Annotated in this window: 99 protein-coding genes and 1 pseudogene (2 of these 100 cut by a window edge); 71 read left to right on the forward strand and 29 right to left on the reverse strand. The window is 47.1% G+C overall.

Annotation, left to right across the window (positions count from 1 at the left end; genetic code table 11):
* From MKX98_RS04975 to MKX98_RS04995, 5 genes are all read left to right on the forward strand, one after another.
* Positions 1-890 carry the 3' portion of a sugar ABC transporter permease gene (locus tag MKX98_RS04975; RefSeq protein ID WP_113061542.1) on the forward strand. It extends 424 nt beyond the left edge of the window, so the window shows 890 of its 1,314 coding nt (coding positions 425-1,314); its start codon lies off the left edge, out of view; the stop codon is at positions 888-890.
* Entirely contained in the window at positions 890-1,732 is an 843-nt protein-coding gene (locus MKX98_RS04980) for a sugar ABC transporter permease (RefSeq protein WP_071221547.1), read from the forward strand. The genes MKX98_RS04975 and MKX98_RS04980 overlap by 1 nt, the downstream gene beginning before the upstream one ends.
* A 130-nt stretch (positions 1,733-1,862) precedes the next feature.
* Entirely contained in the window at positions 1,863-3,899 is a 2,037-nt protein-coding gene (locus MKX98_RS04985; RefSeq protein ID WP_339221752.1) for a methyl-accepting chemotaxis protein, read from the forward strand.
* A gap of 228 nt (positions 3,900-4,127) precedes the next feature.
* On the forward strand, positions 4,128-4,814 hold the full coding sequence (locus MKX98_RS04990; protein ID WP_339221754.1) for a TetR/AcrR family transcriptional regulator: 687 nt from the start codon (positions 4,128-4,130) through the stop codon (positions 4,812-4,814).
* 23 nt (positions 4,815-4,837) lie between these two features.
* Positions 4,838-5,593: a (S)-benzoin forming benzil reductase gene (locus tag MKX98_RS04995; protein ID WP_194540980.1), complete on the forward strand. Its 756-nt coding sequence runs from the start codon at positions 4,838-4,840 to the stop codon at positions 5,591-5,593.
* Positions 5,594-5,736: 143 nt separating this feature from the next.
* On the opposite strand, the gene MKX98_RS05000 is transcribed toward MKX98_RS04995, so the two are convergent.
* From MKX98_RS05000 to MKX98_RS05030, 7 genes are all read right to left on the reverse strand, one after another.
* Positions 5,737-6,282, reverse strand: a complete 546-nt coding sequence (locus MKX98_RS05000; protein ID WP_339221756.1) for a GerMN domain-containing protein — start codon at positions 6,280-6,282, stop codon at positions 5,737-5,739.
* A 31-nt stretch (positions 6,283-6,313) separates the two neighbouring features.
* The gene (locus MKX98_RS05005; protein WP_339224316.1) at positions 6,314-6,895 is read right to left on the reverse strand and encodes an N-acetylmuramoyl-L-alanine amidase; all 582 of its coding nucleotides are present in this window, start codon (positions 6,893-6,895) and stop codon (positions 6,314-6,316) included.
* A 33-nt stretch (positions 6,896-6,928) separates the two neighbouring features.
* Entirely contained in the window at positions 6,929-7,705 is a 777-nt protein-coding gene (locus MKX98_RS05010) for a stalk domain-containing protein (RefSeq protein ID WP_339221758.1), read from the reverse strand.
* Positions 7,706-8,145: 440 nt separating this feature from the next.
* Positions 8,146-8,496, reverse strand: a complete 351-nt coding sequence (locus tag MKX98_RS05015; RefSeq protein ID WP_339221760.1) for a YxeA family protein — start codon at positions 8,494-8,496, stop codon at positions 8,146-8,148.
* A gap of 23 nt (positions 8,497-8,519) precedes the next feature.
* On the reverse strand, positions 8,520-9,251 hold the full coding sequence (locus MKX98_RS05020) for an ABC transporter permease (RefSeq protein WP_339221762.1): 732 nt from the start codon (positions 9,249-9,251) through the stop codon (positions 8,520-8,522).
* A gap of 12 nt (positions 9,252-9,263) precedes the next feature.
* Positions 9,264-10,016 (reverse strand): ABC transporter permease, encoded by a 753-nt coding sequence (locus MKX98_RS05025; protein WP_339221763.1) that lies wholly within the window; start codon positions 10,014-10,016, stop codon positions 9,264-9,266.
* Positions 10,013-10,930, reverse strand: coding sequence for an ABC transporter ATP-binding protein (locus MKX98_RS05030; RefSeq protein ID WP_339221764.1), 918 nt, complete (start codon positions 10,928-10,930; stop codon positions 10,013-10,015). Before MKX98_RS05030 ends, MKX98_RS05025 begins: the two co-directional genes overlap by 4 nt.
* A 161-nt stretch (positions 10,931-11,091) precedes the next feature.
* On the opposite strand from MKX98_RS05030, the gene MKX98_RS05035 reads away from it, so the two are divergent.
* Together MKX98_RS05035 and MKX98_RS05040 are read left to right on the forward strand one after the other, a co-directional pair.
* The gene (locus MKX98_RS05035) at positions 11,092-11,805 is read left to right on the forward strand and encodes a response regulator transcription factor (RefSeq protein ID WP_194540986.1); all 714 of its coding nucleotides are present in this window, start codon (positions 11,092-11,094) and stop codon (positions 11,803-11,805) included.
* Positions 11,805-13,232: a HAMP domain-containing sensor histidine kinase gene (locus tag MKX98_RS05040; protein WP_339221765.1), complete on the forward strand. Its 1,428-nt coding sequence runs from the start codon at positions 11,805-11,807 to the stop codon at positions 13,230-13,232. Before MKX98_RS05035 ends, MKX98_RS05040 begins: the two co-directional genes overlap by 1 nt.
* 824 nt (positions 13,233-14,056) lie before the next feature.
* Here the strand turns inward: MKX98_RS05040 and MKX98_RS05045 are convergent.
* Positions 14,057-16,198, reverse strand: a complete 2,142-nt coding sequence (locus tag MKX98_RS05045; protein ID WP_339221767.1) for an alpha-amylase family glycosyl hydrolase — start codon at positions 16,196-16,198, stop codon at positions 14,057-14,059.
* A 436-nt stretch (positions 16,199-16,634) separates the two neighbouring features.
* On the opposite strand from MKX98_RS05045, the gene MKX98_RS05050 reads away from it, so the two are divergent.
* The 12 genes from MKX98_RS05050 to MKX98_RS05105 all read left to right on the forward strand — a co-directional run bounded on the left by MKX98_RS05050 (position 16,635) and on the right by MKX98_RS05105 (position 32,732).
* Positions 16,635-17,780 carry a serine hydrolase domain-containing protein gene (locus MKX98_RS05050; protein ID WP_339221768.1) on the forward strand — a complete coding sequence of 382 codons (1,146 nt, stop codon included), beginning with the start codon at positions 16,635-16,637 and terminating at the stop codon, positions 17,778-17,780.
* 99 nt (positions 17,781-17,879) lie between these two features.
* On the forward strand, positions 17,880-18,836 hold the full coding sequence (locus MKX98_RS05055; RefSeq protein ID WP_339221770.1) for a GNAT family N-acetyltransferase: 957 nt from the start codon (positions 17,880-17,882) through the stop codon (positions 18,834-18,836).
* Between the two features lie 35 nt (positions 18,837-18,871).
* Entirely contained in the window at positions 18,872-19,579 is a 708-nt protein-coding gene (locus MKX98_RS05060) for a PIG-L family deacetylase (protein ID WP_194540991.1), read from the forward strand.
* A 489-nt stretch (positions 19,580-20,068) separates the two neighbouring features.
* Positions 20,069-20,683, forward strand: a complete 615-nt coding sequence (locus MKX98_RS05065; protein WP_339221773.1) for an alpha/beta hydrolase — start codon at positions 20,069-20,071, stop codon at positions 20,681-20,683.
* 146 nt (positions 20,684-20,829) lie between these two features.
* The gene (locus tag MKX98_RS05070) at positions 20,830-21,777 is read left to right on the forward strand and encodes a sugar ABC transporter permease (RefSeq protein ID WP_339221774.1); all 948 of its coding nucleotides are present in this window, start codon (positions 20,830-20,832) and stop codon (positions 21,775-21,777) included.
* Positions 21,778-21,792: 15 nt separating this feature from the next.
* A complete protein-coding gene (locus MKX98_RS05075; protein WP_113061534.1) occupies positions 21,793-22,632 on the forward strand; it encodes a carbohydrate ABC transporter permease in 840 nt (279 codons plus the stop codon).
* A 149-nt stretch (positions 22,633-22,781) separates the two neighbouring features.
* A complete protein-coding gene (locus MKX98_RS05080) occupies positions 22,782-24,152 on the forward strand; it encodes a sugar ABC transporter substrate-binding protein (protein ID WP_194540995.1) in 1,371 nt (456 codons plus the stop codon).
* Between the two features lie 98 nt (positions 24,153-24,250).
* Positions 24,251-26,062, forward strand: a complete 1,812-nt coding sequence (locus tag MKX98_RS05085) for a histidine kinase (protein ID WP_339221777.1) — start codon at positions 24,251-24,253, stop codon at positions 26,060-26,062.
* Complete coding sequence (locus MKX98_RS05090) at positions 26,055-27,674, forward strand: helix-turn-helix domain-containing protein (protein ID WP_339221778.1); 1,620 nt, start codon at positions 26,055-26,057, stop codon at positions 27,672-27,674. The genes MKX98_RS05085 and MKX98_RS05090 overlap by 8 nt, the downstream gene beginning before the upstream one ends.
* A 58-nt stretch (positions 27,675-27,732) precedes the next feature.
* The gene (locus tag MKX98_RS05095) at positions 27,733-29,607 is read left to right on the forward strand and encodes a heparinase II/III family protein (RefSeq protein WP_339221779.1); all 1,875 of its coding nucleotides are present in this window, start codon (positions 27,733-27,735) and stop codon (positions 29,605-29,607) included.
* A gap of 16 nt (positions 29,608-29,623) precedes the next feature.
* Positions 29,624-30,760 (forward strand): glycoside hydrolase family 88 protein, encoded by a 1,137-nt coding sequence (locus tag MKX98_RS05100; RefSeq protein WP_339221781.1) that lies wholly within the window; start codon positions 29,624-29,626, stop codon positions 30,758-30,760.
* 94 nt (positions 30,761-30,854) lie between these two features.
* Entirely contained in the window at positions 30,855-32,732 is a 1,878-nt protein-coding gene (locus tag MKX98_RS05105) for a DUF2264 domain-containing protein (protein WP_339221783.1), read from the forward strand.
* Between the two features lie 78 nt (positions 32,733-32,810).
* Here the strand turns inward: MKX98_RS05105 and MKX98_RS05110 are convergent, their stop codons facing one another.
* Positions 32,811-33,902, reverse strand: coding sequence for an NADH:flavin oxidoreductase (locus MKX98_RS05110; protein ID WP_220686505.1), 1,092 nt, complete (start codon positions 33,900-33,902; stop codon positions 32,811-32,813).
* A 149-nt stretch (positions 33,903-34,051) separates the two neighbouring features.
* Here MKX98_RS05110 and MKX98_RS05115 point away from each other — a divergent pair, with 149 nt between their 5' ends.
* Positions 34,052-34,954 (forward strand): LysR family transcriptional regulator, encoded by a 903-nt coding sequence (locus MKX98_RS05115; RefSeq protein WP_220686504.1) that lies wholly within the window; start codon positions 34,052-34,054, stop codon positions 34,952-34,954.
* Positions 34,955-35,101: 147 nt separating this feature from the next.
* Complete coding sequence (gene ilvA / locus MKX98_RS05120) at positions 35,102-36,370, forward strand: threonine ammonia-lyase IlvA (RefSeq protein ID WP_071221525.1); 1,269 nt, start codon at positions 35,102-35,104, stop codon at positions 36,368-36,370.
* Between the two features lie 141 nt (positions 36,371-36,511).
* On the opposite strand, the gene MKX98_RS05125 is transcribed toward ilvA, so the two are convergent.
* From MKX98_RS05125 to MKX98_RS05135, 3 genes are all read right to left on the reverse strand, one after another.
* Positions 36,512-37,450 (reverse strand): hypothetical protein, encoded by a 939-nt coding sequence (locus MKX98_RS05125; RefSeq protein WP_339221788.1) that lies wholly within the window; start codon positions 37,448-37,450, stop codon positions 36,512-36,514.
* Between the two features lie 126 nt (positions 37,451-37,576).
* Entirely contained in the window at positions 37,577-38,239 is a 663-nt protein-coding gene (locus MKX98_RS05130; protein ID WP_194541004.1) for a DUF1129 family protein, read from the reverse strand.
* A 2-nt stretch (positions 38,240-38,241) separates the two neighbouring features.
* Positions 38,242-38,577 (reverse strand): PadR family transcriptional regulator, encoded by a 336-nt coding sequence (locus MKX98_RS05135; protein ID WP_009592352.1) that lies wholly within the window; start codon positions 38,575-38,577, stop codon positions 38,242-38,244.
* A gap of 284 nt (positions 38,578-38,861) precedes the next feature.
* Between MKX98_RS05135 and MKX98_RS05140 the strand changes: the two genes are divergently transcribed.
* From MKX98_RS05140 to MKX98_RS05165, 6 genes are all read left to right on the forward strand, one after another.
* Positions 38,862-39,116 carry a hypothetical protein gene (locus MKX98_RS05140; RefSeq protein WP_220686502.1) on the forward strand — a complete coding sequence of 85 codons (255 nt, stop codon included), beginning with the start codon at positions 38,862-38,864 and terminating at the stop codon, positions 39,114-39,116.
* Positions 39,117-39,306: 190 nt separating this feature from the next.
* Positions 39,307-40,134, forward strand: coding sequence for an alpha/beta fold hydrolase (locus tag MKX98_RS05145; protein WP_071221519.1), 828 nt, complete (start codon positions 39,307-39,309; stop codon positions 40,132-40,134).
* Between the two features lie 77 nt (positions 40,135-40,211).
* Positions 40,212-40,988, forward strand: a complete 777-nt coding sequence (locus tag MKX98_RS05150) for a class III extradiol ring-cleavage dioxygenase (RefSeq protein ID WP_339221793.1) — start codon at positions 40,212-40,214, stop codon at positions 40,986-40,988.
* A 315-nt stretch (positions 40,989-41,303) separates the two neighbouring features.
* Entirely contained in the window at positions 41,304-42,044 is a 741-nt protein-coding gene (locus tag MKX98_RS05155; protein WP_339221795.1) for a hypothetical protein, read from the forward strand.
* Between the two features lie 228 nt (positions 42,045-42,272).
* The gene (locus MKX98_RS05160; protein ID WP_071221516.1) at positions 42,273-42,683 is read left to right on the forward strand and encodes a BlaI/MecI/CopY family transcriptional regulator; all 411 of its coding nucleotides are present in this window, start codon (positions 42,273-42,275) and stop codon (positions 42,681-42,683) included.
* The gene (locus MKX98_RS05165) at positions 42,683-44,554 is read left to right on the forward strand and encodes a M56 family metallopeptidase (protein ID WP_339221797.1); all 1,872 of its coding nucleotides are present in this window, start codon (positions 42,683-42,685) and stop codon (positions 44,552-44,554) included. The genes MKX98_RS05160 and MKX98_RS05165 overlap by 1 nt, the downstream gene beginning before the upstream one ends.
* A 147-nt stretch (positions 44,555-44,701) precedes the next feature.
* On the opposite strand, the gene MKX98_RS05170 is transcribed toward MKX98_RS05165, so the two are convergent.
* Positions 44,702-44,962 (reverse strand): hypothetical protein, encoded by a 261-nt coding sequence (locus MKX98_RS05170; protein WP_339221799.1) that lies wholly within the window; start codon positions 44,960-44,962, stop codon positions 44,702-44,704.
* Positions 44,963-45,707: 745 nt separating this feature from the next.
* Positions 45,708-46,247 (reverse strand): DoxX family protein, encoded by a 540-nt coding sequence (locus MKX98_RS05175; protein ID WP_220686499.1) that lies wholly within the window; start codon positions 46,245-46,247, stop codon positions 45,708-45,710.
* Between the two features lie 1,444 nt (positions 46,248-47,691).
* On the opposite strand from MKX98_RS05175, the gene MKX98_RS05180 reads away from it, so the two are divergent.
* A complete protein-coding gene (locus MKX98_RS05180) occupies positions 47,692-48,957 on the forward strand; it encodes an IS110 family transposase (RefSeq protein ID WP_063477462.1) in 1,266 nt (421 codons plus the stop codon).
* Between the two features lie 568 nt (positions 48,958-49,525).
* On the opposite strand, the gene MKX98_RS05185 is transcribed toward MKX98_RS05180, so the two are convergent.
* From MKX98_RS05185 to MKX98_RS05195, 3 genes are all read right to left on the reverse strand, one after another.
* Entirely contained in the window at positions 49,526-50,050 is a 525-nt protein-coding gene (locus MKX98_RS05185; protein WP_071221512.1) for a DoxX family protein, read from the reverse strand.
* 261 nt (positions 50,051-50,311) lie between these two features.
* On the reverse strand, positions 50,312-50,851 hold the full coding sequence (locus MKX98_RS05190) for a DoxX family protein (protein ID WP_339221801.1): 540 nt from the start codon (positions 50,849-50,851) through the stop codon (positions 50,312-50,314).
* Positions 50,852-51,140: 289 nt separating this feature from the next.
* Complete coding sequence (locus tag MKX98_RS05195; RefSeq protein ID WP_194545052.1) at positions 51,141-51,995, reverse strand: LysR family transcriptional regulator; 855 nt, start codon at positions 51,993-51,995, stop codon at positions 51,141-51,143.
* A 131-nt stretch (positions 51,996-52,126) separates the two neighbouring features.
* Here MKX98_RS05195 and MKX98_RS05200 point away from each other — a divergent pair, with 131 nt between their 5' ends.
* The 6 genes from MKX98_RS05200 to MKX98_RS05225 all read left to right on the forward strand — a co-directional run bounded on the left by MKX98_RS05200 (position 52,127) and on the right by MKX98_RS05225 (position 58,067).
* Positions 52,127-53,116 carry a zinc-binding dehydrogenase gene (locus MKX98_RS05200; RefSeq protein WP_339221803.1) on the forward strand — a complete coding sequence of 330 codons (990 nt, stop codon included), beginning with the start codon at positions 52,127-52,129 and terminating at the stop codon, positions 53,114-53,116.
* A gap of 382 nt (positions 53,117-53,498) precedes the next feature.
* Positions 53,499-54,578, forward strand: coding sequence for a DUF3048 domain-containing protein (locus MKX98_RS05205; protein WP_339221805.1), 1,080 nt, complete (start codon positions 53,499-53,501; stop codon positions 54,576-54,578).
* Between the two features lie 230 nt (positions 54,579-54,808).
* Positions 54,809-55,423, forward strand: a complete 615-nt coding sequence (locus tag MKX98_RS05210) for a DUF47 family protein (protein WP_053489885.1) — start codon at positions 54,809-54,811, stop codon at positions 55,421-55,423.
* A gap of 15 nt (positions 55,424-55,438) precedes the next feature.
* Complete coding sequence (locus MKX98_RS05215) at positions 55,439-56,428, forward strand: inorganic phosphate transporter (protein WP_071221507.1); 990 nt, start codon at positions 55,439-55,441, stop codon at positions 56,426-56,428.
* 103 nt (positions 56,429-56,531) lie between these two features.
* A complete protein-coding gene (corA, locus tag MKX98_RS05220; RefSeq protein WP_339221808.1) occupies positions 56,532-57,488 on the forward strand; it encodes a magnesium/cobalt transporter CorA in 957 nt (318 codons plus the stop codon).
* 213 nt (positions 57,489-57,701) lie between these two features.
* Complete coding sequence (locus MKX98_RS05225; protein ID WP_071221505.1) at positions 57,702-58,067, forward strand: YrhK family protein; 366 nt, start codon at positions 57,702-57,704, stop codon at positions 58,065-58,067.
* Positions 58,068-58,282: 215 nt separating this feature from the next.
* Here the strand turns inward: MKX98_RS05225 and MKX98_RS05230 are convergent, their stop codons facing one another.
* Positions 58,283-58,876 carry a hypothetical protein gene (locus tag MKX98_RS05230; protein WP_339221811.1) on the reverse strand — a complete coding sequence of 198 codons (594 nt, stop codon included), beginning with the start codon at positions 58,874-58,876 and terminating at the stop codon, positions 58,283-58,285.
* Positions 58,877-59,164: 288 nt separating this feature from the next.
* Here MKX98_RS05230 and MKX98_RS05235 point away from each other — a divergent pair, with 288 nt between their 5' ends.
* From MKX98_RS05235 to rlmD, 4 genes are all read left to right on the forward strand, one after another.
* Positions 59,165-59,455: a YerC/YecD family TrpR-related protein gene (locus MKX98_RS05235; RefSeq protein ID WP_053489879.1), complete on the forward strand. Its 291-nt coding sequence runs from the start codon at positions 59,165-59,167 to the stop codon at positions 59,453-59,455.
* A 4-nt stretch (positions 59,456-59,459) separates the two neighbouring features.
* Positions 59,460-60,224: a CbiX/SirB N-terminal domain-containing protein gene (locus MKX98_RS05240; RefSeq protein ID WP_339221813.1), complete on the forward strand. Its 765-nt coding sequence runs from the start codon at positions 59,460-59,462 to the stop codon at positions 60,222-60,224.
* Positions 60,225-60,242: 18 nt separating this feature from the next.
* On the forward strand, positions 60,243-61,124 hold the full coding sequence (locus MKX98_RS05245; RefSeq protein WP_009592325.1) for a diacylglycerol kinase: 882 nt from the start codon (positions 60,243-60,245) through the stop codon (positions 61,122-61,124).
* A 396-nt stretch (positions 61,125-61,520) separates the two neighbouring features.
* Positions 61,521-63,098 (forward strand): 23S rRNA (uracil(1939)-C(5))-methyltransferase RlmD, encoded by a 1,578-nt coding sequence (gene rlmD, locus MKX98_RS05250; RefSeq protein WP_339221815.1) that lies wholly within the window; start codon positions 61,521-61,523, stop codon positions 63,096-63,098.
* A gap of 2 nt (positions 63,099-63,100) precedes the next feature.
* Here the strand turns inward: rlmD and MKX98_RS05255 are convergent, their stop codons facing one another.
* From MKX98_RS05255 to MKX98_RS05275, 5 genes are all read right to left on the reverse strand, one after another.
* The gene (locus tag MKX98_RS05255; RefSeq protein WP_339221817.1) at positions 63,101-64,648 is read right to left on the reverse strand and encodes a recombinase family protein; all 1,548 of its coding nucleotides are present in this window, start codon (positions 64,646-64,648) and stop codon (positions 63,101-63,103) included.
* Positions 64,645-64,806 carry a hypothetical protein gene (locus MKX98_RS05260; RefSeq protein ID WP_006208582.1) on the reverse strand — a complete coding sequence of 54 codons (162 nt, stop codon included), beginning with the start codon at positions 64,804-64,806 and terminating at the stop codon, positions 64,645-64,647. The genes MKX98_RS05255 and MKX98_RS05260 overlap by 4 nt, the downstream gene beginning before the upstream one ends.
* 1,836 nt (positions 64,807-66,642) lie before the next feature.
* On the reverse strand, positions 66,643-66,834 hold the full coding sequence (locus tag MKX98_RS05265; RefSeq protein ID WP_339221820.1) for a helix-turn-helix domain-containing protein: 192 nt from the start codon (positions 66,832-66,834) through the stop codon (positions 66,643-66,645).
* Complete coding sequence (locus tag MKX98_RS05270; RefSeq protein WP_339221822.1) at positions 66,827-67,213, reverse strand: hypothetical protein; 387 nt, start codon at positions 67,211-67,213, stop codon at positions 66,827-66,829. Before MKX98_RS05270 ends, MKX98_RS05265 begins: the two co-directional genes overlap by 8 nt.
* A gap of 1 nt (position 67,214) precedes the next feature.
* Positions 67,215-67,382 carry a helix-turn-helix domain-containing protein gene (locus MKX98_RS05275; RefSeq protein WP_339224319.1) on the reverse strand — a complete coding sequence of 56 codons (168 nt, stop codon included), beginning with the start codon at positions 67,380-67,382 and terminating at the stop codon, positions 67,215-67,217.
* A gap of 827 nt (positions 67,383-68,209) precedes the next feature.
* On the opposite strand from MKX98_RS05275, the gene MKX98_RS05280 reads away from it, so the two are divergent.
* The 13 genes from MKX98_RS05280 (at position 68,210) to MKX98_RS05340 (ending at position 85,452) form a co-directional block, all read left to right on the forward strand.
* Positions 68,210-69,184, forward strand: coding sequence for an ABC-three component system protein (locus MKX98_RS05280; RefSeq protein WP_006208588.1), 975 nt, complete (start codon positions 68,210-68,212; stop codon positions 69,182-69,184).
* On the forward strand, positions 69,168-69,395 hold the full coding sequence (locus tag MKX98_RS05285) for an ABC-three component system middle component 6 (protein WP_006208589.1): 228 nt from the start codon (positions 69,168-69,170) through the stop codon (positions 69,393-69,395). Before MKX98_RS05280 ends, MKX98_RS05285 begins: the two co-directional genes overlap by 17 nt.
* A 14-nt stretch (positions 69,396-69,409) precedes the next feature.
* The gene (locus MKX98_RS05290; protein WP_339221825.1) at positions 69,410-71,107 is read left to right on the forward strand and encodes a DUF2326 domain-containing protein; all 1,698 of its coding nucleotides are present in this window, start codon (positions 69,410-69,412) and stop codon (positions 71,105-71,107) included.
* Between the two features lie 424 nt (positions 71,108-71,531).
* Entirely contained in the window at positions 71,532-72,569 is a 1,038-nt protein-coding gene (locus MKX98_RS05295) for a PIN domain-containing protein (RefSeq protein WP_339221827.1), read from the forward strand.
* Positions 72,570-73,998: 1,429 nt separating this feature from the next.
* Complete coding sequence (locus MKX98_RS05300) at positions 73,999-74,850, forward strand: hypothetical protein (protein ID WP_339221829.1); 852 nt, start codon at positions 73,999-74,001, stop codon at positions 74,848-74,850.
* Between the two features lie 442 nt (positions 74,851-75,292).
* Positions 75,293-77,176 carry a P-loop NTPase fold protein gene (locus MKX98_RS05305; protein ID WP_339221831.1) on the forward strand — a complete coding sequence of 628 codons (1,884 nt, stop codon included), beginning with the start codon at positions 75,293-75,295 and terminating at the stop codon, positions 77,174-77,176.
* Between the two features lie 14 nt (positions 77,177-77,190).
* Positions 77,191-77,901: a hypothetical protein gene (locus MKX98_RS05310; protein ID WP_339221833.1), complete on the forward strand. Its 711-nt coding sequence runs from the start codon at positions 77,191-77,193 to the stop codon at positions 77,899-77,901.
* Complete coding sequence (qatC, locus tag MKX98_RS05315; RefSeq protein WP_339221835.1) at positions 77,898-79,304, forward strand: Qat anti-phage system QueC-like protein QatC; 1,407 nt, start codon at positions 77,898-77,900, stop codon at positions 79,302-79,304. The genes MKX98_RS05310 and qatC overlap by 4 nt, the downstream gene beginning before the upstream one ends.
* On the forward strand, positions 79,288-80,031 hold the full coding sequence (gene qatD / locus MKX98_RS05320; RefSeq protein WP_339221837.1) for a Qat anti-phage system TatD family nuclease QatD: 744 nt from the start codon (positions 79,288-79,290) through the stop codon (positions 80,029-80,031). Before qatC ends, qatD begins: the two co-directional genes overlap by 17 nt.
* 74 nt (positions 80,032-80,105) lie before the next feature.
* The gene (locus tag MKX98_RS05325; protein ID WP_339221839.1) at positions 80,106-81,959 is read left to right on the forward strand and encodes a hypothetical protein; all 1,854 of its coding nucleotides are present in this window, start codon (positions 80,106-80,108) and stop codon (positions 81,957-81,959) included.
* A gap of 37 nt (positions 81,960-81,996) precedes the next feature.
* A complete protein-coding gene (locus tag MKX98_RS05330) occupies positions 81,997-82,395 on the forward strand; it encodes an HNH endonuclease (protein WP_339221840.1) in 399 nt (132 codons plus the stop codon).
* Positions 82,396-83,092: 697 nt separating this feature from the next.
* Positions 83,093-84,898 carry a group II intron reverse transcriptase/maturase gene (ltrA, locus tag MKX98_RS05335; protein WP_339221841.1) on the forward strand — a complete coding sequence of 602 codons (1,806 nt, stop codon included), beginning with the start codon at positions 83,093-83,095 and terminating at the stop codon, positions 84,896-84,898.
* A gap of 140 nt (positions 84,899-85,038) precedes the next feature.
* Positions 85,039-85,452: a hypothetical protein gene (locus MKX98_RS05340; RefSeq protein WP_339221843.1), complete on the forward strand. Its 414-nt coding sequence runs from the start codon at positions 85,039-85,041 to the stop codon at positions 85,450-85,452.
* 98 nt (positions 85,453-85,550) lie between these two features.
* On the opposite strand, the gene MKX98_RS05345 is transcribed toward MKX98_RS05340, so the two are convergent.
* Positions 85,551-86,063 (reverse strand): hypothetical protein, encoded by a 513-nt coding sequence (locus MKX98_RS05345; RefSeq protein WP_339221845.1) that lies wholly within the window; start codon positions 86,061-86,063, stop codon positions 85,551-85,553.
* Between the two features lie 536 nt (positions 86,064-86,599).
* Between MKX98_RS05345 and MKX98_RS05350 the strand changes: the two genes are divergently transcribed.
* The 5 genes from MKX98_RS05350 to MKX98_RS05370 all read left to right on the forward strand — a co-directional run bounded on the left by MKX98_RS05350 (position 86,600) and on the right by MKX98_RS05370 (position 90,763).
* Entirely contained in the window at positions 86,600-87,118 is a 519-nt protein-coding gene (locus tag MKX98_RS05350) for an NUDIX domain-containing protein (protein WP_339221847.1), read from the forward strand.
* Between the two features lie 515 nt (positions 87,119-87,633).
* Positions 87,634-87,846, forward strand: a complete 213-nt coding sequence (locus MKX98_RS05355; protein WP_339221849.1) for a hypothetical protein — start codon at positions 87,634-87,636, stop codon at positions 87,844-87,846.
* A 158-nt stretch (positions 87,847-88,004) separates the two neighbouring features.
* Positions 88,005-88,529, forward strand: coding sequence for a hypothetical protein (locus MKX98_RS05360; protein ID WP_339221850.1), 525 nt, complete (start codon positions 88,005-88,007; stop codon positions 88,527-88,529).
* A gap of 264 nt (positions 88,530-88,793) precedes the next feature.
* Positions 88,794-89,294 carry a DUF4190 domain-containing protein gene (locus tag MKX98_RS05365; RefSeq protein ID WP_339221852.1) on the forward strand — a complete coding sequence of 167 codons (501 nt, stop codon included), beginning with the start codon at positions 88,794-88,796 and terminating at the stop codon, positions 89,292-89,294.
* A 452-nt stretch (positions 89,295-89,746) separates the two neighbouring features.
* Complete coding sequence (locus MKX98_RS05370; RefSeq protein ID WP_339221854.1) at positions 89,747-90,763, forward strand: carbohydrate-binding protein; 1,017 nt, start codon at positions 89,747-89,749, stop codon at positions 90,761-90,763.
* 162 nt (positions 90,764-90,925) lie between these two features.
* Here MKX98_RS05370 and hcp read toward each other — a convergent pair whose 3' ends face one another.
* On the reverse strand, positions 90,926-92,611 hold the full coding sequence (gene hcp, locus MKX98_RS05375) for a hydroxylamine reductase (protein ID WP_339221856.1): 1,686 nt from the start codon (positions 92,609-92,611) through the stop codon (positions 90,926-90,928).
* Between the two features lie 209 nt (positions 92,612-92,820).
* Between hcp and MKX98_RS05380 the strand changes: the two genes are divergently transcribed.
* The 5 genes and pseudogenes from MKX98_RS05380 to MKX98_RS05400 all read left to right on the forward strand — a co-directional run.
* Positions 92,821-93,843 carry a 2-oxoacid:acceptor oxidoreductase family protein gene (locus MKX98_RS05380; protein ID WP_339221858.1) on the forward strand — a complete coding sequence of 341 codons (1,023 nt, stop codon included), beginning with the start codon at positions 92,821-92,823 and terminating at the stop codon, positions 93,841-93,843.
* 2 nt (positions 93,844-93,845) lie between these two features.
* Complete coding sequence (locus MKX98_RS05385; protein WP_339224321.1) at positions 93,846-96,140, forward strand: thiamine pyrophosphate-dependent enzyme; 2,295 nt, start codon at positions 93,846-93,848, stop codon at positions 96,138-96,140.
* A gap of 288 nt (positions 96,141-96,428) precedes the next feature.
* Entirely contained in the window at positions 96,429-96,995 is a 567-nt protein-coding gene (locus tag MKX98_RS05390) for a hypothetical protein (protein ID WP_220686461.1), read from the forward strand.
* A 60-nt stretch (positions 96,996-97,055) separates the two neighbouring features.
* The gene (locus tag MKX98_RS05395; protein ID WP_339221860.1) at positions 97,056-97,760 is read left to right on the forward strand and encodes a demethylmenaquinone methyltransferase; all 705 of its coding nucleotides are present in this window, start codon (positions 97,056-97,058) and stop codon (positions 97,758-97,760) included.
* Between the two features lie 142 nt (positions 97,761-97,902).
* Positions 97,903-98,094: pseudogene (locus MKX98_RS05400) on the forward strand (tRNA-dihydrouridine synthase); the annotation flags it as partial.
* A gap of 452 nt (positions 98,095-98,546) precedes the next feature.
* Here MKX98_RS05400 and MKX98_RS05405 read toward each other — a convergent pair.
* Genes MKX98_RS05405 through MKX98_RS05415 form a run of 3 tightly spaced genes read right to left on the reverse strand, consistent with a single transcriptional unit; the run spans position 98,547 to position 101,145 of the window.
* Entirely contained in the window at positions 98,547-98,732 is a 186-nt protein-coding gene (locus MKX98_RS05405) for a hypothetical protein (RefSeq protein WP_339221862.1), read from the reverse strand.
* On the reverse strand, positions 98,713-99,873 hold the full coding sequence (locus MKX98_RS05410) for a hypothetical protein (protein WP_339221863.1): 1,161 nt from the start codon (positions 99,871-99,873) through the stop codon (positions 98,713-98,715). The genes MKX98_RS05405 and MKX98_RS05410 overlap by 20 nt, the downstream gene beginning before the upstream one ends.
* Before the next feature lie 45 nt (positions 99,874-99,918).
* Positions 99,919-101,145 carry an MBOAT family O-acyltransferase gene (locus MKX98_RS05415; RefSeq protein WP_339221864.1) on the reverse strand — a complete coding sequence of 409 codons (1,227 nt, stop codon included), beginning with the start codon at positions 101,143-101,145 and terminating at the stop codon, positions 99,919-99,921.
* Between the two features lie 415 nt (positions 101,146-101,560).
* Between MKX98_RS05415 and MKX98_RS05420 the strand changes: the two genes are divergently transcribed.
* The 10 genes from MKX98_RS05420 to MKX98_RS05465 all read left to right on the forward strand — a co-directional run bounded on the left by MKX98_RS05420 (position 101,561) and on the right by MKX98_RS05465 (position 114,805).
* A complete protein-coding gene (locus MKX98_RS05420; protein ID WP_339221866.1) occupies positions 101,561-102,550 on the forward strand; it encodes a tRNA-dihydrouridine synthase in 990 nt (329 codons plus the stop codon).
* Positions 102,551-102,759: 209 nt separating this feature from the next.
* Positions 102,760-103,920 carry a cobalamin-independent methionine synthase II family protein gene (locus tag MKX98_RS05425; RefSeq protein ID WP_339221868.1) on the forward strand — a complete coding sequence of 387 codons (1,161 nt, stop codon included), beginning with the start codon at positions 102,760-102,762 and terminating at the stop codon, positions 103,918-103,920.
* A gap of 149 nt (positions 103,921-104,069) precedes the next feature.
* Entirely contained in the window at positions 104,070-107,501 is a 3,432-nt protein-coding gene (locus MKX98_RS05430; protein ID WP_339221870.1) for a HEAT repeat domain-containing protein, read from the forward strand.
* Between the two features lie 95 nt (positions 107,502-107,596).
* On the forward strand, positions 107,597-108,325 hold the full coding sequence (locus tag MKX98_RS05435; protein WP_339221872.1) for an AAA family ATPase: 729 nt from the start codon (positions 107,597-107,599) through the stop codon (positions 108,323-108,325).
* A 209-nt stretch (positions 108,326-108,534) separates the two neighbouring features.
* The gene (locus MKX98_RS05440) at positions 108,535-109,122 is read left to right on the forward strand and encodes a TetR/AcrR family transcriptional regulator (protein ID WP_339221874.1); all 588 of its coding nucleotides are present in this window, start codon (positions 108,535-108,537) and stop codon (positions 109,120-109,122) included.
* A 38-nt stretch (positions 109,123-109,160) separates the two neighbouring features.
* Positions 109,161-110,450 carry a cytosine permease gene (locus MKX98_RS05445; protein WP_339221875.1) on the forward strand — a complete coding sequence of 430 codons (1,290 nt, stop codon included), beginning with the start codon at positions 109,161-109,163 and terminating at the stop codon, positions 110,448-110,450.
* A 4-nt stretch (positions 110,451-110,454) separates the two neighbouring features.
* On the forward strand, positions 110,455-111,570 hold the full coding sequence (locus tag MKX98_RS05450) for a DUF917 domain-containing protein (protein WP_339221877.1): 1,116 nt from the start codon (positions 110,455-110,457) through the stop codon (positions 111,568-111,570).
* Positions 111,567-113,144, forward strand: a complete 1,578-nt coding sequence (locus MKX98_RS05455; protein ID WP_339221879.1) for a hydantoinase/oxoprolinase family protein — start codon at positions 111,567-111,569, stop codon at positions 113,142-113,144. The genes MKX98_RS05450 and MKX98_RS05455 overlap by 4 nt, the downstream gene beginning before the upstream one ends.
* 106 nt (positions 113,145-113,250) lie before the next feature.
* Entirely contained in the window at positions 113,251-113,442 is a 192-nt protein-coding gene (locus tag MKX98_RS05460) for a hypothetical protein (RefSeq protein ID WP_339221881.1), read from the forward strand.
* A gap of 187 nt (positions 113,443-113,629) precedes the next feature.
* Entirely contained in the window at positions 113,630-114,805 is a 1,176-nt protein-coding gene (locus tag MKX98_RS05465; protein ID WP_113059428.1) for a DUF4317 domain-containing protein, read from the forward strand.
* Between the two features lie 290 nt (positions 114,806-115,095).
* Here MKX98_RS05465 and MKX98_RS05470 read toward each other — a convergent pair whose 3' ends face one another.
* A protein-coding gene (locus tag MKX98_RS05470; protein ID WP_339221884.1) for an MBL fold metallo-hydrolase crosses the window boundary here: on the reverse strand, positions 115,096-115,343 show its 3' portion. It continues 514 nt past the right edge of the window; only the last 248 of its 762 coding nucleotides appear in the window; its start codon lies beyond the right edge, outside the window — the gene reads right to left on this strand; its stop codon occupies positions 115,096-115,098.

Genomic DNA, 115,343 nt, shown 5'->3' on the forward strand with positions numbered 1-115,343 from the left:
TGCCGGCCATCGGTATTTTGTTTTTTACGGTCATGCCGATTATCTTCATGGTCATGCTGGCGTTTACGAACTATTCCGCTCCAAACAATCTGCCGCCGGCAAATTTGGTTGACTGGGTCGGTTTCAAAACCTTCACCAATCTCGTTGCATTGAAATCATGGAGCCATACTTTTTTCGGCGTCCTGACCTGGACGATCATCTGGGCAGTGCTGGCAACGGTAACGACGTATTTTGGCGGTGTGCTCGTTGCACTCCTTATTCAACAAAAAGGAATTCGTTTCAAAGGCGTATGGCGTGTCATTCTGATCATTCCATATGCGATTCCGCAGCTGATTTCCTTGCTCGTCATGCGTAATATGTTTAACGGACAATTCGGACCGATCAACCAGTATTTAAGATATTTCGGTTTGGAAGGCCTGCCATGGCTAACCGATCCGGTCTGGGCCAAAGTGACCGTTATTATCGTTAATATGTGGGTAGGTATCCCGGTATCCATGCTTCTCGTTATGAGTGTCCTGACTACGATTCCGAAGGATCTTTATGAAGCGGCCGATGTGGACGGGGCGACTGGATTCCAGAAATTCAAGATCATCACCCTGCCGATGATTTTGTTCTCGACGGCACCGGTGCTGATTACGCAATTTGCCGGTAACATTAACAACTTTAACTTGATTTTCCTCCTGACAAACGGTAATCCGGTTGTGGGTGATTATCAGTACGCGGGTGCGACGGACCTGCTGGTAACCTGGCTCTATAAACTGACGCTGGATCAGCAGCGGTACAGCATGGCATCGGCCATCGGTATTATCATCTTCATGATTATTGCGACCTTCTCGATTTACAATTATCGCAGAACCAGATCCTTTAAAGAGGAGGATATGATCCAATAATGGGAATTAAAATGAGAAATGCGATTCGCCTGACGGCAAGTTACATCACGCTTGTCATCATTGCGATCGGTTGTATTTACCCGGCGCTCTGGATTGTTCTGGCCTCTTTCCGTCCCGGAAAGTCGTTGTACAGCAAGTCCTTGATTCCAGAATCTTTTACGCTCAGTCATTATAAAGAATTGTTTACGTCCCAGAGCTTTCTGTTTGGCACATGGTACATGAACACGTTGAAAATTGCGATATTCTCCATGATTATCGGGACCATTCTTGTCCTGCTCACAAGTTATGCGGTCTCCCGATTCCGGTTTAAAGGTCGGCAAAATGCGCTATCGGTCATTCTCGTGCTGGGGATGTTCCCGGGCTTCATGAGTATGATCGCGCTGTATATCCTGCTGAACTCCCTGGATCTGCTGAACACGCATGCGGCGATGATTATCGTGTATGCGGCAGGGGCGCCGCTAGGCGGAACCCTGATCATGAAAGGCTTCCTGGATACGATACCGCGAAGTCTGGATGAAGCGGCGAAGATCGACGGAGCTACCAACTTCCAGATATTCCGCAAAATCATTCTGCCGTTGTCGAAGCCAATGATCACGTATATGGGCTTGACGCTGTTCGTTGGCCCATGGGTAGACTTTATCTTTGCGAGACTCGTGCTCCGGACAAAAGAAAACTGGACGCTCGCCGTCGGCCTATGGGATCTCGTCAACTCCACCCAGGACAGTAACTTTACGTTGTTCGCGGCGGCATCCGTGCTGATCGCACTGCCGATCACCTTGCTGTTTGTCTTCCTGCAGCGTTTGCTGGTCGATGGCATGACGGCTGGTGCAAGCAAAGGGTAAGGTACGGATAGCTAATCGTATGAAATCATCATAAGACAGATAGATAGAGAGAACAGCGAAGAGACACAGCCGGTAACCGCTAGCTGTGTCTTTTTGCATTCAAACATGCGATGCAGGGGGACATATACATATGAACATGATGAGACGTTTTCAATTCAAAGCGGTTGGGATGAAGCTGTTTGTTATCTTTTTTACCACGATCGTGCTGTTATCTTCGGCGCTCGGGTTATTATCGTATTCCATCTCCAAAGACACGGTGATGGATCAGGTGTCGGAAGCGACTTCGGGACAGATGATGCAGGCGGCGGACAAGCTGGATTTCCTGCTGGCCCAATATGAAGCCGCTTCCCGTCAATGGGCGCTGGATACGGTTCTTCGCGAGGACCTCGTTACGGTAAGTACGGCGGGTATCGGCATTCGGGACAAAACGCAGGCCGAGAACCGAATCCGGGAGAAATTGAACGGGATGGCTTCTTCGGATAAACGTCTGCAGGGCATGCGCCTGGTTGCGCCCAATCTTCAAGCTCAAAGCTCCTATAACTCAACGGGCTTAACGGGAATGTCTTCCGCAGAAAGCGTGAAGGCGAAGATGGACCGGATTATACAGGCCGATGGCGAACCGGTATGGTTTCCGACCGAGGTTCAAGGCTTTATGGAGAACGAGAAAACCGCCACCATGTCGATGGGGAGATTGCTGAAAAATCTGAAGAATCCGGATGCGCAGTATATCCTGTTGATCGATATCAAGGAAGAGGCGGTCGGAGGGGTGCTGGCCAATTTAAAAATAGGGAACAACGGCCGGATGCGAATCATTGCCGAGGATAACCGGATCGTACACGACATGGACTCGGCTCAGCTGATGCAGCCGTCCGCCATCACGGTTCCTCAAGATGCCGAAGACGGAGGGATTTATTACACCGCCGACGAGCAGATGGTGGTGTATACCCCGCTGAAGACGGCTCCTTGGCATATGGTCGGCTTTGCTCCCGTTAGCGATTTTGTGCAAGCCACGGACAAGCTATTGGTTGTAACGCTCGGGGTTATTGTGGCCGCGGTTCTGGTTGCGATACTGCTAGGCTATTATATGATGCGTTCCATCGGCCGCCCCCTGAATCAGATGTGCCGTCTGATGGAAGAGGGAGAGCAGGGAAATCTGAAGGTTCGGACCGAGTTCCGGCGTGCGGATGAAATTGGCCGACTCGGCCACAGCTTCAACCGGATGATGGGGCAAATTTCGGCTCTGGTCGATCAGACGAATGCTTCCGCGAAGCAAGTGCTGGCCACGGCGGAGGAACTGGCGGGAGTATCGAAGGGAACCTCGCTGACGGCTGGTGAAATTGCATCGGCCATGGAGCAGATTGCACAGGGAAGCGCAAGCTTGGCGATGGAGGCCGAACGGGAGAATCAGCTGGCTGAGAACATTGGCTTTCAGATGAGTAAGGTATCGGATTCGAATCAAGTGATGGAGGCCGCGGCTGATCGCGTGCTTCAGGTGACGGGAGAGGGCGCACGGCATATGGACAATCTGGTGGAGAAATCCACGCGGATTAATCAGGTGAACCGGGCCATTGTCCAGAATGCGGAGAAGCTGAAGGAGAACACCGCGTCGATTCACAAAATATTGGAGCTGATGTCGGAGATCACGCATCAAACCAACGTGCTGTCCATTAACGCGACGATTGAAGCGGCACGTGCCGGGGCGGCAGGCAGCGGCTTCATGGTCGTAGCCAATGAAGTGCGCAGCTTGGCGGATCGTTCCAAGGAATCGATCCAGACCGTAGGCGCGATGATCAAGGATATCCGTTCTGAAGTACAAGGCTCCGTTGATGCATTGACGTCGGCATCACCGCTCTTTGACGAGCAGCTGCATTCGGTTCAGGAAGCCCAGGGCGTATTCGATCATGTACGCTACGAGATGGATGCCCTTTTGGCCGAGATCCGCGAATCGACCCGGTCGGTAGAGGTACTGATCGGTTCCCAGCTTACCCTGACCGACTCGATCTCGGAGGCCAGCTCGATCGTTCAAGAGACCAGCGCCGCCACGGAGGAGGTCGCTTCGATGTCATCCGAGCAGTTCAAGGTGAGCGAGAAGCTGGTTGCCCTGTCTTCACGCTTGGAGGAGCTGTCGGAGGGCTTGCGCAAATCTTTGGTGATGTTTAGGACGTAAATGGTTTTCGATTGCTGCGTGAAAATGATGTGCTTATGCAGCACTCCGCATGCGGATCATGCTTCCGATCCCTGTTACCCCCGGATTTCTATTGGAATCATATTTATGGTTGAAATCCGGGGATAAAGGGGACTTCTGCAGTATAAGTGGAAGAAGGGGACAACATCGTAAATCACCTGCTGTAAAAAGTAATGACAGACATACTGATTGGGGGTACCATTTATATAAATGCACTTTTTTAAACGATCGGTCGTTAAATTATTGACAGTACATTGTTATAATCCTTATAATGGCATTAATTCAAATGAAGGGAGCCTGAGGGTTATCAAGAAAAGAGAGATTACATCAAGTCATATCATCCAAGCAGCATATGAGCTGTTTGCAGAGCATGGGATAGAGAGAACGAGTTTGGGGTTGATTTCAAAAAAAGTAGGCATAACCAAATCCTCTATATACTACCATTTTGCAACAAAAGAAGAGTTGATTAGCCGAACCTTTGAGTATATTTTTAAAGATCATTATTTTGCTGCTTACTTTGATAATGAATCCGTTAATAAAGACAATTTTATAGAGACGATAATTAGAGGCGGTTTAAACATGCTGCCAAGCGATGGCGAAGAGTATCGTTCAACCTTAAGAGTGCTTAGTGAGTTCACGATGCTAGCCGAGCGTGATGACCAATTTAGAGCTCCCTTATTGAAAGTTCAACAAGATTTTGTCAACGGTTTTTATAATTTATTGTCAAAAGGCGCCGAATGGGATCTAGTTGAACCTACAAAAATCGAAGTAAGTTCTAAAATTCTCGCCCTGCTTATTGATAATTTGTCTAGATGCAAAATGATGAAGATGGATTTGGAATATCAGATGATTTGGGAAGAGACTGTTAATCGAATTATGATTCGAGAAAATACATAGTTAGCTTATAAGGAGCGATCCAATTGAAACATATTATTATTACAGGTACATCAAGAGGTATCGGTGAATCTTTGGCTAATCAATTAATCGATAAGAACCACCACCTTATATGCATCTCTAGAACCACGAACCAACGGATTATCGATCTAGCCAAGGAGAGAGACTGCAAAATTGATTATTTTAATTTTGATTTAACAAACATTGGCGAGATTGATCAACTTTTCGAAGACATCTTCAGTCAAATTGAGCTTTATTCCAACGATGAGGGGATTTATCTTATCAATAATGCCGCCATGTTGACTCCAGTGAGCCCAATTGAACGGATAGAAACTGAAAAAATAATAGAGAACATCCATTTAAATCTATTAGCACCAATGATAATAATCGCAAACTATCTTAAACGTAGCAAAGATATGAATGTGGACAAAAGAATTCTAAATATATCCTCAGCATCTGCAAAATTTTTATTACCGTCACAAAGCTGTTACAGTACTGCAAAAGCTGGCCTTGACTCGTTTACTAAAAGTATAGACATCGAGCAAAAGCTCGTGACATATCCAGCAAAAGTAGTCGCTATATATCCAGGTATGATCGACACCAATTTACAATCGGAAATTCGATCCGTAAGTAATGATCTTTTCCCATATGTTAATGAATTCATTCAACTTTCTGAGGAAGGGAAATTACAAACGCCTGAATACACTGCGCACAAATTAATCGAGATTCTGCTAAGCGAAGATTTTGGTAAAGCTGTTGTTATTGAAACCATTGATCAATGATCCAAATAATTGCCTACAAACACAATTAATATTCGGAAATGAATGCCACACAGTATACGACAGACAACTACATACTAAACCATTGAGTGAAGAAAAACAGCCGTCTCTAATAGAGATTCGGCTGTTTTTTCATGGAGTGGACGTTATTCACGGATTAGTGGATGTTCTAATTCCACATGACCCATTAAGCTTTCAGTTGCATCTCCGTCAACAAGCAGATCAATACTGCTTATTTCTTCAAACTGAAAAAATGTTTCTTTCAGGGCATCGATGGCTAAAAGTTCTCCTCCAGCACCTAATCTTGCTTCATCCGGAATATGCACATCAAGTGTCAATTTTCCTTGATTAAACGTTGATGAGAGTAAATCAATACTATTCCACAATGAGATCAATTCAGTTTGATCGTTACTTTTAAGGGCGGCAAACGTTTTACTGTATTTGTCGGAGTCATCCTCAAAAGTAATTTTCTTCGTACTTTGTTCTAGTTTGTATAGTTGGCCGTCCGCGTAAAAAACCTGAATTTCTTGAGATTGTTCGCCCTCCTCGTCCTGATTAGCTGATGGCACGGGTGCAGTACTTGCAGGGTCAGAACCCTGCACTGGATCAGAAGAAGTAGGCTTGCTACCACACCCCACCGCTAGTATGCTTATGGCACAAATTGCGATAGCAAAATAGATCCCTTTTTTCATAGAAGCACATCCTCTTAAAATAATCGTTGTTTTATAACGTCAGATATTCTTTTATTCCATCAACAATGGCCTGTGCCGCTTTATTTTGATTGGTTTCTGACATCATGGCCTCCTCCTCAGATTTGTTACTTAAAAATCCGACTTCCAAGAGAACCGCAGACATTGTGGTTTCCCGGATGACCTGGTAGTTTCCGTTCTTAACACCACGATCTTGAAATCCCAAGGCCTTAATCAAATTTTTATGAATGAGGTCTGCTAGTTCTTTACTACTTTCACGTTGGTAATAATACGTTTCGGTTCCCGATACTTGAGGAGCAGCCTTTACGCTGTTCCCGTGTATAGAAACAAACACATCCGCCTTTAGATCATTAGCAAGTTTAACTCGTTCCGATCGTGTAGGGTAAATATCCGTTTCACGAGTCATAATCACTTCTATGCCAGGTTCTTGTTGCAAGAGAGCCTGAACTTTAAGGCCTAAAGCAAGGGTGAGAATCTTCTCAGGTTTTTTCGTGAAACTTATTGTACCTGGATCACTTCCACCATGTCCCGGATCAATAACGACTATTTTCTTGCCACTGTTGACAGGAGTTGCAGGTGCAGGGTCGTTTACCATACTCAAATCAAGGATGAATTTGCCGGCGATGGTCTACTGCTCATAATTGACCGAACGAACATTGTTTAATTCAATCACGATTCGAACTTGAGCAGGGTCATTTTTGAAAAGAGAATAACGTATATCGGTAATATTTGGAGATTCACTAGTATCCAACCTCTCCATGGCTCCGCTAGAGAGTGCTTGTCCCATATCTCCCAAGTTGGTAGATGGGAAATCCACGACGATTCGTTCAGGGTTTTGAAGAGTAGTTATGACTGGAGTAACTTCATGGTCTAACGAAACCACCAGTTGGTTATTTGCATAGTTTATTTCATGAATTTGCTTAGTGGTTGCTTCGATCCCACTTTCATTAAAGGGCTCTGATGGAAGGGATGTATTGCTAGATAGAGTAACAATCTTGTCTTTGTTATTCCAGCCAACGCTCAGACCCATTTCTTCACTAACAAAACGCATGGGTACGACAACCGTATTCTTAATCATTTGAGGAGCAACGTTGAGCGTCACAGTGTTGTTTTCGACTAAAGCCTCATTTTTTCCAACAGTCAATGAAATTGCTTTAGAACCTTGTTGAATATGTACATTTTGTGTTTTTTTGTCCCAGTTCACATTGAACTTTAAATTCTCAGCGACTACTCGAATTGGAATCATGATGTTGTTGCGTACATTAACGACTTCAACAGAATTAGGTAACCCAAGCTCCTGGCCATCTAAAAATATTTTTGTTTGATTTGTAGCCGCTTGAGCGTGCATAGGGTTTAGAAAGAGTAGCAGTGCAGTAAACAGTAGCATCATTATAGATTTCTTCATTTTACACCTCGGTTTAAATTTACGGAATTACTAAACTTCTAGCTGAAAGACATGGTTACCATACGGTTTTCATCTATGAAAAGAAATCACAGGAAAATAACCTAATACTTAAACTAACCGATTCATAAGAGAACTGATGTTATGAAATTGAAAGGTATCAAGTTAGCGGGGATAACCAATCACCTCCTAAGACTCGCGAGTTAGTTCAAAAGCTGAAAGTACAAACTACTAAATTATGACATCATTCTGCAATTATACATATTTATCCTGTGAAACTGTACCAAAATTTGAAAATATCAGTTGAAGCTTATGTGAAAAATTAAATTTTTGGCAATCCGTAATGTGCCTGCATTACGTAATGAATTAAGCTAACGGGACACGATCGTTCAATGCTAAAAGACTGCCTATAGGCAGTTTCAAATAAACTGGATTCATGCGTATTATTGTCGATATCGCCCCTGAACCGCTTCAGGCAGTTCCTCGAAGGCAACCTCTTCCCAATGCGTGACCCCCCGAAGCAGCGTGTGATATAGCTGTACATAAGCTCCTTCTCTTAATTGCTTTCCGGTCGAAAACCCAAGCCTGCGTTCATTTCCTTTCACATTATATGAAATCAGCTCATAGTTGTAACGTCCATTGTCATCTTGAATACCGAGGCCGGTTACCATCGTATAATAGATGTTTTTTCCTGCAGAATTTTCAGGGGTCAGCTTCTCCGAGTCCCAGAAGAACATCCACAAGCATGCTCCAATCACGATGATGAGCCCCAGGACTTGTACTGTTTTTTTCAATATAAAAATCCTCCTAAGCGTAATCAGGATGATACAATGTCTTTATTCTTCAACCGGTGAATAGACATCGATGAAAAAATGATAATGAAAGCCAAATTGGTCATCCAAAACAGAATGTTCTGCATGCCTGTTAACGGATCTTGACTCATCACACTCATCCCGATGTTGAGTAACGAGAACGGGAAAAATATTCCCAACTTGGCAATATACATACCCAGACCAATAAAGACCGCGCACAAACTAATGCCGATCGGCGTGGCAAAGCTGCGGATCCGCAGCGAAAGCCCCAATTGTAGAGCAGTTATGGACATACACGCATACCATCCACGGATCATCCAACCTATAGTTTCTACAGGGAAATGCCCGGGTAAGGAGAATAAGGTGCCTGCCAGCCAATAGAGTCCCATGAACAGTACTTGTGCGAACAAGATTAATATGCCGACTACCATCCATTTGGCAAGAAACACGCTGGCAATCGAAACAGGAGAGGTCATAACCATATTCCAATTCCGGTTTAAATGCTCCAGCCTACCAATATAGGAACAGCAGATGGAAATCAGAATAGGCAGGAAAAACACACCGTAGAATAGGGCGACTTGGGTCCACAGGCTGTACCAACCATTTTGCAGGGCGTCCTGGTTAAAATAATAATTCGCACATCCAATCAACAAACTTAGAATTGGAAGTACCGCGATGATAAGGCCAATTCGAGAATGACGCAGTTTTATCCATTCAGCAGAAATACTTCGTTTCATAAAAACTCCTCCTCAGATTTCCTGCCTGCTTACATGGAAGTTCCCCACGAAATAGAACAGGAGAGTCATGATCAACGAACCCAGTATGATTCCAACACTTTCAGGCTGTACGATATAGACACTCGCAGACTCGGCGTATCGATAAGTAACTGGACTGAGATCCAAATAGTAAGACCAAATAAGAAGATGTCGAATAGCAGCCGGAAATAATCCGGCGGTCATTCCGATGAAGCCGCCCAGCATGCCCAAACACAGCGCAAAAGCCTGATTTTTGATAGCAAAAGAAATCCACTGTTGAAGGGCTGTGACAGCAAGGGTCGTCAGGAGAGTGCCTCCAACGAAACGGAATAATAAATCGCTAGGCAGCGAGCCGGGGAAATCCTTTGTGAGCCCGATCACGATTATGAATAAAGCCTGTACCCCGATGCCATACAGGACTAGACTATTGGTACATATATACTTCGCTGCGTAGAGCCGTCCGCGTCCAACATTGGTAGCAGCAAGCATTTTCCAGGTCGATCCCTTATGTTCCATATCACAAATACGTGAGACAACAACAGCCGACATAATGGGCATAAACAAACCATTCATGGATGATATACTAAAAAAAACGGATTCCCACACGGCGTGATCCGGGTTGCTCGCAATGGACCGGCTTATGGACATAAAAGCCCACAGCATCTCTATGACAAGAAATAATATCATCATGATCCCTATTTTTTTGCGACGGATTTTATAATACTCCAGCCCTAACAATTTGATCACAAGCTCCGCCCCTTTCCTGTCAGCTCCAGGAATATATCCTCCAAACTTTTCTTCTGCTCTTCGATTCGAGTGACTTCGATTTTATGTTCAACAAGCAGCCTGTTCATCTCCGCCACTTCCGTATCCTGAAGCGTGCAGAGCTCAAGCCGGCTGCCACTTTGTGTCGGGTTGTATCCTTGAGTGAGTAGTAGCTGCTCGGCTTTAGCGTTGTCCCCGGTTTTCATATAAATGGCGTTTCTGCTTTTTTGCTTCAAACTTGCCATACTCCCCTGATACAACAGATTCCCTTGAGTAATAATGCCTACTGAGGTAGCGATTTGTTCGATCTCCGAGAGGAGATGGCTGGAGAGCAATACAGTGATTCCATAGCGTTCAGGCAATGATTTGATGAGCTCCCGAATTTCCCCAATGCCCGCGGGGTCAAGTCCGTTCGTCGGCTCATCAAGGATCAGCAGCTTGGGAAAAGCAAGCAGGGCCATCGCGATGCCCAGCCGTTGCTTCATTCCCAGCGAATATTGTTCCGTTTTTTTGTTTTTTTGATTTTCCAGCCGCACAATACGAAGCGCCTCGTGAACATTTTTATCGGGTACGTTCCGAAGGCGCTGCATAACCTTCATATTCTCAAGCCCGGTCAAATGCCCGTAATAAGAGGGAGATTCAATCAGCGATCCGGTACGCTGCAGAATGGATGGCCGATGTTTGCTCAGGTCTTGTCCGAAAATATGGATGGTCCCTTCCGTTGGCTTGACGAGACCGAGCAGCATTTTTAGCGTCGTTGTTTTCCCTGCACCGTTTGGGCCCAGAAAACCATAGATTTCTCCCTCTTGAACACGTAAATCCACTTTATTTACACTGTTATTTGCCCCATATGTTTTAGACAGATTTTGCGTTTGCACAATAGCGAGTGTACTCATAAGAAAGTCAGCTCCATTCCAGTCTTTAATTTCTACTTCGTTTTAACCATAAAGAATCTACCTTACTTCAGTCTTTAGACAACCTTACGCTAACCTTAAATAGATTTTGAAAAAGACGGCTCATCCCCTTGTTCATGTATAATAAATTCAGGTGATGGGGCATGGAGAATTTAAAAGACAAAAAAATATTAATTGTAGATGATGAACCGGAAATCAGAATTATGATCGAACGATTTTTAAGAAAAGAGGGCTTTTACCGTATTTCCATGGCAGGCGACTGTACTTCGGCTCTGTCGATCTGCCGAGAGGGTAAACCGGATATCGCGATTCTTGATGTCATGCTGCCTGATGGCGACGGATTCTCGCTTCTGTCTTCCATTAAACAGTTGATAGATATTCCGATTCTTTTTCTTTCCGCGCGAGGTGAGGATGAAGATCGATTGCTTGGACTGGGTTTGGGGGCAGATGATTACCTTGTGAAACCTTTCCTGCCGCGGGAGCTGGTATTACGGCTGATGGCAATACTGAAGCGGGTTTACTCCTCTCCCGTGGCAGAGCGTCTGCCTGTCTTCCGATTGGGGGAACAGACGATAGACCTCGAGAGTGCTGTCGTGCACAGGAATCAGAAGGAACTGTCATTGACGGCAAAGGAACATGCGATTCTTGTGAAATTGTACGAGAACCAAGGCCGAATCGTCACGAGCGATGCCTTATGTCAAGCCGTTTGGGGAGATGACAGCTACGGATACGAAAATACATTGATGGTCCATGTCAGACGGGTACGGGAAAAAATCGAGCGGGATCCTTCTAAACCGATTCATCTACTCACCGTCAGGGGACTGGGATATAAGCTGCTGGTGAAGGAGATACGTTAGTGGAGGGGATTATTCGCATATTACGGCGGTTTGTCGCCTCAACCCTATTGTTCTCGTTATTTCTGCTTCTTTTTAATTTCGTATTACTAGGCACGCTAGTGTTCACGGAAAATGACCAGAACTCGTCCCCGGAAGGCATAGTTAAGAAAGTGACCCAAGGCTTGGAGATGCAGAAGGACAGCTTTCAACTGGACGGGCAAGCTACCGAGCTGCTGCAGCAGAATCATGCCTGGGCCATGCTGCTCGGTGAAAATGGTCATGTGATCTGGGATTATCATTTACCTCATGATGTTCCTGCTTTCTACAATCTAGTCGATGTAGCCAAGTTCTCACGGTACTACCTTAAGGATTATCCGGTTTATACATCGGAACATCAGGAAGGACTGATGGTCGTAGGGTATCCCAAGGAAAGCCACTGGAAGTATCAATTGGACTTCCTTGCAGAATGGATAAGCTCGTTGCCCCTGCGGATCGTGCTGCTGCTACTTTGTAATTTGGCGTTGGCCTTACTGATATCTATTATCATTGGCACACGGCTCATCAGAAAGATACGGCCTCTGGTGGACGGAGTCCACAATTTAGCTAGGGAACAAGAGGTTCAGCTTGACACCAAAGGGATATTTGGTGATTTGGCCCAGAGCATGAATTCAGCATCAGCGATATTCCAGAACAAGACAGCCGCGCTGCAGTCACGGGATGAAGCACGTGCCAACTGGATTGCCGGGATTTCTCATGATATTCGGACGCCGCTCTCCCTCATACTCGGTTATGCCAGCGAAATGGAGGATCAATCGGACTTGTCGGAGGAGCAGAGGCATCAGGCCGGTATTATCCGGAGCCAAGGCGAGAAGCTGCGCTCACTGGTAAGTGATCTGAATCTGGTCTCTATGCTTGAATATGAAATGCAGCCTTTGAACTTGAAGTACATCCGGCTATCGGTTCTGGGTAGACAGGTTGTCACGGAATTTTTGAATCATGGTTTGGATAACCGGTATGACATTGAATTAAAACTAGCGGATGAAGCGGTTCGGATCTATGGGGATGAGAAATTGTTGCTCCGGGCAATCAGCAATCTTGTCCAGAACAGTGTGCGTCATAACTCGCAGGGCTGCAAAATCACAATAGAAACCTCTCTATCCCAAGATCGCTCCCAATATCGCATGATCGTAAGGGATGATGGGCGAGGAATCCCTCAAGAGCAATTGGCGGAGATTACCGAATTGTACTTTTCTGCAAAGAGAAGGCGCCCTGCCCAGCAAGGTCACGGCCTGGGGCTTCCGATGGTAGCAAGGATTGCGAAGGCGCATCATGGCCACCTCCTTCTTGCAAATGGTGAGGACCAAAGAGGTCTAACAGCGATCATGGAATTCCCTCTGCAGTCGCAGAATGAAACAGTGGAAGATTGGCAAGTGGGTAGCCATCGATGAGACCCATAAATCCAATTGAAATGAGGTGGAGATCAAGATGAGCTGGCGCGGAAGATCCAAATTGGAGCGATTTGAGATGGCCGCCACTTTTATAATGGATGTGATACTCTATATCCCGCGTTTGATTATGAAGCTGTTTTAAATGTTCCGCTTCTGCTGTTCATCGAACTTTGACGGCAATCTTTGCACTGATTAAAACTTCCATCAGCATTTCCAGGAATAAATCCAAAAGACATAACCATGAACAAACAGAAACGGACTAGTCACGCTAGTCCGTTTCATTCTGCTTTCATATATCCAAGTTCCAGTAGAATCAAAAGGCTTCAAACCTTTTCGAGAAAATCAAGAACTACATGATTGAATTGATGAGGTGCCTCGACAAAGGGGAGGTGGCCACAGTCTTGCATGGTTATTTTAGATGATCGTTCTATTCGTTTATGTAGTGTTTCGGCAATGTCGGGGGATCAGAACATGGTCCTATAGAAAGTTTTTTGCTGGTAGGCGTGTTACTCGGGAGTGCTGGGATTAGCGAGGGAGCGTGAGTTACCTCGTGCGCTTGTTGAGTTACTGCCTGCTGGGACGCTCTCCCTTTGGGAATCGCTCGTGCAGGTGGAGAGGGGATGTTGAGGTGCTTCGTGCGTAACGGGCTACTGCCTGCTGGAACTATTAACCTGCATGAATTAAAACCAGCTCCGGGAACTGTCCCGGAGCTGGTTTTGTTAAGGTGCTGCTCTTCGGTAAAGACTTATGGTCGGCGGCTATACCCATTCATGGTGGTTGTGCCGTTAGCCGGAGCAGCAAAGGAATGGTGCGTTTTTATGGATTTACGGCTGCCAGTTCACGTTAATGGTGGCTGTGCCGCTGGTTGGAGCGGTGAAGGTATGGTTCGAGCCGCCTTCCCACGTTACCGTCGAGCCTTGTTTTTTCAGGAATTTGAATTCGATGGTTTTACCTGCCGGTACGCTGACGTCATAGTACCAGGTTGGGTATTGGTAGATGACCTGGTTGTACAACGGTCCGATGGCTTTGGCAGGATCCCAATTGCCGAGCTCGCTTACGCTGCCAGCCAGGTACACGTTTTGTCCGAGCGCGGTGGTGGCATTGTTCACCACAAACCGGACGCTGACTTGATCCCCTGTCAGCACTTCGAAGTTGTCGTGTACATTGCTTGAAGTGCCAGCGCTATTGGCGACTTTGATGTTATATACACCACCGGCTACCGCAGGGATCTTCACTTTGATCTGCGTGTCCTCCCATGCCGTAATGTTAGTGCCTGTTACGGCCGTTGAGCCGAAGTATACCGTGCCTTTGGTTGCGCCGAAACCGCGGCCGTCAATGGTGATGGTTGCGCCTGGTTTGGCCATCATCGGTCCTACGTGCCCGATCGTTGGCGAAGTCACGGCTGTGGTATATTGCCATACGGCCGTACCGCCCGCAGCGAGCGTAAAGTTGGAAGCTGCTCCGCCTGTGCCAACAGTCAAGCTGTTGCCGTTCAGAAGTCCGCCCAGCACGTCGGCATAGCTGCCGGCAGGCAATGAAGTCGCCAATCCCGTAATGGAGGCCGGCGTATTCACGTTGCGGTTTACAGCGATAAGCGCCACGTTGCTGCCGAATTTGCGTTCATAGATCAGCACATCATTGTTGATCCAGCGCTCTTGGGTCGTTCCATAGGCGATGGCCGGATTGGATTTGCGTAGTGGCGCCAGCTTTTTAATTACTTGGTAAGCGGTCGTCGTCGTGGAGAAAGAAGGAATTCGTGCCCGGTTGTCAGGGTCGTTGCCGCCGGACATGTATTGCTCGGTTCCGTAATAGATGGCCGGCACGCCGCGGGAAGTGAGCGTGAAGGCCAGCGCTTGCTCCAGCTTACGGCGGTTCGCGCTGTTATTGTGGAAGCGTTCCATGTCATGGTTATCGATGAACGTGACCTGATCCTCCACCTGCGCGTAATCGGTTGCCGAGCCCTCCAACATGGACTTCAGACCATACATATTGTCGGTGTTATCCCTGAATACCTGGCGTACCTTCTGCGCGAAACGGAAGTCCAGCAGGCTCATGCCGGATTCGTTGGCGAACTTATGGTTCTCGGCACTTACTTCGTTCACGCCGAGGAACCATTCGCCGAAGGTGAAGACCGGCTTGTAGTTGTTGACGGTAGCCATGAAACTCTTCTGCCAGCCAAATGGCATATGCTTCACCGCGTCCATTCGAATGCCGTCAATGCCCAGATCGAGCCACATTTTGATGGCGTCCTTCAGGTAGGTATCCACGGTGCTGTTATTGTGATTCAGGTCGGCAAGGTCGTACAGGTTTTTGTAAATCCCGTTCTCTGTTGTTGAGAAATCGGTGCCTCCGTTATGATGAAACAAATTCTGTGTATCGCCCGTGTATCCGCCGAGCAGGGTGCCGTTGTTGTACAGCTTGCCGTTCTCCGCGAATGAAGGCTGGTCCGAGGAAGCGGGAGAGGTGTGGTTCGGTGCGAAGTCGATGATGACTTTGATGTTCTTGGCATGAGCGGCTGCGATGAGATTCTGGAAATCGGCGATCGTGCCGTAAGCCGGGTTCGTTTTCTTGAAATCTCTGGCCCAATAGCCGTGATAAGCGGTATTGTTCACGCCGGAATAGTTGATGACGCTGTAGATGTTCTCAACAGGCTGGGAGATCCAAATGGCGGTAACGCCCATGCCGGTCAGGTAGCCGTCGTTGATTTTGTTAATGATCCCTTGCCAGTCACCGCCGCAGTATAGCCTCAGATTGGTACAGGTACCGTCAAAGGCAGGTCCGGTTGGGTTGTTGGCCGCATTGCCGTCGGAGAAACGGTCCGTAAAGATTTGATAAATGACATCCGTGCTGAAATTTTGTTTATTGGATACCGAAGTATCCGGGGCCGCATGAGCAGGGCCGAGAAGGCTCAAGGCCAGGGACAAGCTAAGGGCAAGAGAAGTTGTCAGTTTGTAAAACTTTTTCATCGTAATTCCTCCTATGTAGCTGATATAGAGAAGGCTGGTTTTACTAGCTTATCGGCTGCTTGAGTTTCACCTCCCATACTAAATCGGGCAACAAAAAACCCCGGAATCTCCTGTAGAGAAACCGGGGTTGTTCCATACCGGGTGTGCGGTGACGGAATGCATGGCCCTTAAATTATGCGAGTGTTTGATTTCAACAATATTGTAAATGGAAGCGTATTCAAGTGTCAATATATTATATCCAAATAAAAGGAAAATTTAAGTGGGATGCGATGAAATTAAATTTTATAATACTTAATTTATATTGAAACAAAATTTTACAGACCATATAATAGGTTTAGGAAACGTTTACATTTTCAAAGGTACTGTGGAGTTAAATGATGTGTCTGTTATTTAGTATTCCAAACTTAAGGACTTGCAGCAAAGGAGGGAAGATGGGATGGCGAGCAGCGCGGAAGCCGGTGCAGAGCAGCTGGGCTTGGGAATCAAGGGAGTGAAGGCGGCGTGCACCGCCATTGAACGCGAAATAGACGCGGGTACGACGCCGGGTGCCGTGTTGGGTGTCATGCATGAAGGCAAGCAGTGGTTTTATAGTGCCGGTTATGCCAACCCCAGACCAAAGCAGGGTCAGCCTGTGCCGGTCAGCAAGGATACGTTATACGATTGTGCGTCCTTAACGAAGGTGGTGGTTACACTCCCGTTGATTCTGCAATTGATCGATGAGGGAGTCTTGACCTTAAGCACAAAAGTGAGTAACATTCTGCCTCCATTCGGAACGGCCACTAAAGAAGAGCTTACGGTAGGACAGCTGCTCACGCATACCTCCGGGCTCCAGGCGGACATGAACCTGCATTCGCAGGGCTGGGGTAGGGAGCAGATGTGGGATGCCGTTCTTTCCGCACCGCTCGTGACCAAGCCGGATACCGAAGTGATTTACAGTGATCTGGGATATTTGGCGCTTGGCTGTATGATTGAGAAGGTCCTGGGAATGTCTTTAGAGCAGGCAGTAAAGGAACGGGTGTTGGATCCGCTCGGCATGCGTCATGCGACGCTGACTCCTGCGCCGGAACAGGCCGGCCGCTATGCAGCAACGGAGATTGAGGATACCATCCAGGATCATCTTTGCGGAATTGTGCATGACGAGAAGGCACGGGCCTTGGGTGGTGTATGCGGTCATGCTGGCCTGTTTGCGACCGCAGGCGATCTGCTGCAATACGCCCGAATGTGGCTGGCACAAGGGGCGATCCCGGCAACGGTGAGGCCAGAGACAGGAGGCGGCGAATTCCGCGTCTTATCCAGGGCGGCGGCGATTACGGCTACTCGTACCCATACGGGGCATATTCATGGCTCCAACCGTGGCCTGGGGTGGGTACTGAAAGGGGATAAAATGGACGCTTCGGGTGATTGGATGGGTCCGGGCTGTTACGGACATACCGGATTTACCGGAACCAGCATGTGGATTGATCCCGAGCTGGATCTCGCGGTCGTACTGCTGACAAACCGCGTATACGGGGGACGGAGCAGCAGCGTGGCCCAGCTGCGGGCCCAAGTCCACAACGCATTGACGGGAGCCGTGGCATGGTGAGATGGGAATGAGTCGTCGTTCGATTCGGCATCGTTTCGCGGCAATGGAAGCGAATCCAAGCAAATCTGAAGCATTACGACAATAAGGAGGGAATATGCAATGATGAGTTTGGCCTACAGGGCTTACCGGCCTGGAGACGAAGACGCTATCACTACCCTGTGGAATGCCTGTCTACCGGGAGATCCCATGACTCGGCTTCGCTTTCGGAACTTGGTGCTGCTTGATCCGAACTTTGATCGGCAAGGACTGCGGATTGCGGAGCAGGAGGGCCGCTTGGTAGGCGTACTGTATGCGGTACGCCGGAGGCTGCCGATGATCGGAACCGAACTGGAGCCGGATCGCGGGTGGATCACCTTCTTCTATACCGATCCATCGGTTCGGAGACAGGGGGTGGCATCGCGGCTGCTGCAGGACGGCGAAGACTATCTTCGCGATCATGGACGCAGCAAAGTCTTTTTCTCCTCGTATGCCCCGAATTATATCGTTCCTGGAATCGATGGCGAGCGCTATCCGGAGGGCTTGGCGTGGCTTGCGGCAAGCGGCTTTACCCGCAATTATACGGCGGTTGCGATGGATCGCTCCCTGGTCGATTTTCGTATGCCGCCGGAGGTTGCGGAATTAAAGCGGCAGCGTGAGCAAGAAGGCTTCACCTTCATGCTGGCTCAGGACAGCGATTTGGTGGAGCTGATCGATTTTGCGACGGACGTGTTTAACCCGGATTGGGGCCGGGCGATTCGCGATGGATTGCTGCAGCGATTAACAACAGATCAGATCCTGATCGCGCGCGATCAAGGAAAGCTGGTGGGATTCTGCCTGCATAACGGATATGAAGGCGTGGCTGAACGATTTGGTCCGTTTGGCGTGGACCCGTCGATGCAAGGGAAGGGGTTGGGGAAAATTCTGTTATATGATTGCCTCGCCCTCATGCGGGCGCAGGGGCTGCATGGAGCCTGGTTCCTCTGGACGGGCGAACAAAGCCCGGCAGGGCATCTGTACCGCAAGGCCGGATTTCATGTGACGCGCCGGTTCGATATTATGAGCAAAATGCTTCAATAGACTCTACTATTTTCCATACAAAGGGGAGATCCGATTTGACGGAAGCAAAGCAGCATCATATTTTGGCGATTGGCGGACATGCGGGCGATATGGATCTTACGGCGGGCGCCGTGATCGCCAAATACACACAAGCTGGCCACAAAGCAACGTTTCTTCACTTAACGCCAGGGGAGAAAGGACACCCCCGTCTGACGCCGGAGGAGTACGCGAAGCAGAAGATTGACGAAGCTCACCAATTTGCCGATATCGTTGGCGCGGATGTCCGTTTCCTTGCTTACAAGGATGCCGAGCTGCCGCTCAATGAGGAAGTGAAATATCAGGTAGCGGACGTCATACGGGAAGTGAAGCCCGATATCATCATCACGCATTGGAAGGAGAGCATCCACAAGGACCACTCCAATACCCATTACATTGTGGAGGACGCCCGCTTCTATGCAGGGCTGAAGACGATTGAACGAGAGCTTCCGGCCCATTATGCCCAGCAATTGTTCTATGCGGACAATTGGGAGGACCCGTACGATTTTCACCCTGAGGTGTTTATCGATATTCCGGACGAAGCCTATGAAACTTGGGTGAGAGCCATGAACGTGTATGCTTATGCGCGTGGGGAAACGTACGGCTTCCCGTTTATCGAATATTACAAAGCGCTCACGATTGTGAGGGGGGCTCCGGTGAACTTCAAGCGGGCACAAGCCTTTGCCGTGCCGAGAGGTGCGTTGACTAAACGATTACAGTTTTTCTAATTATATGCTTTTACATCCAGACAACTGGAATAATACCTAATGAAATCACAAAAAAATTGTGAGAAATGCCAAAACATCCACTGACATTATACCTATCTTTTGATATAATGAGTGATGTTACGGGGGAACACGTACGGAATCATATAGAGAATACAAACAGGAGAGGAAGTCTTCCATATGGAGGCTTCCTCTCTTTTCATTTGTCAAAGGCTGAGGAAACTGGCGACAAAGCATGTCCGAGTGCAACTCTGACCGGGATGCGGAAGGGATGCTGTTGCATTTTTATAATTCCGTGGTATTATGTATTTAAAGAATCTTAAATTTAAGATATTAATAAGGGATTCCAGCGCAGTCTCTAGAGGGATTGCAGCCTAGTTTATAATGTGATTTTTAGGGTAGCCTATGGTCCTATTGGGCTATTCAAGGGAAATCTAACATTCGTTGTATACGGAATCTAACCATATAACCAATCGAAAGGAGACAATACACATGGAACATACGCATATTTACCGCCAAGGAACTTCTCCGGAGGCACCAACCTTACTATTGCTGCACGGTACCGGAGGGAATGAGGAGGATTTGCTGCCGCTGGCCGAGATGATCTCGCCCGCATCGAATGTGCTCGGCGTCCGCGGAAATGTTCTGGAGAACGGCATGCCAAGATTTTTCCGTCGTCTCGCTGAAGGCGTATTCGACGTAGAGGATCTCGTGAAACGCACGCAGGACCTGAATGAATTCCTGAATTGGGCAGCCGCCGAATACAGTTTTGACCGCAGCCGTATCGTAGCGGTTGGTTATTCGAACGGCGCCAACATTGCCGCAAGCCTGCTGTTCCACGAGGGAGATGCGCTGCAAGGGGCTATCCTCCACCATCCGATGGTTCCGCTGCGGGATAAGGCCTTACCGGATTTGACTGGCATTCCCGTCTTCATCGCGGCCGGTCGTCACGATCCGATGTGCACCCCGCAGGAGAGCGAGGACCTGAATGAAATGCTAAGTGCAGCAGGGGCGGACGTGAAGCTGCATTGGGAGAACGGGGGGCATCAGCTGAGCCGTGCAGAGGTTGGGATGGCCGCTGCCTGGTTTAAGGCGAAGTTCCTCTAATACCAAGGATGCCATGATATACAAGCACCATGCATTCCTTACCTAATAAGTAAAAATGAAAGCGAATATGATCAAAATACCGTCAAAACGCTGGCGGTATTTTTTTTATACTTAACCCATCGAATAAGAATCGAGGGGGGTCCGACATGGCACAGACAATGGAGACGATGAAGAAGCATGGCACCCAGCCTGCGCGGGGACACAGATCCCGGGGATCCTTGCAGCGGGGTGAGAACCTATGGGGGATCGCATTCGTAAGCCCGATGCTGATCGGCGTCATCATATTGGTGTTGTTTCCGATATTGGCTACGCTCGTGCTGGGTTTTGCCGATTGGAATTTCGTGCAAGGCTGGGATGGCATCCAGTGGGTCGGGTTTCAGAACTTCCGCCAGCTGCTGGAGGATGACATGTTTATCAAGTCGGTGCGCAACAACATCTTGTTTCTCTTGACGGTTCCGGTCTACATGATAATCTCGATGGTGCTGGCCATCCTGATCGACCGGTTTGTCTATATGAAGGGCTATTTTAAAGTGGCCTACTTCATGCCCTACATATCCAACATCGTGGCGGTGGCCGTCGTATGGCAGGTGCTCTTCCAGCCGTCCTACGGGCCGATCAACGAAATCCTCCGGACGCTCGGGATATCTGATCCGCCCAAGTGGATCGCAGATCCGAATTTCGCGCTGATTTCCATCATGCTGATATTGATTTGGATTTCCATCGGCTTCAATCTGATTATCTATATCGCCGGGCTGCAGTCCATTCCGAAGGATCTGTACGAGGCGGCGGATATCGATGGAGCGAACGGGTGGACCAAGTTCAGACGCATTACGCTGCCCCTGCTGTCGCCAACGTCATTTTTCCTGCTGGTGACGGGCGTCATCTCCACGTTTAAGGTCTTTGATATCATTGCTGTTATGACCCAAGGCGGACCGATTGGATCGACAACCATGATGGTCTGGTATTTATACGATACGGCATTCGTCAACCTGAAGGTTGGTTACGCATCGTCCATTGCCGCGGTTCTGTTCGGTTTTGTCATGCTGATTACGCTGGGTCAGTGGGCTGCTCAGAAGAAGTGGGTCAACTACTAGGAGGGAGGGCGCTATATGGGGACAAGAGTTGGCGTCGACTGGCGCAAGCTCATCGTTACGATCGCGATGTTCGCGGTGAGCATTCTGTTTCTCCTTCCTTTTATATGGATGCTGGTTACATCCTTTAAGGTGGAGAAAGACGTATTCGTATATCCGATCCAGTGGATTCCGCGGGAGTGGAACGCCATCGAGAATTATAAGGAGGTATGGTTCGGCGATTATCCTTTCTATCTCTATTACTGGAACTCGATCAAGGTCAGCATACTGACCACAATCATCTCGGCCATGGTATCCGCCCTGGCGGCCTACGGCTTCTCCAAAATCCGGTTTGCCGCCGGCAATTGGCTGTTCATCATCGTGCTGGTGACCTACATGATTCCCGGCCAGGCCATCCTGATCCCGCAGTTTATTTTGTACCGCAACATCGGGCTGTTTGATAACCATTTCGGCCTCATTATGCTGGGAAGCTTCAGCGTGCTCGGAACGTTTATGCTCAGGCAATTCTTCATGGGCGTGCATCAGGAATTCATCGAATCCGCCAAAATCGACGGCGCGAACCATCCGCGAATCTTCTGGTCGATTGCACTGCCGCTGGTGAAGCCCGCTGTTGCCACGTATGCGATCCTGCGTTTCATCTGGACGTGGAACGATTATCAGAATCCGCTCATCTTCCTGCGGACGGACCGGCTGTTCACGATTCCGCTGGCGATGCAGAAATTCACGTCCTTGAGCGGAGAATTCTATTCCCTGATTATGGCTGCTGCCGTGTCGGCGATCTTCCCGCTGCTGATCGTTTTTATCATCGGCCAGAAGAGTGTCATCGAGGGCATCGCGCTGGGCGGGGTCAAGGGTTAAGAGCCCGGGAATGAATGGGGTAAAAATAGTTCCAACATCAGTAAAGATTGTTTTATGGTTAAGATGTAAGCGCTCTATATAATGGGGATAGTTACAGCTAGAATCGTCACGACCTTACATACCGATATCAATGGGGAGGGTTATAGACAATGATGAACAAGAAATGGTGGTCAGGCGTTCTCACGGCTGCAATGGTAATCGGCCTGCTGTCCGGCTGCGGCGGAGCGAAGGAGAATGCGGCGCAAGAGGGTTCCGAACAAGGCGGGGGCAAGACCAATCTGAGGCTGTACACCTATGGCACGGAGGAAGCTTACAATTGGAAGAAAACGATCCAAGCCTATGAAGAGGCAACGCCGGGCGTGACCATTGAGCTGGTCCAGCTCAGCGAGAAGGGGGATACGCAGGAGGCGTTCAAGAAGCTCGACCTGGAGGCGGCATCCTCGGCCCAGATGGACATTCTGATGTTCAGCGATCCGGCGGGTTACGCGCAGCGGGTGGCGCTCGGCATGGCCGAGCCGCTGGATGACTTTATCGCGAAGGACGGCTACAGCGTGGAAACGGATTATAAAGTAGATACCCGCCTCGACGGCAAGGTCTACGCGCTGCCCGGCAAGTTCAACCCGTGGTATGTGCTGCTGAACAAGGATCATCTGGAGGAAGCGGGGCTGCCGGTTCCGACGGACTGGACCTGGGACGAATATGCGGATTATGCCAAAAAATTGACCCAAGGCGAAGGAGCGTCAAAGCGCTACGGAACATACTTCCATGGTCCGCAAGGGGGAGGATGGCTGGAGTTTCTGAAGCTGATGATGGCAAATCAGCCTCAAGATACCGATTATTTGAAGGCCGACGGCTCTTCCAATCTGGATAACCCGACCTTCAGGAAGACGCTGGAGCTGCGCGTACGGATGGAGAAGGAGGACCAATCCTCGGTGCCGTACACGGACATGATCTCCCAGAAGCTGAATTACCGGACGCAATTCTTCAATCAATCCGCGAGCATGATCACGATTGGCAGCTGGATGAACACGGAGATCGGAGGAACGGATAAAGTGCCGCTGGACTTCAATGTCGCCGTTGCCCCATTCCCGAAAAACGAGAAAGGCGATCCAACGGGGCTTACGCCGGTAACCACGGATTACGTGGCGGTGGCGGCCAAGTCCAAGCATAAGGAAGAAGCTTATAAATTCGTCCGCTGGTACACAACGGAAGGGCAAATCGTGCAGGGCAAGAACATTCCGGCCTGGCAGCAGGTGAAAACCGAACAGGTGGAAGAGATCATCGACACCATTCTGTCGGCCACGAAGAGTCCAGAGAAGGTAGACAAGAAATCGCTTGTGGACACCTTGGTCGCTTCGAAGGCCTCTGCCATCGTGCCTCCGGCACCTTATCAGGCGGAAGTGTACGAGGCGGTGAACGAGGAGTATGAGAAGCTGATCCTGGGCAATCAGGATATCGACCAGACCGTTGCGAATTCGCAGGAGCGAGTGAACAAAATTATAGAATCCAACAAAAAATGATCTGGTATAATAGACAAAAAAATCGGGACGGAATTCTTCGTCCCTTTTTTTGAATTCGCGTACATCATTCCCGTCACGCCATACCCGAGGTGGATCCTATGCCCGCACGACTCAAGAGCCTGATCCCGAGCTCCATCAGGCATAAGCTGATATTAGCTGCCATCACCTGCATCGTCGTTCCCGCCATCGTCAGCTTGATTCTGTATAATTCGTTAACGAAGGAAGCCTTGAGGCAGCAGGCGGTATCCAACGCAAGCGATGCCCTTCAGTTGGTCCGCGGATCGGTGACGAATCTGCTCTTAAGCAAAATCAATATCGCCAACTATATTCAGATGAATTCCGGGTTGAATTCTTACTTCAAGCAGGTGGTCTCCGGCAACGAAGACCCGGATCCTTACCGCAGATTTATGGACTCCAACCGGGTTTTGGAGCATCTAGACAGCTTGACGGTCGTCGGAGAGAAAAGTTATGTGACCGTCATCCTAGAGAACGGCTCCTATTACATGAATTATTCCGTAAGCGATTACAATCCGCTCGATTACAGGCAGCGCCCTTGGTTCAGCCGGATTTCGGAGCTGCAAGGCTTGGAGTCTCTATGGACGGAGCCGGAGGCCACGATGTTCCTCCCCGACCAAATCGATCATCCGACGCAGCTATCGGTGGTGCGCACGCTCAGGCTGCCGGATTCCGAGATATATGGCTACGTGATCGTAACGTTCATGGAGGATCAGATCAGCGGGATCTTCAACTCCCTTTCGGAAGGCAACGATATGGTGCTGCTGGATGCCAAGGGAACGATCGTTTCCGGCAGTTATCAGAACCAGATCGGAACGACCTTTGCTTATCTTGATGAGTTGGATCAAGATAAGCCGTATTCGATCGTACCGATGAAGGGGGAGAAACAGCTGATGGTACACCAGGACATTCCGTTTGCCGGATGGCGCCTGGTGCTGATGCAGCCGTACAAGGATGCGATCGTCAATATCAACTCGATTTTTAACCGGGTGTTCTGGTTTCAGATGTGCTTCTTTCTGATCTTTCTGCTGCTGCTCATTGCCCTTGTACGCGCGTTTACGAAGCCGTTGGTCAAGCTTGGCAAAGTGGCAACCGCCGTGCAGCGCGGAAATCTGGAAGTAAGGTCGAATGTTCATGGCAATGATGAGGTTGGTCGGCTCGGTCATTTATTCGACGACATGCTGGACCGGTTCAAAGCCATGATTTCGGAAATATCCGAGAACCAGGCGAGAAAACGAAAAGCGGAGCTCCGAATGCTACAAGCCCAGATCCATCCCCACTTTCTATTCAATGTCCTGAATTCGATCCGGATGAAGGTCATGAAACGGGGCGATCCCGAAAGCGCCAAGATGATCGGCTCCCTGTCCGTGCTGCTCCGCATGACGATCAGCCGCGAGGAGGACGAGATTGCGCTTCACGAAGAAATCGACCTGATCTCGCATTATGTGGCCCTGATGAACCTCAGGCAGAAGGAGGAGGTCAGGCTGGAGCTGGATATCGCGCCGGAGGCTTTCCTCTTTAAGGTGCCGCGCTTTTTCCTGCAGCCGATCGTGGAGAATGCATTAATCCATGGGCTCAACCAGCAGGCAGGGATGATCCGGATTGCAGCCGCCATGAAGGGCAGGCACCTCGTGCTGGCGGTGAAGGACGACGGCATCGGCATGGATGAAGCCATCAGGGAGTCGATTGCACGCAGAATCCAAGGCGGCTCCGCCGGTTCCTCGACACAGGAAGAGGCAAGCGGAGGCAGCTTCTCCCATATCGGTCTTCAAAATGTGATGGAACGGATGAGTATGGTGTTCGGCGAGGCTTTTCAATGTCACGTTTACAGCGAGCCTGGCCAGGGAACGGTGATCGAGATGTTTATACCGGAAAGAGGGAATGCGGATGTATAACGTGATGCTGGTGGACGATGATTATCCCGTCATCGAGCTGTTGTCGGAGGCCATATCGTGGAATGAGCTGGGTTTGAATCTGATGGGAAGTTATGAGAACGGCATGAGTGCCTGGGAGGATGCGAAGTCTTCGCCTCCGGATATCCTGATTACGGATATCGGCATGCCCAAAATGAACGGGCTCGAGCTGTCCGCACGCATCAAAGAAGTGAAAGCCGATGTGCGGATCGCCATTCTGTCCTGCCATAACGAATTCCAATATGCCCAGCAGGCTATGCGGCTGAACGTGCAGGATTATCTGCTGAAGGACACGCTCGACCCCGAGGAGCTGGCACAGCTGCTGAGGCGCTTCAAGCAGGCAATGGACGAAGAAGCACAGAAGGGCTGGGAACGGTCGCGGATGATCCATCTGGTGGACGAATCCAAGGAGCTGCGGAAGGAGCAGAGCCTCAAAAATTTCATACACCAGCCCCTGCTGTCACCCGAAAAATGGCGGCATGAGCTGTCGGAGTACGGGATATTGAAGCCGGGTTCCCACTGCCTTCCCGTCGTCGGGCACCTGGAGGATGTCCGGGATATCAAGCACCGCTTCGCCTCCAACCAGACGCTGCATTTTGCCCTGGGCAACGTGCTGCGGGAGGTGCTGGAGCAGCTGAATCCGAGTGCGGCCCATGTCATATACGATGCAAAGTCTTCGCTGCTCCTGTTCTCGTATCGCCCCGGCTTGGGCAGCAACATTTACGATGATGCCGCCGCCTGCCTGAAGGAGGTGCAGCGGATGCTCGAGCGCGTGCTGCGAATCCGCATGTCGTTCCTGATCGGCCGGGGGTGCGCTGATCCAGAAAGTTTAAAGGCAGGGCTCAATGAACTGTTGGCCAGCCGGCAGCAACGATTCTATCTGGAGCCGCAGGAGATAACGAAACTGAACGGAACGCTTGAACAGAACAGTCTGCATGGGGATCCCGATCTCTTCGTTTATTATGACCGGGCCAGCTCGGAGCTGCGGGAATCGCTGCTCGGCAAAGGCTCCGGCGCGGTGCGCGATACGGTCGATCGGTGGATCGCATGGATTCAAGGCAAGCGGTACGCACTAGAATCGGTCAAGGACTGGGTGTTGAAGCTTCTGCTGGATCTGAAGCTGAGGCTTCATCTTCTGCATTCGTTGTCACCCACTTATACGGCCGATGCGCTGCACAAAGAGATCATGGACATGGATTCCTTGAACGAGCTGAAATCCTGGCTTCACGATTATTTGGAATCCACCATGCAGGCCATGGATCGGGGATTCGGGGGCAGCAGAAGATCGGAAGTGGCGGAGGCCTGCAAATACGTGTCCCTACGGCTTGATCAGAGGATCACGCTGGATGAAGTTGCGGGCTGTCTGCACCTGAATCCGAGCTATTTCAGCCGCATGTTCAAGAAAGAAACGGGGGTCACCTTCATCGAATACGTCACCCGGATGAAGATGGAGCGAGCCAAGGAGCTGCTGCGGCAGACGGACCGCACGGTCGGGGAAATCTGCGAAAGTCTGGCTTACGACAATGTGAGTTATTTCAGCAAGACATTCAAGGCTTATGCGGGGGTGACCCCTGTAGAGTTCCGGAACGGTTGAACGGGAGATGAAACGGGCGTCTGAACGGGCGCCGAAATGGGGAGGAGGCCTTAGTCCGATGAACAGAATGCAGGAGCTGACAACGATTGTGAACGGGATGGCTCCCGCCGATCGGCGGATGTATTACCAAGGCAGGGACCAGAGATCCTTCTGGGAAGGCATTCAGCGAAGCGGGGATTACGAGCAGGACATATCCGAGATTCGCGAGGAAGGGGAACGGCTGCTGTCTGTCCCGAATCCGCCGCTGACCTATGACTTATTCACCCGGTTTGCCCGGCATGGAACGAGGCTGGACTATGAGAAGGTTTATTTCGAGCGAAGGCTCCGGCTGAATACGTTTGCCCTGCTGACCCTTCTCGAGTCTGATAAGGAAGCGTACCGGACGGCTCTCCAGGAGATGGTCTGGTCCATCTGCGATGAGTATACCTGGTGTTTACCGGCGCATCTGAACGCGGAATCGCCGGGCGGCATCAAAGGGACGATTGATCTGTTCAGCGCCGAGACCGGGTTTACCCTCAGCGAAATCCGCATGCTGCTGCGGGACCATCTGCCTTCGCTGCTGATCTCAAGAATCGAGGAGGAGGTTGAAGCGCGGTTGTTCACCCCTTTCCTAAGCCATGAGCACGGCTGGGAGACCGCGACGCATAATTGGTCAGCCGTCTGTGCCGGTTCCATCGGCTCTGCCGCGCTGCTGCTTATGGAAAGCGGGGAATCTCTTGCAAAGATTCTGCTGAAGACGGAGTGGTGCATGGACTATTATCTGCAGGGCTTTGGCCCCGATGGAGCTTGTCTGGAAGGGCTGGGATACTGGAATTACGGGTTCGGGTATTTCGTGTATTATGCCGATTTGCTGCGCAAGCGCACCCGAGGCGAGCTGGACTGGTTCCGTGCCGAGAAGGTAGGCCGCATCGCCTTGTTTCAGCAAAAGGGCTTTTTGGCAGGCAAGGCCGTCGTCAACTTCTCCGATTCGCAACCGGAAAGCAAGGTGCACATCGGCTTGTCTCATTATCTGACCGGATTGTACGGAGAATTCGAGTCTCCGCCGCAGTCTCTCCGGTCGGCTTACCGCGACGACCATTGCAGCCGCTGGGCTCCGGCCTTGCGCAACCTGATCTGGCGGAACCCCTTGCTGGCGGGAAGCGATTGGGGAGAGGCGAGTTATTATTTGCCTGATGCCCAGTGGCTGATCTCCCGCAGCTCCCATGGAGGCGAAGTGTACGCGTTTGCCGCCAAGGGCGGCAGCAACGGCGAGCCGCACAACCATAATGATCTCGGGCATTTTATCCTTTACGGCGCCGGGGAAGTATGGTGCTCGGACCTCGGCTGCGGCGAGTACACGGCGGAGTATTTCGGCGAAGGACGGTATGGCTATGATTGCAACGGCTCCCAAGGACACTCCGTGCCGATCATCGACGGCCATTACCAGCAAGAGGGCCCGGATAGCGCCGCGGTTGTAAGGGAAGCCGTGACGGGCGAAGCCGTGGATCGGCTTGCGCTTGAGCTGGCCTCGGCCTACCGGGTTCCGGCGCTTCAGTCATTCACGAGGACGCTGGAGTGGAACAAGAAGAGGGATCGGCCAGAGCTGACGCTGAGCGACCGTTTTACGTTCGATTCACCCCCGGAGAGTCTGGTGGAGCGGATCGTCACCAGGAAACAGCCCGAGCTGGTGCTGATGGATGGCCGGCAGGTTGTTAGGTTGCGGGCACCGGGTACTTATGAGCAAGCAGAGGCAGGAGGATCAGAAGTTGTTCAGGCCTTAGATGACGGGCCAGGCCTGCTGATCCAATATGACAGCAAGCTGGTGGAGCCTGAGCTGACAAGCCATGTCTTCCGTGACCACTTCGGCAAGGAATCATCTTGGTATGCCGTTGATTTTAAAGTGAAGACCCCCGGTTTGCATGCGAATATCGACTTTAGGTTTCAATTCATATGAACAGGAGTGGAGAGGAATGAAAACGGAGATCGCTTTGAATTGGTTGACGGAGGCCTGGGAGAAGTCGCTTGCGAAGACGCGTCGAAACGTAACGCGGATTGGGGCGGGGTTTCCGCATGCCAGCCAGAATGGAGTCTACCAGCTGGAGCCGCCGCATTGGTGGACGGCCGGCTTTTGGCCTGGGATGCTGTGGCTTCTGTACAATGACAGCGGCCGGGCGGAGTTTAGAACGACCGCCGAGCAGTGCGAGCTCATTTTGGATGACGTGCTGAACCAATATGTACGACTGGATCACGATCTCGGCTTCATGTGGACGTTAACGAGTATGGCTTCCTACAAGCTGACCGGCAGCGAAGAGTCCAAGGTACGCGCGCTCAAGGCGGCTAACTACCTGGCTGCACGCTTCAACCTGAAGGGCCAATATATTCGAGCCTGGAATCCATGGTCGGAAGGGGAGGATAACGCCGGGCTTGCCATCATCGATTGCGCCATGAATACGCCCTTGTTGTTTTTGGCCTCCGAGCTCAGCGGCGATCCCCGCTACCGGCATATTGCCGAAGCGCATATGGACACGGTGGTCCGGGACTTCGTCCGGCCGGACGGTTCCGTATATCATATCGTTCGATACGATCCGGTTACCGGTGAACGTGTGGAAGGGATCGGCGGGCAGGGCTTTGCGCCCGAATCCGCCTGGTCCAGGGGGACGGCGTGGGCGATCTACGGCTTAACGCTTGCCTACCATCATACGGGCAAGTCGATATACCTCGATACCGCCAAAACGGTGGCGCATTTCTTCCTGGCGAACCTTCCGGAAGACCATGTGCCATACTGGGACTTCCGCGCGCCGGATGAAGCCCGCATCTACCGGGATTCGTCCGCCGGAGCCTGCGCCGCCAGCGGGCTGCTGCTTCTGGCCGACAAGGTGGATCAGGGACAGGCAGCCGTATACCGGGAATCCGCGGTCCGGATTTTGGAATCGCTGTACCGGAATTACGGTACATGGGACAACGATGGGGAGGAAGGCTTGATTCTTCATGGGACCAGCCATTATCCGGAAGGACGGAATATCGACGTGCCCTTAATTTATGGCGACTTTTTCTTTGTGGAAGGCGTGGCGCGGCTGAGAGGGAAGGGGCCGTTTTACTGGGAATGACGTAAAAAAAGTACATGCGTGTAAGAGGATAAGAGATGTAGAAGTACAGGTAATGAATAACAGAAGCATGCCGGAAATGGAGTGAGAATGCAAGATGAGCATACAAGCAACGGGGAATCCCGATGGCGGCTTGACCCAACCGGTTGCCCGGAATTCGCTGCGAACAAGAGACGATGTGCAGGAAGCACTAACCCAACTGCTCGAGCCTCTGAATAAAAGGTACAGCGAGGGGCGAGCACGATTAATCCTTGAACGATCGGGAGCCGACGCCTATGCCGATATTGCGGAGATGGAGGGTTTCTCGCGAGTCCTGTGGGGACTCGTACCCGCCGTTGCCGGCGGATCCCATGGGGATCTGTGGGAGCTGTCTCTCCAAGGGATACGTTCAGGGTCGGATCCGACGCATGCGGAGTATTGGGGAAAGGTGAACGATTATGACCAACGGCTGGTGGAGATGGCGGTATTCGGATTGGCTTTCGCCCTCATTCCGGAGCGAATCTGGCAGCTGCTGAACGAGAAGGAGAGGAGCAACCTCTATCAGTGGCTCGATCAGATCAACCATCACCCTTGTCATGATTGCAATTGGCTATTTTTTCATGTGTTTGTCAACGTTGGCTTCCTCAAAGCAGGCTTGCCGTACGATGCTGAGCAGCTGGAGAACAATCTCCAGCGCATTGAGGAATTCTATCTGGATGCAGGCTGGTACAGCGACGGAATCGGGGGGCACAGCGATTATTACGTGCCGTATGCCTTTCACTTCTACGGTCTGATCTATGCGCAGCTGATGGGAGAGGAGGACCCGGAACGCGCCGGGCGCTACAGGGAGCGGGCAGCGTTGTTTGCCCGCGATTTCGTCCACTGGTTCGCCCCCGACGGGGCGGCCGTTCCTTATGGGCGCAGCTTGACGTACCGCTTTGCCCAGTCGGCTTTCTGGTCGGCTGCGGCCTATGCCGGGCTGGAAGGGTTTCGTCCGGGTGAGCTAAAAGGGCTGATCCTGAGAAATCTCAGATGGTGGTTTCAGCAGCCCATATTCGACCGGGACGGCGTGTTGACGATCGGCTACGCGTACCCAAACCGGATCATGTCGGAGAATTATAACGCGGCCGGCTCCGTGTACTGGTCGCTGAAGACGTTCCTGATCCTGGCTTTGCCGGACGAGCATCCGTTCTGGACGGCCGAGGAGCAGGAACTGCCGGAGACGGGAGATATTTCGGTGCAGGAGCAAGCGCATCTGGTGTTTTGCCGGGATCAGCAGACCGGCCATGTGGCCGCGTTCAATACGGGCCATCCGTCTACGAACGAGCATACGCATACTTCCGCCAAGTACGAGAAGTTTGTTTACTCAACCGCCTTTGCATTCAGCGTTCCGAGGGCAGAATGGGGACTGGCCCAGGGGGCTTACGATTCCATGCTGGCGCTTAGCGAAGGTGATCGGCTGTTCCGGGTCAAGCGTTTATGCGAGGAAACATGGATTCAGGAGCACGTGCTGTATGCACGATGGAATCCGTGGAGAGACGTGGAGGTACGGACCTGGATAGCGGCGGGGCTCCCTTGGCATATTCGCATCCATCGGATCAGCACGGGAAGAATGCTTGATGCTGCAGAAGGCGGGTTTGCTTTAGGCTTGGGATCTTTAAACAGCTCCATGGCGGGAGAAGGGGCAGCATCGGCTTCCGGCACCTTCGGCACGAGCGCCATCTATGGCATGCTCGGTTACGATACAGCAGAGCTCATCTATCCCCATGCCAATACCAATCTCCTGCGTCCCCGCACCGTCATTCCTACGTTGATGGCGGCGCTCGAACCCGGAACCCATTGGCTCATATCGGCTGTGCACGGCGATCCAGGTCCTCACGTCGTCGAGGAGCCTTCCATGGTTGCCGTAACAAAGGGTCTGGGTGTAGAAATCGGCCAGCGTGAGATTAAAATAACGACACAGACGGGGAAAGTCATCGTGATTCCGATGGACTAACGGGCATGCCGTCATTCGCCTTCATATAAATCTAAACTACAAAAGCCGGGGGATTGATAACCCCGGCTTTCGTGTGCTTCATAGAAGCACCTCATCCTCCCTGATCGTGGCGATGGGCTGCAGAAATTGGTGATTAAAGGGCCGCAGCTCTGTCCCTGCCCGAGCTTTATTCACCCAATCCGGGTTGACTAAGGCGCTGGTGCCGATCGCAACGAAATGTGCATGGCCAGAAGCCAAGATTCGTTCTGCGACCGCCGGCTCGCCGAGTTTGCCGTTCGCGATGACGGGAAGACCGCCGTATGTTGCGGCAAGCTCGGCTAAGGTGGTCTCGCCTTCAGCGAAAGCGGGGGCGTAAGCTTTGTACTCCGTCGTGTGAATGTAAGATGGCGAGGCCCCGCTCAATTGTTCGAATATTGTCTTAGCATCCGCAACTCCCTGAGCCCACTTATGATGAAAATCGTTGACCTTGCCCTGGGAAATCCGCACGCCAACGGTATAATCCGGGCCAACGGCTGCCCGAATGGCTTCCAACACCTCAACGACAATTCGAATCCGATTCTCCGTGGACCCGCCGTATTCATCCGTTCTGCGGTTGGTGTAATCGGTTAGGAATTGATCGAGCAAATAGCCGTTTGCCGCATGGATTTCAACCCCGTCGAATCCAGCAGCCTTGGCGCGGAGTGCCGCTTGCGCAAAATCCTGGATCGTTTGTTTAATCTGAGGCTGCGTTAACTCCCGAGGGGTGGCGAATTCTCCGCTTCCTCCATGGTCCTCAAGCATGGCGCCCACCGGCTTCACCGCTGAAGGCGCGACCGGGATGAATCGCTCATGCTGAACCAGGGCCCCGGCGTGCATCAACTGCGCAATGATTTTACTTCCCTCCCGATGAACAGCTTCGATGACAGGCTTCCAGGACGCGGCCTGCTGGTCATTCGCCATGCCGGGTTGGTTGAGATAGCTTTGGCTCTGAACGTCATCCGGATAAAGGCCTTCCGTAATGATCAGACCGAACCCGCCCTTTGCGAATCTCTGATAGTATCGGACCATTCGGTCGTTTGCCAAGCCATTTGGCTCCGCGCTCGTTCTAGTCATGGGCGAGAGTACGGCCCGATTGGACAGTTTCAAAGATCCTAATGAAGCTTCGGTTAGCAGGTTGGGATATGAATGCATGGTTTTGTCCTCCTTAATGGTTGATCACTCTTATGGCGACCGACGCTTGTTAGTGGGTATGTTCTGATTGTATTTCGCATGGTCTATACTGTAAAATGATAGAAAATAATACATGTATCAAAAAAAATGATACCAAGAAGGTGTGCTGGATGGACTTAACGGATCTGAGGACGATCGCCGTCATCGTGGAGGAAGGCAGCGTATCAGGTGCTGCCGAGAAGATGGGGTATGTGCAATCCAACGTGACGGCGCGCATTCGCAAGCTGGAGTCCGAGCTGGGTGTTCCATTGTTCGATAGGCATCCCAAAGGAGTCACTCCCACGGAAAGGGGGCTCGTTCTCTATCGATATGCCAAGGAGATTCTAGACATGGCTGAGGAAGCCGTTGCCGCCGTGAAGGAGCCGCCCTATCCATGCGGTCCGCTTGTGATCGGCGTCGTGGAGACGATGGCGACATCGCCATCCTTTATTCAGGCCTTGTCCCACTTTCAACGAACCTATCCGGAGGTCGCGCTATCTCTCGTTAGCGGAACATCTCCACAGCATTATGAAGGCATGCTCAGCCGTAGATTGGACGGTGCGTTCATTACCGGTGATTATGATATGTCGCTGCTTGTGAGCGAGCTGGAAATCCGGGAGGAGGTGTCGCTGCTTGCTTCGTCGGAGGAATCCGAAGAGGAGGGGGCATTCAAGGCATTCGAACTAACGGGTGCTTCTTGGATCGTATTTCCCAAGGGATGTCCGTTCCGGAAGTCTAACGAAGAATGGCTAAGCAGCGAAGGGATCGCCGCAGCGAACATGATCGAAATCAGCACATTGGAAACGATGCTCAGCTGCGTACGGGCCAAACTGGGCTGCGCGCTTCTGCCGGCATCGGCGATTCCTTGGTCCGATCCAGGATTAACGGCCTACCCCGTACCGGAAGAGTATCGCAGTGCCACGACCCGGTTACTCCGTCGCAATGAATCATTCCGCAGCAAGGCGTTTGCCGCTTTCGCGGAATGCGTCAGAGAAGCGGGCGGTCTGAATTCGACTGGAATTCAGGCCTCCTGATCTTGAAAACATCTCCAGTTTCCGAAAGCTTGCCAGAAAAGGGCGGGATATTTTCATGAAAAGTGATACAATGATAGAAATACGTAAATGAGGGTAGCGGAAGGATCAACGTTTACCTGGCAGCGAAGTGGGAGTGTGATCGAGAGAATGGAAGAGACGTATACGGCAAAACGGGCAGTCAGCATGGAGGACATCGTACGCGCACACCACGTGCTTCGTGAAGTGATCGTGCGGACGCCACTGCAGCGCGACGCTGTGCTGTCAGCCAAGTATGACTGCGAAGTGTATTTGAAGCGCGAGGACTTGCAGGTGGTTCGCTCCTTCAAGATCCGCGGCGCTTACAATATGATTCGCAGCTTGTCAGACGAGGAACGTGGTAACGGGATCGTGTGCGCGAGTGCGGGAAACCATGCGCAAGGGGTGGCTTTCTCCTGTAATGCGCTGAATATTAGAGGCAAGATTTATATGCCGAGTACAACCCCGAATCAGAAGGTGAAGCAGGTGAAGCGTTTTGGCGGGGGCAGTGTCGAGGTCATTTTGACAGGTGATACCTTCGACGATGCTTATGCTGAGGCGATCAAGGCTTGTGATGAGTATGGCATGACCTTTATTCACCCGTTCGATGAAGCGAAGATCATCGCGGGCAACGGCACGATCGGGATGGAAGTTATGGAGGAGCTGGACGCTCCGGCTGATTATATGTTTGTCACCATTGGTGGCGGCGGTCTTGCCGCAGGCGTGGCAACATATGTCAAAACCGTCAGCCCAACGACGCAAGTGATTGGCGTTGAACCGCTCGGCGCAGCGTCCATGATCGAGGCCAAGAAGCAGGGTGAGGTGGTCACCATGCACGAGATCGACAAATTCGTGGATGGCGCAGCCGTTAAGCGTGTCGGGCAGCTGACCTACGATATCTGCTGCGAGCTTGTTGATGACATCGTGACGGTACCGGAAGGAAAAGCCTGCACCACCATCCTGGAGCTGTATAACGAAAATGCAATCGTTGTAGAGCCTGCCGGGTCGCTGGCCGTGGCGGCGCTGGATATGAACCGGGACCGGATTCGCGGAAAAACGGTCGTATGCATCATCAGCGGCGGCAATAACGATATCGACCGGATGCAGGAAATCAAGGAGCGTTCCTTGATTTATGAAGGGCTGAAGCATTACTTCATGATCAACTTCCCGCAGCGTGCGGGAGCACTCCGCGAGTTTCTGGAAGAAGTGCTGGGTCCCGACGACGATATCGCACGCTTCGAATACACGAAGAAGCATAACAAGGAAGACGGGCCTGCCCTGGTGGGCATCGAGCTGCTAAGGCCCGAGGATTACGGTCCGCTGGTAGAGCGGATGCAGCGCAAGGGTCTGGATTATACAGAGCTGAACAAGAACATGAACCTGTTCAATCTGCTGATTTAAGAGGTACACAGACCGCGATAAATAGGCACAGACCACGTATAAAAGCCGGATTCTCCTACAAACGGGAATCCGGCTTTTTTTGATAGCTATTCATTAGGTTATCGATCTTGTTTAACGTTGGTGAATTTGTGGTTCGTTCCTCTAGTCGAGCGGAACCTCCTTCGCACGATACTGCTCCACTTCTTGGGTCAACTTGTCCTTGTTGCTCTCAAGCACTTCAGACCAGGACTTCAGCTTTTTCAGTAGAGCGCTTTTGGAGACGGCGTCGCTGTCCTTGAGCACGCTATCGAAGGCTTGCCGCACTTCCGGATCAAGTAGATTGTCCTCGTACTTGAATAGCGGCGTATTGTTATAACCGTAGAATAAGCTCAGCTCCGTAAAACGAAGCTTCAGCTTCACGTCAGCGGTCCGGTTTGATTTAGGATATGTCGTGATAAAAGCCTCCTGCGCGAGTCCACGTTCAATGACCTCGGACCAAGGGATGACCAAGGCGGCATCACTGACCGCAGGCTTCTCGGACTCCACAATCATGATGTCGATGTAGGCTTGAAGATCCTTATTGATGTAAGGCTTGTATGGTTTCAGTGTTGTATAGTCGATAATCGGGAAGATGACGCCTTCGGTCGTATACAGTCTGTAGCCGCTGTCCCGCAGGTTGATGAGCACCTTCCGAAGCGTGTCGTCCTTGGCTTTGTTTATGGTCGTGTTAATCGGCTCCCCGAATTTGTACAGGTTCATCAGCTTATCCTGAATGCCGATTTCATACACCTTATCGGTTTTTGCCGGGAGTGCATCGTTCATCGCATTCTCCAGTTTGAGGACCAGCATGGTCGCCTGATACGGGGTAACGCTGCGGATATGCTTGGTGATGTAGGCCTTGGCATAAGCCACGTCAGTTTCCTTCAGAAGTTTACTCGCTTTGTTGTACACTGCATTGCCGAAGGCGGTAGCTTTGCTTGAAACTGCGGTTGAACCAGCTTGGGATACGGATGCAGGTGCTGCGTTAGCGATGACGCCGGTCTGGATCGTTAGAATAAGTGCAAGGATGGCAGCAATCGCGGATTTTTTGGATTTTGACATATATATTCCTCCCTTACCACACATTACCCTTATCCTATCATCTTCTATAGAACATTAGTTTACAATGTACGAAAAAATATTAAAGATTTTGTTATGCGCAAGCCGCGAATTCATGACGAATTTGTATTATTTGCTCGAAAAAAGAAGCTTCGTCCCGGCGATTCCGACCAGGAATATGACGAGACTGATCCATGGCGCAATCGTCAGAACCGGCAGCAGCCGCCCCAGCCACACGCCGGCAACCAGAATCAATACGGTGATGGCGACATAAATCCCCATATTGCGGACATTAATCTTGCGCTTGTCCTCCTCCGGCTTGAAGGTGTCGCTCTTCATCGATCTTAACAATGCGTGGATCAGCACATAGGAACCGCCTGCTATCAGAATCAGGGTAGAAATACGGACCTGCGTCATGCGTTCAACCGGTCCCCCGGCCCACATCGTGATGAACCCGACCAGCGCTTGGACGAAGAAAAACCAGGTTAAGGCAATCCACGGGATCATGAGATGATATTGGAGACTGCTGAGGCCCTTCATTTTTGGCAGCTGTTCTACCAGCTCTTTGCAGTAGGATTCGGGATCGCTTCCGAATACGTCCTCGGCGCTTTTGCCTTTGGCTTGGGCGTCCAGCAGGTGCTGGGCGATTTCGAGCAGCAGCTCCTCGCCTTTTTGCTCCTGCACCGAGCTGCTGCGGATATAGACCACCATGTCCTGGTAATAGCTCAGGTTGTTTGGTTTCATGGCATCCTGGAGTCGATTGTTCTCTTTAATCATCTGTTTGGTATTCATGTTCACTGTCCTCCGCGGGTTAGAATGTGGTCCACACTATCTTTAAGCGTTCCCCAATGCTCCTTGAATTGTTGAAGAACCTGTCGGCCTTTATCGGTTAAATTGTAGTATTTGCGTGGGGGCCCCCCGGCACCGGGCGCAGGCCGAAGTGTCCCTTCGATTAACTGCTCTTTCTGCATGCGAAGCAGCAGGGGATAAATGCTGCCTTCGCTCACAAACGTTAGCCCGCTGTCTTCCAGCAGCGTGCTAAGCTCATAACCGTATACCTCCCGATGCTCCATGAGCGAGAGAATGCAGCCTTCGAGAATGCCTTTTAGCATCTGACTTTGGGTGGTCATGAATAGGATTATCCTCCTTCAAGTATATTGCTATGCAAGGTAGTTGGTCGTGTGGAGGCTAGGCTGCCAATTGGAATGATGAATGACGAGTGACAAACTGTCGACTACCTTGTTATGCAATATATCATACCAACAACATACTTGCAATGCAAGGTAGTTCGAAAATTCCATGTCGTATTCGTGAACTAGGTATAATTCCGCCGTTCCTATTTCACAATAATAAGCATTCTGAATCTATAGACGACACCCTAATCACTTTAGGGATAAGAAGGAGGAGTTCTCAGGTGAGTGCTAACTTTTTTGACGACGAATTGCATGGGGGAGACGCTGTGCCGGCCAATGGGCAAGAGGTTGTTGCAGGCAGCAGTACAGCGGATGGGATATTTGGCCAGCCTGAAGGGGGATACGCCTCCGAGGGTGATGAAACAGATCTGTCCGCATCAAGCTTATGGGAGAACGACCCCGTCGGGAAGACCTGGATGAACGATTGGAGCGGGCGCGAAGAGACCCATGCCATGTTTCGCCAGAGCTACGAGTAGGGCTGAGGGTGCGGCGCGAAGCTGGAAGGAACAATTTATTCAGGCGTGAAGAAATATGCCGTGTTTGTCGATCTGCCATGCGTTGACAATCCATAATCACGATGCTAAGATAAGTTTAATTAATTCATATTAAACTTATCGGAATTATTTATATTATGATTACGGCGTGTTATCGCAAGGAGGAATCGGCATGGAGCGGCAAATTACAATCCGGCATAATCAAGAGGAACTTACGGCAACCATCCATTACCCGTTGAAGGAAGCGGCTCAAGGAGGCCGGTGCAATCGGATCCCGCTGGTCATTATCTGCCACGGCTTCGTTGGAAGCCGGATCGGCGTGGACCGGCTTTTTGTCAAAACGGCACGTGCGTTTGCCGAAGACGGGTACATGGTGATTCGGTTCGACTATATCGGATGCGGGGAGAGCTCGGGCAATTATGGCAGCGAGGGTCTCGATTCGATGATTGCCCAGACGCGTTCCGTCCTCGATTATGGACTCAGCTGCACCGATGTCGATCCGACGCGCATCACACTCATCGGGCATAGCTTGGGCGGCGCTGTCGCCCTGCAAACCGCCGTTCGGGATCGGCGGGTGAAGAATCTGATCCTGTGGTCTGCGGTAGGATATCCGTTCAACGATATCGTCAAAATCACCGGTCGCGATGTATACGACACCTCTGTCAAGTCGGGATCCGCCGATTATTTGGGATACTCGTTTACCCCGGTCTTTTTCGAATCGCTGGCACAGGGTCAGCCTTTCCAGGAAGCCATCAAGTTTACGGGCAATGTGCTGGTGATACATGGTACCTCGGATGAGGTCATTCCGGTGGATTACGCATTTTTGTACCAAAAAGTGTTCTGGATGCGCCAGGAAGGCCGCTGCGATAAGGAGATTATCTTCCAGGCCGATCACACGTACTCTGCCGGACCCCAGCGCGAGCTGCTGCTTCAGCGGACACGGGATTGGTTGAACGAGCAGGAGAACATTCAGCAGGAGTGGCAGCACTGGATGATTTAAGGGAGTTATTTGGCATAATGGGCGATTTAACGGTACAATAGAGTTGTCCCTTGATTTTGAAGCTGGAGGTGGCATCGATGACGTTACCTGCTTTATTTATTGCCCATGGTTCGCCGATGATGGCCCTGGAGGACAACGAGTACACCCGCTTCCTTGAGCAGTTGGGGCGGGAGCTGCCTACGCCTAGGGGCATAGCTGTATTTTCTGCCCATTGGGACGATCCGGATCAGCGGCTTACTGAAGACGCCGAGCATGGCACGATGCATGATTTTTATGGATTTCCCGAGGAAATGTACCGAATCACGTATCCTGCCCCAGGCAGCGCAGAGCTGGCAGCTCAGATTCGTAAGCGTTTTGAGTCTAACAATCTGCATGCCAAAGCCGAGACCGGCCGTGGTCTGGACCATGGGGTATGGGTCATTCTGCGCAAAATGTACCCCGATGCGAATATTCCCGTGGTGGCCTTGTCGGTGGACTCCAAGCGCTCGCCGCACGAACAATATTCCATCGGTACGATGCTGTCCGATTTGCGTGAAGAAGGCATCCTGATTATCGGGAGCGGCGGTTTGGTGCACAATCTGCGGATGGTGCACGAGAGCGATGAGCCTGATGAATGGGCGGCTGCATTCGATGAATGGCTCGCGGAGCAGCTGACGGAATGGAATCTGAATCATCTGTTTGCGTTTGACAAAAAAGCGCCTCATGCCAGCGATGCTGTCCCTTCCTATGGACGGGAGCATTTTGTCCCTTTGTTCTATGCAATGGGTGCTGCCGACAACGGCCGCAAGGCAAAGCGATTGTTTCAATCTTACCAATATGGCAGTTTGAGTCTGAACTGCTGGTCATTCGAATAATGAGATGCCGGGCTTGGTTTACAAGCTCGGCTTTTGTTGTGGGCCGATAAAAATGAGATGTTCAGGCGGGGTGGTGGGATACACCTTAGCTCGATTGATTTTGCCGGAGAACAAGAACGTAGCGCCATAGGTTTTATACACAAGCCCATGCAGTCTGAAATAAGATTGCATGGGCTCTTTTTTTCTGTATTCAACCAAACCCCAAAAATTTTTCTGCACAAACCGTGTTGACATAATTGAACTACAGTTGTAGTATTTATTTGAAACTACATCTGTAGTTTGTAAATAAAAATTATAGGAGAGGAGTATTACCAAATGAAAGCAGCAACGAAAGTAGCAATCGCGACACTAAGCAGCATTTTATTAATGGGTTCTTCCGTAAACCTCGCGGCGAAGGCGCAATCCTACGAAAAAGCCCCAAAAGCTACTGTCAAGAAAGCAGCCGAAACAGCCAAGTCTATCTCTGCAGAGGAAAAAAGGCTTATCGAGGATGAGATCCAGAGAGTGAAGGAGTTGACCCAAGAGTCGGGTGATATGTACGTTCTGTATCATAAGTACCCAAAATTAAATAGCGGATTTGATATTAGCTTTTGGGGAGGGATACATGAATTCACTTCATACGAGGACTACTTGAAAAAAGCCTCAACTCTGAAGGGGTCCATCTTGAAGCAGCCTGCCAACCTGCCAAAGGGATACAAGTTTTTATCAGCGGTCATTGAAGGTCCGACCGAAGGAAAGTTCGTTGATGAGGTAAGGGCCGAAGGCAAGAAGAGCGGAAAGCCCATCTATGCGAAAAAGATCGATTGGAAAGAGGCGGCAAGCATCCGTCTTAAATATGCGAGCGGAAAAGACACGCTGGGCTTTTCCAAGTATGCGGCAGACTCGGAGGGAAGCAAAAAGAAAGGTTTCTTTAATGATAAGCTGCCGGCTCATGTCTTTCCAAAATACGTTTTTTGGAATGATGGCGGCAAATTCGAGTACAGCATTTCAACCTCCTCTTTGGATATGTCCAGAAAACAGAAGGTCGAGATTTTGAAAGCAGCGGTGAAAAAATAACATTTGCGTCAGCTTCAGGACTTGCGGACAGGCCCATACAGCTCTGGAAAACAGGATGGCATGAGTTCTTATGCAGATCAACATTCCCACAAGCGGTACAAGTATACTGCATGTAACTAAACCGAGAAAATTTTCTTCACCAAACATGTTGACATTATCAAACTGCAATCGTAGCATTAACATAACTACATATGTAGTTTTATTGAATTAACATTGGAGGTTTCATGCATGAATCAAATACCACCGATTACGGATGCAGAACTGGAAATTATGCGCGTATTGTGGGCTAATCCGGACTGTCCTTCCAGCGAGGTCGTAAAGAAAATGACGGATCTGATGGGGTGGAGCCCCAATACAACTCGGACGCTCCTCAGTCGTCTGGTGCAGAAGGAAGCAGCGGGTGCGAAACTGGAAAAGGGTTCAAAGCGCACCCAACTATTTTATCCGATCATCAGCGAGCAGGAGTATCTGCAGTCTGAAACCAAATCCTTCATGAAAAAACTTTATGGGGGAGCTTTAAAGCCGATGCTGGCCAACTTTTTGCAGGATAAAAAACTGAATGCGCAAGAAATCGAGGATCTGAAGGCTTTGTTTGATGAGAACAGCAGCGACGGGGAAACAGAAAAGAGAGAGCCCTAATGAGTCATACATTGCATGAAAATTTATTGTTGTTTTTCGGCTGGGTCATTCGCGGATCGTTCATGGCCGGCATCATGATCGTCCTTGTCCTGATGCTGCAATTTCTACTAAAAAACAAGATTGAAGCCAGATGGAGATACTGGCTTTGGTTTCCTGTGGCCATTCGCTTGCTGCTCCCTTGGGCACCGGAATCCTCGCTTAGCCTATACAATGTTTTGTCTCTGGAGGCCATAGTGCCCGGCATTCATCAACAAACCCAAGTTTCACCGCTTTGGAAGGAAACGGGGAGAATAAGCGCGGCGATTCATGTTGAGCGCTCTATACACCCGGAAGCAAGCGGAACTTCGGAAGTACCTGCTCCATCCCTTGAATCGGGACCCGTGCAGGACAGCGGTTATTGGTGGAATGGGTTCAAGCAGATAGGCTTCACCAATATACTGATGTCGGTTTGGCTTGCGGGTGTGCTGCTTCTTGCCGCGAAAACGGTATACGACCAGCTTCGATTGAAACAAGCCCTGCGCACGGGCCGAAAAATAGATACGCCTTTTCTATTGGCCGTGTTTCACGAGACGAAACAGCAATTAGGCGTGAAGCAAACCGTGCAGTTTGTAGCCAGCGAGCGAATTCCTGGACCTGCCGTGGTCGGTTTTAACAAACCGGCGATCGTCATTTCGCCCAGTCTGCTTATCACGCTGCAAAAGGATCAACTTCAATACATTCTGGCGCATGAGTTCGCACATATTCAGCGGCGGGACGTCGCAGTGAACTGGTTAATGCATATCATCCTGATCATCCATTGGTTTAATCCGTTATTATGGCTAGCCGTACATAAAGCGAGACAAGACCAGGAGATGGCTTGCGATGCATGCGCCTTGAATCGGATGAGCCCGCAGCAAAACAATGCATACGGACAAACGATCATCCATGTGCTGGACCATTTTTCAGGAAACCAACGTCAGCCGGGACTTGCCGGCCTGTCCGCCACGCATAAACAAATGAAAAGGAGACTTACGATGATTAAACATTTTCACAAAAAATCTTATCGCCTGTCCATTCTGGGGATGGGGATGATTCTCGCGCTAGGCAGCGTGACATTGGTTAATGCTAAGGAAAGCGATGCAGGGAACGTAACGCCAAAGGCTTCCGTGCAGTCGGAACAGGATGGAGCTGTTGTCAATAACGTGCCGGATATTATCGATCCCAAGGGGGATATTGACCGCGAGCTTTACAAAAAAGAGCTGGAAAAGGCCGAAAAAAAAGCAGAAGCAGCAGCCAAGGCTCTAACTCCAGAGGATAAGAAGTATATCGAAGCTGAGACCAATAGAGTGAAGAAGCTAAGCGAAGAGACAGGTGATATGTATGTTCTGTATCATAAATATAAGGATCTTAACAGCGGATTCGACCTAAGTTATTGGGGAGGTATAGAAAAATTCACTGCTTACGAGGACTACTTGATTAGAGCTTCCAAGCTGGAGGGTTCTATTCTGAAGCGGCCTGCCAACTTGCCGGAGGGATTTAAGTTTTCCAAAGCGAGAATTGAAGGTCCAACCGAAGGAAAGTTCCTTGATGAAGTAAGGGCCGAAGGCAAGGAGAGCGGAAAACCCATCTACGCGAAAAAGATAGACTGGAAAGAGGCGGCAACCATTCGTCTTGAATATACGAATGGGAAAGACACGCTGGCCATTTCAAAATTTACGTTGGACTCAGAGGGAAGCAAGAAGAAAGGGTTCTTTGAGGATGATTTCCCGGCGCATATCTATCCAAAATACGTTTTTTGGCATGAAGGCGGCTTTGAATACAGCATTTCAACCACATGGGATATGACCAGGGAACAGAAGATCGATATGCTGAAAGCAGCGGTGCAGAAATAATGTTTTGAGCAAGCTTTGGTCTTGGGTAAGCCCATGCAGTCCTGGAAGTAGGATTGCATGGGCTCTTTTATTGATCAGGATTTTTCTGCAGTCCGAAACCAAATCCTTCAACTATACAACTGCTAAGGAAATGGCATGTCAAACGAGTTACGGCCTGGCCGCAACGGACCTCAGATCCGCTATTTTCGCAATATGCTCGCTTTTGATGGGGTCATCGGACACAGGTTCCGTTAAGTAGCGGATAATCGGCAAAATAAGGACTTTATTCGGTGAATAACGGATCTGTGGTCCGTTCGTGTTAAAAAAAGGGTGCTTTTGGACAAAATAAGGTCCGCTGAGTCCGCTAATATCGTAAGTGACTAGGCAGTGCCCGTATGAACTACGCTCGAAAGTATGAACAACGCTCAAATTTATGGCACTCTCCGGACCTCAGATCCGCTATTTGGCTATTGGCACAGTATTGCAAGATTTATCGGACACAGGTTCCGTTAAGTAGCGGATAATCCGTAAAATGATGACCTTATTTGGTGAATAACGGATCTGTAGTCCGTTTGTGTTAAAAAAAGGGTGCTTTTGGTCAAAATAAGGTCCACTGAGTCCGCTAAAATTGTAAGTGACTAGGCAGTGCCAGTATGAACTACGCTCGAACGTAAGTACGACACTCGAAGTAAGTATGACGCTCTTGGACCTCAGATCCGCTATTTTCGCAATATGCTCGCTTTTGAGGGGTTTATCGGACATAGAATCCGTTAAATTGCCGATAATTCGTAAAATGATGGCCTTATTTGGTGAATAACGGATCTGTGGTCCGTTCGTGTTAAAGAAAGGGTGCTTTTAGTTAAAATAAGGTCCGCTGAGTCCGCTAAAATTGCAAGTGACTAGGCAGTGCCAGTATGAACTACGCTCGAACTTATGTACGACGTTAGAAGGTAAATACAACACTCAGATGTATCACAAAGCTCAATGCATGACAGTGCTCAATGTAAGACAAAGCTCAAATGTATGACAAAGCTGAAATGTATGACAGTGCTCGACCCATATGCCAAATCTCCAATGTATACCACAACAAAAACAGCCCGGCTTGATTGCTCAAGACGGGCTGTGTAATCAATAGGTTAGTTTTAGTTTTTTTGGTTGCAGATGCTTACCATGTTTATGCCGTTTGTTTTTTGAAAGGTGTGTGCGTGGTGCCATCGCCTTTAGTTGTTCTGTGCGTCATTTTGTTCCACAGGCCGCGGAGGTAAGGGAGAACCCAATAATCGAGGCCGATTTTACCGGCGTTGGCAGCAGCGACGATGATCAGCACTTCAAGCAGTAACATCTGGGCGTTGGTGCTCACCGTACCCGAGAAGAGGAATGCGGCGTTCATCACAAGTCCCATCAGAGCGGCGAAGGTAGTGAAGGTACCGAGGATCAGCCCGACCCCTACGAGGAACTCACCGAGCGGGATGATAAAGTTGAAGAGCTTCACTCCCGGCAGTGCCGCATGCTCCAGAAACGCCGCCCACCAGCCTTGGACTGCGGGGTGATCGCCGGCTGCTTTGGCGATCGCGCCTTGCAGGAAGCCGCCTGCTTCAAATCCGCCCGTCAATTTACCCCAACCTGCTGTCATCCACTCATAACCGATGTAGACCCGGATGAAGGTCAGCAGCCACATTGCCAATTTGTTTGTTCTCAGCCAGTTGTTAAACATATAAACCACTCCTTAAAAGTATGATTTCTTTTTTATGAAAGCTTCCTTGCCAATTGTCGGATGATGTGCTGAAGTTCTATGATGTTGTTCTTTAGGAAGATGATCATCTCTTTCATGTCTTTATTATAAGTGAAATAAATCACAATATATGTGATTAAAATCACATTCGTGATAAAAATCATAAAAAACTTTTAATTTGTGAGTTGGCAGGGGGAAGTGACAGATGATAAGCGAGAGGGCGAACAGGTGCAATATATAGAGTAGGAGAAACACGGGACAGTGAGGGGAAGATGCGCACTAGGATATGTGGTGGTAAAGCATGGTGTGTGGAGGATTGTGGGAGTAAGCAAATGGGTAGTAAGCAGGTAATTAGTAAGTATGTGTTGCTAAAGCATGTTGTCTGGAGTATTGCTGGAATAAGCAAATGGGCAGTAAGCAGGTAATTAGTAAGTAATGTGGTGGTAAGCATGGTGTCTAGAGTATTGCGGGAGTAGGTTAAATGGGAATAAGCAGGTAATTAGTGAGTATGTGTTGCTAAAGCATGGTGTCTGGAGTTTTGCGGAAGTAGGCAAATGGGCAGTAAGCGAGTAATTAGTAAGTAATGTGTTGGTAAGCATGGTGTCAGAAGTATTGTGGGAGTAGGTTAAATGGGCAGTAAGCAGGTAATTAGTAAGTAATGTGTTGATAAGCATGGTGTCTGGAGTTTTGCGGGAGTAGGCAAATGGGCAGTAAGCAGGTAATTAGTAAGTAATGTGGTGGTAAGCATGGTGCCTGGAGGATTGTGGGAGTAAGCAAATGGGTAGTAAGCAGGTAATTAGTAAGTAATGTGGTGCTAAGCATGTTGTCTGGAGTATTGCGGGAGTAAGCAAATGGGCAGTAAGCAGGTAATTAGTAAGTAATGTGGTGGTAAAGCATGGTGTCTGGAGTATTACTGGTGTAGGCAAATAGGTAGTAAACAGGTAATTAGTAAGTATGTGGTGCTAAAGCATGTTGTCTGGAGTATTGCGGGAGTAGGTTAAATGGGAGTAAGCAGGTAACTAGTAAGTAATATGCTGTAAGAATATTCTGTGCAGACGTGCAGAGTGAGTAAGCAAGCATGGTCAGTAGGTAATTAATAAAGCTAGTAAGTACAAAGCCAGCAAAGAAAATCTAGCAAGCTGTAAGCAGTATGCGCAAAGCAGCATCTAGTACCTGGTGCGTGTAGATAAAGATGCAACGCATTGGGAGATAGCATATCGCTAGGCCGCTGGGTTCGGTGGTGAAATCGTTACTTGGGGCAAAATGGTGATAAGACACGGATGACCGGTACCGGTGGCATCGGTCACCCGTTAGAATTCCTGTAATACGAATATTTTGGAGATTGAACAAAAACGAGCGCCTCGGTACGATGGGGTTACACACGAGGTCATTGCCTCAAAAAGCCCATCCAGGAGGTCGCTCTACTATGAAGTTTAAAGCACAAGATAAGCAAAATCAACTCATTGAAAACATTACCGCTCATCATCTGGTCGTCGGAGTAGACATTGCTCAAGATACTCATGTTGCCCGGGCCGTCAGCTTTCGCGGGATTGCTTTAGGTGCACCGCTGGAATTCGGTAACCATCTTGAGGGTTTCAAGCTATTTGGACGCTGGATCCAGGATCTACTCCAAACCTACAAGCTTAACAAAGTCATTATAGGCATGGAACCTACAGGTCATTACTGGCTGAATCTTGCGCGCTGGCTCTCTTCTCAGCGCATTGAAGCCGTTCTCGTTAATCCCCATCTCGTTAAAAAGAATAAGGAGAACCGTGACAACTCGCCATCTAAAAGTGACCGCAAAGATGCTCTTGTCATTGCAGACATGGTCAAAAACGGGTACTACTCCCCTGTTCGTTTTCATCCAGAAGCCTACGAAGAACTGCGAATTCTCATGGCTAACCGAGACACGGTTACAAAACGGCTCAACAGTGCTGTTAACCAAATTCATCGATGGGTTGATATCGTGTTCCCTGAGCTGCGCCAGGTCTTTAAAACCCTTACCTGTACCAGCTCTATTGCTACGCTCAGACTCTTTCCCTTACCGGAGGAAATTAGTAGATTAACCACAGAAGAGGTTCTTACCGGTTGGAAACAATATGTAAAGCGTCATGCTGGAGTTAAACGAGCGGAACAGCTCATTGAACTAGCAAAATGCAGCATTGGCGCCACGCAGGCACTCCAAGCCTACAAGCTTCATCTGAGTCAACTACTAGAGGAATATGACTTGGCTCAGCGCCAACTTGAACAAATTGAGCATGAACTTCATCTCATCTTGAGGCGTATCCCCTATGCACAGAAACTGCTCGATATTCAGGGTTTGAATGCAACGAGCTTGGCTGGCATTCTAGGAGAAGCTGGAGATCTGAGCGGCTATGTACATGGAAATGCTTTATTACGACATGCCGGCCTCAATTTAACTGAAGCCAGTTCCGGAAAGTGGCGTGGTAAAATGGCGCTTAGCAAACGCGGCCGCCCTCGTCTCCGACGTTTTCTCTATCTCATGACGATGTGCATGGTCATGACCAATCCGGATATTAGAGCCCTGCACCACCATAATGTCGATGTGAAAAAACTCAAGAAAATGAAATCTATAATGAAATTGTGCGGTAAAGTCGCCCGTATGCTTGTTGGTCTGGCCAAAAGCAGTGAAGCTTACGACTCGACTAAAGTGTTTCCGCAAGCAGCTTAAGCAGTTTTTCTCACCAGCTCATGCATTCGCAGGATGACAAGAAGCACGAGGTATCGGGAGATATTAAACAAAAGGGCTCGGACCCGTTCCGTTAGAAAGACCGACCTCCACCCCTTAGTTAGATGTGACGAAGGAATGAAAGGGCTAAGACCCGTTGAGACATGGGAGTGAGAATCACTAGGGCAAAGTGGAGACGTGCATGATATGGAACAAAGTGGGTATTGGACACAACACCCTTGTTCCCGCATGCCCTTTCTACTGTCCCCAGCCACCGACTCCCCTGGATTCTCTTCTTTCATGTTTAGCTCAGGGTGAAATCCTGCGAATTCATGAGTTTGAGTGAGGAAATTGAATCACTTCGAGGGAGTTTATAAAGGTAAGCCAAGCTGTAAGAGGTCGAAGAGAGGAGAAGCATCAACCATTCCTGTTTAGACATGACGTAAGAATTGGTCTCAATTTAGGATCTGAGGAGTCAGCCCCCATTCATATTACTGGGGAAGCAAGCGCCATCCGCTTGATTTATACTTTTGGATTACACCGCCCCTAAACTCCCACATCCCTTGTAAAATCAGACCGCCTGATTCTGCAGAGAGGAAGGGTCACTGCTGATCTTTGCTTTGCGCGTGAATTTATCTTGGAGGTAGGGCATGAGCCAGCGGTCGATCCCGATCTTTCCGCTGTTGGCGGCCGAGAGGATGATCAGGAATTCGAGCAGCAGGAGCTGACCGTTGATGCTGATGGCACCAGAAAAGAGATACGCAGCGTTCATCACGAGCCCCATCAGCGCTGCGAACACAGTGAATGTGCCGAGAATGAGGCCAAGTCCGACGAGGAATTCGCCCAGTGGAACGATGACGTTGAACCATTTGACGCCGGGCAGCGCGGCATGCTTCAGGAATACGGCCCACCAATCCTGAACCGCAGGGTGCTCACCCGTGGATTTGGCGATGGCCCCTTGCATAAATCCGGTCGCATCGAAGCCTCCCGTTAGCTTGCCCCAGCCTGCCGTCAGCCACTTATACCCAACGTACACCCGAATGACCGTCAGCAGCCACATTGCGATTTTGCTTGATTGCAACCATTGAATAAACATCAGCACCACTCCTCCAATGAATAATCATTCTCTTTTTTTGTTTTCAGATTTTTGCGAATTTGAAAATCGTAATCACGACGGAAGCCGAAAAAACAGCAACGATCTATATAATGTCGCATCATAGCAAATTATTCATATTTGCAAAAATCTGTATTTAAATACAGTATTCGCATAGGCTGCGATTTGGCATAGGTTCTTGGCACGAAAAAAAGACGATGGAGAACCGGAATTCTCCAACGTCTTTTTATGGTTGTTATAAGGTTAAGCTGTGCGCTCTTTCAGATGAGTTGTCGGTGCTTTGGGTTCATGATCACGGTGGGTCATTTTATTCCACAGGCCGCGAAGGTAAGGGAGAACCCAACGGTCAAGACCGATTTTACCGGCGTTGGCCGCAGCGACGATGATCAGCACTTCAAGCAGTAACATTTGGGCGTTGGTGCTCACGGTGCCCGAGAAAAGGAACGCGGCGTTCATGACCAGTCCCATCAGGGCGGCGAAGGTGGTGAAGGTACCGAGAATGAGTCCGAGACCTACCAGGAACTCACCGAGCGGGATGATGAAGTTGAAGAGCTTCACGCCCGGCAGTGCCGCATGCTCCAGGAACGCTGCCCACCAGCCTTGGACGGCAGGGTGATCGCCGGTTGCATTGGCAATTGCGCCTTGGAGGAACCCACCAGCGTCAAATCCGCCGCCTGTCAATTTGCCCCAACCTGCTGTCAGCCATTCATAACCGATATAGACCCGGATGAAGGTCAGCAGCCACATTGCAACTTTGTTCGTTCTCAGCCAATGGTTAAACATATAAACCACTCCTTAAATGAGTTTTGATTTTTGGGATTAACGGGTTATAACGTTGTTTCTGATGCGATGTTGTCGATTCTTGTTGCCTTGGGAAGTGATCACCTTCTCTATGTCTTTATTATAAGTGAAAATATTCACATTACACGTGATAAATATCACAAAGTTGTGAACGTTCAATCGAATCCTCCCACTGACTAGATTACTCAATCGTTTTCGTTTTCAGGAGTGCAGGGATTCTCACGCTGTGGTCATTCGATCCGAGGTGCCCGTTTTGAGGGTCAAACTTCAATCATTTTTGATGCTCCGGCTCCAGAAAAGCTCGAAGGGCGCTGCTCAGCGGCACGTCGCGGTGATAGATAAAATACACCACGACCTCGCGGTAGGACTCCGGCAGTGTCATGGCTGCAATGTTTTTCTCGTTGGAAAGCGAAACGGCATTGGACCTCGGGAGAAGCGCTACGCCGAGACCCGAAGCAACCCCGCCTAACACGGCTTCGAGCGAACCGAACTCTATGATTTGCGGATGTTGAACGCCAGCCTCGGCCAGCAGGCGCTCCACTCTGGATCGGTGGGTGCAGCCTGTCGACAAAATAAGCATCGGCTTCTGCAGCTGCTCCTGCTGGCTTGCCGCTCCGGCTTCGGAGATGAGCACCAGTTCCTCATTATACGAAGGGATCTGTTTCAGTAGAGGATGCGTCAAAGGTCCGTACACGAAAGCGCCGTCCAGTTCGCGGTCCAGCACTTGCTGCATCAGCACGCTGGAGTTGCCCGTGGTGAGGGACAGGCTGACCTCGGGGTGACGGGCATAATAGTCGGCCAGGCGTCCCGGCAGATATGCAGCGGCGGTGGATTCAATCGCACCGATTCGTAGCGGTCCCCGCGGCGTATCCTCTGCCTGTACGGATTTCTCCGCTTCATCCAGCAAATTTAAAATTTGACGCGTGTATCCAAGCAGGCGCTCGCCGGCCGGGGTCAGTTCCATCCCACGATTGCTTCGGATAAACAGGGCCGTCTGGAGCCTGTCCTCCAGCTGGCGGATCCGGCCCGTGACGTTGGAGGGAACATACTGCAGGCGTTGGGCCGCCCGCGTAATGCTGCCTTCCTCCGCTACTGCTCGGAATATCCGTAAATCTCCGCTTTCCATTAGTCTCACCTTCCTGACTTCATTCTGACTGAATGCCATATTCATTACTATTCATTTTACATGCTCCGAGGCGAACTATACAATTGAACCTAACATGGCCTACACAAGCCGGAAGAAGGGGAGAGATTCATGTGAAAGCAGCCATTCATCACGGCCGGAGCGGTCTGGACGGACTTCGGGTCGGCAATATGGAATCGAAACAACCGGGTCCCGGTGAGATCCGGGTCCGTTTAAAGACGGCCGGACTCAATCACCGCGATCTGTTTCTGATGAAGGGACGTCATGCGGCGGATGCTCCGCTCATTCTGGGCTCAGACGGAGCAGGCATCATTGATGCCGTGGGTGAAGGAGTGGGGGGTCTGACAGTCGGCACGGAAGTCATCATCCATCCGACGATCGGTTGGGATAACACCGAAGAGGTCCCGGTGGTGCCGCAGATCCTGGGCGGACCCACGGACGGTACGTTTGCTGAAACGGTCGTCATTCCAGCGGACAATGCCTTCAGAAAGCCGACATACCTGACATGGGAGGAAGCGGGAGTACTGTCTTTATCCGCGCTAACGGCCTACCGTGCGCTGTTTACGAGGGCGCATATCAAGCCTGGCGAGCATGTGCTTATACCAGGTATAGGAGGCGGGGTTGCAACCTACGCCATGCTCATGGCCCAGACTGCGGGGGCTGTCGTCAGCGTCACTTCCCGAAGCCAAGCCAAGCTCGAAGAAGCGCGGCGCTATTCTGTGCATAAGGCTTTTTCGAGCAGCGGGGATTGGAGCGAAGAGCTGCAAGGGGAGAAGGTGGACGTGATTCTGGATAGTATCGGTCCGGCTACCTTTCCCCAATACTTGGAAGTGATCAAGCCGAATGGGCGGATCGTCAGCTTTGGGGCCAGCTCCGGCGACGCGGTCGAGGTTCCGCTGAGAGCCTTATTTTTTCCGCAGCTGTCCTGGATCGGTACGTCGATGGGGAGCCGCGAGGAGTTTGGAGAGATGCTTCGGTTCATGGAGGAGCACACCATTGCGCCCCTGATCGACCGGATGTACCCGCTGGATGAGATTCTGGATGCGTTCCGGCGGATGACGGCGGGCGAGCAGTTTGGCAATATTGGTTTGCGGATCGGATGACCATCGGCATCTCGTTTCCCTTCGGAAACTTTCGCGGCTAAATAAATGCATGGAAGCAGGAAGTCTCTTAAAGGCATACATACTATACGTATGCCTTCTAAGAGACTTTTTTATGTCACAAACCGGGTCGTTAAGAACCTCACCATGGTTTGAGTTGGAACTGCTGCCAAGGTTATTCATGAAAGGATTGGATCCCTTCTATATACAGACAAAGCACGGATTTTGTGATTAAATGTAAACTAAAGTTGATTGTCGGTTGGAAATTTTGGGGAAATAGGTTGGAAATTTAGGGTAATAAGTAATGGGAGCGTTCATAGGGGGAAACCATATGTTTAGCAAAGGGTCTTTGTCTTTCCAAAAATTCGCGTGGAGGACAAGCTTAATGTCGATGGCGACAGTTCTTATGCTGTCGGGGTGCGGCGGCGATAAACAGCAGGCGGAGCCTGCTCCGGCACCGGTGGTGGAGGCTCCGATCGAGCAGCCGGTAGAAGTGCCTCAAGAGGAAACGTCCTCTCCATATAAAGCACCGCTGACAGGAATGCCGTTAGAAGCGTCACTGACGCAGCGGCCGCTGGCCGTTATGATCAATAACGCACCGGCGGCAAGGCCGCAGTCGGGTCTGGGACAAGCGGATATGGTGTATGAAGTGCTGGCGGAGGGAGGGATCACGCGACTGATCGGCATTTTCCAAAGCCAGAGCGGCATTGAGAAGATCGGGCCGATTCGCAGCATTCGTCCTTATCTCATCAATCTTGGCGAGAGCTACGGCGGCGTTCTGGTCCACGCGGGCGGCAGCCCTGAAGCTTATAGCATCATCCAAAAGCAAGGCAAGCAGGATATGGACGAGATCGGAAATGCAGGTTCTTATTTTTGGAGAGACAAGGAACGCAAAGCGCCGCATAATCTGTATTCCAGCGACGAGAAGCTCCGTGAAGGAGCGGCCAAGCTTAATTATGGCAACGACGTGAAGGTGCCGCAATATTCGTTCTATTCGGAGCCGACGGCTGCAAGCGGCGAAGGTGCAGAAGGAACGGCGCCTGTGGAGGTTATTTCCGGTGAACCCGGGGAGAAGGTAGAAATCAAATTTTTACTAGACAGTTATGTGGTGGCTTATCAGTATGATGGTTCGTCCAATACGTACAAACGGTGGGTCAATGGATCGCCGCATGTGGATCTTAACGATAATGTCCAGCTTGAAGCCGCGAATGTCATCGTGCTCGGGGCGGATCATAAAGTGCTGGATGATGTGGGCCGACTTTCCGTGAATGTGGAAGCGGGCGGGAAAGCGATGCTGTTCCAGCGCGGAGAGGTCATCGAGGGGCAGTGGGTACGCGCAGCGGGCGATGCGATCCGTTTTGTGAAGGACGGCAAGGAAGTGCCGTTGGTGCCGGGAACGACGTATTTCAATATTGTGCCGAATTCGCCTTCTTTTGAAAGCCATGTGACCATTACGAATCCTTGATGTATAAGAGGTGGATGTTGGATGCATATCGGGATAATTTGCACACAGACGGAGATGTTAATAGGCAAGGGAAATGAAGCGATATCCATGCATCTTCTATTTTGTTAGTTCCTTACATTTTTGAGTGTTACTTTTCTATACACACCCTGCCATGGATGTGATAAGATAGTCAAGGTTGTCTATCTTATAAGGGCGTTCGCGGCAATTTATCGAAAAAAGGGGTTAAGAGTATGAAATTGAAGAAGAAGGATATATTCTTCCAAACGTTGGAGAATATGGCCGATACGGTGGTACAAGCCGCAGATTATTTTTCGCAGCACGTTTCCAATCTTCAAGATGTGCTTGAATTTGCCAATGAAATGAAAAAATACGAGTCCCAGTGTGATACCTATACACATACCATCATCACTGAGCTCAACAAAACGTTTATCACGCCAATCGAACGCGACGATATTATGGACTTGACAACCAGCATGGACGATGTGATGGACGGATTGGAAGCAACGGCATCCCGTTTCTATATGTACAATTTGGGGAAACCTGACGAGTACATGGTACAGTTTGCCGAAATTTTGCGTCAATCGGCTTACGAAATTCAGAAGGCCATTCATTTGCTCTCTCAGAAAAAACTTCTGGCTATTCGTGAGTACACGATCCGCTTGAACGATCTGGAGAACCAAGGCGACGAGCTGCTGCGCATCTGTATCAAGGATCTGTTCGCCACCGTCTCTGACCCGATTCTGCTGATCAAGAAAAAAGAGATTTACGAACGTCTTGAAACGACCACGGACACCTGCGAAGACGTGGCAAATATGCTGGAATCCATCATTATGCGCAACTCGTAAGGGAGTCTTTGAACAATGGATACAACGATGTTAGTATTAGTAATTGTTGTTTTTTTGGCGCTTGCATTTGACTTCATCAACGGGTTTCACGATACGGCGAACGCTATCGCAACGTCGGTTTCGACCCGGGCCCTGAAGCCGCGGGTAGCCATACTGCTTGCAGCGAGCATGAACTTCGTCGGCGCGATGATGTTCACGGGCGTTGCCAAAACCATCGGCGGCAGCGTCGCGGATCCGACCAAGCTGGATAACGGGATCGAGGTTGTTATTGCAACATTGCTTGCAGCCATCATCTGGAACCTGGTTACCTGGTGGTTCGGATTGCCATCATCCTCTTCCCATGCTCTGATCGGGGCATTGGCCGGTGCGGTATTTGTCGGCGCGGGAAGCGACATGCTGAATTATGGCGGATTTAAGGACATCGTATTAGCGCTGATCCTGTCGCCTATCCTTGCGTTTGTGATCGGTTATGTGGTCATGCAGCTGCTGAAGTTCATCTTTGCCAAGCGCAGTCCGCATACGGTGAATAAGGGCTTCCGCACGATGCAGATCTTTACGGCAGCACTGCAATCCTTCACGCACGGTACCAACGATGCACAGAAGGCGATGGGGATTATCACTTTTGCTCTGGTTACTTCCGGTCAATTGACAGAGATGGAAGTTCCGCTCTGGGTTAAAATTTCGGCAGCGACAGCGATGGCGCTCGGAACCTCGGTGGGCGGCTGGAAGATCATCAAAACCATGGGTACGAAAATATTCAAAATCGAGCCGATCAACGGCTTTGCAGCGGACTTCTCGGCTGCATCCGTCATCTTCTCGGCTACGCTGCTTCACTTGCCAATCAGTACGACGCATGCCATTACGTCGGCGATTCTCGGCGTAGGCTCAGCGAAACGCTTCTCCGCCGTGAAATGGTCCCTGGCAGGGCGCATCGTAGTGACCTGGTTTATTACGATTCCGATTACGGCCGTACTGGCAGGAGTCATCTTTAAAATTCTTTTCTAAAAACGTAATTACACATAGATCATGGATAGTTGTGGGGCCAATCAGGAATCGATTGGCTTTTTTTATTTTAACGAAACCGAAGGTGCTGGAAGGAGAGCTTATCATGATTCGCACGTTAGCCATTACCCCAAGCTATGAAGCGGTAATCGGACTTCCACTCGAAGAGATTCGAATGGAGGACTATACCTGGATCTGGGTCGATTTCAGTGAGCCGACGCCGGAGGAGGCGCGGATGCTGGATAGCTATTTTCACTTTCATCCGCTGGCGGTGGAGGATTGCATGCACATCCTGCAGCGGCCGAAGCTGGATTATTACGAACAGATGCAGTTCTTAGTCTTACATGCCCTACAGCCGGATACGCTGGGTGTCGTCGAGGTGGATCTGTTTCTGGCACCTTCGTATATTGTCTCATTTCACGAGAAAGCCATGCGCGAAATGGATGAAGCTTGGGACCGCGTGCTCTCGGTCGCCGGCAAGGGACCGCTGGGTCAAGACGGCCCGAGCTTCACGGCCTATACGATCATGGATAAGCTGGTGGATCAGTACTTTCCAAGCTTGTTTGCCATCGAGGATGAGCTGGCCGAGCTGGAAAGCCAGGGGGAGAAGGATTCGGTCGAGGATCTTATGAATCAGGTGTTTGCGCTTCGTTCGAGGCTGCTTCGCCTGCGGCGGACGGTCGTGCCGATGCGGGATCTGCTGTACCGGATCGTGAATTCGCAGCATTTGCAGCACCACGCGCACCATGCTTATTTTTCCGACATATATGACCATCTGCTGAAGCTGGCGGACATGATCGAAGCCGACCGCGAGATGACGGCGGACCTTCGGGACAGCTACATATCGGTGAATTCGAACCGGATGAACACCATCATGAAGACACTGACGGTCATCACGACCATCTTCATGCCGCTTACCCTGATTGCCGGGATTTACGGGATGAATTTCGAGAACATGCCGGAGCTGGAGTGGCATTATGGATACTTCTTCGTGCTCCTTCTCATGTTCGTGCTTGGCGGGGGCATGGTGTTGTGGTTTATGCGCAGAGGCTGGTTTAAATAGAGAGGTTCATTGTTGAGTATAGGTTAACGTGAAAAATGGTGATGCGATTCGTAAGGTAGAGGATGCCAGCCGGGAGTATCTGTCGGCCCAAGTCCCTGCCATGCGGTTACCTATAATGAGGTAAGGTTGTCCTGCATCATAAGGCGAATGCTAAATCGCTATCGTTTCTTGTTCCTTCGTAAGGGGTAAAGGCTTGCAGAGGAGGGACTGCATATGAAACTCAGGCTCAGACCACATCCCAAGAAGCGTTCATCGCATCAACCAGATGAGCCTTTGCGTTCCCGGCTGCTGCGCCGGATGCTTCGCTTGGCTTGGAAACGAAAACGAAAGCTCGCCGTGACGAACCGCTATGAGGTGGGCATGGTCATCAGCGAGATTGCGACCGGCCTGTTGTTCATCACTGGCAGCATACTCATGTTCTATCCCCATATGAAACGGATTCCGACCGTGCTGTATCTGATGGGCAGCATCATGATGCTGCTGCGTTCCGGTCTGCGCGGATCCTATTGGTTTCGGTTAAAATCACTCGAAAGCGCCGAGAATAAAGAAGCCGGTCCCGAAGGGGACTGGACGCGCTGATGAGGATATCATAGGTTGATAAAAGGATATGGCTCCAGTCTTGGGTAACCGACTGGAGCCAACTGCATGATGTATGATGGTTCGGATGATTCCGCCTATGGTGAGTTTTATTAACGTATCTGCTAAACCCATCGAGGCACATATCCTTTGATGATCAGAGGCTGCCGTGTTTTGTGAAACGCACGGTAGGTTTAAAGTTTATCCATTTACATAGGTCAACGACGACGTTTTTTGCCAGAGCCGGATGTTCTGCGCGAGCCGGAGCGGCGTCGGCTTCCCGAGGAACGGCGTCTGCGCGGTTTATATTCGTAGCCGTCTTCATTCTGGTCCGTAAATGCGCTTGGAGAGGATCCGCTGCCGCCTCCGCCTTTCTTCTTGCCGAGAGCGCCTGCAAGCAGAGAAACCATAGGCGCAAGCTGCTGGAAGCCCTGCATGACCTTTTGTACCTTGCCAATGTTGTTGACGATGCCGTCGATGCCCCCCATCCGATCGATGAGGCCTTTGATGTCGCTCATATTATTGACCCCGAGCCCGCCAAGGAGCTTACCTAATCCGCCTCCACCGCCTAGGAGACCTGCCAGACCGCCTCCGCCGGAATTCGTGGATGGAGCTAGAGCCGAAGCTGAAGCCTCCATGTCCGTTACGCCGTCGGTATATGGATATAACGCGGTTTCACCCACATCCGGATAATCGGTGTATGGAGTAATGCCAGGGTATGGCGATGGCGTCTGCGGCAGTGATTCATATTCATTGAGGGAGCGCTGGTTATTCGTGGGTCGGCGGTGATAATAGTGAGAATGACGCGTCATGATATCACTTTCCTTTTTGAGTTAAGATACTATACTGTATGATACGGGCGGGCGATGGGTTTAGGCGGATGTCCCGATTTTCGGGATAGGAGCGGAATCGGGCGGTAGCCCAGGAAGATTTTGGCGAGCGCTGGAGCGGTGAAATGTGCGCGTGTATAAGGGATGCTGCCTCCGGGTAATGGTTGTCCTGTAATGCGTGAAATCGTTAATGCTTGAAAATACTAGTTCCGCTCGGGTACAATGGGAGTGTGAGTGTTATACACAGTAACAATAGGGGATGATCATCCAGTGCAATTAAAGAAGCTAAATGATAAAAGCATCGATCAATTATTCGAAGCGATATTAACCCTGGGCAGTGTGGAAGAGTGCTATGTATTCTTCGATGATCTCTGCACCGTTAACGAAATTCAGTCCTTGTCGCAGCGGCTGGAAGTGGCGCGCATGCTGGGCAAGGGATGCACATACAACCAGATTGAAGCAGAAACGGGAGCCAGCACCGCAACGATTTCGCGCGTGAAGCGTTGCCTGAACTACGGCAATGACGGTTATAAAATGACGCTGGAGCGTCTTGGACGTTAAACTTATGACGAAACCGGGTGTGCTGGTTATTAGTCATGGTTCGCGTGAACAGAAATGGGTGTCGCTTGTGGACGAAGCCGTCCACAGATTGGCGTCCCGTATGGATATACCGGTCGTCTCTTCGTACCTGGAACTGGTAGAGGGCCGTCTGATTCAGGACGGCATCACGGCCTTGGAAGACCAGGGTGTCACCGACATTGTGGTCATTCCTCTATTTGTCTCGTCCGGCAGCACTCATGTCGACGAAATAGCTTATGCTATAGGAGCGAAGGCCGTTCCGGACATGGAGACGGACCTAGCGTTGTTTCAGGTCCGGTCCCGGGTTCATTTTGGCACGCCGATGGACGACGCCCCCGAGATTGCGGCCATGGTATGGGATAAGGTGAGAGAGCTGTCCGTGAACCCGGCGCAGGAGGTTATTCTTCTCGTCGGACACGGCAGCCGGCATGATCTGTTTCGCAGCCGCTGGGAAAAGGGTATTAACTCTTTGGCACAGCGAGTTAGCGAGGTATGCGGAACAAGCGCGGATTATGCTTTACTCAGTCCCGGCGATGTTCGGGACAAGGTGACAGCATGGATGGAGCGCGGCTGCGATGTGATCGTAGCTCCGCTTTTTTTGAGTGAGGGGTATTTTACGGAGAAGGTGATACCTGATCGGCTCGAGGGGCTGGATTGCCGATATTCCGGCAGAACCTTGCTTCCGCACCCGCTGCTGCCGCAGTGGATGGAGTCGCAGGCCAAACTTCTTCTTCTATCCTTGAAATCATAAGTAGGTGGCGTATCGTTAATGAGAAATGCAAGGTTAATCTATAACCCAACCTCCGGCCGGGAGGAAATGAAGCGTCGGCTTGCTGATATATTGCACCGTCTGGACAGTGCTGGCATCGAAACCTCCTGTCATGCAACGACCGGAGAGGGGGATGCGACCCGTGAAGCGGCGGATGCCGTGGAGCGCGGATACGATCTTGTGATCGCGGCCGGCGGAGACGGTACGCTCAATGAGGTCATCAACGGGATGGCCGGCAGGGATAACCTCCCGCCGCTCGGTATTTTCCCGCTGGGCACAACAAACGATTTTGCGCGGGCGCTCGGCATCTCGAAGAACTGGGAAGAGTACTGCGATCTGGTGATTCGGGGCGAGACGCGTCCGATTGATGTGGGCAAAGCGAATGATCGCTACTTTATTAATATCGCGGGCGGCGGTACGCTGACTGAGCTCACGTATGAGGTGCCAAGCAAGCTGAAGACGATGATCGGGCAGCTGGCGTATTATTTGAAGGGGATCGAGAAAATGGTCAGCCTCGCGCCGCAGGAGCTCATCATCAACGCCAGCGGTCATCCGGCGATCCATGACGAGTTCATGGTGTTCCTCATTGCCAACAGCAACTCGGTCGGCGGCTTCGACAAAATCGCGCCGGGCGCGAGCATCGACGACGGCCTGTTCGATGTCATTGCGCTGCGCAAGTGCAATCTGGCGGAGTTCGTGCGCGTGGCTACGCTCGCCCTGCGCGGCGAGCATATCAACGACAAGCGGGTCGTGCATTTCCGCACCGACTATATGGAGGTCGTCTCTCCGGGACCGGTTCAGCTGAACCTGGACGGCGAGTTCGGCGGCGTTCTGCCGGGCACGTTCCGTGTCCTGCCGCAGCATTTAAGGATTTTTGGCTGAGATGGTGGATGGTAGAGAGGCGGAAGGCATGGGGCGCGCGTAAGGCGGGATAGCTGCTGCCGATGGCTCAGCGTGGACTGATCACATTAGCGATGGATAGGCGATTGGGGCGATGGGCCATGGAACGAGAAGGAACAGGCCGAGAATCGCCGCTTAGGCTCCAGGCTCTTGTAAGTAAATGATTGGATTTGCAGGCTGAATGGATTGAATAACATACGAGGCTCCCGTATAATGATGGACGTGAGCTTGTGCGCTAAGCTCCCTTGGGGGAGCTTTTTGTTGTTTAAGCGAATGAAGGTTAACGGAAGATCACCCGCTTCGATTATGGATGGTGTTCCGATGGGGAATATAGAGTGGTAAGGGACAAGTTGAACGGAAAGAAGTGAACAGCACATCATGAAAAAGAACCGCAAGGGAAGCGACACGCGCCGCAGCGGCAAGCCGGCGGCTTCGGCGGCCCTCCTGGATCTGCCGGTGGCGAAGAACGACGAGGTCGTGATCGATATTATAGGAATGAACCATGACGGGGAAGGGGTCGGCCGTGCCGACGGCTACACCTTGTTCGTTCAGGGCGCCCTGCCGGGCGAGAAGGCCCGGGTGAAAGTGCTCAAGACTAAGAAGCAGTATGGCTACGCCAAGCTAATGGAGCTGGTTGAACAGAGCCCAAACCGCATCGCGGCCCCGTGCCCGATCTACGACCAATGCGGCGGCTGCCAGCTGCAGCATATGAATTATGCCGGTCAGCTGGAGTGGAAGCGCCAGCTGGTGGTGGACAACCTGGAGCGGATCGGGAAGCTGCGGGTGGTGCATGAGGCGGAAGATGTTGGAGCGACGCGTGCGGGCGATGAGCGGAGTGGCACAGATGGTGGAGGGGACATTGAGAATTCTGAAACCAACGGGGCGAATCCTGCCGTGTCCGGCGTTGATTCAGATCATCAGGGGGTCCTCGTGCGTCCGACACTCGGTATGAGCGAGCCTTGGCGCTATCGCAACAAGTCCCAGGTGCCTATCGGGGTAACGGAAGGCGGCCTGGTCGGCGGCTTCTACGCCCGTGGCAGCCACCGGATCGTGGACATGGAGACGTGCCTCATCCAACACGAACAGAACGACGAGGTCGTCAGCCGCGTTAAAGCCATCGGGCGGAAGTTAGGCATTACCGCGTACAATGAAGAGACGGGCCAAGGCCTGCTTCGTCATGTGGTGGTGAAGATCGGTTTTGCTACCCGGGAGATGATGATTGTGCTCGTCACGAACGGCGAACGGATTCCACGCGTGAACGAATGGATCTCGGCGATACGTGAAGAGCTCCCTGCCGTGGTGAGCGTTTGTCAGAACGTGAACACGCGCAAGACCAACGTTATTTTTGGGGATGTGACCCGCGTCCTGTGGGGGCGTGAGGTTATCCATGACTATATCGGAGATGTGAAGTTCGCGATTTCGGCGCGTTCCTTCTATCAGGTGAACCCTGCCCAGACCGAAGTGCTGTATGGCAAGACGGTGGAGTATGCCGGATTAACCGGGGAAGAGACCGTGATCGATGCGTATTGCGGCATCGGGACGATATCCCTATTCTTGGCGCAGCATGCCAAGAAGGTGTATGGAGTCGAGATCGTGAAGGAAGCGATCGAGGATGCACGTGCCAATGCGGAGCTAAACGGTATGACGCATGTGGAGTTTGAAGTCGGTGCTTCTGAGGATGTGATTCCACGCTGGAAAGAGCAGGGAGTTGAGGTGGATGTGATCGTGGTCGATCCACCGCGTAAAGGGTGCGATCCGCGCCTGCTAGAGACGATTCTTGAGATGAAGCCTGAACGGGTGGTGTACGTGAGTTGTAATCCAAGTACGCTGGCAAGAGATTTGCGGGTGCTGGAGGATGGCGGGTATCGGACGGTGGAGGTAACACCGGTGGATATGTTCCCGCATACGGTGCATGTGGAGTGTACAGTGTTACTAAAATGGAAGGGGCAGGATTAGTCCTACGCCCCTTGTTGTTCCAACGTCCTTACGGATTGAGGACGTGAAGTATTGTAATGTATGGCTTTGATCGATTCGCCTTCATTGACTTCGATTTTTTGTATTAGTTTTTGAAGTACCTGCTTCAAGACTTGTTCATCGTCAATGTCAAGTTCGGTGAAGCGGGATATTTGCTTCCTAAAGGCACGGAGTTGTTCTTCCGTGTCTTTTTTTGTTTCAAGTAGACTTTCAATCTCTGCCTTTCTTTGGGAAAGCCTACCTTGTTCCGCTTGGATATGTTCATTCTGTGCTTTGAACTGTACTATACCGATAACTTTTTCTGAGTAGAGTTCCAAAAGGTTTTTAAATTCATTGTTAAGCTTCTTCAGCCTTTTTGTAACGCTGGAAAGTTCTTTCAAGTGTTTTGCATGCTGTTCATTAGCCTTTGTGTTTGCCGCCCCATAGAGCCTTTCTAGCTTGATGTTGTCAGTAATCAGTTCCTTAAGGTCATCTTTAACCACTTGCAGTAAATTGTCGTATCCAATGATATGAGAGGAACAGTAAGATGTTGAGTGCTTCACATAGCCAACGCATACATAAGCTCCGCCGCTCTTTTTTCTTCTGTCTTTACGAAAGGTCATACCCTTACCGCAATCAGCACAGACGGCAATGTGAGCAAATAAACTTTCACTACCGTTACTATTGTTCCTGCCTTTTTTCTTCATCTTCTCCAATACGGCTAAGTGCTCGTTCATTGTGATAATGGAAGGATGTGCATTTTCATGAACTATTTGCTCGCTAGGGTCTACACGTCTACGCTTCTTGGAGATGAAGTCTCTTGTCTCTTCACGATGATGTACAAGAGTGCCTGTGTAGACAATGTTTTTGAGGATGACACTTACGGAGCTTTGATTCCATAGTGTTCCTTTGTTGCCACCGCCTGATACAGTTCTAGGGGTTGGAATACCTCTGCTTATGAAGTAATTACTGATTTTGTACATACCCCAATCCTGATACAGATAGAGGTCAAACATTTCCCGAACAATAGGGGCATAGACCTCATCAAGTACAAGCTTCTTTCCATCACGCTTGTAGCCAAATGCAGGTAAAGAAGCCTTGTAGACTCCTTCTCTTGCACTCGCCCGCAATCCGATCTTAATGCGCTCGGATAACTTTGCACTCTCTTCTTCAGCTAGTACCGCCTTCAAGTTGAACATGAGTTTGCTAGTGCTTGTTGCAGTGTCGTAATTGTCTTCAGGCAAAATTAGACGTATGTCCATAGACTCAATTGCATGGGCGGTCTGTAAATTTTCTACAGTGTTTCTGCCTAGCCGAGATACTGATTTTGCAATCACAACGTCAAACTTCTTCTTTTTTGAATCTTCTAACAGTCGCTGAATTGCTTCCCGATTGTCTCTAGTCGCCCCGCTGATACCATCATCAATATATTGATTTGAGATAGTCCAACCATTTTGGGCGGCTAAGCTTGTAGCGTATGAAACTTGGTTCTCTAAGCTGTTCTTTTGAGCATCTTTTTTCGTGCTCACTCGGGCATATATTGCAACTCTCATTTGAGTACCATCCCTTCTGTTTCCGTTTCAGAAGGAATAGCATCTGCTCTAGTCTCATCGTATGGAAATACTAGTATTTTGTCAATTTGAGCACGCATCACTGATAGTAGAATGTCCTCAAGATTGGACGTACCTATAAATTCTCTTTGAATGTTCATCGTCATCAACTCCCTACTATTTGTGGTCGCTCCATGAAAGGGAAAAGGTGCGAACAAAATAGGAAGGCAGTAAAGAGGGAATTGGAAGGTTTTTTCGAATAGTTCTAAATATCTACAAACATTCATCAGTAGGATTCAAACGAAGTGCAACGTGATAATAGAACTACATTTAATCAGCCCAATAGATCAACGTCTGCTCAAGTTAACAGGGGCTGTTAGCGGTCAATCTAGGACGGCTAGTCTCCAAGTAAACAGAACTGTCAGTCAAGCAGAAGGAACGGGGAGTCAATCGAACAGTACAAATACTGTAAATGCCGTTACTTGCCGGAGGTGCAAGTCACAGCAAGTGGTAGCTAATAAAAGAGGGTACAGCTTCGCAAACTTGTTCAAGACTCTGGGTATTATGATTCTTTTTGGCATATTGATTATTGTATCGAGCTACCTTTTCTCTTTGTACAGTGTGAGCGATGGTTCAAGAGCTTTTATGCAAATATTCATTGCATTAGGAGCTATCTTTTTTTTCTTTCACTACCAGTAAGTATTTTAGTTGGATTCGGAGGAAGAAGTGAGATTGTTAACGGTTGTATGAACTGTGGTTTCAAGTGGAGACCTGCTATGAGGAAGTGAAATATTGGTGGGGGTGGATCAATATTTGATATACCCCCACTAAATCATTGTGACATGAGGGAGTTACAATACTCTTACGAAATGCAGAATATTCTCTATAATAAAGTTGTGAGAGGTTCAGAAGCCCGTAGGCTTCCATCCATCACTTTTGGTTAGTGGTCGCTCCCTGTGCCATCAGGGGCAATGAGCCGTCTTCTGTGTCAGCAGAGGCGGCTTTTCTACATAATAAGGGATGACAAAAGGAGTACAAAAGGAGTAAGAAAGGAGTACTAATTGGTGAAAAAGTAAGATTTAAACTAAAGAAGAATTAAAAAGGGTTACAAATGGAGTATAAAAGGGTTAAAAAGTACTTTGATAAGAAGGTGGGGCAAATTTTGATGTACCCCATCAACTTTATTGTCAGCAACTTTATAGAAGGCGAGCGTAGCGATGCCTATGGAGAAGACCGAGCGTAGCGAGGGATTCCACATCATTACAGTATTTTATTATTGGTGGGGTAGCCCTCCGCTTCGCTTCGGTCTACTCCCACGGGCTTCGCTGTGCTCGCCCTATCTCTTTGATTCAAATTCAAAGTAGAACAGATGGATAAGGAAACTTTACTCCCCCCTTTGGGGGAAGAGCAAAGGAAACAGATGGATTGAGGTTTCCTACATGACATCAGACGTGCTCAGGTACGGCTTTACCACGTTTATATTAAATATAAGTCTGTCATGACTCCCTCGCCTTGCGGCGACCGTGACGGGCTACAAAAGTAGAATCTGAGAGGTGCAATAATCAGTTGCAAGTTTTTCCCTGTACCGTGTGGCACTCGTACCAATAGTACAGGGTAATGCTCATCTAAAGAGCGAACCATCGACTGATTTAATGTCGAGCCAGTATTTTTACGTGTTCTCCTGTAACCACGTGTGTAGCCGATATGAAGTTTCAGGTTCATTATGACCAATATCTTTATCTATATACCTACTATTATGTAGCCCACCAACAAAATGGCGGGTCAACTCTACCGATATTTCACCTTACTAAAGTCATCCAACGTTTCACAATCGAAAAATATTAGTAAATCGTCCTCATGTATGCGGTAGGTGTACATCGACTGTATACCGTCACTAGAAGACCTGTAGCAAGGTATCTTTTTAAAGTCACAGTATCGTTTAATTTGCTGTGGGCTACATCCAATGGAACGAGCCACACGCTCGCAAGTCCATGTCTTCATACCCACCAACTCCGTCCATGCGAACGCATATAAAACTGGTGAAGCTCTGTCTCAGGAACTCTTACGGTTGTTCCCGCCAAGTGCACTGCCAATAGCTTACCTTCATTTATCCATTTTCTAACTGTTTTTTCGTCAATGTTGAACATCTCTGAAATTTCATTAACTGTGTAGTGTCTTTTGTCAATCATTGACCTCACCCCCTATATTATGATTTTTAACGCTTCTTGCATTAACCTTGTAAATACCCTTTTCCATCTGTGCTTCCAATTTGCCCGCCTGAATGAGCCGATGTACGGCGGCTTCAGTGCGAAGTCCTAGCTTGGTCATCGTCTCCTTAACCGTAAGGCTTCCTAAACGCTTTTGAGAAGGCTTAGGGATATCCTGAAGAATAATACCGCTTCGAGTAGCGTACTTCTCAAGACTGTTCAAGATTATTCGTGTCTTGCCGTTTTCAAGTTTGCTTTGTTCTAAATAGCTATACTGACATAGCCGTAAAACCTCCGTTTCTGTCATGCCTAGCATTGTGCTGGCTTCAGTGAGTGATACTGCTTTGCTGTTAATTATCATTTCAGTTACCTCCTGACGTGTCATCAAAGATAAACTTCCTAAGTACCGCTTGAGAGATACGAATAGAACCGCCGATTTTGATAGCATCAATAGTTCCATTATTAACCAATCGGTACACGGTGTTGTAAGAAAGACCCAATATATCTTTGGCTTCTTTAATAGAAAACATCTTTTCCAAACTCTTCACCTACCTTTGTTCATTTGATATCAATATAGGTTAAATCTGGTTAAGATTAACATCAAGTATGTACAAATGATAAAGACGAACTATGTGCAAAGAGCCATTCTTTACATAACACGGACAAAGCAAAGATAAGGAAATCGAAGGCTTAAACGAAGGTATCTAGGAAAAATTAGTAATTAGGGGCGGTAGCACTTATGAATTATAGGGGGACTTTCTAAAGCATATTTTTGATAGAAAGACAGGTATATTAGCTAGATTCATGTTAATAATAAACTCACACGCTCCTTGTTTTCGCCCCGCCGATATGGTTGGGGCTTTCTTTGTGTGTATAGAAGATATTCGCTAAACTTTCAAGCGGATTCGATAAGCCTTCGTCAGTACTGGGTATGTATGGAAAATATAGAGCTAATATCTTAAGAAATTCGGGGCGAGTAGTGTGGTAGGTTTTCTTGGATTTTTTCATCCGTTATTTCAATTTTGATAAGACGTGTTGAAGAACTTGCTTCAATACTTACTCATCATTTAGCAAAGCGGTAGACTTGCTTCTTAGAGGCATGGAGTTGTTCTTCCGTGTCTTTTTGATATCTAAAATACTCACCCCAAAACTTTGATAAAAAAGCTATAATAATCTTATACTAACTACTGGATAGGGTCATACCGAAGAATGTTTTCGATATTTCATGAGAAAAGGATATTACCAAGTAATTATCGAAATTTCATATTGGTTGTAAAATCCTAGAATTTTCGAATTGAATTGGATTTAGAACCTAACTGATTAAGTTTCTATATATTGATGAGAAGAGGCAAACTTTATGAATCGAAGTGAATATTTCAATTACATAGAAGAAAAATTACAAGTCCTGGCATATCGCATTGAAAAAAGAGGACGATTAAATATTCTAGATTTAAACATTTATTCCGAATCCTTTTTTGCTGATTTACTTAATTTGCTTTTTAATTTTAAATTAGTAAACCTAAATGTACTTAAGCAAAATGTCGAAGGTATTGATTTAGTAGATATTAATGGGAAGATTATTGCACAAGTTTCTTCCACGTGCACGAAGCAGAAAATTGAAGGCTCATTAAAAAAGAAAATATTTCTGAAATATCAGGGCTTCACATTTAAGTTTGTTTCTATTGCAAAGGACGCGGGAAAGCTAAGAGAAGGAAGTTTTACTAATCCACATAAAGCCCTTTTCTCGCCTGCTGACGATATCATTGATATTGGAATTATATTAAATGTTGTTTTAAATATGCGAATTGAGAAGCAAAGAGAAGTCTACGAATTTATAAAAAAAGAACTAGGAAAGGAAGTTGATGTAGTAAAGGTTGATACTAATCTTGCAACTATTATCAACATATTAGCTAGTGAAAATTTATCTAGTAATATAGAGTCGCCTGAAATCAATTCTTTTGAGATAGATAAGAAAATTGAGTTTAATGATCTCTTAGATATAAAAGAAACAATAGATGATTATAAAATCTACTATCAGAAGTTGGATGAGAAGTATGCGGAGTTCGATAGAGAGGGTGCGAATAAAAGTTTATCGGTTTTTCAGATTATCAAGAAGCAATATATTCTATTGCAAAATGGAGAAACTAATCCCTGTGACCTGTTCTTTGGTATAATAGATAACGTTATAAAAATTATATTAGAAAGCAAAAATTATAATGAAATTCCGTATGAAGAGCTTGAAATGTGCGTATACATTTTAGTGGTAGATGCATTTATTAGATGTAAAATTTTTAAGAATCCGGAGGGATATAGTTATGTTGCTGCCGGATAATATACATCCTACCCTTAGTATTTATTACAATGGTTCAGTAGTTATAAAGGTATTAAAGCTAAAGGCAAAACAGCAAGTATTCGAGCTTTATCAAGAAGTAAAAGATAGAAATGACATGTCTTTTTCGACCTTTATGCTTACTTTAGATTGGCTATATTTAATAGATGTGGCTACAGTGAATGAAGATGGATGGGTGGAATTATGTTCATAAAAAAATTAATAATATTGAATCAAGAGGGTGTTATCAGAGAACTCAATTTTCACTCTGGAATGAATCTAATCATAGATGAAACCCCTACCTCTGATGGTAAGCAAACGGGTAATAATGTTGGTAAGACGACTGTATTGAAACTGATTGACTTTTGTCTGGGAGCTAGTCCAGCAATTATCTATACAGATACTGAGAATAAAAAGGAAGTATATGGACTGGTTAAAGATTATCTAGTAGAACAAGAGGTTCTTATCAAATTGGTTTTAGTCGAAGATTTAAATGATGAAACTTCAAAAGAAGTAGTAATCGAAAGGAATTTTCTCTCTCGAAAGCGGAATATTCGAAAAATAAATGGTATTCCTGTACTTGATAAAGAATTCGAGGGTAAGTTACAGGAGCTCCTTTTTCCTAATCATACAGCAGATAAACCAACTCTTAGACAAATAATATCTCACAATATAAGATACAAAGACGAAAGCATCAACAATACAATAAAGACTCTAGATAAATTTACATCTGATGTAGAATATGAGACATTATATTTGTTTTTATTAGGCTGCACCTTTGATGAAGGTGCAAAGAAACAAGTACTGGTAGCAAAGATAAAACAAGAAGAACTGTTTCGTGAAAGATTAGAAAAGAAACAGACTAAGTCAGCATACGAAATTGCATTGTCTATGATTAATGATGAAATTGATGAACTAAATAAAAAGAAATCCAATTTCAATTTAAATGAAGATTTTGAGCAGAACATGGAACAGCTCAATTTAATTAGATATAACCTTAACAAAACAAGTTCAACGATTAGCAAAATGAAAATCCGTAAGAATCTCATTGAGGAAGCTAAGAAGGAAATGGAGAATAGTGTTGCTTCGATTGACTTAAAGCAACTTGAAATACTGTATGCGGAAGCAAAAATTAATGTCACAGGAATCCAAAAGACATTTAAAGATTTGGTGTCTTATCATAACAAAATGCTAGTAGAGAAGGTTAAATTTATTACAGCAGAGTTACCCACATTAACAGAAAAAATTCATGCAGAGGAACTTCAAATTAACTCGCTTTTAAAAAAAGAAAAGGATTTGTCCTTAAAGATTTCCAAAGGCGATTCATTTGAAGAACTTGAAAAGATTATTATTGCATTAAATGAGAAGTATCGTACTAAAGGAGAGTACGAAAGTATTATTTCGCAGCTAAATGAAGTCGATACTAACATTGATGCATTAAAGAGTGAAATAAAAACTATTGATGATTTTTTGTTTTCAGATGACTTTGAGAATGTACTCAAACATCAGCTTAAAAAGTTCAACAAACACTTTTCAGCTATTTCATTCGAACTCTATGGAGAAAAATATGCACTTAAATATGATAAATCCATAAATAAAAATAAACAACAATTCTATAAATTTAGTGCGTTCAATGCTAATATGAGTTCTGGAAAAAAACAAGGTGAAATATTATGTTTTGATTTAGCATATATACTTTTTGCTGATGAAGAAGGACTACCTTGTTTGCACTTTTTGCTTAACGATAAAAAGGAACTGATGCACGACAACCAATTAATTAATGTGGCAGACTTTGTTAAAGATAAAAACATTCAATTGGTCGTTTCAATTTTAAAAGATAAACTCCCTGAAAGCCTTCTTGAAAAAGCACATGTAATAGTTAAGTTATCACAGGAAAGTAAATTATTTAAGATTGAACAGAATTAGTTAGTATATATCTTCAATTAATGATTAGATTAGGAGAACACTGTCTTAAGTGCTTTCCTTCTCGTTGCAATGTATCTCTCGAATAAGAATTACATGAGAAGATACTGTTCCATCTGAAACAAGCTTTTGTTTTCACTTGCTACCCAACACATGTAGAAAAAAATATATTGCTTTTACACAAGTAGTTCTAATGAATTTTATTCATATTAAAAACCTAAGCGTATTAGTTCCGCTTAGGTTTTGCTTATGTGTCTGATAAATTAAAAAAGACATCATAAAAAAACGATTTGGGTAGGATGTTCAAAGCTATGAACTAATATTAGTCTCTTAAGCTTGTTGAAAAATGTGTTTTAATAAACTAATTAAATTTCATTTTTCTATGTGATTCGTAGAGAAAGATTCATACTCAAAAAGGAGATCATTCATGTCATATTTAATATTTTTAGACACAAATATAATTTTCAATGATTTCTTTTTCAAATCCTCGGATATGAAAAAGTTACTTAAATATACTCGACATGAACCAGTAGATCTTTGTATTACAAAGTTCAATTATAATGAAATAATAAAAAAATACAAAGATGAAATTAGACCGCTTGTTAAAAAGGTGAAGAGTACAAAAAGTGAACTATTAAAACTTGAGGCATCAGAGATTATTGATTTTGAGAGTTTAAAAGCTGATAAAATAACTTTAAAATACAAAGAATTCTTAGATAGAACAATTAAAGAAAATTCAATAAAGGTAATTGATTATCCTATTTCTAAAAATATTACAGAAACTATTTCTAATAAATACTTTAATAATATAAAGCCTTTTGATGAGAATAAAATTTCTTTTCAAGATGCTATTATATGGGAAAGTATTGTTGAGTATTGCAATATTAATGAACCAGATAATGTAGCGTTTATATCAAGCAATCATAAAGATTTTGCTAATAAAGATCTAAAAAGTATTCATGAGGATTTAGCTGCTGATATACAAGATTTAAATTACTATAATTCATTATCAGTATTCTTAGAAAGTGAAGAAGACAATTTAAAAGATTATTTTACTGACAATTATGAGTGCGACAAAGAATTGTTAGAAGATGAACTAAAAATATATTTTGAGAGAAATGATTGCCTTCAAAATACTGTTGATGATCTGCTAATGAATACTGAATTTGAGGGGGATTATTTTACTGGCTGGGGTACTGATGCTTTCATTGATGACTACATAATAACTTTGAATGAAACCACTCTAGATATTGAAGAGAATGCAATTTTAATATCTTTTTATATTGAAATAGAGGTGAGTTTTAGTATTGAGACAGTTGATCCTTCATATGACAGAGGAGATCCTGGTGATGGTATGATTTCAGAGGGGAGCAGTACAAGTATATTGATACAGGGTAATATTACGTATTTGTTAGATAATCAAGAGTTTATAGATTATGTTGAATTGGACATTGAATTTAATTAAAATGCATGAAAAAGAAAATTCGTTCATTCCATATCGTGTGGAGCAACGGTAACTTCTCGAATAGAAATATATGGAAAATTTTGACGGATTTGCTCTTCACACACTCGCCACAACACTGTTTTTATTGTAATAGATTGATCACTTTATCAAATAACCCGTGTGGCTCGGTTTCTGAGCATTCATAAAGTTTGTCTCTGTAGGTATTTTTTTCGATTCTCTCAAGTGCTTGGCTGTTAGTAGGGGAATTTCTAGTTTATTTATCTCATAATAGAATAGAGCGTTGAGCACTAATTTCGATACCTTGCGCCCCACCGAGAGGTTGGGCTTTCTTTGTACTTACAGAAGATATTCGCCAAAATTTCAGGCGGGTATGATAAGGCTTAACGTCAGCTCAGGTGTTATGAATAGTTCATAAGGCACTGGGGGGGATAATAAAAGAGCGACTGTTGTCAGCCGCCCCTTCAGTGAGCAAATGCTATTCCTGTAACTTGTTTTCACTGTCTACTCAACACATGTGGAGAGTGTGGCGGTGTTGATGAGGGATTGATGTAATTAGCAATCAAAGTTTGCCCAAAGCCTAAAAAGTCTACCTAAAGCCTAAATAGTTTGCCTAAGAGCTGAACGAAAATCAGGGATCCACTCCTGTTTTTCCTCGGCTCTTTTTTCTGCTTGATGGGGAAGAAACACTCCATACTCCTTGATAAACCAGGTTTTTCCTCCGATTTTCCCTCTGACTATCTAAGCACTGTCCCAAGAGTTTCCCTTTTGTTTACTACTGCCATTAGGCAGACTTTAATTGCTTTTCTTGCACCCGATTCTCCCCGTCTAAGTCTGTTTTTCTCCCGTTCTTATGCAAACTTTAATTGCCCAAGAAATTGGGGGGAATGGGGGAGGAAGGGCTGAGAAGCCTTGTGGTGTAAGGATTAGTGAAACGGTGCATGTGGGAGGATTTTAGGTAAACTTTTTTTGCTAATGACATAGTAGTGATATCAATAGGGATTACACGGAATATAGGATGATTTTAGACAGGGATCAGGGAAATAAAAAGCATCATGCTTGTGGTGCAAGTAAGGTACTGAGAAAAATGGACTCAAAATTGGAGTCCAATCTCTCCAAATAACCCAGTCTACCTCATGTTGTAGAGAGCAGGGATTTTACAGATAAAAAAACTTCTCTTGGGGGGCAATTAACCACGGATGTTCTAAGTAATGATGACCATGAGGAGTATTTAAAAAAGAGTTCGACTGTGGAGATGTAAATGCAGATTTGTTCAAACGAATAATTAACGTTTATTTCAATAACGACCCTGACCTTGTCATGTTGTTTGCCAAATGAGAACTTAACGTTTTTATGTACGAAGTAGAGGGTTATTGGTGTAAATTAGAGAATTTAGAAGTGTGCATTAATTAATAGGATGGAGAGTGATAAGGTGAATTATTATGCAGAGAGAAAGAATATGTTAGACAAGGATTTCTCACTGAGCCTTGTAGATCTTAAAAAGTATTTTTATCAAACATACAAGTATTTCGATGATAAGGGTTTTTTTACTGTTGCTTTTTATGGTGTTACAAAAGAAGAAAGATATCATGGAAGTTACCAAGTCTTAGCCCCAACAATGTCCCCATCACCAGAGATTTTTTTTATCAACCACTTGAACAGCACAGATATTTTACCTATTTTGGATAACTACGAGTATTATAAAGAAGCTGAACTTTTCACTATTATAGAAATTCTGTATGACCACATCGGATATTATGACTTTGAAAAAGATCAGGTTATAATGGAAGAACCGAAAAACGAGTTCGCAACACACATCAATAATTTATTAAAACGTTATGATAACGGATATTATTTGGACGAGAAGCATGGTTTCATTATGGAACAGCCCAATGAAGCTTTAAAGGAAATGATGCACAGCGAAGTCCCTGTATCGATGGCGGAAAATGTATATGAACAATTAACAACAGCTACGAAAATGTACTACCGATTTGATTCCAATTTAGAACAAAAGAAAAAAGCAATAAACATCTTAGCGGATATTTTAGAGCCTATTCGTAATGAACTAAAAGATCTTTTAAACGATGAGTTTAATATCCATAAGAATGACCACGATAAACTTATTTTCGGGGTAGTTAATACTTTTCAAATTCGGCATGACAATGATAAGCAGTTCAAGGAATATAGTAAACCAATCTGGTATGATTGGATGATGCATTATTATTCAAGCGTAATCTTAACATACTATAGATTAATCCAGAAATCTCAAGATAAAATCAGTTGAGCACAAGCCCTTCCATTGTACTTTAAATGGAGGGGCTATTTTTTCACAAAGTCGGCCGACAAGAAAAATTAGTATACCACTAAGTCGATCGAATTTCAGGCATTCCCCTGTGTTCACTCGGCTTTACTTTTCCAACACATTCCGGCGCAGACCGTAATCTTCTGCCGCTGATTCAGGCCCTCGATTTTGCCCATGATGCAAAATAAAAGTTAATAGAATTTACAATCCTACTGCCAGCGGCAGAGATTTATACTGAAAACGTGCCTTTTCGGAATATTTTACGTACCATATACCTATAAGGTGCAGGACAATATTACCATTTGTCGAATCAATAAGAATAATAGGTTTTTTTGTATCTCAGGGATATTGACTAAACTTCAACCGAGATTTTCCATCGTCGAATTCAAATAAAATCTTTCTATTTAGCAGGGGAGGATGTTTTATGTGGGCAGATAATGCTTCCAAGATAGATATGCTTTCTTTTGAACCATATGCTGAATTATTGCACGAAATGGCACTAAGCGAGCGAATAAATCCATTAACAATCGGGCTTTTCGGTAACTGGGGAAGCGGGAAGTCTACGGTTTTAAACTTAATTGACAAAAAGATTACAGCAGAAACAAATAAAAATGTCGTGTCCATCTTTGTTAACGCATGGATGTTTGAAGGGTACGATGATGCAAAAACTGCATTGATGGAAGTGATTTTAAGAACACTTGAAGACAATAAAGGCATCAAAGAAAAAGTCGGAGGAGCACTCAAAAAGTTAAAAGATAGAGTGGATTGGTTTAGATTAGGGGGATATGCATTAAAAAAGGGGACTCCTTTACTTCTAAGTGCGGCATTCGGAAATCCTATACCAATTTTGTTGGAAGGTTTAAAAACAATAATTCCCAAAGACCAGAGTCAGGCCGAAGAGAAAATTTCTCAATTACTTGAAATGAAAGAGTTTCTTAAAGATCTTCCCGAAGATAACGTTGTTCAGAATATCAGAAAATTTCGTGAAGAGTTTGAACAGATGATGGATGATTCGGGATTAGATAATTTAGTCATCATTATTGATGATTTGGACAGATGTAGCCCAGATCGCATAATTGAAACAATGGAAGCAATTAAGCTATTTTTATCTGTGAAAAAGACAACTTTTATAATTGCAATTGATGAAGATGTTGTGAGTTACGCAGTACAACGAAAGTACCCTAAGATAGATGACGCCTCACTTGATATTTCAAAGGATTACATAGAAAAAATTGTTCAAATGCCTATTAAGATACCTGAGTTATCGGATATTGAGGTGAAAAATTATCTACTGCTCTTAGTTTGTGAAATGTTTCTTGGAGAAGCCCATTTAGATAGGTTGCTATCTGGATTGAAGGAAAGAAAAGTGTTTGTAAAAGGGGAGATTATAAGTCAGGAAGAAATTCGCTCAATATTAGAAAATGAAGGAAATGCTTTAGATATAGTTTTTAAACCAGGTCATAATAAAGAAGATTTTGAAATGCAGTTGGATGTGTTCGGAAGAGTGGCAGATGTTATTTCGACTACATTGAAAGGAAATCCGCGTCAAGCAAAAAGATTCATAAATACCTTTTATGTAAGGAAGAAACTATCAGAGATTCAAAGTCTTGAACTTGATTTAGGGATACTTGCTAAGTTAATGGTTCTGGAATACACCAATCTTGATCTTTTCAGAGAGATGTATTCGTGGCATATAGCAAATGAGGGATTTGCCAGAGAACTTGCACCGTTAGAAAAGTTTTCTATTGATGAAGAAGCGCAAAATATTGAAGAAATGAAGCAGCTTTATAGTAATGCATGGTTTAAACCGATTGTTCAACATTGGCTAAGAGTTGAACCAACTCAATTGTCAGAAATGGATTTAAGACCATATTTCTACTTAGCAAAGGATTCAATTAAAGAGAAAAATATCTCAATGTTGAATTTGACGGCTGAAGAGAGGAAATGGGTTAACGACATATGTATCGACGGCCTACAGGAAACGTTGAGACAACAAAAAATAGTGGAGTTTAATGAAGCAGATGTTGATCATTCGAAAATTATAAAGGGAATTATTGCTAAGTATCAAACAAATAAAGAATCTATTCTAAAGATATTAGTCAAATTGTACGAATTGTTCCCAATACAAAGGGAAGAATTGATGAAGGAATTCAAAAAGATGAGGAAAGTTGAAATGTCGCCAACAAACGTAATGTTATTTAACTTAGTCAAACGAGTGAATGTTCAGCACTACGACGATTTAAAAAAATATTTTATTGAAGAGGGAATAGTAGAAGCTGAACTTTGGGATAGAGTAGCAAGAAGATAGAATGGAGGTGAAGTATGGGTACTTCAAAAGGGTATTTACCACCAACTGGGCATTTATGGAGTGAAACAAAAAGAGCAGTTTCCAGCATGAATAGAAATGGCTATAGTAGTAACTCCATTGGAAAAGCCGTTTCAAGCTTTTCGAAAGCAGGTAGTGGTACGAGAGGTCAAGGAAATGTTGCAATAGGAACTTCTGGAGCCAAAGTTTTAAATTTTGCTGACCTCGTTAGAAGTATCGGGCTAAATAACGCTCTTAATCAAGTGGGTTTAGCACATTTGGTTGGTCAAGATCCTCAATTAATATTTGAGGGATTAGTAGATTATTTTTCAGAAGGAACAGATTCCCTTCAGCAATCAATTGCAGATCAGGCTATGCAGGAATACATGGCTGAAATGATGGGGAGTGTACGCAGCGAAGAGGAACTTAATGATGCTTTTACTAAAATAGAGCCTGATATGTTCATACAAGATTTTTTAACAAAATATGTTCAAGTATCTTTCTTCATTAATTTTGCTGAAAAAATCAATGCTCTTTGTAAAGATATTGGACAGGCTTTGAAAATGCAAGAGAGGATAAAAGAGTTTATAAGGCTTGAAATTACGGATAATTACAAACGTGACAGTTTAAAAAATATGGATTGGAGAGGGAGAGAAGGAAGAGAATATATTGAAAAAAAGTGTGACGAGGTATGGGGAATATTTGAACGGTGGGGTGATTCTGAGTGAGCAATATATGGATTGTGAAAAATGAACAAGAAGTAGATGCTCAAGGAGTAACATTTAATCTATCATCTAAAAACAACAAGTCTAATATTAAGACAGACATAGAAAATTTGTGGCGAATGTTCAGGTTGGAGAATGTATCTCCAATAATCGAAGATTTTTTAATCATTGGAATGGCGGTCTTTACAGTCGATAAGAAAATATCAAGAAAATCCTCGACGGATGGGTGGAGCAGGGAATTAAACGTACACATTCCCGTATTAGAAATTCAGAAATGGTTATCCGTCAAAACTAAGTTGGAAAAAACACTTTCTTTTTTAAGCGGTGATTACTGGAACTTATCATTCTATGCTACCGAAGAAAGATTCAGAGGCGATAAGATTAATAAAGATTATAGTGTAAAAAATCGAGTCTCTTTTGACTGTGTTTCTCTATTTTCAGGGGGATTGGATTCGTTCTGTGGTGCATTAAGACTCATGAATGAAAAGATGAATCCCTTGTTTTTGGGTTTTAAGGAGTATTCATTGCTTATCAAAAGACAGCAGGATCTTTTCAAATCAATACAAGAAGCCTATGATCAGCAAAACTCAGACTTTGTTCAATTCAGTGTTACGCCAAGTAAGCCTGTAAATATAAATGAAAGCGTTGTTGGTGAAAGCACAAGCAGGAGTAGATCATTTTTATTCATTACAGGTGCAGTCGCAGTTGCTTCAGTTCTTGGAGACAATACTCCAGTGTTTATACCTGAGAATGGATTCATTGGTATCAATGTTCCTTTAACGCAAAGTAGAAGTGGAAGTTGTAGTACCCGAACAACACACCCGTATTTTATAAAATTATTAAATGAGGTTCTTGATGAAATTGGGGTTACTCATCAAGTGAAGAATTTCTATTCTGCAAAGACAAAAGGAGAAATTGTTGCTGAACACAAAAATAATGTGGTATTTCAAAAGCAGTTTAAAGAAACCTTATCTTGTTCACATCCATGTCAGGGCAGGTATGATGGAGTTAGCCCACCTGTAAATTGTGGTTACTGCTATCCTTGCCTCATACGTAGAGCTTCATTAATCGTTAATAATTTTTTTGATGATCGGTATAATCCCAATTATACATTAAATCGAAGTTTTATCGAGAAACATAATATTCTTGATGGGAAGGCAAGTGACCTAAAGGCTGTTTTGTTCACTATGAAAAGATACGTGGAAAAAAGACATGATCAATCGTTTGTTAGAAAATTACTTCGTATACAAGGTCCTTTAACGAATGAGGAGTTAAACTCCTATGAGAGAGTTTACAGAGAATCTCTAAAAGAGATTTTGCAAATGATTGATTATGAAGAAGTAACTAACGGCGGGGGATTAAAGAATTATATGGATCTGAAGGAAAGCTATGAAGAACTTTGTTGATTTTCATGTTCATATTGATTACTACCCGAACTATAAGGCAATCTTTAATTCCTATAACAATCAAAAGATCTATACGTTATTTGTTACGAATTTTCCAGAAGTATTTAAAAAGGCTAAAGATACTTTTCAAGAATCAAAGTACGTCAAAATAGCATTAGGGTATCACCCAGAAATGATCAACATAAGACCATTCAAACAAACGTCATTTGATAAATACCTTGAAGAAACTAAATATGTAGGTGAAGTCGGGCTGGACTTTTCTAAAGATCATATTAAGAATCGTGACGAGCAAATCAGAATTTTTCGCCACATTTGTCGTAAAACCGCTGATGGGAATAAAATAATGTCTGTTCATTCACGTAATGCAGAATCGGATGTATTGGCAAATTTAAAGGAGTATGGAGTCAAGCATGCCGTCTTCCATTGGTACACAGGGAGCATAAAGAATCTACAGGATATTATTGAATCAAATTTTTATTTATCTCTAAATCCATCAATGCTAAGGACAAAAAAGGGAAAAGAAATAATTCAAAGCATACCTTTACGACACATCTTGATTGAAACTGATGGACCGTATAGTAAATATAATAATCGCCAGACTATGCCAGAAGATATTCCTTCAATGTATCGTGATTTTGAAAATTTCTTAGGAATTGAAAATTTACGGGATATTGTTTTTGAAAATCTAAGTAGATTGCTTCTGGCTCAACAAAAGAGTCATTGTTGATAACAAAAGAAATTTAGGAGGTGAACCATGCCGCATTTGCGACGTGGATTGGTATGTTAAACAGAGAAAATGTCGTGAGATTAGCTGATCAATTACTCATAGAATCTAAAGAGATCAAAGATAATGAAGGAAAACACGAAATCATTAGAAAAATTGGAGATTATATTTATAAGAGAGTGGCTGAAATAAAAGAAATATGTTCGGTTGAGAAATATAATATTTATTTTAATGGGAAGGTTGCCATAGGTAAATCTACTGCCATATGCAATTTGTTTAATCTAATTGACGAAGATAAACTGGTTGTTGGAAAAAAATTATCAGATGCCATGCTTTTAAAAACAGCATCGGGAAGAACAACTGTTTGCGAGACTATATTTGTACAAATTCAAGACAGTGAGAGTAGAATTGTTATTGAACCTACCAAGTTAGAAGACTTTAAAGTGCTGATAAAAGAATATTGTAAAATGATTACTCCAAATGAAATAAATAATGAAAAAATTATATCTGAAGAGTTAAAACGATTTATTGAGAACATGTTAGACATTCCAACAAGCATTGTTAAAAATGAAGAAAAATATAATTATCTCAAAGAGCGTTTGTTAGAGAATAATACAACGGATAAATTTGAGGAGACTCTTCTTGAGTTTCTTAATTACGAGAAAAGAAATAAAACAGAGCACTTCTGCAATGAAACAAATTTTAAACAGTGGCTCAAGGAGACTTATGAGAATATTAATGACGGTAAAGTTAGTGAGAGTCCTTTGCCTGAAAGGATAACTATATATCTGAACAAAAGAGATATTGACTTGGAGATGCCTTCATTTCTTAATAAAATTATCGACACGAGAGGAATTGACGGAGGGGAACGTAAGGATATTCAAGATGCTATTGTGGACTTAAATAGTATTTCCATTATGTGTGATGAAATAGGTGGTTTTGGTGAAAACTCTACTATATTAAATATATTAAATCAAACGCTTATTAAAGAAAATCAAGATTTAAACTTCAGGGTTTTCATTGCAGGTATTGAGAAAGGAAATCAACTCGAAAAAGCCAATAATTCTAATGGAAATAGAGAAATGGGTAAGAAACAAAAAATTGGTGAAGCAACAAATAAGCTAAGAGGTATTAATTATAATCAAGATAATTTTATCTTTTATAATTCATTTTACGGAATAGATTATTCGGATAAAGAGAAAATTTATGAACTTGATTTTATCGAGTACGATAAGGAAAAATCTTACTTTTTTGAAGCCGTTGAGAACGGACTCAAGAGAATGTACACAAAATATATAAAAGAGCTTACGGGGCATTTGGAGAATATTCAATTTTTAAACCAAAATAGCATCACAAAGGAAGCATTAAATAAACTTGAACAATGCAAAGAAATAGTCTATAAAGCAAGATTAGAAGTCAGAGAGGGAACTTATGATTTTGTAGGTGATTTTCGAAGCGAAATTATGAGTGAACACCCATCAGTGTTAAGAGCTTCAGTTAATAGAATGGGAAAATACTATAACTTTAATCTATATGAAATGGTTCATAAACTTGGAGGAGAGGAATTTAAGCAGAAGTGTTTTGAAATTAAAACACGAATGACAGGAGAAATCAATGGGATTTTTCATGGTGGTGACAAGATTGAATCGATATGTAAGCAATCCCTTGAATCTAAAATTGATTCAGAATACGACAATTATTATAAGAAAAACCGCGAATCTTACTTTAAAATAACTGAAGAAGAAATGTACAACTCCGAGTCTTGGGAGAAACCTTTAACATATTGGGGAGATGGGACTGGTCAATATAGGTATAGAGTTTGTGAGGATTTAACAGTAGAAATTCGCAAGAAGAACATAGAACAAGCACTTAATCAATTACAAAATACAGAATTGTTTTATGAAGAAATATTAAGTTTTCTTGATTTCTAAGCAATTAGTAATGGTCAAGGGAATGGAGAGTGAAAGAATGGCTATTACGGTAAAGACACGAAAAATACTTTGGGCTAAATCTGCTAATCGATGTAATTTTAAGGATTGTAGAAAAGAACTGTGCATTGAATCTGAAAAGGATAAACATACTATAATCGGTCAGGAGTGCCACATTGTTGCTAAGAGTTTAAAGGGTCCAAGAGGAAAAAGTGACTTACCCACTACAGAGAGGGACAACTATGACAATTTAATTTTATTATGTGGAGATCATCACACTGAAATCGACAATAACGCAAAAAAGTATACTGTAAAAGTTTTAGAGGAAATAAAATCCAAACACGAAAAGTGGATAAAAAAGACACTATCGTCTGAACAGATTGAGGAATTGGAGTTTTATTTTGATGAAGTAGTGGTTTTCGATGAGGACTACGAGTGACTTGTTCTGCTATAACCGCTTAATAGAGGGAAAAGCAGAGACTTAATTACTTAAGTCTAACTCTGCGGCCGAGGATTGGAATGAGGGGACCAAGTTTCCTGAAACAATCCCATTAATCTCCTGCGTGCGTAACACGGGCAGCGTGTTAGGTTCGAAGCACAGGTAAAGTCGGCAGAAGGAAGGCTAGAGCCACTCATCCTGAGAAGGTATGCCAACTGATATGCCGGATGGCTGAAAAGCTAGCTATGGTGAGAATGATCTTCAGATCTGACGAACCTCCGAATGTACGGGTCTATATTCATAACGTATGGAAACATACGTCCTGACAAAAGATCAGGGTGGACGGCGTAAAGTACGATTGTAGTCTAGGAAATACGCTATATCGAACTAAGGCGATATCCAGTCCACAGGCTCAAAGGATGCACCTAAGGCTCAGCACGAATAGCTAGGTCACAGGGAACAAGGAAAGCAAGGAACGTCGTAATAGCGGACTGCCATCCCAGACGGCTACTATAAGGCAAAACATATGCCGAAATGTACTAATCCTTGTGAGAGTAGAGGCACGACCGATGATATTCCTGTAATGGGTTTGGAGGAACAGCCTCAAGTCTTTTTAAATTAATATCAATTTTCCAAAAAGTGAATTGCACCGATCAGGTAGGAACGTGGGAAATCTCCTGAAAGAGGTGATGCCACAGTGCAAACTCTACGTTACTGGGACTACTATGACATGACGAGTACCTTTACTGACCTATATGAAAACGCTCAAAAAAGGATAGCTTTTAACAATCTCTATGACCTAATAACTATGAAACAGAATATCCTTTTGGCATACCGCACCATAAAGTCAAATAAAGGCTCGGTTACACCCGGAACAGATGGCAAAACGATTGAAAACCTAAAAACACTAACAGATGAAGAAATGGTACTCCTAATAAGGAGAAAGCTACTGAATTATCAACCAAAGAAAGTTAGACGAGTCCTTATCCCCAAGCCTAACGGGAAAAAAAGGCCACTGGGTATTCCCTGTATAACCGATAGAATCATTCAGCAATGCTTCAAACAAGTTATTGAACCCATTGCTGAAGCTTACTTCTACAAACATAGCTACGGCTTCAGACCAGTGCGGTCAGCACATAATGCCCTTGCCAGAGTGCAACATTTAATTAATATGGCGAACCTCCACTATGTTGTAGACGTAGACATACAAGGGTTTTTCGATAATGTTAATCACACATTACTCTTAAAACAGCTATGGAACATGGGAATAAGGGATAAAAGAGTACTGAGAATCATCAGCAAAATGCTAAAAGCTGAGATTGAAGGAGAAGGTACCCCATTAAAGGGCACTCCACAGGGTGGAATTTTATCACCACTATTATCCAATATCGTACTAAACGACTTGGACCAATGGGTAGCTGGGCAATGGGTAAATTTTGAAACCCAATATGCGTATGCGGGGAACTTTCACAGAATTAGAGCACTCAAGAAAACCAACCTCAAAGAAGGTTACATTGTTCGATACGCAGATGATTTCAAAATACTCTGCCGCGATTGGAAGACAGCCCATAGGTGGTACCATGCAGTCAGACTCTATCTCAAGGATCGTCTTAAACTTGACATCTCACCCGAAAAATCACAAATCGTGAACCTTAGAAAACGAAAATCTGATTTCCTAGGGTTCACTATATGGGCTGAGAAAAAAGGAAAAAAGAGAGTAGCATACACGGGCATAAACAACAAAAAGAAAGAACAGCTCAAGAAGGAAGCAAAAGATCGAATCAAAACAATACACAAATCGCCCACTGCACAAAATGCACTCTTGTTCAATAGCTTTGTACTTGGAATCCACAGGTACTTCTCACGAGCAACACATGTTAGTGTTGAGTTCGCACGACTTGCCTATGATCTGAAAGCATTCACTTACAATCGTCTAAAAGCAATCGGGAAATATCAACATCCAAATATTCCACCACCAACCTACAAAAAGTTCTACAAGAATAACTACAGAACTTTTAAAGTTGCAGGAGTATTCCTATTCCCTTTAAGAGATGTGAAAACGATGAACAACTTATGTTTTCAACAAGATCTAAACCCATTCACATCTGAAGGTAGAACACTACTTCATAAGAAATTAAATCCGGAAATAAATTCTGAGATTATTAAACTCATGAAGTCCAACATCCCGGATCGGAGCATCGAATATCTGGATAACAGGTTGAGTAGATACAGTATGAAGGCGGGGAAATGCGAAATTTCAGGCGTCTTCCTTACCGCTGAGGAAGTACATTGTCATCACCTTCAACCCCTTCACCTTGGAGGAACGGACATGTACAAAAATCTACGAATCCTACACAAAGATATCCATAAAATAATTCATGCATCAATACCGGAGACGATTGTTAAACTCATGTCTACCATTGAAATTTCTGAATCCATAATTCAGAAGATCAACCAGTACCGTAAAATGAGTAACTTGGAACCTATTGATATAAAAATCTAAAAAGATGGAGCGCCGTGTGCGATGAAAGTCGCACGCACGGTGCGGAGAAGGGGAAAAGGCGGTGATCGTATCAAATCCTTACCTATTTCTATTTAAATGAAATAGTAGAGTGGATTGAAACAAATACCGAATATGATGAAATGAAGAAGAAGCATGTTAAACAAGCTATAAATAGGCTTTCCTATTTTGATAAGAAAACGAGGAAATTGCTTTTAAGTATTATTAATTATCATATTGATAATAATCAGATTGACATACGTTCAATCTGTAACAAATTAGTGAATGATGGCATATTTACTGATTCAGAATTTTTTGGTGGCATTAGAGAACTTGAAAGACATGAATATATTGAATTTGACGATACATTTGAAGTTGTTGAAGTAGGAGATGAAGCTGTTATTCTTGATGGTGAATCTGAGTCCAAGTATAAATATTTGTTGAAATCAAGCTGGTTTGGCAAATATGGTAAAGTGCTTCATGCAATTCAAAAGTATATTGATAACAAAAAATTATTTAAGGACCTGATTGTTCAACTTGAGTATGGAATAATATAATTTCAGTTGTACGCTCTGATTACTATTTAACAAATAAAATTGTTGGCACGGTACCGATAAATATAAAAAACCAGGGATTCAATATCCCTGGCTTATTGTTAAGCGAATAGCTCATTTATTGCATTTGCAATATTTCTCAACGCTTCATTGTTGTGTCCAAATATATGTTGTTCGTTAGGGTGGAAAGACATATTTCTAAACATTCGCAAAGTTTGGTAGTAATCTTTTCTATTTCGATCTATCACTCGCCGTTTAACTAAGTTATTAATTTTTTTAGACAATCCAACATCTCTTCCACTGGAATCCACATTTGTACCTATAACTTCTTCATGTTTATACGATATAGCCGCTTCAAAGGCTTTAATCGCTTGTTCATTTGCTAATGTGAAAAAGGCCCAGTACAAATATCCATAGGCATACAATGCTAATGCTGGTTCAAATAATGATTTAATTCTTTCTGGAACTTTTTTATCAAGGTATATGTCTTGTATAGATTCTATATAGTCTTTCTCCGTGATTGGCTCTAACTTACCCGTTGCGGTGTCCAATTTCCCGAAAAATTGAGTGGTTTCATCAGCAGAGTAATAGTTTTCAAAGGTTATCTTTTTCATTTAATTCTCTCCTTCTAATGTTTATTGTAACTGAGAGTTGTTGAAAAGTCCTTTACCAGCAAATAAACTCGTATTAAGCAATTGAAAGTCGTATCAGAGTCGAGTAGATGTAGGATTACTTCCTGACATTTGCTCGACTTTTCTTTTTGGGGCAGGAGCAGGAATTAGGGGGAAGGCAGGAGATTGCAGGATTCTTCTTGAATCATATCTCAGAGGCTTTCCTCAGGCGACTCCTGTGCCTTTTCACACGCTCTGTTACCCGTCCATGATACCGACTTTAAATTGCATTTCCCAATCCCTCCTAACACCCAATCCCTGTCTTATCCCCTGCATTTCTCGATACGACTTTAATTTGCTCAAGTTGTCGGACAATTGAAGGAAAGCGCGAGAAAAATCAGTCGGGACAAGGGTTTGAGCAATTGAGATGGTTGGGAAATGGCGATACGACTTTATTTTCATATAGTAGGGATTGAAAAGTGATTCATTCAGATTTATTCGGTTTACGGAGCAAATGGCGGGGGGATGAGGGTGAGTTCATGCAATTGATAAAAAGGATAACAGATAGTGATATTCTTGGTGGTGCTCCTGAATTTATGGAGACCATATCACGCTATGGGTCAAGAGGTGTATTAGTTGATGACATGTTTAATGTTGCCATGATGTACATGTCAAAAATTAACCTTTATAAGTTGCCTGGCGGGGGGATAAATGAGGGTGAGAATAGCAGGGATACTTTTTTACGTGAAATAAAAGAAGAGACAGGTTATGAAGCCGAGATCATCCATGAATTGGGGTACATCGAGGAGCATAAGAGCAAAAATAACTTCATGCAGTATTCCTATTGTTTCATTGCAATAGCAAACAAAAGTATCGGTAATACGATGCTTACTGAAAGCGAATCGCAACTTGGTATGAGGGTTGAATGGATGGCGTTCGAAAAAGCGTTAAAGGTGATGGACTATTCAGAAATAAATTGCGATGATTATTCAACTAAATTTATGATTTTACGTGATAAGATTATTCTTGAAAAAGCAGTAAATATATTAGGAGTATAAGAAGCAACAACAATATGCTACAGCCTAATGTCATACTGCGAGCCGAGCGAATGGGTGCGCCTTTAATCGAACAAGTTCGTATGTTTTTGTATTTACGTGTGGGACATTGAACGATTATTTTCAGACTGGAAGAGAGGGGGAAAGGAATGGGGTGTGCAAAGTTCAAAAGTGGAGAGTCCTTGAAAAGATTATCAGAGCTGAGCAGATTCAGGATTATGTCCTGACATTTGCTCGGCTTTTTTTTGCTCTTTTTCCCAGCTTCTTTATCTTGAAGTATCGGGCTTTTTCTCGATTATTTCCTCTGAATAATCGTTTCCTTAGCTCATAATTTCTCTTCCTGCCTTTTGGCTCAAACTTATTTTGCTCTTTGGGATTGGGAATAGGAGAGAAATGGCTGGGATGCCATGTAGCAATGAGTTGTAATGAACAAATAATACAGGATTTTATTAGCAAGTCTCGAATTATTAATACATAGTTCATCACATCGTGGTCATATTGATTTAAGGGGAATAATTATGAAAATCTCAGTAAAGATGAACGGTAGATACCGAAATTTTCATTTTGATGCCTATTCTGAATTTACATATTTAAAACTTGTGTTTACAAAAGTAATGAGCAACAGAGATAAGAAAACAGGTGAGTTGTTCCCAATACCATTTGAAAAGGATAGAATTTTATTAATTCAATTTTCATTAAAGATAAGCACAAGTTTATCCAGCTTGAGATGAGAGATGTCAGTGGAGTTAAGTATTTCATTGTTGATGGTAAAAAACGATTTGATCTCAAATGGCTGTATCAAAAACATCAGGTGAAGAAGGTGGGGCCAAAGGTAGCAACCAAATATACGAATGGAATTAACACAGGTAAGAATGTTTGAACCTTTGGTTTGGCGTTGTTTCCTGATGTTGTCTCTGCTGCAGCAATGAAACCGAAGGATATCCTTGCTGAAAAGTATCCTAATGAAGTGGTTAAAATCGTCAAAACCGATGACATTAACAAAGACAAGAAAAAAGAATCGTTTATTCTCACTGAATCAGGTAATTTTTATCTGATTAACGCAAAGGGACATGTTGTTTTAATTAATACTGGCATTATAAGTGATGAAGGCTTTGAACCACCGACGATCCAAGTGTTTACCGTATCGAAGAATGAGAAACATGTGGCTGTCACGTTCTCTTATTTCCCCTCAAATACACAACTATATGTATATCGACTTCAGCATGGGACCTTGAGTAAAGCTCTTCAATTAATGGGGGATCAGGGAGTTTACATTGATTCAAAGGGTAAAGTACATCAGTACTGGAAGAACCACAGAATCGAAGGCGGCTGGGATCTGGCAGAGGGAATATTCACCTGGAATACAAAGACCAATAAGTACAAAGGTTCAGGAAAATACGTGCGACAGAGTTAATTCTATGGAAATATAGGGCATATGGAATGTTGCGCACTGTTAATCAGGAAAGCCTAAGGCGAAGCCCTTGGGCTCTTTCTGTTTTATAACTAAAGCCTATCCAAAAATTCCCGTGCAACTACTGCTCCATCTATTTGCCGAATTATCGCTTCACGATACCCTGTCTTGCTATCGGGGTCGCTCCGATTGTAAAGAGGATATTGGAAAGTTTTGTCGAATAGTTCTAAATAACTACTTACACATATCAGAAGGGGGTCAAAAGAAGTGAAACAAGACACTAGAACTACTGCATTCAATCAGCCCAATAGGACAACGCCCGCCCAAGCTAACAGGACCGTTAGCAGTAAATCTAGGGCGGCTAGTCCTCAAGTAAACAGGACAGCAATCAATAAAGTGGGGGGAGCGGATGGTCCTTCCGGTAACACAAGTAAAACAACAAAAGCCGCCATGAAGAATCAGCCAAAGGATAGACTAGGGCAAGCTGTAGTATCATTAGTATTCGGTATATTCGGAATATTATTTTTCATAGTAGGAATGTTAAAGTTGGGCTTTGATTCCGAGTACAGCTACATGCCTTCGACAGGTACTATGGCCACAATTCTCTTTGCTTTTATACTTAGTGTTGTAGGTTTTTTCTTAGGTATTATTGCAAGAAAATCTTCTAAAGGAAGAGGTATGGCGATAGCGGGAATTACCCTAACAATATTACCCGTTGTCGTCATGATATTAGTTATTGGCGCGGGACTGGTACTAGTCTATAGGTAGTGGTAAGGTGGGTTAAATTTTGATACACCCCGTCAATTATTGAACGGACTATCTATCTACATATGACTAAATTGTTGATAAAACGGAGAATTTTGATATGCAGGGGCGAATAGGCTCCTGTAATTTGTTATCACTGTCAACTCGTCCCATGTGGAGTGCTGCGCATTGTTAGTGCGTTAGGTGTAGAACGCAATTAAAGTCATCTCAAAGCCTATAAAGTCGTGTTAAAGCCTAAAGTTGTGTTACAAGCCGGGTGAAATTCAGGTATCCACTCCTGTTTTTCCTCGGTTTTTTTATTGAATCCGTCCCCCTTCATTTTTCCATAGTCTTTCTTCTGTTTTTGTGGAATTAATTTAGAAAATGGAAATAAAGTAAGATAATAGTACAGCAAAAACCTGTGGCATGTCTCATGGGAGCGCTACAGATACATAAAGAAACAAGGAGGTTTGAAAATGACTAATAAAAGGTTTCATTTTAAGCCCGTATCACTTTTGGTAGTTTTAGCAGTATTTCTATCCACATTTTGCGCAGCCTTACCGTCAGTGAGCGCAGCCGCTAGAGGAGCATGGGCTCCAAATACCGCATATGCAGTAAATGACACAGTAACCTATAGTGGAAGCACTTATACCTGTCTTCAGGCACATACTTCTCTCGTAGGTTGGGAACCGTCCAATGTTCCTGCTTTATGGCAGAAAGGCGGAAGCGGTGGAACTACGCCACCAACCACTCCACCGACAACGAACGGAGTAACATTCTATGCAGATATAAACTATGGAGGAAAAGCAGTGACACTCGGGATAGGCAATTATACACTGTCTCAGTTGAACGCAAACGGAATTCCGAATGACTGGATGTCGTCTCTTAAGGTTCCAAGCGGTTGGACGGTTGAAGTATATGAGAATGATAATTTTGGAGGAACCAAGTGGACCTTTACTTCAGATTCTTCCTGGGTTGGCAGCACGATCAATGACAAAATGTCATCGGTCAAGATTTATACGGGTTCACCACCTCCTACAGTAACTAAGCCTGCCGAGGTTCCAAGCCATATATGGACATATGTCATGAATGCGGACAATGCCTATGGGAAAGGCGGAGATTTTGCTTTATTGTTAAGTGCTGTTATCAAAAAGGAAAGCAGCTTTGGCGCAGGATTACCAGGTAGTCCATCGGCCGGCGACGGATTGATGCAGGTAGAACCAAACACACGCAATGCGTATTTATCTCAATTCAGCTCAAAATTTGGCCGTGCGTATAATCATAGCAGTGAACAAGATCAGGTATATCTGGGTGCGTTAATTTTAAATGAGAAGATTACGAAGTTTGGAAATATCTACAACGGATTATTACACTACAACGGTGGAGATAACTGGTATCCGGGAGCTACGGATTCTTATGGCCGTCCTATCCTGGCAGATCAATATGCAGATGCCGTTTACGCTACTTACAAGGGCTATGGTGGTAAGAATTAAGGGGTTACATTGATAGGTAAATTGAAAAATAGCGACGTGGAAGGATTTCCTTGTTGAGTGGGAGCGGCTTATTTAATTTGAAAGGGCATGAGTTACCAAGCAGATCATTGCTTGCATAACCCATGCCCTTTTTTTCTTTATCAGGTTTTCTTCGACTACTAATTAGGCGCCAAGGAACATCTTCATGTCATCTTCCACATTGGTAATGCCGCCGATACCGAAGTTTTCCACGAGGACTTTGGCAACGTTAGGCGACAGGAATGCAGGGAGCGTAGGGCCCAGATGAATATTTTTAACGCCAAGATACAGCAGGGCAAGCAGCACGATCACCGCTTTTTGCTCATACCAGGCAATGTTGTAGGAAATCGGCAAATCATTAATATCCTCAAGGCCGAATACTTCCTTCAGCTTCAATGCAATCACGACGAGGGAGTAAGAATCATTGCATTGACCAGCGTCCAGGACCCGAGGAATACCGCCGATTTCGCCTAGATCCAGTTTATTGTATTTGTATTTGGCACAGCCTGCCGTTAGAATGACCGTGTCTGTTGGAAGCTCAGCCGCGAAGTCGGTGTAATAGTTGCGGGATTTCATCCGTCCATCGCAGCCGGCCATGACGAAGAAACGGCGGATCGCCCCGGATTTCACGGCATCGACGACTTGATCGGCCACGTTCATCACAGCGGCATGAGCGAAACCGCCGATGATCTCACCTGTTTCAAGTTCCGTTGGAGCCGGGCATCCTTTCGCTTGCTCGATTAGTAGGGAGAAGTCTTTGGGAGCACCGTCTGTTCCTTCCGGAATATGGCGGACACCCGGAAACCCTGTGTTGCCTGTTGTATAGATACGGTCCTTATAACTGTCTTTCGGTGGAACGATACAGTTGGTCGTCATTAATATCGGGCCGTTAAAAGCTGCGAATTCGCTATTCTGCTTCCACCACGCATTCCCGTAATTGCCTACAAAATGCTCATATTTCTTGAAGGCCGGATAATAGTGGGCAGGCAGCATTTCACTGTGCGTGTACACGTCCACGCCGGTTCCTTCCGTCTGCTTCAGCAGCTCCTCCAAATCCTTCAGATCATGGCCGCTGATGAGAATGCCGGGCCGGTTTCTTACCCCGATATTGACCTTCGTAATTTCCGGATTTCCGTAAACCGAGGTGTTCGCTTCATCCAGCATCGCCATGGCGTTTACGCCGTATTTACCGGTTTCCATCGTCAGAGTTACCAGATCCTGCACTTCAAGGCTGTCGTCAAGGGTGGCGGCAAGTGCGCGGCGCATAAAACGGTTTAATTCGTGATCATCCTTCTCCAGATGAAGCGCGTGGTACGTATAAGCAGCCATCCCCTTCAAGCCGTAAGTAATCAATTCGCGCAGCGAGCGGATGTCTTCATTGCGGGTCGAGAGGACACCCACCGTACGTGCTTTTTCATCAAAAGCAGCTTCGTTATCCGCCTGCCAGACGGCAGCATCAGGGAGATTGGCGGTTCCTTCCGGATATTGTTCGTTATAATAGGTGCGCACCTCGCCGCGGAGCTCGATCGCTTCCCGGATTCTTCCCACAAAAACCTCGCGGTCAAAGTTGGCGTTCGTAATCGTTGCAAACAAGGAGTCCATCATAAACAGTGATACGCGCTGTTCAAGCTCCTCCGGCAGCCGGACATCCAGACTGAGAAAAGAGATACCTTTTAACAGATAAATCAGCAAATCCTGCAGGTTTGCCACATCATGCGGTTTGCCGCATACTCCGACAATGGTGCAGCCTGTTCCCTTGGATGCTTCCTGACATTGAAAGCAGAACATGGACGGCTGATGCTCTAAGGTCTCTTGGGCGTTGTTATTCATTATTTTCTCCTCCAATTTCGTGATTTTTTGCCTAAAGGTCAGTATAAAATTGCCTCGCAATTGGACTGTTGAAGACAGTATACTTCGCTCCCACAACCGACATAGTGATTGGAATCACAATTTTTTTAAGTTGTGAGTATAATCACAAACCCGGTCCTCTTCTTCTTTTAAACTGGAATTAATGACCTAAGAAGAAATGAGGAGAGAACATGTCGATTTTACCTCAAAAGAATGAACTGGGATTTTTCGAGATTCGTCTCGAATCCATCGGCGGGCTTGGCGCCAATCTGGCGGGAAAAATGCTGGCCGAAGCCGGGGTGACCGGCTCCGGACTTAACGGTTCGAATTTTTCCAGCTATGGTTCGGAGAAAAAAGGGTCGCCCGTGAAGAGTTTCGTAAGGTTCTGCGATCCCCAGGTGGAAATCCGCGATCACAGTCCCATTGAGCAGCCGCATGTCGTCGGTGTATTTCATGAAGCATTGTATAAGACGATCGATGTCATAAGCGGATTACAGCCCGATGGAACGGTGCTTGTGAATACGGCGCGAGCCCTATCCGAAGTGGCCGTTGATCTGAACATGACGCAGGGAACGCTGGCCGTAGTTGATGCGCTGAAGATTTCCGTTGAGGAAAAAACCAAAGTGAATACGGCCATGCTGGGGGCTTTGTTCCGGATTTGTAGCTTCCTAAACCCGGACGATATGCGGCAGGTGATCCGCACAACATTTGAGAAAAAGCTGCCCCACCTCGTGGAACCGAATGTGCGGACTTTTGACAGAGGATATAACGAAGTTCAGTTCCTTTCCTTGGGAAATGGCTCAGAGCTTATAGACAAAATTTCCTTCGCAAGACCGCAGCCGATGCTTGGATATGAAACGCAGGAGCTGGGCGGGATTCTGAACGTTACGGCGAACAGTGTCCTGAAGGATCTTAGCAGCTCCCGGCAGGGATATTTGCCAGAGTACAAGATCGAGGACTGCATTCACTGTGCCGCCTGCGATACGGTATGTCCGGATTTCTGCATCGTGTGGGAGAAGAAACCGGATAAGCGCGGGAATATGCAGATGTTTATGAGAGGTATCGATTATCAGTATTGCAAAGGCTGCTTGAAGTGTATCGAAGCTTGTCCGACCACCGCTTTAGCTGCCATGTTAGAAGAGCCGCATTATGCGGAGCAGCACCGTGTGCCGCAATCATTTCCCTATATAACCGCGGAGGGAGTCCGATCATGAATATGCAAATTCAAGAAACAACAACGGAGAACAAGCCGGCGGCTGCTCAAACGGCAGTCTTCGAATCGGGCAACGAAATGGCTGCCATGGCGGCTGCCCAGATTAACTATCACATTATGGGTTATTTTCCGATTACACCTTCTACGGAAATCGCCCAATATCTTGACATGATGCGTACACGCGGCGAACATGACATCAAGCTGATTCCAGCTGACGGTGAACATGGATCGGCGGGGATTTGCTACGGTGCGGCCGCAGCCGGAGCACGGGTGTTCAATGCTACCAGCGCGAACGGTTTCCTGTATATGATCGAACAGCTTCCTGTGCAGGCGGGCACACGTTTCCCGATGGTCATGAATCTGGTGACGCGTGCGGTTAGCGGACCGCTGGATATTCGCGGTGACCATTCGGATCTTTACTACGGCCTGAATACCGGCTGGGTGATTTTGACCGCCCGTTCACCGCAGGCCGTGTATGACATGAATATCATGGCGCTGCGTATCGCCGAACATGAAGACGTACGCCTGCCGGTCATTGTAGCTTATGACGGATTTTTTACATCGCACCAGAAACGCCGGGTACACATATTTACGAACCGGGAAATCGTTCAGGCGTTTGTAGGGGAAATGGCACCTGAATATCCACATGTACTGGACGAGAACAACCCGATCGTTGTTGGGGCTTATATGAACGGCGACGATTTGATGAACAACCACTACCAACAGTCAAACGCCATGTACCGTGCGGGCAAGGTATTCAAGGAAGTGGCAGAGGAATACGCAGCTTTATCCGGAAGATCCTATTCGCCGCTTGATCTGTATCGCATGGAAGACGCAGAGGTGGCTTTATTCCTGCTCAATTCGGCGGCTGAATCCTCCAAAGACGTCGTGGATCGGCTGCGGGCGAAAGGAATTAAAGCGGGCATAATCAGCCCGAATATTCTCCGTCCGTTCCCGGCAAGAGAAATCCGCGAGGCGCTGACAGGTGTCAAAGCGCTGCTGGTTGGCGAACGTGCCGATTCTTATGGTGCACACGGGGCCAATCTGACCCATGAGGTCAAAGCGGCCCTGCAGGAAATCCGTGGTCCGCAGCCTATTGTGCTGTCCCGCATATTTGGACTTGGCGGGAAAGACTATTACGCGGATGATGCGGAAGCTTTTTTTGCCTTGACGATCGAGGCTATGGAGCTCGGTTATGCCAAAGTGCCGTTTGATTATTACGGCCAAACACCGGGAGCTGAGGAGCAAAGACTGCAGCCGGTCATTGCCCCGATGAATGGAGACAGCTTTAAATCTGGCCTGATCACCGTAAAGGTGGATGAAGAGACAAGTAAACTATCCGTTAAAGTACCGCCGATGCGGGCGCTTGCCGCGAAACCGAAACGGTTTGCTTCCGGTCACGGAGCCTGCCCGGGCTGCGGTATTTTCCCGGCGCTGGAGCTCTTTTTCAAAGGGATTGAAGGCCATGTCGTTACTTTATTCCATACCGGCTGCGCTTATATCACAACAACGGGTTATCCGTATAACTCGCATAAGCAGAGCTTCATTCATAATCTGTTCCAGAACGGACCGGCTACTTTATCCGGCACGGTAGAAGCGTTCCTTGAGAAGAAACGCCGCGGGGAAATCGAAGTTCCTGAGGATTTCACTTTTGTGATGGTGACCGGCGACGGCGGCATGGACATCGGGATGGGTTCGGCCATCGGGACGGCGCTGCGGGGCCATAAACTGATCATTCTGGAATATGATAATGAAGGCTATATGAACACCGGTGCACAGCTTTCGTACTCTACGCCATTAGGGCACATGACGAGTACGTCCGGTGTCGGCAAACAGCAGCAGGGCAAAGCGTTCCATCATAAAGATACGGTGCAAATGATGGCAGCGGCGCATATTCCGTATGTATTCACGGGGACGGAAGCATTTCCGCAGGATCTTGTGAAAAAGGCGGCGAAAGCGCAGTGGTACGCCCAGAATGTAGGTACCGTCTACGGCAAGCTGTTGATCACATGCCCGCTGAACTGGAAATCGAGCGACAAGGATGGGGAGAACATCGTCCGCGCAGCCGTGAATTCAAACTTCTTCCCACTGTATGAAGTGGAGCAGGGAGAAACGAACATTACGTACGATCCTGGAGCGAAGAAAAAACAGGTGCCGCTCAGCGACTGGCTGAAATACATGGGCAAATCAAGACATCTGCTCAAGGAAGAAAACAAAGAAATACTTGGCGAATTTGAAAAAGAAGTGGAGCGGCGCTGGTCGATTCTGAAAGCGAAACACGAGAACCCGCTGCTATAAAATATTCAATTCAGCATACTAGGATTTAGCCCTAGCAGCTAAATATATGCATCCCGAATCTTGGACACAGATATAACGGTCTAAAAAAGTACCTGCTCCTCCTTTGAGCAGGTACTTTTTGTGGTTGCGATCGATTAGATATTTTCTTTTCTATAAAGGGGAGAAGCAGATACTCCATTCAATATGTGGGACATGTTAGGGTTGTTTTTTGGCAGGGGTTTATTCATACTGAATACGATGTACGGATGGATACCGCGCCCCTCAGGGTTTGAAAACATAGGAGGAACCATGTCCTGGAGTAAATTGAAGCAACAGCTGGAGAGTTTTCTCAGTCCTGCATTAGCCGGAAGAGTTGAATATCGCGCAACCGGTTATCGTTATTTACCTGATAAAGCAGGGCTTTGTTATATTTCGGTAGATAAAAAGAACGTACTCCATATGAGTGATAAAACCAGCTCCATAAGGTGGTATCAGACGGAGCTGGAAATTAAGAATGATCCTAATATCCAAATTCCGATCAGCGATGATGAATTGGAAGCCGTCAGAAAGGAAACGAAAGGGACTGTTCCAGAGGATCGTCTCAACGTCATTGCAAGAAATAGAAAAGTATCCGTACTCGCAAAGGAGCTTTTGTCAGCACAGGCTGCATTAAGTAAATCCAATTTTGTCGCTACAGCGAATAAGTTCTTATCTACTTCTATAGAAGAAAGCATGGAGAGCGATGATATCTTATTGAATATTCTAGCCTTGGTAGACAGACGAGTTGGCAAAAAGCGGATTGTAAACATGGCAGATAGGATGAAGCTAAAGCATCCGATTGTGCAATATTTTTATGAACTGCGGCGCCGTGCGTGATGAGCATAAATCATTTTCGTTGAAAGAATCATATTGCACTTGTGGAAGAGAGGGAATAACATGTCTGAACAAACAAAGGCGGAAAGAGTTCATCAGGTATTTGAAAAGATATCGGATCAATACGACTCGATGAACTCGGTTATCACTTTTAGGAGACATATCGCATGGCGACAAGATGTTATGAAACGGATGAATGTGAAAGAAGGAAGTAAAGCTCTTGATGTGTGCACGGGAACCGGGGATTGGGCGATTGCTTTAGCAAAGGCTGTTGGAACGCATGGAGAAGTCATTGGATTAGATTTTAGCCAAAACATGCTCAAAATAGCACAAGATAAGCAGGAGCAACAAGCTTTAAAGCAGCTTACCCTTATCCAGGGAAATGCCATGGAGCTTCCTTTTGAAAATGATTCATTTGATTATGTAACCATTGGGTTTGGTTTAAGAAATGTACCCGATTATTCAACCGTGCTGCGGGAGATGTATCGAGTAACGAAACCAGGCGGACAAGTCGTTTGTTTAGAAACATCCCAACCCACATTAATCGGTTATCGACAAGCTTCCCTCTTTTATGTTCGCCATATCATGCCCTTGCTTGGAAAGTTTATTGCCAACAGTTATGATGAATACTCATGGTTACAAGAATCAGCCCGTCATTTCCCCAATAAAACCGCGCTGAGACAAATGTTTTTGGAAGCGGGATTTTCCAAGGTAGATGTAAAAAGCTATAGCGGCGGTGTCGCGGCAATGCATAAGGCGATAAAATAAGTGTCCTAGATTAACATATACTGCCGTTTGATATACGCTGCTTAAATATGCTATAAGTGAAGAAAAAGCAAGGACATGAAGAGGTTGTATTTCCTATTTCGGGATCAAGATTTGTCCTGGTATGTATAGAGGAGTTTTTAATATGAAAGACAATTTTTGGCGTGATTTACCGCGGCCTTTCTTTATACTGGCGCCCATGGAAGATGTGACGGATGTTGTGTTTCGCCATGTCGTCAGTGAAGCAGCTAGGCCGGATGTGTTTTTTACGGAGTTTGCGAATTCCGAGAGCTATTGTCACCCGGATGGGAACCATAGTGTACGCGGACGTTTGACTAATACAACGCGATTACTTGAGGCGTATAACTCAATTATGGCAAATCTCAGGTTTTACATTGTAAATTCATGACTAGTTATTGATATCACTTGGATGTGTGTTATGTTTCAGAAGTGCTCGAAGAATTGCCTTTTGGCAACTTTCACCGGTGCGCCACAATGCGGCGCGCAAACGATGCAACTAGTGGCGGTCCTGCAATCGAAGCTGGTCCCGAACCGATTCGTGCGTATCCAGAAAATACACCAGGAAAAAGGCATTCCTGAAGCTTTTCTTTATTCTGAACATTCGAATGTACAAGAAAAAAGGCAGTAATCGTACTCGCTTCTGAAAGTATTCAAAAGGCGGTAGACGAAGATCAGCTTGGTTTCAAACGAAACACAAATATGTAAGATGTTAAACAAAACGGCATGCAGGACTGGAGGTCAGTCATCACACGCCGTTGTTTGTGTACATTAGAAGTTCATATAAATAAATTCCTGCGTTTCTCCGGAAAAGAACAAGATACCAAGCACGATGGCGATCAGGACGATGGCTCCGCCAAGTGCCACTCCCACCATGATCAGTGCCCTTCCGACACGATGAGTGAGGCTGCGGGCTTTCGTTTCGGCCGATGTGGTGCTATGGGGCTGTAATTCCATAATCTTTCATCCTCATATACAAGATTTCGCCAAACATGTGATTCCCTTTGTCGATAAGATGGGCCGGGTCGCGATAATATTCATGCGGGATCGCATTGTTCTCTTCTTGATTAAATTCGATATAGGGGTATCCTCTCGACTCTACCAGCTTCTGATAAGCGCCCATCGCTTCGGTATATTCGCTCCAATGGAAAAGCTTCTTGTTGGCAATATGCTCTTTATCCAGTGGAGCTGAATAGAACACGGCTTTCTTATGATGCTTCTGCAGCAGATCAAGCGTTTTTTCAATCATGAACAACCCGAAGCTGTGATCTTGATCGAAAGGCTTATTCCAGCGATAAAGCTCTGTATAGTGCTTGTCGATGCTTTCCTGTTGAGCGTCATTCATTTTGTCATAAGCGGTAAACATCGGCGTATAGCTTTCTTTTATCCCTTTTCTTTCATTTTTGTTCTTTTGCACGTCCTGGCGGATTTTCTCCATCGGGGTACGGGTCTTGAACAGACGGTAGCTGATCGCGTCGCGATCATGATAGAGGGTCCACTTATTCAGGAAATGGGACGTCACCCAATTGTGGGCGTTGCTTGGGAGCGATTCGCAGTTTTTGTCCGGGAAATCAACCAGCCAGCTGCGCGGGATAGCTTGACCCAGCTTCTCCACCAGCGACGGATAGACGACAACGTTCGGCTCATTATCCGAGACGACGACGATCCCATAATTGATCTCATAGACGACAAAATCAATCTCGTCAATCATTGAGGCGAGCAGGGCGTAAGTCTCCGTAAATCTTCCGCCGGAAATCCCCAGGTTGATCACGCGGCTGTCTTTCAAATGAGCCTGAAGGACGCCGGCCGAGGTGTTCTCGCCCTTTTTTACGGTTGTGCCAAAGACCGTGGAGGGCCCGAACATGCCGATCACCTTTGTGCTGTTATCCGGATGCTCCTTCAAGTATTCGACCCATAACGGCGTAAAGACAATGGCGTCGTATGTCGGAACGCGAAGCTCTTTTTCCGCATGCGTCACAACTTCTTGTCTCATTTGATCGACCACTTGATCGGCCTCAATGCCCAATCCAAGCAATCCGACCAAGGTAAGGGAGATCAGCATGACGGACACGGTTTTATTCAAAACTAATTTAAGCAAAACATCTTACACTTCCATTTCCATCCATATTCGCAAATCGGTAACTTATCGCATACCAAGCAGCCGGAGCATTAAATCCCATCCGTCTGTGATCGGCAATATGAAAAATACGCGGCTGATCGTTACACCGAAGAATGTGATCAAAATCGCGACAGTAACCGTTACAGGCTTCAGCCATTTCGGTACAGGCTTTAATGCAGGCTTTAACTGCTTCACATAATAGCGATGAATGCACAGCATCACGCCATGGAACATGCCCCAAATAACGAAATTCCAGGCGGCTCCGTGCCAGAGGCCGGAGACAGTCATCGTCGCCATCAGATTGAAATAGACCCGGGGAGCAGGGACACGGCTTCCCCCGAGGGGGAAATATACATAGCGGGTCAGCCATGAACCGAGCGAGATGTGCCAACGGTTCCAGAACTCGGCTATGCTGCGGGCCAAATAAGGGAAGCGGAAGTTCTCCGGGATGACGATGCCGAACAAGCGAGCTGTCCCGATGGCAATGTCTGAATAGCCAGAAAAATCAAAATAGATGACGAACGTATAGGCGACAAGCGAAATCCAGAGTCTGGCGGTATCTGCCTCAGCTATGCCGGACGCCGAGTAGACGGGCTGCGCCAGCATATCAATGGATCCGGCGAGGACGAGCTTTTTGAAAAGGCCGCACCCGATTCGGGCGACCCCGATCAGCATGTGGTCCACTTGAAATCTCGATGTTAGCTGCGGATTAAATATCTGAAATTGCTTAATTGGGCCCGCCACCATCGACGGAAAGAAGAAAATGAACGACAACAGACCTTCCGGCCGATGCTCCGGCAGCGTTCCGCGTTTGCGTTCAACCAAGTAATGAATCAGCTCGAACGTAAAGTAGGATATGCCGAGCGGGAGCACAATCTGCTCTGCCTTAGGCAAGAAGGGCTGATGAATAAAAGCAAATAACTCATGGAACGTATCCAGCATCATGTTTGTGTACTTGAAATAGCCAAGCACGACAACCGCGGCAAGGATGCCGGCGGGATAAATCCAGCGCTTGCTCCATTTCGCCGCGGCTTTCGCGACAACAATGGCAACGACAACTTCCGCAAGCAGAAGGAACAGGTAAGCACCTGCATAATTGTAGTAAAATGCGACACCTGAGGCAAAGAGCACCCAAGGTCTGAAGCGTTGCGGCACGAGGTGGTACGTGACCACAGCCACGAGCACGAACAGCCAGTAAAACCAATCCGTATACATCATAATTTTTTCCGTATCCACCATCCGAGTTGCCAAAAATACTTATCTCTTAGAGCACTTGTTCATATTACAATATCCATCAGTTGAATCGTATGGGAATTTTATGAACAATATTTAAATCCGAAACATTTGCAAGTTTCTCCCCCTTTGAGGGCGCACATAGAATAAACGATCATCATTCTACAAAAGTTGCACCTGATGTTGACAACTAAACCGTAGTAAATTAAAGTCTTTCTTCTAGCGATCGTCCTCCTTTTTTTCGAATCTATGGGGAGATGCTCCTCTCTGATGTATGATATATGCATTGAAGTGTCTACGATTAACATATACTGCCGTTTGATATACGCTGCTTAAATATGCTATAAGTGAAGAAAAAACAAGGACATGAACAGGTTGTATTTCCTATTTCGGGATCAAGATTTGTCCTGGTATGTATAGAGGAGTTTTTAATATGAAAGACAATTTTTGGCGTGATTTACCGCGGCCTTTCTTTATACTGGCGCCCATGGAAGATGTGACGGATGTTGTGTTTCGCCATGTCGTAAGTGAAGCCGCCAGACCGGATGTGTTTTTTACGGAGTTTGCGAATACCGAGAGCTATTGTCACCCGGATGGGAACCATAGTGTGCGCGGACGTTTGACTTTTACAGAGGATGAACAGCCGATGGTAGCCCATATCTGGGGAGATAAGCCGGAATTCTTTCGTCAGATGAGTATCGGGATGGCGAAAGAAGGGTTTAAAGGCATTGATATTAATATGGGTTGTCCTGTAGCGAATGTAGCGCAGAATGGGAAGGGAAGCGGCTTGATCTGCCGTCCCGACATTGCAGCGGATATTATCCAGGCGGCCAAAGCCGGGGGACTGCCCGTCAGTGTAAAAACAAGGCTCGGTTTCACGGCTGTAGACGAATGGCGCGACTGGTTGACCCATATTTTGAAGCAAGACATTGTGAACCTGTCCATTCATCTGCGGACAAGAGAGGAAATGAGCAAAGTCGACGCGCATTGGGAACTGATACCAGAGATTAAGAAGCTTCGTGATGAGGTGGCGCCCGATACGCTGCTAACCATTAACGGGGATATTCCTGACCGTCAGACCGGCCTCAAGCTCGCTGAACAATACGGTGTGGATGGCATTATGATTGGGCGTGGGATTTTCCATAATCCATTCGCTTTTGAGAAGGAGCCGAGGGATCATAGCAGTGAGGAATTGCTTGATCTGCTGCGGCTGCATCTCGATCTCCATGATCAATATTCGGCACAGATGCGGCGCTCCTTCAGCGCACTTGTCCGCTTCTTCAAAATCTATGTCCGTGGATTCCGAGGGGCAAGTGAACTTAGAAATAACTTAATGAACGCAAAATCAACAAGTGAAGTACGTGCGCTGCTTGATGAATTTGGAAGCAAGAATTCTGATGAGGCAGATGAACGAGGAAATTAAATGGACAGGCTGGAGAAACAACAGTGCTTCAGGAGAACAAATAATACTTTTGGAAAACATGGCCGACTTGGCTGTGTTTTTTCTTTTGGACAATCTTAGCCGTCATTCTTGCTATAGCTTTTAGCTATAACTAGTTATGAGATTTTGGTATGCCTTATAACTCCTCTCGTCATGATATGATATCGCTATACAACGAGGGGGTTATGTACATGACTGATAAGTTTCAGATCGTAGGAAGTTTGTTGCGGCCCGAAGAGCTGCTGAAATATAAAACGCAAATAGAACATCGTGATGATATCCAGTATCCGTTCTATGAAAACTTTGAAGGGTATGCCGAGTGCGAGACCGAAGCGATCAAACAGGTCGTGAAAAAGGAAATCGAGCATAACCTGTCGGTTATTACGGACGGCGAATTTTCCAAATCGATGTGGCATCTGGATTTTGTATGGGGCTTTGGCGGAGCCCAGCGTTATATTGCTGATCATGGCTACTTTTTCCGGGATGTGGACGGAACCTCGAAATATGAAACACGCAAAGATATTGGCCTGCGGATTACTGGCAAACTGAGTGGAAAGAATCATCACTTCATTAAGCTGTTCAAACAGCTGCAAGAAACGGCTGGCGACCAGCAAACGAAACTTTGCGTACCGTCTCCTTCCCATATCTTCGGTGAACTTTCTTGGTCGGATAACATTGGCGGCACGGATGCGGTTTATCAGAACAAACAGGAGCTCAAAGCGGGCCTTGTGAGCGCGTATAAGGAATTCGTGACGGAATTCGCTGCGGCAGGCGGTAAGATTCTGCAATTTGACGACTGCCTGTGGGAGCTGTTTGCAGACGACAACCCGAACTCTCCGTTTACTGGGGAGCATATTAATCAAGCGGAAGTTCAGGGTCTCGCCACCGAATTTATTGAGATTAACAATACCGTGATTGACTTCGGTCATAGCCTCGGCTTGAAAATGTGGACACACAACTGCCGCGGGAACTATGATTCCCGCAACATGGGCGGTGGATCTTATGCGAAAATCGCCAACCTGTTCCTGAAGCAGTTGAAATATGATCGCTTCTTCCTGGAGTGGGATGATGATCGTGCAGGTTCGATTGAAGCACTGGAGGTATTCAAGGATAGACCGGAAACGGAGATTGTTCTGGGCCTGCTGTCTTCCAAAACCAATACGCTGGATGATGAAGCACGCGTCATCCGTCTGCTGGACGAAGCATCCAAAATCATTGATAAGGATCGTCTGCTGCTCTCGCATCAATGCGGCTTTGCGTCCTGCGATGGCGGTAACGAGCTAAGCGAAGCCGAGCAATGGGCGAAAATCGATCAAGGTCAACAGATTGCCAAGCAATACTGGAATAACTAAATCGGATAAACATCGTCTTGAGCTAATAGGGATGACTCAAAGGGCCACTAATGGACCCTGCGAGGCATCTCTTTTTCTATGCAGCGTTTCCCGCCGTTCAAAGGAGTAGCCTTCGCTTATGAAGAAGTTATATACTTCCAGGAGAGACTGTGCAAATCGATTACGGAGAAATTTTGATCGGTTATAAGAACATGAGGGGAGAGGAAATATTGACATATAACCATGATCTGATGAACAAAGAGCAATTGCTCATGGAGCTGGATTCGCTGGGTTACTCGGACAGGATGAAGAGGATGGCGCTTCTGGGGCGCCAGCATAAAGGAGATGCGGATTATTCTGCGCTGCTCGTATCCTTGCTCGGCAGCGGTACCGCCTATGAGGCGCATTTGGCATTGACCGGAGCAGGTGTAGTGAAGGATGCCCGTGCGGTTTTGTTTGCCCTGAAGCATCCGAAGGCAGGGGTCAGAGGACGGGCGGCTAGATTACTGCCGGAAGTGGTGACAGATCCGGACTTTTCGATTGAATCCGAAATTGCTCTGATGTCGTATCATTGCCGTCACCAATTGCTGCGGAGCATCGTGAATACATATCGTCAGGATTGGGCGGAACGGCTGCTGCCGCTCGTGCTTGGCCAGTGGGGCGCACAAGAAGCTTCTTTATTATTGGCCGTGTGCAGTGAAGAGACAGTAAGCAGTAGGCTCCCGGAGCTAGGGTATGCTTTACGCAATTGGCGGCTCTTAACGAAGCACTACCCCGATTTGGTTGGAGCGTATTTCAAGAATGCTTTGCAGAACGCAACGCATCGGGAAAAGATCAGTGTATGGTGGACGCTCTCTTCCGCGATTGAGGTACTGAGTGTTTCAAGACCGGCAATCGTGTTGGAATGTGCGCTTAAGCTTGGGCCGACGGATATGATTCATCCCGTACTCAAACAGCAATTGGGCATTCTGATTCAGGCCAGCCCTGAGGACGTATTCGAGCTGCTGACACGTGTGGACACGCGGGAATATCTTCTGAATCACGGCGTTCCGGCAGGCGTGTTGAAGAAGAGAAAATGGTTTACCGCAGCGCAGTGGACCACGCTGGCTGCATTGCTCGCAGATCAGCCTGAGCATCTAGCCAAGGTGCTGGATACCCTTGCGCCGTCTTATCGCGAAGCAATGTTTGATGCCGCTTATAAGGAAGACGAGCGGAAGACACGCATTTTCCCTATGCCGCTGCTGGATGTACTGCCGCACCGACTGCGCGACAAGGAAGCTGCCCGGATGCTGGAGCTGCGCGACATTCGTGATCATCGGGATGGCATGCTCAAAACGACGGCGCGCCGTTTCATTGGTAACGCCAGGGAGAAGCTGGAGCAAGCCGTCCAGGTGTCTAATAGCGATGAACGTGCTGCGGCCTATGCCCACCTCGTTCGGAGTACAGCTCTATCCCGAAGCGGAATGGATGAGACGCTGCGCTTCCTGACTCGAATCAAGAACGACCAGGATCCGGTGCGCTGGGCTGTTATGGCCGAGCTCTCAAACTGTCCTGCTCCCATGTTTAAGGAAGAGCATGTGAACGATCTGACTGTGCTGGTGGATAGCGTGGTGGAAGCCAGGGACACTTCGTACGGGACAAGGTCCGCCACGGAGGAGCTGGCTTTTGCCATCCTGCGTGAACATGCATTGGAGCCGAAGGGCGAGCTGTTCAAATTCGCTTTGAGAACGTTTGGAAGATTGACGATGCGGGACGGTCAGTTTGCGCTCTTCTCGATGGATTGGGATAGCATACCAAATACTGCACTGGAAGCATTGTTCGATGAAGTTTATGCCTTTGGTGTAGAAGCGAACAAGCGAGAAAACACAAATGTGGTCCTGCGTATGGCTGATTTGTTCGGAAAGGCCGTGGATCGGTTGCCGAAGCTTCAGCTGCTGCTGGAGGAGCTGCTGGAGGCTAAGACCGTATCGCCGCAGGCTGTCCATTATTGGCTGGCACCGTATAAAACCCGGGATGCGAGGGTTAGAGAACTGCTGGACAGGGACCCATCCTTCATCTCTTTCCATGACGTATTTATGCATCTGCATCTGAAGCGCCAAGAGTGGTTAGACCCGTTCATCTCGGGGAAAATCATCGATGGCAAGCATTTATCGGGAAAAACGATTTATGTTGTGCCTGCCCATAATGGGTTTCACCGGTGGCTGCCGCGTCAGCAAAAGGCACTAGCTTCCCTCTTGGAACGGGTGGCCTTGGATGCCAAACGAAGTTTCCATGAACGTGCGGCTGCGATGCGGAGCTTGGCCGTCATGCCGGATTATCTCTCCGATCAACTGGAGATTCTGCTGCAGGTTCAGGCAGTGCATGTCGTCGAGGCTGCGCTCTACGCCTATTCGTTATGGGAAGAGCCGGAGAAGGCACTGCCTGTATTATTGGACAACCTGGATGGGGACCGTGCTCGGGTGGCCATGTACTCGATCCCCAGATGCATGCGCAGGGTGAGCCCGGTGATGTTGACATCCATGCTGTCGGACCTGCTGAACCGCGAGAAATTGAAAATCACGGTCAGAAAAGAGGCTATCCGATTGCTTGGGGCTTATAAAAGCAGTGAGGGCATGGCGCTGCTCATCCGTGAATACGAGAAACCGAATGTACACAAAGACGTGATGATCGCCATAGGACACGCTGCCAGACAATGGCTTGATGATGAACGCAGCTGGACTCTGATGTGTGCCATGGCTGCTTCACCGCAGCGTGATATCGCAAGAAGCCTGCTTAACCAGTACGCTGGCGGACTTCCGGCGGAGGCTCGGCCAAGGTATTTGCAATTGATTATCGAGATTGCAGGGCACGCCGATCCCGTTGTGGCCAAAGAGGCTTTCCAAGCCATGAGCCGTTGGGTGAATGGAAGTGAGGAGAAGGTAGCGTCTTCCGCCTGCCGAGCGATTCTTGATTTGGAGGATAACACCAGATGGAAGGCGGCGATGGATACCCTCATTGTGGCTTGCCGTGACGGGAAGGTGAATGAGCAGGTCATAAAGGTTTGCACACAATTGGTGTACACGGAGACGAAAGCCGAATGGAATGCTGCACCGGAGAGGGACCTTCCAGAGCGGCAGCGTCTGGTGGCATTGATTGACAAGCTGACCTCGTTACCTCTCAATGCAAGGCGGATGCTAGTTCCTTTATATACGGGCATGATCGATGCTCTTAAGTCCAAAGAAACCATGAAACCAGCCGTGATCAAGTTATATTTGGCGCTTGTCGAATGGAACCAGGCGGATCAGGCTGCCCTGCGGTTGGACCCTGTGATTCAAATGGCGGACACGTATCCGCATCTGTTGGATTACGCCTACAGACAGATCGCTCGGGCAGCCAATGCCAGCCAGGCGTATTGGAGACCGGAGACGATTCTGGAACTGGTGGATCATTTGAGAGATCGGCAGTCGTTTGCGGCCCAATATATCGGGCTTTCTTTGCTGAAGGTTGCGGGAACATCGTTATTGTGGAACCAGGCTTGTACCGACCGTTTAAGAACGTACCGGAATCATGAGTTTGAGGCAATTCGTCTGGCGGCCCTAGATATTTGGACCGTGCTGGAATGAGGTGAGCAAGGGCGATGCTATATTTAAGTAACTTCAAACTCTCTCCATACATTTCCAGCAACCCGAATATATATCCCGATCATGTATTCAGACACATGGCAGGGGAAGTTCTGCTGTTTGATCGAATCACGGTATTATACGGCAGTAATGGCTCCGGCAAATCCACCTTGCTGAATCTGATCGCCAACAAATTGGGAATTGCGGGCGCTGAGCGAATGACAAGTTATGGTCACAATGTGTACGCGCAGCGGTTTATCGAGGAGAGCAGCTATCAACTCGGGCATGATGAACAGGAGCGTCCCATATATAAGCTTCCCGACGGGAGCCGGTACATCAAGTCAGAGGATCTGTTGTATGAAATCAAGAAAATACAGCAGGAAAGCGTGCTTCGCGAGGGGCTGCTGCATGAGCAGCTCGTTCAGGGAAAGAGCAAGGCCGAGGTAGAAGAGCTGGAGCAGTCGTATGAATTCAAGAAGAAGATGGACATCATTCAATTCGCTCAGGAGAAGTATTCGAACGGGGAAAGCGCGATGCAGTTTTTTGAGGAATATTTGCTTCCCGGGAAACTGTATTTATTGGATGAACCGGAAACGTCGCTTTCTCCGGCGAATCAAATCAAGCTGGCCGAGCAAATGAACGATCTGGCACGTTATTTTGACAGCCAATTTATTATTGCTACGCACTCCCCCTTTGTTCTGGGTACGCTTCATGCGAAGATCTACAATCTCGATGCCCCAATTTTGCAAACGGCAGAATGGTTTGAACTGGACCATGTACAATTCTTTTACCGATTTTTTCATAAACATCAAAGATTGTTTGAATGAATGGGTTCAAGTTTCCAGAAGAGGTATCCTTCGAGTAAGGATATCTCTTTTTGGTATGGTATTTTATCCACCTCAGTACATGGTCCTGCTTGAATGCTGAACGTATATAGATTGGAAGACCATTTGGCAGAGCCATCAAATAGATTGATTTTTATGCAGAAAGTTGTATAATCTACTTAATTAACGTTAATTAAAATGGAGAAAAGGGGATGAACATGACCAGAACGAAGCTGAAAGAAGCTGCGCTGAGGTTATTCGGACAGAAGGGCTACGACGGAACGGCATTATCGGAAATCGCGAAGGAGGTCGGCGTCAAGACACCGGCAATCTATGCCTTTTTCGAGAGCAAGGAAGATCTGTTCATGACGGTCTTCGAAGAATCGATGAGTGCCTATAACGAATATATCCAAGCGATGGCAGAAACCAGCAAAGGAATGAGTACGGAGAAAAAACTGCATGCGCTGCTGCTTCGCCAATACGATTTCCACCGGGACAAGCAGGAGCTTGCTGCATTTGCGTTCCGATACTTAATTTTCCCGCCGGATTTCTTGCTGGAACGGGTGCAGGAGGCGTTTGGGCGTTTCGATACGCTGTTGAGCAGCATTATCGTCGAGATCATGCAGGAAGGTCTGGATCGCGGCGAATTGGCCATCGTCCCGATGGAGACGCTGGTGGATTCGTACCTCACCTTGATGGACGGGCTGGGAATGCAATATTACTACTATAAATCGCCGGAGCTGTTCGAACGGAAACTGAAACATGCCTTTGAGATGTTCTGGAGATCCGTCGAAGCTTAGGCAATCAACAAGATGGTACAGAAAGCAGAGGGTGGAACATGAGAAATGATACGAAAATAGAAGATTACGAACGGGAGCCCGTACCCCAGCATTTGCGGAAATCGTGGCTCTCGATGGCATTTGTCTGGATTGCAATCGGCATTGACCTGTCCGCGATGTTTTTGGGTGCACAGCTCGGCGCTGGCATGAGCATCGGCGACTCGTTTACGGCGGTCATCGTTGGTTCAGCCATATTGGGCATAATCGGGGCTGTCTGCGCATATGTGGGAGCCAAAACGGGCCTGTCGACGGCCATGATCAGTCGGTTTCTGTTCGGGAACCAAGGGGCGCTGATCGTCTCGGTCATTCTCGGCATTTCATCGCTGGGCTGGTTCGGCGTTCAGGTCGGCTTCTTCGCTTCCAACTTCCAGACGGCGTTAAGCGAGCTATGGGGTTGGCATTGGTCGCTCTGGGTACTGTCGATCATTGGTGGACTTCTCATGATGTCCACGGCGATCTGGGGTTACAGGGCGATTGAAAAATTAAGCGTCTGGTCGGTACCGCTGCTCGTCGTGTTTATTATTATCGCGCTGGTCATGGCGCTTAACGGGGAAGGCGGAAGCACCGTCTGGTCACCGTTCGAGGGTGAGGCCCTGCCGATGGGGACGGCGATATCGTTGGTCATCGGTATCTTTATCCTTGGAACGGCGCTGTCCCCTGACATCGCGCGCTGGGCCAGAACGCCAAAGCATGCGGTTACCGCCGCGTTTATCGGTTTCTTTGTCGGCAACAGCTTCATGACCATCATTGCGATCTTCCTGTCGCGTGCGATGGATTCCGACGATCTGACGGGCATTCTTCTGACGCTCGGACTGGGTATTCCGGCGATTATCGTGCTGACACTGGCACAATGGACGACCAATACGAACAATTTATATTCCGCGGGGCTGGGCTTCTCCGTCGTCTTCAAACGGGTGCCTAAATCCGTGATCACGATTATTGCAGGGTTGATTGCGACGGCACTTGCTTGCTTTGGCATTTATGACCGTTTCATGACGTTCCTGACGTACATTACGATGCTTGTTGCACCGCTGGGCGGCATATATACGGCTGAGTATTTGTTGGTGAACAAAAATAAATTCTCGTTTGACGGGCTGGACAGCAATCGGAGCTGGATTCCTCGCTCCATCGTCGTATGGGTCATCGCCACGTTCTTCGGGTTCATGACAACGATGGCCCCGGATGGGCTCGGATGGTTCCATGTGACGCAGGTTCCGGCGCTGGACAGCTTCTTGATGGCATTTATCGTACAAGCAATCATAGGCAAATGGGTAGTAAAGAAGGGATGAAAGCATGAACAAGGCAACCAGATTAACCACATTGGATGAACAAGCCATTGAATATATCGCGATAGGAGCTGCGGTGCTTGGCACGGGCGGCGGTGGAGATCCTCATGTCGGAAAATTGATGGCCATGGAGGCGATCCGTAAGTATGGCCCGGTTCGAATCGCCCAACTCGAAGAGCTGGACGATGAAGGGCTTATCGTGCCGGTATCGATGATCGGAGCACCGACGGTGATGCTGGAGAAAATCCCTTCGGCTGAACAGCTGACCAAACCGCTTGATCTGATGGAGAGAGAGCTCGGGCGCAAGGTGGATGCTGTCATGCCGATCGAGGTCGGCGGCGGCAACTCGCTCGTTCCGGTCATTGCGGCGGCGCAGCGCGGAATTCCGCTCGTCGATGCCGATGCGATGGGGCGTGCGTTTCCAGAATCGCAGATGGTGACGTTCCATCTGGAAGGCATCCCGTGCAGCCCGGTGGCGATGGCGGACGAGCGCGGCAACAGCGCGCTGATGCATACGATTGACGGCGTGTGGGAAGAGCGGATGGCGCGTGCACTGACGGTGGAGATGGGGGGATCTGCCTCCATCTGCGATTATCCGGTATCCGGCGCCCAGGCGAAGCGGAGCGCGATCGGCGGGACGCTGACGCTCGCCTATGCGATCGGGCGGACGCTGTTCGAAGCGAAGCAGCAGAAGCTGAATCCTGTGCGCGAATTGCTCGCGAAGCTGAATGGCCATGCCCTGTTCCATGGCAAGGCCGTGGATATCCGTCGCCGCATGGACGGCGGTTTTACGCGCGGCGAAGCGGTATTCGAAGGTACCGGCGAGAACAAGGGAAAAACGATGCGGCTGTTTTTCCAGAATGAGTTCCTGCTCGCTACCGTTGACGATCAACCGCTCGCCATTACGCCTGACCTGATTACGCTGTTGGATCAGGATACGGGGATGCCGGTGACGACGGAGAACTTGAAGTATGGTGCCCGGGTAACGGCAGCAGGTTTACCGTGCGATGACAAATGGCGCACGCCGAAAGGCATCGAGACGGCCGGGCCGAGATACTTCGGTTATGACTTTGATTATGTGCCGATCGAGACGTTGGCTTCGAAAGGAGGTGCGGCGAAATGACCCAGGTAACTACGACTGACACAAACCAGGTCTACCGTATTGGGATTGACGTGGGTGGAACGAATACGGACGCTGCCCTGCTGGATTCCGACTTGCGCTGCGTGCACAAGGTGAAGGTCCACACGACGGCCGACGTGAACGAAGGCATTGTGGAGGCCGTTCGTCGGCTGCTGCAGGAGAGCGGCGTGAATGGAGCAGACATTTGCTATGCGATGCTCGGCACCACGCATTGCACCAATGCCATCGTGGAGCGCAAGCATCTTGGCCGGGTCGGCCTGATTCGCATCGGCGCTCCGGCAACAACAGCCGTTCCGCCGCTGGCCGGCTGGGACGAATCGCTGCGCGCGGCAGTTGGGCCGCATAGCTATGTCGCCTCTGGCGGCTATGAGTATGACGGCCGCAAGATCGCCAATCTGGATGAAGAGGAGATCGCCGAACTGTGCCGCCGGATGAGCGGCGAAGTCGACGCTGTGGCGATATGCGGCGTATTTGCTCCTGTGAATCGTGAGCAGGAGAAGCGCGTTGGAGAGATCGTGCGCGAAGTGTTGGGTTCGGAAATGCCGGTTACCTACTCCAGCGAGATCGGCAGCATCGGATTGCTGGAGCGGGAGAATGCCTCCGTGCTGAATGCGGCGCTGCTGCAAGTCATTGCAGGCGTGGTGCGCGGCTTTGAGGAAGCGCTGAACGGGTTCGGCATCCATGCCCAGCTGTACATTTGCCAGAATGACGGCACGTTGATGAAGAGCGAATATGCGCTTCGTTACCCGATTCTGACGATTGCGTGCGGACCGACGAATTCAATTCGGGGCGCGGCGCATTTGTCCGGGCTTAGCGACGCGCTGGTCGTCGACATCGGTGGCACGACGACAGATATCGGCGTGCTCGTGCAAGGCTTCCCGCGCCAGTCGTCGGCAGCGGTGGATATCGGCGGCATTCGCACGAATTTCCGGATGCCGGACATTTTGTCCATTGGCCTTGGCGGCGGTACAATCGTCCGGCTGGACGACGCAGGCGGCGTGAAGGTTGGCCCGGACAGCGTGGGCTACAAGCTGACGACACGGGCCCGCATCTTTGGCGGAGATACGCTGACGACGACAGACGTAGCCGTGAAGCTGGGCCGTGCAGAATGGCCGGGCACCAACGCGAATGCCGTGGACGAAGCGGTATGCGGCAAGGTGGATGCCGTCATGCAGCAGATTCTGGAGGATGCCATAGACCGGATGAAAACGAGTGCCGACCCGGTCGATGTCATTCTGGTCGGCGGCGGCAGTCTGTTGGTACCGGATACGCTGGCAGGGGCAAGCCGAATCATCCGGCCTGACAACTATGATGCGGCCAACGCGATCGGCGCAGCGCTGGGAGAGGTTAGCGGCGAGTCGGAGCGGATATATTCGCTGGACGACTGGAGTTATGACGACGTCATCCGCGATGCGAAGGAAAGCGCCATGAACGAGGCAACGGCAGCTGGCGCGAATCCGGAGACCGTACAGATTGTGTCCGTCGAGGACATCCCGATTGCGTACTTGCCGGGCAATGCGCTGCTTGTGAAAGTGAAAGCTGCGGGTAAGCTGTAACTCGCAAGGCATTAGCCTCGCTCGGCAGCGACCACATGTGAGCATGTGATAGCCATCGGGTATCCATCTAATGTGCTCGGCGGCAAACGGCGTGCAACAGAGTAACATGAAATATGAAATGGTGCTACGGAACGAACCCGTATCGCCATTTTTTTATTCCGAGAGCATGACTCCCCTGATGAACTTGATGCAAGAAAAGCAAGGAACCACCCTTAGAGCGATAATCACCGGCGTGTCTTCCTTTTTTGATATTTCCCATAATTCTGCGTGTCCGGAAAAAGGAAAATACACACAATGAAGTCAGATGTTATTTCAAGGAAATATACTCGACTCGGGTAATCAAATATGCCACAATAGAGGATCAGGGCCGCAGGAGAATGGACCCAAGGCGCAGCAAGGCAATCCTCAAGATCGCTTACCAATTTACGATCCAATAATTTATACTAGATAAGCCAGATTATATTGAAGGAGCTGCCGAATCGGATATGAACAAAAAAGAAGTCGCCAATATACGCAAGCAATTTAAGCTGGATCACGATTTAATGAATATTTACGATATTCTCAATGTCTATATTACGAAGGAAACGAATGAAATCTACCACTGGGAGCGCCTGCCGTTCGAGCTGGTGGATCGGGAGAAGCAAGAGTTATACATGGGGAATTTCAAAAAACTGCTGACCGGCGAACTGGATCAAAAGTTGTTCGAATTGAGGTTTCAGGAAGCAGCGGAGGAACCGGCGCAGGTCATGCTTCACCAAGCGCTCGTGTCGGGCGATCCGGAAGAATGGCAGGACTTGATGCTGATGCTGGTGGATCGAATGCTGAAGGATGCCCAATATGAGCGGGATATGGTGGTCACATTCGTTCGGGGACAGTATTATTTGCCGACCAAGGCGAGAAACGATGAAGCGGAAGAGAGCGAGAAGAACGAGGTGTTCGCCCATCCGTTCATTTTATGCAGCGTGAATTCTACGGAGAAACAACGGAAGACGCTCTTGTTCGATTATGTGGAGCGGGAGTTCAAGTACAATGTCATCGTAGATCCGATTATCAAGTTAAGCACGCCGGAGCAAGGATTCCTGTACCCTAGCGTGACGGACAATTATTCCGATGTGAATCGTATTTTGTATTGTACAGGGAAATCGAATTTTCCGGATCCGCATTTTGTCGAACAGGTCTTGAACGGAGAAAGATCCGTGACGGCACTTGAAGAGCGGGCGATCTTCGAAGATATCGTCAAGGAAGTAGCCGGCGAACAGCTCGATTCAGCCACCATTGCCCAGGTGTACGAGGAAATCAACCGGGTGATCGAAATGAACGAAGAGACGAAGGAGGAAGAACCTCCGAAGCTGGATTATAAAGATCTGGAGCGCGTACTGAACGCAAGCGGCGTAGAGGACGTGACGACCGAGAAGGTGGAGCGGGCATTCGAAACCATCGTGGACAACAAGAACTATGAGATGAAAGCAACCAGCGTCATGCCGAAGTATACCTCCAAATCCATTAAGATCGAAACCAAGGTAGCTACGATTTCCATTAGCCCGCAGGATTTAAGGTATGTCAAACAGGTGAATTTCCAAGGTAAACGCTGCATCATGATTGAAGTCGACGAAGATGTCGCGATTGAAGGGTTTACGCTGGCTTCAGAGACGCTTTTATAGACTCGTTCATCGTACAAGCTTCGACGCGGTACGGAAACCGGAGAGTATATAGGTATACCATTAGTAAAAGAGGCTCGTGTTGCAATTTCGGATGGGAAGCATAAGAGTCATGTAGGCGTTGTTAACCTATATGGCTCTTTTTGTGTTAAGTATGCTGCGGGAGAAGCGGCGATAAAGACCATAATTCCTGAACCCGCTTTTGTGGTTATTTAAAAGCTGTTTTGGCAAGAAAAAAGACCCTAGAAGCTCTTAGGGTCTTGTAGGAACTTTGGCTTTAATCCATCGATACACTAAAACGTGTAGGATTCCCCGTCATGTGGAATCAAAACATTAGAGGAGATTCCTTTTTCGTCAGTAAAGATATTTAATTCTTCCCTTGATAATGTCCAATGATTAACTGCTTCCATATGGACGGATATAATTTTCGCCTCAGGGGCGGCTTTATAAACATGGTAGATATCCTCTTTCCCCATTACTAGAGATCCGCCTTGAAGGAATTGATTATCTCCTCCATTTACAACAATGATTTCCGGTTTGT

Origin of the sequence: Paenibacillus sp. FSL W7-1332, from assembly GCF_037969785.1 — a bacterium.
In the GTDB taxonomy this organism is placed as follows: Bacteria; Bacillota; Bacilli; order Paenibacillales; family Paenibacillaceae; genus Paenibacillus_AQ.

Bases quoted from the DNA above. Each gene is read 5' to 3' on its own strand.
- MKX98_RS04980 (WP_071221547.1), top strand. From the start codon at position 890: ATGGGAATTAAAATGAGAAATGCGATTCGCCTGACGGCAAGTTACATC.
- MKX98_RS04985 (WP_339221752.1), top strand. From the start codon at position 1,863: ATGAACATGATGAGACGTTTTCAATTCAAAGCGGTTGGGATGAAGCTG.
- MKX98_RS04990 (WP_339221754.1), top strand. From the start codon at position 4,128: ATGCACTTTTTTAAACGATCGGTCGTTAAATTATTGACAGTACATTGT.
- MKX98_RS05000 (WP_339221756.1), bottom strand. From the start codon at position 6,282: ATGAAAAAAGGGATCTATTTTGCTATCGCAATTTGTGCCATAAGCATA.
- MKX98_RS05005 (WP_339224316.1), bottom strand. From the start codon at position 6,895: ATGGTAAACGACCCTGCACCTGCAACTCCTGTCAACAGTGGCAAGAAA.
- MKX98_RS05010 (WP_339221758.1), bottom strand. From the start codon at position 7,705: ATGAAGAAATCTATAATGATGCTACTGTTTACTGCACTGCTACTCTTT.
- MKX98_RS05020 (WP_339221762.1), bottom strand. From the start codon at position 9,251: ATGAAACGAAGTATTTCTGCTGAATGGATAAAACTGCGTCATTCTCGA.
- MKX98_RS05030 (WP_339221764.1), bottom strand. From the start codon at position 10,930: ATGAGTACACTCGCTATTGTGCAAACGCAAAATCTGTCTAAAACATAT.
- MKX98_RS05035 (WP_194540986.1), top strand. From the start codon at position 11,092: ATGGAGAATTTAAAAGACAAAAAAATATTAATTGTAGATGATGAACCG.
- MKX98_RS05045 (WP_339221767.1), bottom strand. From the start codon at position 16,198: ATGAAAAAGTTTTACAAACTGACAACTTCTCTTGCCCTTAGCTTGTCC.
- MKX98_RS05050 (WP_339221768.1), top strand. From the start codon at position 16,635: ATGGCGAGCAGCGCGGAAGCCGGTGCAGAGCAGCTGGGCTTGGGAATC.
- MKX98_RS05055 (WP_339221770.1), top strand. From the start codon at position 17,880: ATGATGAGTTTGGCCTACAGGGCTTACCGGCCTGGAGACGAAGACGCT.
- MKX98_RS05065 (WP_339221773.1), top strand. From the start codon at position 20,069: ATGGAACATACGCATATTTACCGCCAAGGAACTTCTCCGGAGGCACCA.
- MKX98_RS05070 (WP_339221774.1), top strand. From the start codon at position 20,830: ATGGCACAGACAATGGAGACGATGAAGAAGCATGGCACCCAGCCTGCG.
- MKX98_RS05075 (WP_113061534.1), top strand. From the start codon at position 21,793: ATGGGGACAAGAGTTGGCGTCGACTGGCGCAAGCTCATCGTTACGATC.
- MKX98_RS05080 (WP_194540995.1), top strand. From the start codon at position 22,782: ATGATGAACAAGAAATGGTGGTCAGGCGTTCTCACGGCTGCAATGGTA.
- MKX98_RS05085 (WP_339221777.1), top strand. From the start codon at position 24,251: ATGCCCGCACGACTCAAGAGCCTGATCCCGAGCTCCATCAGGCATAAG.
- MKX98_RS05090 (WP_339221778.1), top strand. From the start codon at position 26,055: ATGTATAACGTGATGCTGGTGGACGATGATTATCCCGTCATCGAGCTG.
- MKX98_RS05095 (WP_339221779.1), top strand. From the start codon at position 27,733: ATGAACAGAATGCAGGAGCTGACAACGATTGTGAACGGGATGGCTCCC.
- MKX98_RS05100 (WP_339221781.1), top strand. From the start codon at position 29,624: ATGAAAACGGAGATCGCTTTGAATTGGTTGACGGAGGCCTGGGAGAAG.
- MKX98_RS05105 (WP_339221783.1), top strand. From the start codon at position 30,855: ATGAGCATACAAGCAACGGGGAATCCCGATGGCGGCTTGACCCAACCG.
- MKX98_RS05110 (WP_220686505.1), bottom strand. From the start codon at position 33,902: ATGCATTCATATCCCAACCTGCTAACCGAAGCTTCATTAGGATCTTTG.
- MKX98_RS05115 (WP_220686504.1), top strand. From the start codon at position 34,052: ATGGACTTAACGGATCTGAGGACGATCGCCGTCATCGTGGAGGAAGGC.
- ilvA (WP_071221525.1), top strand. From the start codon at position 35,102: ATGGAAGAGACGTATACGGCAAAACGGGCAGTCAGCATGGAGGACATC.
- MKX98_RS05125 (WP_339221788.1), bottom strand. From the start codon at position 37,450: ATGTCAAAATCCAAAAAATCCGCGATTGCTGCCATCCTTGCACTTATT.
- MKX98_RS05130 (WP_194541004.1), bottom strand. From the start codon at position 38,239: ATGAATACCAAACAGATGATTAAAGAGAACAATCGACTCCAGGATGCC.
- MKX98_RS05135 (WP_009592352.1), bottom strand. From the start codon at position 38,577: ATGACCACCCAAAGTCAGATGCTAAAAGGCATTCTCGAAGGCTGCATT.
- MKX98_RS05145 (WP_071221519.1), top strand. From the start codon at position 39,307: ATGGAGCGGCAAATTACAATCCGGCATAATCAAGAGGAACTTACGGCA.
- MKX98_RS05150 (WP_339221793.1), top strand. From the start codon at position 40,212: ATGACGTTACCTGCTTTATTTATTGCCCATGGTTCGCCGATGATGGCC.
- MKX98_RS05155 (WP_339221795.1), top strand. From the start codon at position 41,304: ATGAAAGCAGCAACGAAAGTAGCAATCGCGACACTAAGCAGCATTTTA.
- MKX98_RS05160 (WP_071221516.1), top strand. From the start codon at position 42,273: ATGAATCAAATACCACCGATTACGGATGCAGAACTGGAAATTATGCGC.
- MKX98_RS05165 (WP_339221797.1), top strand. From the start codon at position 42,683: ATGAGTCATACATTGCATGAAAATTTATTGTTGTTTTTCGGCTGGGTC.
- MKX98_RS05175 (WP_220686499.1), bottom strand. From the start codon at position 46,247: ATGTTTAACAACTGGCTGAGAACAAACAAATTGGCAATGTGGCTGCTG.
- MKX98_RS05180 (WP_063477462.1), top strand. From the start codon at position 47,692: ATGAAGTTTAAAGCACAAGATAAGCAAAATCAACTCATTGAAAACATT.
- MKX98_RS05185 (WP_071221512.1), bottom strand. From the start codon at position 50,050: ATGTTTATTCAATGGTTGCAATCAAGCAAAATCGCAATGTGGCTGCTG.
- MKX98_RS05190 (WP_339221801.1), bottom strand. From the start codon at position 50,851: ATGTTTAACCATTGGCTGAGAACGAACAAAGTTGCAATGTGGCTGCTG.
- MKX98_RS05195 (WP_194545052.1), bottom strand. From the start codon at position 51,995: ATGGAAAGCGGAGATTTACGGATATTCCGAGCAGTAGCGGAGGAAGGC.
- MKX98_RS05205 (WP_339221805.1), top strand. From the start codon at position 53,499: ATGTCGATGGCGACAGTTCTTATGCTGTCGGGGTGCGGCGGCGATAAA.
- MKX98_RS05210 (WP_053489885.1), top strand. From the start codon at position 54,809: ATGAAATTGAAGAAGAAGGATATATTCTTCCAAACGTTGGAGAATATG.
- MKX98_RS05215 (WP_071221507.1), top strand. From the start codon at position 55,439: ATGGATACAACGATGTTAGTATTAGTAATTGTTGTTTTTTTGGCGCTT.
- corA (WP_339221808.1), top strand. From the start codon at position 56,532: ATGATTCGCACGTTAGCCATTACCCCAAGCTATGAAGCGGTAATCGGA.
- MKX98_RS05225 (WP_071221505.1), top strand. From the start codon at position 57,702: ATGAAACTCAGGCTCAGACCACATCCCAAGAAGCGTTCATCGCATCAA.
- MKX98_RS05230 (WP_339221811.1), bottom strand. From the start codon at position 58,876: ATGACGCGTCATTCTCACTATTATCACCGCCGACCCACGAATAACCAG.
- MKX98_RS05240 (WP_339221813.1), top strand. From the start codon at position 59,460: ATGACGAAACCGGGTGTGCTGGTTATTAGTCATGGTTCGCGTGAACAG.
- MKX98_RS05245 (WP_009592325.1), top strand. From the start codon at position 60,243: ATGAGAAATGCAAGGTTAATCTATAACCCAACCTCCGGCCGGGAGGAA.
- rlmD (WP_339221815.1), top strand. From the start codon at position 61,521: ATGAAAAAGAACCGCAAGGGAAGCGACACGCGCCGCAGCGGCAAGCCG.
- MKX98_RS05255 (WP_339221817.1), bottom strand. From the start codon at position 64,648: ATGAGAGTTGCAATATATGCCCGAGTGAGCACGAAAAAAGATGCTCAA.
- MKX98_RS05260 (WP_006208582.1), bottom strand. From the start codon at position 64,806: ATGAACATTCAAAGAGAATTTATAGGTACGTCCAATCTTGAGGACATT.
- MKX98_RS05265 (WP_339221820.1), bottom strand. From the start codon at position 66,834: ATGATTGACAAAAGACACTACACAGTTAATGAAATTTCAGAGATGTTC.
- MKX98_RS05270 (WP_339221822.1), bottom strand. From the start codon at position 67,213: ATGATAATTAACAGCAAAGCAGTATCACTCACTGAAGCCAGCACAATG.
- MKX98_RS05275 (WP_339224319.1), bottom strand. From the start codon at position 67,382: ATGTTTTCTATTAAAGAAGCCAAAGATATATTGGGTCTTTCTTACAAC.
- MKX98_RS05280 (WP_006208588.1), top strand. From the start codon at position 68,210: ATGAATCGAAGTGAATATTTCAATTACATAGAAGAAAAATTACAAGTC.
- MKX98_RS05285 (WP_006208589.1), top strand. From the start codon at position 69,168: ATGTTGCTGCCGGATAATATACATCCTACCCTTAGTATTTATTACAAT.
- MKX98_RS05295 (WP_339221827.1), top strand. From the start codon at position 71,532: ATGTCATATTTAATATTTTTAGACACAAATATAATTTTCAATGATTTC.
- MKX98_RS05305 (WP_339221831.1), top strand. From the start codon at position 75,293: ATGTGGGCAGATAATGCTTCCAAGATAGATATGCTTTCTTTTGAACCA.
- MKX98_RS05310 (WP_339221833.1), top strand. From the start codon at position 77,191: ATGGGTACTTCAAAAGGGTATTTACCACCAACTGGGCATTTATGGAGT.
- qatD (WP_339221837.1), top strand. From the start codon at position 79,288: ATGAAGAACTTTGTTGATTTTCATGTTCATATTGATTACTACCCGAAC.
- MKX98_RS05330 (WP_339221840.1), top strand. From the start codon at position 81,997: ATGGCTATTACGGTAAAGACACGAAAAATACTTTGGGCTAAATCTGCT.
- MKX98_RS05340 (WP_339221843.1), top strand. From the start codon at position 85,039: ATGAAGAAGAAGCATGTTAAACAAGCTATAAATAGGCTTTCCTATTTT.
- MKX98_RS05345 (WP_339221845.1), bottom strand. From the start codon at position 86,063: ATGAAAAAGATAACCTTTGAAAACTATTACTCTGCTGATGAAACCACT.
- MKX98_RS05350 (WP_339221847.1), top strand. From the start codon at position 86,600: ATGCAATTGATAAAAAGGATAACAGATAGTGATATTCTTGGTGGTGCT.
- MKX98_RS05355 (WP_339221849.1), top strand. From the start codon at position 87,634: ATGAAAATCTCAGTAAAGATGAACGGTAGATACCGAAATTTTCATTTT.
- MKX98_RS05370 (WP_339221854.1), top strand. From the start codon at position 89,747: ATGACTAATAAAAGGTTTCATTTTAAGCCCGTATCACTTTTGGTAGTT.
- hcp (WP_339221856.1), bottom strand. From the start codon at position 92,611: ATGAATAACAACGCCCAAGAGACCTTAGAGCATCAGCCGTCCATGTTC.
- MKX98_RS05380 (WP_339221858.1), top strand. From the start codon at position 92,821: ATGTCGATTTTACCTCAAAAGAATGAACTGGGATTTTTCGAGATTCGT.
- MKX98_RS05385 (WP_339224321.1), top strand. From the start codon at position 93,846: ATGCAAATTCAAGAAACAACAACGGAGAACAAGCCGGCGGCTGCTCAA.
- MKX98_RS05390 (WP_220686461.1), top strand. From the start codon at position 96,429: ATGTCCTGGAGTAAATTGAAGCAACAGCTGGAGAGTTTTCTCAGTCCT.
- MKX98_RS05395 (WP_339221860.1), top strand. From the start codon at position 97,056: ATGTCTGAACAAACAAAGGCGGAAAGAGTTCATCAGGTATTTGAAAAG.
- MKX98_RS05405 (WP_339221862.1), bottom strand. From the start codon at position 98,732: ATGGAATTACAGCCCCATAGCACCACATCGGCCGAAACGAAAGCCCGC.
- MKX98_RS05420 (WP_339221866.1), top strand. From the start codon at position 101,561: ATGAAAGACAATTTTTGGCGTGATTTACCGCGGCCTTTCTTTATACTG.
- MKX98_RS05425 (WP_339221868.1), top strand. From the start codon at position 102,760: ATGACTGATAAGTTTCAGATCGTAGGAAGTTTGTTGCGGCCCGAAGAG.
- MKX98_RS05435 (WP_339221872.1), top strand. From the start codon at position 107,597: ATGGCAGGGGAAGTTCTGCTGTTTGATCGAATCACGGTATTATACGGC.
- MKX98_RS05440 (WP_339221874.1), top strand. From the start codon at position 108,535: ATGAACATGACCAGAACGAAGCTGAAAGAAGCTGCGCTGAGGTTATTC.
- MKX98_RS05445 (WP_339221875.1), top strand. From the start codon at position 109,161: ATGAGAAATGATACGAAAATAGAAGATTACGAACGGGAGCCCGTACCC.
- MKX98_RS05450 (WP_339221877.1), top strand. From the start codon at position 110,455: ATGAACAAGGCAACCAGATTAACCACATTGGATGAACAAGCCATTGAA.
- MKX98_RS05455 (WP_339221879.1), top strand. From the start codon at position 111,567: ATGACCCAGGTAACTACGACTGACACAAACCAGGTCTACCGTATTGGG.
- MKX98_RS05460 (WP_339221881.1), top strand. From the start codon at position 113,251: ATGAAATATGAAATGGTGCTACGGAACGAACCCGTATCGCCATTTTTT.
- MKX98_RS05465 (WP_113059428.1), top strand. From the start codon at position 113,630: ATGAACAAAAAAGAAGTCGCCAATATACGCAAGCAATTTAAGCTGGAT.